Annotated in this window: 114 protein-coding genes, 2 tRNA genes and 1 pseudogene (2 of these 117 cut by a window edge); 75 read left to right on the top strand and 42 right to left on the bottom strand. The window is 64.9% G+C overall.

The features are described 5' to 3' along the window. From NV382_RS18615 to NV382_RS18600, 4 genes are all read left to right on the top strand, one after another. Positions 1-93 carry the end of a hypothetical protein gene (locus tag NV382_RS18615; RefSeq protein WP_260598315.1) on the top strand. The gene continues 132 nt to the left of window position 1, outside the view, so the window shows 93 of its 225 coding nt (coding positions 133-225); the start codon falls outside the window, past its left edge; it ends in the stop codon at positions 91-93. A gap of 135 nt (positions 94-228) precedes the next feature. Then, positions 229-645: a hypothetical protein gene (locus tag NV382_RS18610; protein ID WP_260598314.1), complete on the top strand. Its 417-nt coding sequence runs from the start codon at positions 229-231 to the stop codon at positions 643-645. 344 nt (positions 646-989) lie between these two features. Further along, the gene (locus tag NV382_RS18605) at positions 990-4,379 is read left to right on the top strand and encodes an acyl-[ACP]--phospholipid O-acyltransferase (protein WP_260598313.1); all 3,390 of its coding nucleotides are present in this window, start codon (positions 990-992) and stop codon (positions 4,377-4,379) included. An 11-nt stretch (positions 4,380-4,390) separates the two neighbouring features. Next, positions 4,391-5,530: a sterol desaturase family protein gene (locus NV382_RS18600; protein ID WP_260598312.1), complete on the top strand. Its 1,140-nt coding sequence runs from the start codon at positions 4,391-4,393 to the stop codon at positions 5,528-5,530. A gap of 110 nt (positions 5,531-5,640) precedes the next feature. Here NV382_RS18600 and NV382_RS18595 read toward each other — a convergent pair whose 3' ends face one another. Next, the gene (locus NV382_RS18595) at positions 5,641-6,657 is read right to left on the bottom strand and encodes an LLM class flavin-dependent oxidoreductase (protein ID WP_260598311.1); all 1,017 of its coding nucleotides are present in this window, start codon (positions 6,655-6,657) and stop codon (positions 5,641-5,643) included. A 259-nt stretch (positions 6,658-6,916) separates the two neighbouring features. On the opposite strand from NV382_RS18595, the gene NV382_RS18590 reads away from it, so the two are divergent. The 12 genes from NV382_RS18590 to NV382_RS18535 all read left to right on the top strand — a co-directional run bounded on the left by NV382_RS18590 (position 6,917) and on the right by NV382_RS18535 (position 17,101). Continuing rightward, entirely contained in the window at positions 6,917-9,883 is a 2,967-nt protein-coding gene (locus NV382_RS18590; RefSeq protein ID WP_260598310.1) for a VIT domain-containing protein, read from the top strand. Between the two features lie 678 nt (positions 9,884-10,561). Continuing rightward, complete coding sequence (locus tag NV382_RS18585) at positions 10,562-11,725, top strand: site-specific integrase (protein ID WP_335342362.1); 1,164 nt, start codon at positions 10,562-10,564, stop codon at positions 11,723-11,725. Next, positions 11,722-12,453: a hypothetical protein gene (locus tag NV382_RS18580; RefSeq protein WP_260598307.1), complete on the top strand. Its 732-nt coding sequence runs from the start codon at positions 11,722-11,724 to the stop codon at positions 12,451-12,453. The genes NV382_RS18585 and NV382_RS18580 overlap by 4 nt, the downstream gene beginning before the upstream one ends. A gap of 94 nt (positions 12,454-12,547) precedes the next feature. Next, positions 12,548-12,715: a helix-turn-helix domain-containing protein gene (locus NV382_RS18575; RefSeq protein WP_260598305.1), complete on the top strand. Its 168-nt coding sequence runs from the start codon at positions 12,548-12,550 to the stop codon at positions 12,713-12,715. Between the two features lie 205 nt (positions 12,716-12,920). Further along, positions 12,921-13,112 carry a hypothetical protein gene (locus NV382_RS18570; RefSeq protein ID WP_260598304.1) on the top strand — a complete coding sequence of 64 codons (192 nt, stop codon included), beginning with the start codon at positions 12,921-12,923 and terminating at the stop codon, positions 13,110-13,112. Next, positions 13,112-13,372: a hypothetical protein gene (locus NV382_RS18565; protein WP_260598302.1), complete on the top strand. Its 261-nt coding sequence runs from the start codon at positions 13,112-13,114 to the stop codon at positions 13,370-13,372. The genes NV382_RS18570 and NV382_RS18565 overlap by 1 nt, the downstream gene beginning before the upstream one ends. After that, entirely contained in the window at positions 13,369-13,653 is a 285-nt protein-coding gene (locus NV382_RS18560) for a hypothetical protein (protein WP_260598301.1), read from the top strand. Before NV382_RS18565 ends, NV382_RS18560 begins: the two co-directional genes overlap by 4 nt. Further along, entirely contained in the window at positions 13,653-14,618 is a 966-nt protein-coding gene (locus NV382_RS18555; RefSeq protein ID WP_260598299.1) for a DUF7146 domain-containing protein, read from the top strand. Before NV382_RS18560 ends, NV382_RS18555 begins: the two co-directional genes overlap by 1 nt. Further along, positions 14,615-16,105 carry an AAA family ATPase gene (locus tag NV382_RS18550; protein WP_260598297.1) on the top strand — a complete coding sequence of 497 codons (1,491 nt, stop codon included), beginning with the start codon at positions 14,615-14,617 and terminating at the stop codon, positions 16,103-16,105. The genes NV382_RS18555 and NV382_RS18550 overlap by 4 nt, the downstream gene beginning before the upstream one ends. Then, positions 16,102-16,557: a DUF5681 domain-containing protein gene (locus NV382_RS18545; protein WP_260598296.1), complete on the top strand. Its 456-nt coding sequence runs from the start codon at positions 16,102-16,104 to the stop codon at positions 16,555-16,557. Before NV382_RS18550 ends, NV382_RS18545 begins: the two co-directional genes overlap by 4 nt. Positions 16,558-16,635: 78 nt before the next feature. Further along, on the top strand, positions 16,636-16,794 hold the full coding sequence (locus NV382_RS18540) for a hypothetical protein (RefSeq protein WP_260598294.1): 159 nt from the start codon (positions 16,636-16,638) through the stop codon (positions 16,792-16,794). A 37-nt stretch (positions 16,795-16,831) separates the two neighbouring features. Further along, the gene (locus tag NV382_RS18535; protein WP_260598292.1) at positions 16,832-17,101 is read left to right on the top strand and encodes a hypothetical protein; all 270 of its coding nucleotides are present in this window, start codon (positions 16,832-16,834) and stop codon (positions 17,099-17,101) included. Between the two features lies 1 nt (position 17,102). Here the strand turns inward: NV382_RS18535 and NV382_RS18530 are convergent, their stop codons facing one another. Beyond that, positions 17,103-17,867 (bottom strand): hypothetical protein, encoded by a 765-nt coding sequence (locus tag NV382_RS18530; protein WP_260598290.1) that lies wholly within the window; start codon positions 17,865-17,867, stop codon positions 17,103-17,105. Positions 17,868-18,346: 479 nt separating this feature from the next. On the opposite strand from NV382_RS18530, the gene NV382_RS18525 reads away from it, so the two are divergent. From NV382_RS18525 to NV382_RS18500, 6 genes are all read left to right on the top strand, one after another. Continuing rightward, positions 18,347-19,141 carry a hypothetical protein gene (locus NV382_RS18525; protein WP_260598288.1) on the top strand — a complete coding sequence of 265 codons (795 nt, stop codon included), beginning with the start codon at positions 18,347-18,349 and terminating at the stop codon, positions 19,139-19,141. A 152-nt stretch (positions 19,142-19,293) separates the two neighbouring features. Next, entirely contained in the window at positions 19,294-19,647 is a 354-nt protein-coding gene (locus tag NV382_RS18520) for a hypothetical protein (RefSeq protein WP_260598286.1), read from the top strand. 1 nt (position 19,648) lies between these two features. Then, positions 19,649-20,497 (top strand): hypothetical protein, encoded by an 849-nt coding sequence (locus tag NV382_RS18515; RefSeq protein WP_260598284.1) that lies wholly within the window; start codon positions 19,649-19,651, stop codon positions 20,495-20,497. Positions 20,498-20,511: 14 nt separating this feature from the next. Further along, a complete protein-coding gene (locus tag NV382_RS18510) occupies positions 20,512-20,745 on the top strand; it encodes a D-Ala-D-Ala carboxypeptidase family metallohydrolase (protein ID WP_260598283.1) in 234 nt (77 codons plus the stop codon). Between the two features lie 68 nt (positions 20,746-20,813). Then, positions 20,814-23,768 (top strand): hypothetical protein, encoded by a 2,955-nt coding sequence (locus tag NV382_RS18505; protein ID WP_260598281.1) that lies wholly within the window; start codon positions 20,814-20,816, stop codon positions 23,766-23,768. Positions 23,769-24,039: 271 nt separating this feature from the next. Next, positions 24,040-24,393: a hypothetical protein gene (locus tag NV382_RS18500; protein WP_260598279.1), complete on the top strand. Its 354-nt coding sequence runs from the start codon at positions 24,040-24,042 to the stop codon at positions 24,391-24,393. A gap of 135 nt (positions 24,394-24,528) precedes the next feature. Here the strand turns inward: NV382_RS18500 and NV382_RS18495 are convergent, their stop codons facing one another. After that, a complete protein-coding gene (locus NV382_RS18495; RefSeq protein ID WP_260598278.1) occupies positions 24,529-25,041 on the bottom strand; it encodes a hypothetical protein in 513 nt (170 codons plus the stop codon). Positions 25,042-25,657: 616 nt separating this feature from the next. On the opposite strand from NV382_RS18495, the gene NV382_RS18490 reads away from it, so the two are divergent. Both NV382_RS18490 and NV382_RS18485 read left to right on the top strand, forming a co-directional pair. Beyond that, positions 25,658-26,176, top strand: a complete 519-nt coding sequence (locus NV382_RS18490) for a TIGR02594 family protein (protein ID WP_260598276.1) — start codon at positions 25,658-25,660, stop codon at positions 26,174-26,176. 44 nt (positions 26,177-26,220) lie between these two features. After that, positions 26,221-26,538: a hypothetical protein gene (locus NV382_RS18485; protein WP_260598275.1), complete on the top strand. Its 318-nt coding sequence runs from the start codon at positions 26,221-26,223 to the stop codon at positions 26,536-26,538. Between the two features lie 29 nt (positions 26,539-26,567). Here NV382_RS18485 and NV382_RS18480 read toward each other — a convergent pair whose 3' ends face one another. The 4 genes from NV382_RS18480 to NV382_RS18465 form a co-directional block, all read right to left on the bottom strand. After that, entirely contained in the window at positions 26,568-26,975 is a 408-nt protein-coding gene (locus tag NV382_RS18480) for a response regulator (protein ID WP_260598273.1), read from the bottom strand. Positions 26,976-27,512: 537 nt separating this feature from the next. Further along, entirely contained in the window at positions 27,513-27,671 is a 159-nt protein-coding gene (locus NV382_RS18475) for a hypothetical protein (protein WP_260598272.1), read from the bottom strand. Positions 27,672-28,022: 351 nt separating this feature from the next. Continuing rightward, positions 28,023-28,175, bottom strand: coding sequence for a hypothetical protein (locus NV382_RS18470; RefSeq protein WP_260598271.1), 153 nt, complete (start codon positions 28,173-28,175; stop codon positions 28,023-28,025). Next, positions 28,172-28,414 (bottom strand): hypothetical protein, encoded by a 243-nt coding sequence (locus NV382_RS18465; RefSeq protein WP_260598270.1) that lies wholly within the window; start codon positions 28,412-28,414, stop codon positions 28,172-28,174. Before NV382_RS18465 ends, NV382_RS18470 begins: the two co-directional genes overlap by 4 nt. Positions 28,415-28,550: 136 nt before the next feature. On the opposite strand from NV382_RS18465, the gene NV382_RS18460 reads away from it, so the two are divergent. From NV382_RS18460 to NV382_RS18445, 4 genes are all read left to right on the top strand, one after another. Further along, positions 28,551-28,754 (top strand): hypothetical protein, encoded by a 204-nt coding sequence (locus tag NV382_RS18460; protein WP_260598269.1) that lies wholly within the window; start codon positions 28,551-28,553, stop codon positions 28,752-28,754. A gap of 103 nt (positions 28,755-28,857) precedes the next feature. Next, positions 28,858-29,232, top strand: coding sequence for a LexA family protein (locus NV382_RS18455; protein ID WP_260598268.1), 375 nt, complete (start codon positions 28,858-28,860; stop codon positions 29,230-29,232). Then, on the top strand, positions 29,229-30,497 hold the full coding sequence (locus NV382_RS18450; protein WP_260598267.1) for a Y-family DNA polymerase: 1,269 nt from the start codon (positions 29,229-29,231) through the stop codon (positions 30,495-30,497). The genes NV382_RS18455 and NV382_RS18450 overlap by 4 nt, the downstream gene beginning before the upstream one ends. A 103-nt stretch (positions 30,498-30,600) precedes the next feature. Further along, positions 30,601-30,930 (top strand): hypothetical protein, encoded by a 330-nt coding sequence (locus NV382_RS18445; protein WP_260598265.1) that lies wholly within the window; start codon positions 30,601-30,603, stop codon positions 30,928-30,930. A 74-nt stretch (positions 30,931-31,004) separates the two neighbouring features. On the opposite strand, the pseudogene NV382_RS18440 reads toward NV382_RS18445, so the two are convergent. Beyond that, positions 31,005-31,645, bottom strand: a pseudogene (locus tag NV382_RS18440) (SOS response-associated peptidase family protein). A 177-nt stretch (positions 31,646-31,822) separates the two neighbouring features. Here NV382_RS18440 and NV382_RS18435 point away from each other — a divergent pair. Continuing rightward, a complete protein-coding gene (locus NV382_RS18435; RefSeq protein WP_260598263.1) occupies positions 31,823-32,164 on the top strand; it encodes a hypothetical protein in 342 nt (113 codons plus the stop codon). Here the strand turns inward: NV382_RS18435 and NV382_RS18430 are convergent. The 3 genes from NV382_RS18430 to NV382_RS18420 all read right to left on the bottom strand — a co-directional run bounded on the left by NV382_RS18430 (position 32,150) and on the right by NV382_RS18420 (position 32,956). After that, on the bottom strand, positions 32,150-32,356 hold the full coding sequence (locus NV382_RS18430; protein ID WP_260598262.1) for a hypothetical protein: 207 nt from the start codon (positions 32,354-32,356) through the stop codon (positions 32,150-32,152). The two genes, NV382_RS18435 and NV382_RS18430, sit on opposite strands and share 15 nt — an antisense overlap. Next, positions 32,353-32,502, bottom strand: a complete 150-nt coding sequence (locus NV382_RS19740) for a DUF6961 family protein (RefSeq protein WP_418066803.1) — start codon at positions 32,500-32,502, stop codon at positions 32,353-32,355. Before NV382_RS19740 ends, NV382_RS18430 begins: the two co-directional genes overlap by 4 nt. A 109-nt stretch (positions 32,503-32,611) precedes the next feature. Beyond that, positions 32,612-32,956, bottom strand: a complete 345-nt coding sequence (locus tag NV382_RS18420; protein WP_260598259.1) for a hypothetical protein — start codon at positions 32,954-32,956, stop codon at positions 32,612-32,614. Between the two features lie 125 nt (positions 32,957-33,081). Between NV382_RS18420 and NV382_RS18415 the strand changes: the two genes are divergently transcribed. The 4 genes from NV382_RS18415 to NV382_RS18400 all read left to right on the top strand — a co-directional run bounded on the left by NV382_RS18415 (position 33,082) and on the right by NV382_RS18400 (position 35,524). Further along, positions 33,082-33,900, top strand: a complete 819-nt coding sequence (locus NV382_RS18415; protein ID WP_260598257.1) for a DUF2711 domain-containing protein — start codon at positions 33,082-33,084, stop codon at positions 33,898-33,900. Positions 33,901-34,107: 207 nt separating this feature from the next. Next, on the top strand, positions 34,108-34,335 hold the full coding sequence (locus NV382_RS18410; RefSeq protein WP_260598255.1) for a hypothetical protein: 228 nt from the start codon (positions 34,108-34,110) through the stop codon (positions 34,333-34,335). A 109-nt stretch (positions 34,336-34,444) separates the two neighbouring features. After that, positions 34,445-34,585, top strand: a complete 141-nt coding sequence (locus NV382_RS18405; protein WP_260598253.1) for a hypothetical protein — start codon at positions 34,445-34,447, stop codon at positions 34,583-34,585. Positions 34,586-35,293: 708 nt separating this feature from the next. After that, positions 35,294-35,524, top strand: a complete 231-nt coding sequence (locus NV382_RS18400) for a hypothetical protein (RefSeq protein WP_260598252.1) — start codon at positions 35,294-35,296, stop codon at positions 35,522-35,524. A gap of 193 nt (positions 35,525-35,717) precedes the next feature. Here NV382_RS18400 and NV382_RS18395 read toward each other — a convergent pair whose 3' ends face one another. From NV382_RS18395 to NV382_RS18355, 9 genes are all read right to left on the bottom strand, one after another. Beyond that, a complete protein-coding gene (locus NV382_RS18395) occupies positions 35,718-36,812 on the bottom strand; it encodes a hypothetical protein (protein ID WP_260598250.1) in 1,095 nt (364 codons plus the stop codon). A 537-nt stretch (positions 36,813-37,349) separates the two neighbouring features. Beyond that, a complete protein-coding gene (locus NV382_RS18390; RefSeq protein ID WP_260598248.1) occupies positions 37,350-37,646 on the bottom strand; it encodes an immunity 53 family protein in 297 nt (98 codons plus the stop codon). A gap of 161 nt (positions 37,647-37,807) precedes the next feature. Further along, positions 37,808-38,323 carry a hypothetical protein gene (locus NV382_RS18385; RefSeq protein WP_260598246.1) on the bottom strand — a complete coding sequence of 172 codons (516 nt, stop codon included), beginning with the start codon at positions 38,321-38,323 and terminating at the stop codon, positions 37,808-37,810. A gap of 188 nt (positions 38,324-38,511) precedes the next feature. Further along, complete coding sequence (locus NV382_RS18380; RefSeq protein WP_260598245.1) at positions 38,512-38,748, bottom strand: hypothetical protein; 237 nt, start codon at positions 38,746-38,748, stop codon at positions 38,512-38,514. Next, a complete protein-coding gene (locus NV382_RS18375) occupies positions 38,745-38,993 on the bottom strand; it encodes a hypothetical protein (RefSeq protein WP_260598243.1) in 249 nt (82 codons plus the stop codon). The genes NV382_RS18380 and NV382_RS18375 overlap by 4 nt, the downstream gene beginning before the upstream one ends. 33 nt (positions 38,994-39,026) lie before the next feature. After that, positions 39,027-39,869: a DUF3037 domain-containing protein gene (locus NV382_RS18370; protein WP_260598241.1), complete on the bottom strand. Its 843-nt coding sequence runs from the start codon at positions 39,867-39,869 to the stop codon at positions 39,027-39,029. Continuing rightward, positions 39,866-40,669 (bottom strand): HipA family kinase, encoded by an 804-nt coding sequence (locus NV382_RS18365; protein ID WP_260598239.1) that lies wholly within the window; start codon positions 40,667-40,669, stop codon positions 39,866-39,868. Before NV382_RS18365 ends, NV382_RS18370 begins: the two co-directional genes overlap by 4 nt. Positions 40,670-40,745: 76 nt before the next feature. Further along, positions 40,746-41,120, bottom strand: a complete 375-nt coding sequence (locus NV382_RS18360) for a thermonuclease family protein (RefSeq protein ID WP_260598237.1) — start codon at positions 41,118-41,120, stop codon at positions 40,746-40,748. Positions 41,121-41,363: 243 nt separating this feature from the next. Beyond that, positions 41,364-41,579: a helix-turn-helix domain-containing protein gene (locus tag NV382_RS18355; RefSeq protein ID WP_260600478.1), complete on the bottom strand. Its 216-nt coding sequence runs from the start codon at positions 41,577-41,579 to the stop codon at positions 41,364-41,366. A gap of 165 nt (positions 41,580-41,744) precedes the next feature. On the opposite strand from NV382_RS18355, the gene NV382_RS18350 reads away from it, so the two are divergent. From NV382_RS18350 to NV382_RS18320, 7 genes are all read left to right on the top strand, one after another. Then, positions 41,745-42,053 (top strand): hypothetical protein, encoded by a 309-nt coding sequence (locus tag NV382_RS18350; protein WP_260598236.1) that lies wholly within the window; start codon positions 41,745-41,747, stop codon positions 42,051-42,053. 2 nt (positions 42,054-42,055) lie between these two features. Beyond that, positions 42,056-42,562: a hypothetical protein gene (locus NV382_RS18345; RefSeq protein WP_260598234.1), complete on the top strand. Its 507-nt coding sequence runs from the start codon at positions 42,056-42,058 to the stop codon at positions 42,560-42,562. Positions 42,563-42,565: 3 nt separating this feature from the next. Continuing rightward, positions 42,566-43,207: a hypothetical protein gene (locus tag NV382_RS18340; RefSeq protein ID WP_260598233.1), complete on the top strand. Its 642-nt coding sequence runs from the start codon at positions 42,566-42,568 to the stop codon at positions 43,205-43,207. Further along, positions 43,204-43,455, top strand: coding sequence for a hypothetical protein (locus tag NV382_RS18335; RefSeq protein WP_260598231.1), 252 nt, complete (start codon positions 43,204-43,206; stop codon positions 43,453-43,455). Before NV382_RS18340 ends, NV382_RS18335 begins: the two co-directional genes overlap by 4 nt. Positions 43,456-43,642: 187 nt before the next feature. Further along, positions 43,643-44,059 carry a hypothetical protein gene (locus tag NV382_RS18330; RefSeq protein ID WP_260598230.1) on the top strand — a complete coding sequence of 139 codons (417 nt, stop codon included), beginning with the start codon at positions 43,643-43,645 and terminating at the stop codon, positions 44,057-44,059. Next, positions 44,059-44,301, top strand: coding sequence for a hypothetical protein (locus NV382_RS18325; RefSeq protein WP_260598229.1), 243 nt, complete (start codon positions 44,059-44,061; stop codon positions 44,299-44,301). Before NV382_RS18330 ends, NV382_RS18325 begins: the two co-directional genes overlap by 1 nt. Before the next feature lie 112 nt (positions 44,302-44,413). Then, complete coding sequence (locus NV382_RS18320) at positions 44,414-44,881, top strand: hypothetical protein (protein WP_260598228.1); 468 nt, start codon at positions 44,414-44,416, stop codon at positions 44,879-44,881. Positions 44,882-44,906: 25 nt separating this feature from the next. On the opposite strand, the gene NV382_RS18315 is transcribed toward NV382_RS18320, so the two are convergent. After that, on the bottom strand, positions 44,907-45,959 hold the full coding sequence (locus tag NV382_RS18315) for a virulence RhuM family protein (RefSeq protein WP_260598227.1): 1,053 nt from the start codon (positions 45,957-45,959) through the stop codon (positions 44,907-44,909). Between the two features lie 511 nt (positions 45,960-46,470). Between NV382_RS18315 and NV382_RS18310 the strand changes: the two genes are divergently transcribed. Next, on the top strand, positions 46,471-47,052 hold the full coding sequence (locus NV382_RS18310) for a hypothetical protein (RefSeq protein ID WP_260598226.1): 582 nt from the start codon (positions 46,471-46,473) through the stop codon (positions 47,050-47,052). 149 nt (positions 47,053-47,201) lie between these two features. Here NV382_RS18310 and NV382_RS18305 read toward each other — a convergent pair. Together NV382_RS18305 and NV382_RS18300 are read right to left on the bottom strand one after the other, a co-directional pair. Continuing rightward, positions 47,202-47,277 (bottom strand) — tRNA-Ala (locus tag NV382_RS18305). Positions 47,278-47,369: 92 nt separating this feature from the next. Next, entirely contained in the window at positions 47,370-47,687 is a 318-nt protein-coding gene (locus NV382_RS18300) for an FYDLN acid domain-containing protein (protein WP_260600477.1), read from the bottom strand. A 103-nt stretch (positions 47,688-47,790) separates the two neighbouring features. Between NV382_RS18300 and aroA the strand changes: the two genes are divergently transcribed. From aroA to NV382_RS18265, 7 genes are all read left to right on the top strand, one after another. Further along, entirely contained in the window at positions 47,791-49,128 is a 1,338-nt protein-coding gene (aroA, locus tag NV382_RS18295; protein ID WP_260598225.1) for a 3-phosphoshikimate 1-carboxyvinyltransferase, read from the top strand. Positions 49,129-49,192: 64 nt separating this feature from the next. Next, entirely contained in the window at positions 49,193-49,852 is a 660-nt protein-coding gene (cmk, locus tag NV382_RS18290; protein ID WP_260598223.1) for a (d)CMP kinase, read from the top strand. 376 nt (positions 49,853-50,228) lie between these two features. Next, positions 50,229-51,959, top strand: a complete 1,731-nt coding sequence (gene rpsA / locus NV382_RS18285; protein WP_260598221.1) for a 30S ribosomal protein S1 — start codon at positions 50,229-50,231, stop codon at positions 51,957-51,959. 178 nt (positions 51,960-52,137) lie between these two features. After that, a complete protein-coding gene (ihfB, locus tag NV382_RS18280; RefSeq protein WP_260598220.1) occupies positions 52,138-52,419 on the top strand; it encodes an integration host factor subunit beta in 282 nt (93 codons plus the stop codon). Between the two features lie 52 nt (positions 52,420-52,471). Then, positions 52,472-52,557 (top strand) — tRNA-Leu (locus NV382_RS18275). 71 nt (positions 52,558-52,628) lie between these two features. Then, the gene (locus NV382_RS18270; protein WP_260598218.1) at positions 52,629-54,125 is read left to right on the top strand and encodes an ABC transporter substrate-binding protein; all 1,497 of its coding nucleotides are present in this window, start codon (positions 52,629-52,631) and stop codon (positions 54,123-54,125) included. 5 nt (positions 54,126-54,130) lie between these two features. Next, positions 54,131-54,565 (top strand): DUF4112 domain-containing protein, encoded by a 435-nt coding sequence (locus NV382_RS18265; RefSeq protein ID WP_260598217.1) that lies wholly within the window; start codon positions 54,131-54,133, stop codon positions 54,563-54,565. A gap of 72 nt (positions 54,566-54,637) precedes the next feature. Here NV382_RS18265 and NV382_RS18260 read toward each other — a convergent pair whose 3' ends face one another. The 3 genes from NV382_RS18260 to nadC form a co-directional block, all read right to left on the bottom strand. Then, positions 54,638-55,342, bottom strand: a complete 705-nt coding sequence (locus NV382_RS18260) for a ribonuclease T2 family protein (protein ID WP_418066711.1) — start codon at positions 55,340-55,342, stop codon at positions 54,638-54,640. Continuing rightward, complete coding sequence (locus tag NV382_RS18255) at positions 55,339-55,758, bottom strand: hypothetical protein (protein WP_260598215.1); 420 nt, start codon at positions 55,756-55,758, stop codon at positions 55,339-55,341. Before NV382_RS18255 ends, NV382_RS18260 begins: the two co-directional genes overlap by 4 nt. 65 nt (positions 55,759-55,823) lie before the next feature. Further along, positions 55,824-56,672, bottom strand: a complete 849-nt coding sequence (gene nadC, locus NV382_RS18250; protein WP_260598214.1) for a carboxylating nicotinate-nucleotide diphosphorylase — start codon at positions 56,670-56,672, stop codon at positions 55,824-55,826. Positions 56,673-56,899: 227 nt separating this feature from the next. Here nadC and NV382_RS18245 point away from each other — a divergent pair, with 227 nt between their 5' ends. Further along, the gene (locus tag NV382_RS18245; RefSeq protein WP_260598213.1) at positions 56,900-58,687 is read left to right on the top strand and encodes a DUF885 domain-containing protein; all 1,788 of its coding nucleotides are present in this window, start codon (positions 56,900-56,902) and stop codon (positions 58,685-58,687) included. Between the two features lie 146 nt (positions 58,688-58,833). Here NV382_RS18245 and NV382_RS18240 read toward each other — a convergent pair whose 3' ends face one another. The 7 genes from NV382_RS18240 to NV382_RS18210 form a co-directional block, all read right to left on the bottom strand. After that, positions 58,834-59,673, bottom strand: coding sequence for a peptidoglycan-binding protein (locus NV382_RS18240; protein WP_260598211.1), 840 nt, complete (start codon positions 59,671-59,673; stop codon positions 58,834-58,836). A gap of 112 nt (positions 59,674-59,785) precedes the next feature. After that, positions 59,786-60,796 carry a quinolinate synthase NadA gene (gene nadA, locus NV382_RS18235; protein ID WP_260598210.1) on the bottom strand — a complete coding sequence of 337 codons (1,011 nt, stop codon included), beginning with the start codon at positions 60,794-60,796 and terminating at the stop codon, positions 59,786-59,788. Positions 60,797-60,824: 28 nt separating this feature from the next. Then, positions 60,825-61,625 carry a hypothetical protein gene (locus tag NV382_RS18230; RefSeq protein ID WP_260598209.1) on the bottom strand — a complete coding sequence of 267 codons (801 nt, stop codon included), beginning with the start codon at positions 61,623-61,625 and terminating at the stop codon, positions 60,825-60,827. Positions 61,626-61,692: 67 nt separating this feature from the next. Further along, complete coding sequence (locus tag NV382_RS18225; RefSeq protein ID WP_260598208.1) at positions 61,693-62,406, bottom strand: DUF4230 domain-containing protein; 714 nt, start codon at positions 62,404-62,406, stop codon at positions 61,693-61,695. Then, positions 62,406-63,275 (bottom strand): MBL fold metallo-hydrolase, encoded by an 870-nt coding sequence (locus NV382_RS18220; protein ID WP_260598207.1) that lies wholly within the window; start codon positions 63,273-63,275, stop codon positions 62,406-62,408. The genes NV382_RS18225 and NV382_RS18220 overlap by 1 nt, the downstream gene beginning before the upstream one ends. Positions 63,276-63,417: 142 nt before the next feature. Beyond that, on the bottom strand, positions 63,418-65,022 hold the full coding sequence (locus tag NV382_RS18215) for a M56 family metallopeptidase (RefSeq protein ID WP_260598205.1): 1,605 nt from the start codon (positions 65,020-65,022) through the stop codon (positions 63,418-63,420). Beyond that, complete coding sequence (locus NV382_RS18210) at positions 65,019-65,387, bottom strand: BlaI/MecI/CopY family transcriptional regulator (RefSeq protein WP_260598203.1); 369 nt, start codon at positions 65,385-65,387, stop codon at positions 65,019-65,021. The genes NV382_RS18215 and NV382_RS18210 overlap by 4 nt, the downstream gene beginning before the upstream one ends. A gap of 508 nt (positions 65,388-65,895) precedes the next feature. On the opposite strand from NV382_RS18210, the gene NV382_RS18205 reads away from it, so the two are divergent. The 9 genes from NV382_RS18205 (at position 65,896) to kynU (ending at position 74,767) form a co-directional block, all read left to right on the top strand. Continuing rightward, a complete protein-coding gene (locus NV382_RS18205) occupies positions 65,896-66,603 on the top strand; it encodes a CoA transferase subunit A (RefSeq protein ID WP_260598202.1) in 708 nt (235 codons plus the stop codon). Further along, positions 66,600-67,685, top strand: a complete 1,086-nt coding sequence (locus tag NV382_RS18200) for a 5'-nucleotidase, lipoprotein e(P4) family (protein ID WP_260598201.1) — start codon at positions 66,600-66,602, stop codon at positions 67,683-67,685. The genes NV382_RS18205 and NV382_RS18200 overlap by 4 nt, the downstream gene beginning before the upstream one ends. Then, entirely contained in the window at positions 67,685-68,320 is a 636-nt protein-coding gene (locus NV382_RS18195) for a CoA transferase subunit B (protein WP_260598199.1), read from the top strand. The genes NV382_RS18200 and NV382_RS18195 overlap by 1 nt, the downstream gene beginning before the upstream one ends. A 141-nt stretch (positions 68,321-68,461) precedes the next feature. After that, positions 68,462-69,148 (top strand): glutathione S-transferase family protein, encoded by a 687-nt coding sequence (locus NV382_RS18190; protein ID WP_260598198.1) that lies wholly within the window; start codon positions 68,462-68,464, stop codon positions 69,146-69,148. Then, the gene (locus tag NV382_RS18185) at positions 69,148-70,095 is read left to right on the top strand and encodes an NAD-dependent epimerase/dehydratase family protein (RefSeq protein WP_260598196.1); all 948 of its coding nucleotides are present in this window, start codon (positions 69,148-69,150) and stop codon (positions 70,093-70,095) included. Before NV382_RS18190 ends, NV382_RS18185 begins: the two co-directional genes overlap by 1 nt. Before the next feature lie 179 nt (positions 70,096-70,274). Next, positions 70,275-71,714: a 3-isopropylmalate dehydratase large subunit gene (leuC, locus tag NV382_RS18180; protein WP_260598195.1), complete on the top strand. Its 1,440-nt coding sequence runs from the start codon at positions 70,275-70,277 to the stop codon at positions 71,712-71,714. A 216-nt stretch (positions 71,715-71,930) separates the two neighbouring features. Further along, positions 71,931-72,560, top strand: coding sequence for a 3-isopropylmalate dehydratase small subunit (gene leuD / locus NV382_RS18175; RefSeq protein WP_260598193.1), 630 nt, complete (start codon positions 71,931-71,933; stop codon positions 72,558-72,560). Further along, the gene (locus NV382_RS18170; RefSeq protein ID WP_260598192.1) at positions 72,523-73,524 is read left to right on the top strand and encodes an NADPH:quinone oxidoreductase family protein; all 1,002 of its coding nucleotides are present in this window, start codon (positions 72,523-72,525) and stop codon (positions 73,522-73,524) included. The genes leuD and NV382_RS18170 overlap by 38 nt, the downstream gene beginning before the upstream one ends. Further along, positions 73,514-74,767, top strand: a complete 1,254-nt coding sequence (kynU, locus tag NV382_RS18165) for a kynureninase (protein WP_260598191.1) — start codon at positions 73,514-73,516, stop codon at positions 74,765-74,767. Before NV382_RS18170 ends, kynU begins: the two co-directional genes overlap by 11 nt. Positions 74,768-74,955: 188 nt before the next feature. Here the strand turns inward: kynU and putA are convergent, their stop codons facing one another. The 3 genes from putA to NV382_RS18150 all read right to left on the bottom strand — a co-directional run bounded on the left by putA (position 74,956) and on the right by NV382_RS18150 (position 81,588). Then, on the bottom strand, positions 74,956-78,054 hold the full coding sequence (putA, locus tag NV382_RS18160; RefSeq protein ID WP_260598190.1) for a bifunctional proline dehydrogenase/L-glutamate gamma-semialdehyde dehydrogenase PutA: 3,099 nt from the start codon (positions 78,052-78,054) through the stop codon (positions 74,956-74,958). 50 nt (positions 78,055-78,104) lie between these two features. Continuing rightward, the gene (locus NV382_RS18155) at positions 78,105-79,112 is read right to left on the bottom strand and encodes an aldo/keto reductase (RefSeq protein ID WP_260598188.1); all 1,008 of its coding nucleotides are present in this window, start codon (positions 79,110-79,112) and stop codon (positions 78,105-78,107) included. An 85-nt stretch (positions 79,113-79,197) separates the two neighbouring features. After that, a complete protein-coding gene (locus tag NV382_RS18150; protein WP_418066802.1) occupies positions 79,198-81,588 on the bottom strand; it encodes a glycoside hydrolase family 3 N-terminal domain-containing protein in 2,391 nt (796 codons plus the stop codon). Positions 81,589-81,771: 183 nt separating this feature from the next. Here NV382_RS18150 and NV382_RS18145 point away from each other — a divergent pair, with 183 nt between their 5' ends. The 5 genes from NV382_RS18145 (at position 81,772) to NV382_RS18125 (ending at position 89,772) form a co-directional block, all read left to right on the top strand. After that, on the top strand, positions 81,772-83,838 hold the full coding sequence (locus NV382_RS18145) for an alpha-glucuronidase family glycosyl hydrolase (protein WP_260600475.1): 2,067 nt from the start codon (positions 81,772-81,774) through the stop codon (positions 83,836-83,838). A 14-nt stretch (positions 83,839-83,852) separates the two neighbouring features. Further along, positions 83,853-85,508, top strand: a complete 1,656-nt coding sequence (locus NV382_RS18140) for a glycoside hydrolase family 43 protein (RefSeq protein ID WP_260598184.1) — start codon at positions 83,853-83,855, stop codon at positions 85,506-85,508. Positions 85,509-85,698: 190 nt separating this feature from the next. Next, a complete protein-coding gene (locus NV382_RS18135; RefSeq protein WP_260598183.1) occupies positions 85,699-87,816 on the top strand; it encodes a GDSL-type esterase/lipase family protein in 2,118 nt (705 codons plus the stop codon). Positions 87,817-87,828: 12 nt separating this feature from the next. Beyond that, on the top strand, positions 87,829-88,971 hold the full coding sequence (locus NV382_RS18130) for a fumarylacetoacetate hydrolase family protein (RefSeq protein ID WP_260598181.1): 1,143 nt from the start codon (positions 87,829-87,831) through the stop codon (positions 88,969-88,971). Between the two features lie 18 nt (positions 88,972-88,989). After that, positions 88,990-89,772, top strand: coding sequence for an SDR family NAD(P)-dependent oxidoreductase (locus NV382_RS18125; RefSeq protein WP_260598180.1), 783 nt, complete (start codon positions 88,990-88,992; stop codon positions 89,770-89,772). A gap of 253 nt (positions 89,773-90,025) precedes the next feature. On the opposite strand, the gene NV382_RS18120 is transcribed toward NV382_RS18125, so the two are convergent. The 3 genes from NV382_RS18120 to NV382_RS18110 form a co-directional block, all read right to left on the bottom strand. Beyond that, positions 90,026-91,453, bottom strand: a complete 1,428-nt coding sequence (locus NV382_RS18120; RefSeq protein ID WP_260598179.1) for a sugar porter family MFS transporter — start codon at positions 91,451-91,453, stop codon at positions 90,026-90,028. Positions 91,454-91,489: 36 nt separating this feature from the next. Next, entirely contained in the window at positions 91,490-93,268 is a 1,779-nt protein-coding gene (locus NV382_RS18115) for an IlvD/Edd family dehydratase (protein ID WP_418066710.1), read from the bottom strand. A 78-nt stretch (positions 93,269-93,346) separates the two neighbouring features. Next, positions 93,347-94,429: a LacI family DNA-binding transcriptional regulator gene (locus NV382_RS18110; protein ID WP_260598178.1), complete on the bottom strand. Its 1,083-nt coding sequence runs from the start codon at positions 94,427-94,429 to the stop codon at positions 93,347-93,349. 188 nt (positions 94,430-94,617) lie between these two features. Here NV382_RS18110 and NV382_RS18105 point away from each other — a divergent pair, with 188 nt between their 5' ends. The 6 genes from NV382_RS18105 (at position 94,618) to NV382_RS18080 (ending at position 100,424) form a co-directional block, all read left to right on the top strand. Beyond that, entirely contained in the window at positions 94,618-95,715 is a 1,098-nt protein-coding gene (locus NV382_RS18105) for a glycoside hydrolase family 43 protein (protein ID WP_260598177.1), read from the top strand. A gap of 5 nt (positions 95,716-95,720) precedes the next feature. Next, positions 95,721-97,181 carry a xylulokinase gene (gene xylB, locus NV382_RS18100; RefSeq protein ID WP_260598176.1) on the top strand — a complete coding sequence of 487 codons (1,461 nt, stop codon included), beginning with the start codon at positions 95,721-95,723 and terminating at the stop codon, positions 97,179-97,181. Next, positions 97,182-98,489, top strand: coding sequence for a xylose isomerase (xylA, locus tag NV382_RS18095; protein WP_260598175.1), 1,308 nt, complete (start codon positions 97,182-97,184; stop codon positions 98,487-98,489). It begins immediately after the preceding gene. Between the two features lies 1 nt (position 98,490). Beyond that, complete coding sequence (locus tag NV382_RS18090) at positions 98,491-99,435, top strand: alpha/beta hydrolase (RefSeq protein WP_260598174.1); 945 nt, start codon at positions 98,491-98,493, stop codon at positions 99,433-99,435. 384 nt (positions 99,436-99,819) lie between these two features. After that, on the top strand, positions 99,820-100,134 hold the full coding sequence (locus NV382_RS18085) for a YdeI/OmpD-associated family protein (protein ID WP_260598173.1): 315 nt from the start codon (positions 99,820-99,822) through the stop codon (positions 100,132-100,134). An 80-nt stretch (positions 100,135-100,214) separates the two neighbouring features. Continuing rightward, on the top strand, positions 100,215-100,424 hold the full coding sequence (locus NV382_RS18080; RefSeq protein ID WP_260598172.1) for a DUF4287 domain-containing protein: 210 nt from the start codon (positions 100,215-100,217) through the stop codon (positions 100,422-100,424). A gap of 308 nt (positions 100,425-100,732) precedes the next feature. Here NV382_RS18080 and NV382_RS18075 read toward each other — a convergent pair whose 3' ends face one another. Further along, a complete protein-coding gene (locus NV382_RS18075) occupies positions 100,733-103,276 on the bottom strand; it encodes a glycoside hydrolase family 3 protein (protein WP_260598171.1) in 2,544 nt (847 codons plus the stop codon). An 80-nt stretch (positions 103,277-103,356) separates the two neighbouring features. After that, complete coding sequence (locus NV382_RS18070; RefSeq protein WP_260598169.1) at positions 103,357-104,379, bottom strand: LacI family DNA-binding transcriptional regulator; 1,023 nt, start codon at positions 104,377-104,379, stop codon at positions 103,357-103,359. Positions 104,380-104,611: 232 nt separating this feature from the next. Between NV382_RS18070 and NV382_RS18065 the strand changes: the two genes are divergently transcribed. The 6 genes from NV382_RS18065 (at position 104,612) to NV382_RS18040 (ending at position 112,813) form a co-directional block, all read left to right on the top strand. Then, positions 104,612-107,797 carry a TonB-dependent receptor gene (locus NV382_RS18065; RefSeq protein WP_260598168.1) on the top strand — a complete coding sequence of 1,062 codons (3,186 nt, stop codon included), beginning with the start codon at positions 104,612-104,614 and terminating at the stop codon, positions 107,795-107,797. A gap of 134 nt (positions 107,798-107,931) precedes the next feature. Next, entirely contained in the window at positions 107,932-108,651 is a 720-nt protein-coding gene (locus tag NV382_RS18060) for a SapC family protein (RefSeq protein WP_260598167.1), read from the top strand. Between the two features lie 5 nt (positions 108,652-108,656). Further along, entirely contained in the window at positions 108,657-109,688 is a 1,032-nt protein-coding gene (locus tag NV382_RS18055) for a cupin-like domain-containing protein (protein ID WP_260598166.1), read from the top strand. Positions 109,689-109,702: 14 nt separating this feature from the next. Beyond that, positions 109,703-111,181, top strand: a complete 1,479-nt coding sequence (locus NV382_RS18050) for a tryptophan halogenase family protein (RefSeq protein ID WP_260598165.1) — start codon at positions 109,703-109,705, stop codon at positions 111,179-111,181. A gap of 55 nt (positions 111,182-111,236) precedes the next feature. Further along, the gene (locus NV382_RS18045; protein WP_260598164.1) at positions 111,237-112,343 is read left to right on the top strand and encodes a Gfo/Idh/MocA family protein; all 1,107 of its coding nucleotides are present in this window, start codon (positions 111,237-111,239) and stop codon (positions 112,341-112,343) included. Next, positions 112,340-112,813 (top strand): cupin domain-containing protein, encoded by a 474-nt coding sequence (locus NV382_RS18040; RefSeq protein ID WP_260598163.1) that lies wholly within the window; start codon positions 112,340-112,342, stop codon positions 112,811-112,813. The genes NV382_RS18045 and NV382_RS18040 overlap by 4 nt, the downstream gene beginning before the upstream one ends. 2 nt (positions 112,814-112,815) lie before the next feature. Here NV382_RS18040 and NV382_RS18035 read toward each other — a convergent pair whose 3' ends face one another. After that, positions 112,816-113,274 carry the final stretch of an SMP-30/gluconolactonase/LRE family protein gene (locus tag NV382_RS18035; RefSeq protein WP_260598162.1) on the bottom strand. 576 nt of this gene lie beyond the right edge of the window, so only the last 459 of its 1,035 coding nucleotides appear in the window; its start codon lies beyond the right edge, outside the window; its stop codon occupies positions 112,816-112,818.

The following is a 113,274-nucleotide window of genomic DNA, read 5'->3' as shown; positions in this document are numbered from 1 at the left end:
GTGTATTGGGAGAAGCGTCGCATTGGGCGCAAACGCCGGGCTTTTGATGAAAGCATCGCAGCCTACGAACGCGTGATTTCCACATCTGCTTGAACGTCCGCTTTCCACCAAATCAGCCATGGCAGCTAACGCCCATTTGCAGACGTTCGCCGTTTCATGCAGACCGTACTGATGGACAAGCGAAGCTCATGTTGTTGCCTTGAGTTGGATGACCTAGCGGTTGTCGGCATGGGCGATCCGGACGGCTTAGATGGCCGCGTTTTCGCCACTCTCAATCGAGTTCGAGAGCATGGCGGTGAACAATGGTGGTTATACGCATCGACGTGCAGCGCGTGCGGGCAGAACTGGATGATCGCGCAGGACGAGCGCATCCATGACAACTTCGTTCTGAAGCGTGTCGAGCCAGCCGATATGGAAAGGATTGTTCAGACCTCGGAGTGGCCCGGTGACTTCCTGCATTACGGCGAGGTTCTCCGTATCGAGCGGGAATTCGGTAAGGTCGCACATTTCGCTGACCCTCGCAGCCCGGCGCTCGTGGATACAATCCACGATCTCCGTCGCGAACGTCCTGACATCTCAATCGAAGATATTGCTTTTGCGCTGGCGATCTCAGCGGAGTCCACTGAACGACTTCTCCGGATGTAATGTCCGCTTTCCACCACCTTCGGACGTCCGGCGGTGGACCATACATTTCGACATCAAACGGCAGGGGAGCGGTAGCAAGGGATAGCTTCAACCCCGACGCGTGCTGACGGCATCGGCCCGGATGGGGCCTGCGTGCGCGGATGGGTGGAGATGGTGCTGATTCTGGTCGTCGCCGTCGATACGCTGCAATAGGCATTCCGAGGATCGAGACCGCGACCCGCTCGCTCGACGGGTCGGGCTTCGATCTGATCGGCGCTGGCGCCATGCGCGGTGCTGGCCGACGATACTCTCTTAATGCCTGATGCGGAAATGTCGGCTACGCGAGCCTGGGGGGAATCGAGATCATGTCCGCACCTGATGTCTCGTTACTGGGCAAACGCCGCTTCGGGCCGCTGTTCGTCGTGCAGTTCTTCGGCGCGTTCAACGACAATGTGCTGCGTTATGCGCTGATCTTCCTGGCGACCTACGGCCTTGGCCGCGCCTCGCCGGTTCCGCCGGCGGTGCTCGGGCCGGTGACCCTCGGGCTGTTCATCCTGCCCTATTTCCTGCTCTCGGCACTTGCCGGGCAGATCGCCGACGCGGTCGACAAGGGCCGGTTGATCCGCATGATCAAGGCGGCCGAAATCGGCATCATGACCATCGCGATGCTTGGTTTCTGGCAGAATTCGGTGTGGCTGCTGCTCGCCGCCTTGTTGTTGATGGGGGTGCATTCGACGATCTTCGGGCCGGTCAAATATTCGATCCTGCCGCAGCACCTTGGCCAGCACGAGATGATGGGCGGCACCGGCCTGATCGAGGCGGGCACCTTCCTGGCGATCCTCGGCGGGCAATTGCTCGCCAACGAGATCGAGCCATGGACTGCGGCGAGCATCGCGATGGGCTGCGCGGTGATCGGGTTCGGCGCCAGCCTGCTCATCCCGGCCGCGCCGCCATCGGGCAACAACCACCGGATCGACTATAATATCGTCCGCGGCACCTGGAACATCCTGCGCACCGCCGCCAGCGGGCGCGGGGTGTGGCTGTCGATCCTGGGGATCAGCTGGTTCTTCGCGGTCGGCGGCATCGTCTCGTCCGACGTGCCGACCCTGGTGTCGAGCGAGCTTGGCGGCGGCAAGAGCGTCGTCACGTTGTTCCTGATCGTCTTCTCGGTGGCGATCGCGGTCGGCTCACTCGCGGTCAACCGGCTGCTCAAGGGCGAGGTGTCGGCCAGGTACGTGCCAGTCGCCGCGCTGCTGATGGCGGCCGGGATGATCGACCTGTGGATCGCGAGCAGCACCTTCGTCCCCGGCGGCGGCAAGGCGGATGTCGCGCAGTTCCTGGCCAACCCGGGGAGCTGGCATGTGCTGGTCGCGCTGATCGTGACCGCGCTCGGCGGCGGGATGTTCGTCGTGCCGCTGTACGCGATCATCTCGACCTTCACCGTGCCGGCCGAGCGCTCGCGCGTCATCGCCGCCAACAATATCGTCAACGGCATCGTCACCGTGCTGGTCGTGCTGGCGACGACGGGGATGTACAAGTTCGGCGTGTCGACGCCGGGTTCGATCGGCGCGCTCGGCTTCGCGACGCTGGCGGTGGCGCTGATCTCGTGCTGGCTGCTGCCCGAAACGGTGATCAAGGCGCTGGTCCGCGGCCTGTTGACGATGTTGTACCGCGTCGAACTGCACGGCGCGGAGAACATGCCCCAACCGGGCGTGCCGGCCGTCGTCGTGGTCAACCATGTGTCGTGGCTGGACGGGCTGCTGCTCGCGGTGTTCCTGCCGGGCAAGCCGACCTTCGCGATCCACAGCGGTGTCGCCAGATTGTGGTGGATTCAGCCGGCGCTCAAGCTGTTCGACGCCTTCCCGGTCGATCCGACCAACCCGATGGCGGCCAAGGCGATGGTCAAGGCCGTGAAGCAGGGCCGCACCCTGGTGATCTTCCCCGAGGGCCGCATCACCACCACCGGCGCGCTGATGAAGGTGTTCGACGGCCCCGGCATGATCGCCGACAAGGCCGATGCGCCGATCGTGCCGGTGCGCATCGACGGCGCGCAGTTCACGCGCTTCTCGCGGCTTGGTGGCAAGGTGCGCCGGCGCGCTTTCCCCAAGATCACGCTGACGGTTCTGCCGCAGCGCCGCTTCCAGGTCAGCGGCGACAGCGCACGCGAGCGCCGGGCGGCGGCCGGGCGGAAATTGTACGACGTGATGAGCGAGATGATCTTCGCCACCTCCGACATCGACCGCACGCTGTTCGAGGCGCTGATCGACGCCAAGGACGTACATGGCGGCAAGGCGGCGGTGATCGAGGACGTCAAGCGCACGCCGCTTGGCTATTCCCGCCTGATCACCGGATCGCTCGCCCTGGGCCGGCCGCTGGCGGAGGGCACGCGGCAGGGAGAGGCGGTCGGCGTGTTGCTGCCCAACGTTGCCGGCGTCGTCGTCGCCTTCTTCGCCTTGCAGGCGAAGGGCCGCGTGCCGGCGATGCTCAACTATACCGCCGGCCTGACCAACCTGAAGGCGGCGTGCGCCGCAGCGGAGATCCGCACGATCGTCACCGCGCGTGCGTTCGTCGAGCAGGCCAAGCTCGGCGAGGTCGTCGCCGGCCTAGAAGCGACGGGCATCCGGGTCCGCTACCTCGAGGATATCGCCGCCGCCATCGGCGCCGGCGCCAAGTTCCGCGCGCTGATCGCCACACGCTTCGCGCTGCGCAGCCATCGTGCGTTACGCCTGTCACCTGAGGCGCCCGCCGTCATCCTGTTCACCAGCGGCTCCGAGGGCCTGCCCAAGGGCGTGGTGCTGACGCACCGCAACCTGCTTGCCAATTGCCACCAATTGTCCGCGCGGATCGATTTCAACGAGAGCGACGTGGTGCTGAACGCGCTGCCCGTTTTCCACAGTTTCGGGCTGACCGGCGGCACGTTGCTGCCGATCCTGTCGGGGGTGAAGACCGTCCTCTACCCCAGCCCGCTGCATTACCGCATCGTGCCGGCGCTCGCCTATGATGCCAATGCGACGATCCTGTTCGGCACCGACACGTTCCTGTCGGGCTATGCGCGGATGGCGCATGGCTATGATTTCTATTCGCTGCGCTACATCTTCGCTGGCGCCGAGCGCGTGCGCGACGAGACGCGGCGGATCTATGCCGAGAAGTTCGGCCTGCGCATCCTCGAAGGCTATGGCGCGACCGAGGCGGCGCCGGTGATCGCGGTCAACACGCCGATGCACTTCCGCGCCGGCACCGTCGGCCGCCTGCTGCCGGGCATGGAAGGTCGGCTCGATCCCGTGCCGGGCATCGACGAAGGCGGGCGCCTGTCGATCCGCGGACCCAATGTGATGGCCGGCTATCTCAAGGCCGACCAGCCCGGCGTGTTGCAGCCGCCCGAAGACGGCTGGCACGACAGCGGCGACATCGTGACGATCGACGATGCCGGCTTCGTCACGATCCGCGGCCGCGCGAAACGCTTTGCCAAGATCGGCGGCGAGATGGTCTCGCTGCCCGCAGTGGAAGGCTATGCCACGGCGCTGTGGCCCGATGCCGAACACGCGGTCGTCACCCGCCCGGACCTGCGCAAGGGCGAACAGCTCGTCTTGTTCACCACGCGCCAGGACGCGAGCGCCAGCGCGCTGCAGGCGTGGGCCAAGGCCAATGGCGTGACCGAGTTGATGGTGCCCAAGGATATCCGGCCGATCGACACTCTGCCCGTTCTCGGCACCGGCAAGATCGATTATGTGACGATAAGCGCGATGGCGGCATGAGGAAGAATGTGATGCGCGGGTGGATCGAGACGCTGGAGCGCGACCTGCAATCGCCGATCGCGGTGCGCCGCTTCGGTAGCGGCTGGTTCGCCGGCTTCTTCGCGCTGCTGCTGGCAATTTCCGGGCTTTGCCTGGTTGCCGCCTTGCGCTGGCCCGGCTGGTTCTCGATGCCCGAGCTCGCCCCTTTATATGCCTGGTCGGGGTTCCGGGCGGTCGTCCACGCCGTGCTGATCGGCGCCTATGCGCTGGCCCTGCTCAGCCTGCTGTTGCGCCCGCGCAAGGCAATCGGCGCGACCGCATTGCTCGTCGCGCTTGCCGCCACCTTGCTGGGCGGCGCGGGCGTGCAGCCACGCGAAACGCACGACTGGGGCGTGTTCTTCGGGATCGACTTTTTCGTCGTCAATCTCGTCGCCACCGGGCTGATGTTCGCGCCGATCGAGCGGCTGCTGCCCAAGCACGCCGATCAGCGGCTGTTTCGCGCTGAATGGCGTGAGGATCTTTTCTATTATCTGATCAGCTCGATGATGGTGCAGCTGATCACCTACCTGGCATTGGCGCCGTCGACCTACATCATGGCCAAGACCGGCAGCTTCGCCGAGTTCCGCGCCGCGATCGCCGGCCAGCCATGGCTGTTGCAGTTCATCGAGGTCATGGTGCTGACCGACCTGACGCAATATTGGTTCCACCGCGCCTTTCATCGCGTGCCGTTCCTGTGGGGCTTCCACGCGGTCCACCATTCGGCCAAGTCGATGGATTGGCTGGCGGGCGCCAGGATGCACTTCATCGAGATCATCCTGCTGCGCGGCGTCACCTCGCTGCCGCTACTGACGCTCGGCTTCGCGCCATCGGTGATGCAGGCGTACATCGCGTTCGTGTACGTCTACGCGTCGCTGGTGCACGCCAATCTGCGCGGCGATTTCGAGTGGCTGGGACGGTTCGTCGTCACCCCGCGTTTCCACCACTGGCACCACGCGATCGAAGCGGAAGGGGTCGACAAGAACTTCGCGATCCACTTCCCGTTTCTCGACCGCCTGTTCGGCACGCATCACTTTCCCGCCAAGCGCTGGCCGACCGGCTATGGCGTGCCGGAAGCCGTGCCGAGCGGGTATCGTGCGCAGTTCCTGTACCCGTTTCGGCGCAAGCAAGGCTGACGGCGGAACCAGCCGCCCCAACGCAGTGCGACGAACAAGGCGAAGAAGGTGCCTCCCCACCACCTTCTTCGAAACCCCGCGATCGGCGTTAGTTGACGCCTAGTGACAGATCAGCGCCAACCCAGCGCGGGCGCGACATGGGTCAGGACGGAATCGAGCACATGGGCGTTGTAATCGACCCCAAGCTGGTTCGGTACCGTGAGCAGCAGCGTGTCTGCCTCTGCAATGCCTTCATCGGCCCGTAACTGTTCGATCAATTGATCGGGCTCGGCGGCGTATGACCGGCCGAACACCGCGCGCATGTTATCGATCACGCCGATCTGGTCGCTACTGTCGCCGCGCCCGAAATAGGCGCGATCCTGATCGTTCATCAGCGCGAAGATCGACCGCGAGACCGAGACACGTGGCGTGCCGGCGTGCCCTGCGGCTTTCCAGGCCTCGCGGTAGAGCCGGATCTGCTTGGCCTGCTGGATATGCAGCGGCTCGCCGCTCTCGTCCGCCTTCAACGTCGAGCTCTGCAGGTTCATGCCACGTTCTGCGGCCCAGACCGCGGTGGCGTTCGACGACGAACCCCACCAGATACGCTCGCGCAATCCGGCGGAATGCGGCTCGATGCGCAGCAGGCCCGGCGGGTTGGGAAACATCGGTCGTGGGCTGGGCTGCGCGAATCCGTCGCCCTTCAGCAGATCGAGAAACACCTCGGCATGGCGACGTCCCATGTCCGCATCGCTCTCACCCTCTGCCGGCGCATAGCCGAAGTGGCGCCAGCCTTCGATCACCTGCTCGGGCGAGCCGCGGCTGATCCCGAGTTGCAGGCGACCGCGGCTGATCAGATCGGCCGACCCCGCATCTTCGGCCATGTAGAACGGGTTTTCGTAGCGCATGTCGATCACGCCGGTGCCGATCTCGATCCGGCTGGTCCTGGCGCCGACCGCGGCAAGCAGTGGAAAGGGCGACGCAAGCTGCTGCGCGAAATGGTGGACGCGGAAATAGGCGCCGTCCGCGCCCAGTTCCTCGGCGGCGACGGCAAGATCGATCGACTGCAGCAATACGTCGGAGGCGGAACGCGTCCCCGAATGCGGCGATGACGACCAATGACCGAACGACAGAAATCCGATCTTCTTCATGATGCACTCCTGATATTGGCGGCTTGTCGCAGCCCGTGACCACGATCTACCCTTGGTCCGTCAGATAGGGAGCATGGTGCCTGGCGTCGCGGCGGCGCGGGGAAACGCAGCTATTCCGTCTTGCCCAAGATGCGCGAGGCTCCAGCGTTGCCAACATTGGACGATCCTCCAGATCAGACCGTCAGCGTGATGACGCGTGCGATTGCCCTGACGGGCAAAGCTTGGCAGTCTTGCGAAACGATATCGGGGGAGAAGGCAGGTGTACCGTTTCCTAGTGCTGGCGGCTGCCATCCTGACCCTGTCTTCGGCGGCCGGGGCGCAGAGCAACCCGACGCTTGTCGAGGCGGAGCGCGGCATCCGGCGCGACGACGGCCCGGCCACCCATTTGCGCTTCGACGCGATCGACGTCCGCGCGCACCTGGTCGGCCGCACCGCCGACGTCACGGTGGAGATGCTGATCGGCTCGGAAGATGCCGGCAGCTATGAGGCGAACCTCGCGCTCACCCTGCCGGCCGACGCGGTCGTCACCGGCTATTCGCTGGATGTCGGCGGCGCGATGATCCCCGGCCAACTGCTCGAGGCGCCCAAGGCGCGCAACGTCTACGAGGACGAGGTACGTGCCGGTGTGGATCCCGGGCTGGCGGAGATCACCGGGAACCGGTTCACGACACGCATCTTCCCGATCGACTCCGGCCATCCTCGCCGTTTTCGCCTGCACTTCGTCGCGGCGTTCGATCCGGTCGTCGGCCTCGTCTTGCCGCTTGCCCGTGACGAAGCGATCGGGCGGGTGACCGTCGCCGTTTCCGCAGACGGCTATGCCACCGCCCCCGCCGTGCGCTTCGCCGGCCAGCCGCTTGCCCTCGCGCGCAGCGGCGACGGATGGCGCGGAGAGGCGATGCTCGGCAAGGCTGAGGTTCGCGGCGGGCTGACCGTGACGGGAGGGGTGCTGGCCAGCCCAATGGTCGTCGCGCGCCATGCGAGCGGGGAGACGTTCTTCGCGATCTCGGACGGCGCCACCGGCGATCCGAAGCCACTATCGCGAGGGGGCCGCTTACGCATCTACTGGGATCGCTCGCTCTCGCACCGGGCCAGCCGCACCGATCTGGAGGCAGACGTACTGGCGCGCCTTGCCGAACGGACGAAGCCCAGCGCGATCGACCTCGTCACCTTTGCGAGCGACCGGCCGCGGGTCGAGACGCTCGGCAGCGCTGCGGCGCTCAGAACGGCGCTCGACCGCGTGGTCTACCGCGGCGGTACGTCGCTCGCCGGACTCGATACGCTGGCGCTGCCCGCCGCCAGCCAATGCGTGCTGGTGTTCGATGGGGAAGTGACCATCGACCGCGGAGCGGCCTTTGCTCCTGATTGTCGACTGGTGGCGCTCACCGCCGCCCCCGGCGCCAACGGCGCGCGGCTGGGACGGCTGACGCAGCATATGGGCGGCACTGTGGTGCGGCTTGCTCCGGGCGGGGAGGCCGACGCGCTGGCCGCACTGGCCACCCCCGCAACGGTTCCCGTGTCGGTCCGCGATGCGGCCGGACGACGGATCGACACACGGGCGCTGCCGGCCGGCCAAGGGCAGTGGCTGCTGGTTGGCCCCATGCCGTCGGGCGGCATCACCGTGCGACTGAGCGGCGGTGGCGAACGCCGCTACGCGCCGACTGGCGCAGCCGTGGCAGCCGAGGCACCGGCCGCGCTTTGGGCCGCGAGCCGCGTGTCGGATCTTGCCGACGACCCTGCCCGTCACGCAGCAATGGCGGAGACCGCGCGCCGCTACCAGGTCGCCGGTCCCGGCATGTCGTTCCTGGTGCTGGAGCGGCCCGACCAATATCTGCGCGCCGAACTGACACCACCGGCGGCATTCGGCGCAGTGTGGCTGGCGCAGTATCGCAAGGCCAAGTCGGAATGGGACAAGGAGCATCGCGACGCCAAGCAAGAGCGGTTCGCCTTCGTGCTCGACCAATGGCGCCAGCGCAGCGCCTGGCACGGCAAGCGCTTCACGCCACTCACCCGTGCACAGGTGAAACGTGCGCGTGGGGACGATACGCCCGGCATGGCCTTGCCTCCCCCTCCCCCACCGCCTCCCCCACCGCCTCCGCCACCGGCCGAGACCGACCAGCCACGCATTGTCGCGCCACCGCCAGTTGTATCGGCGCCCGCACCCGCCGCGGCCACGGCAGACGAGAACCACGCAGACAGCATCGTCGTGACCGGCTCGCGTCTGCGCGCTCCAATGCCCACCGCACAGCAACCGCGGCCGGCTGCGATCAAGCTCGACATGGCGGACCTGATCACCAAGCGCCCCTATATCGTTGCGCTCGACCTGGCAGCGCCGGGAAGACGCTCGGCCGTGCTGGCGGAGCAGGAACTGCAATACGGCTCCGTGCCGACCTTCTATCTCGACACTGCCGAGTGGTTCCGGCTCAAGGGGGATGGGGCTACCGCCTCGCTGCTGCTCCTTTCGGCGCTCGAGCTGCCGACCAGCGACGACGAGACACGCCAGATCGTCGCCTTCCGCCTCGAGCGCGATCGCTCCTTCGACCGGGCGATCGAGCTCGCCGAGCACCTTGCCGCCGCCGATGCCGAGTTCAGGCCCCAGCCCGGTCGCGACCTTGCCTTGGCGCTCGCGGCCCGCGGGCGGGCTGCGGGGCCGGCTGGCCGCGCGGACCTCGAACGCGCGTTTCGGTTGCTGATCGATACGGCGCTCAATCCCGCTTCGGGTGCTTTCGATGGAATCGAGGTGATCGCGCTGATGGAGGCCAACGCACTCATCCCCGCGATGGCGGCTGCGGGTGGGCACTGGGTGCTCGACCCCCGGCTCGTCGGCTTGATCGACACCGATGCGCGCATCGTGATGGAATGGACGGCCGACGACGCCGACATCGACCTGTGGGTCGATGAGCCAAGTGGCGAACGCGTGATGTATTCCAACAAGTTGAGCAGCGCCGGCGGGCAGATCTCCAACGACATGACCGATGGCTACGGGCCAGAGGAATACGCCATCCACCGTGCCCCCGCCGGCCCATATCGCGTGCGCATCAACGGTTACGATGCCGATCGCATCAACCCGAATGGCCCCGGCCATGTACTCATCCGCCTGCAACGCAACTTTGCGCGTCGGGGCGAGACGCAGGAGTTGGTCGACCTCGACCTGTCCTTCCAGAACGGCCGAAACCGGAACAATGTCGACGAGACGCGGCCAGTCGCTACCTTGCGGGTGGAACGGTAGCCGGTCCTACGACAAGGGATCGACACTCCGGAGGTGACGGGGGGGACGGCTGCTGCGCAGCGCATGGCGGGCTGTCCGTCCTCGACTTCTTGCCGGATGCGAATCCCCGAACGGCGAATTCACCCGAACCAAAGCGCCAGCTTAGCCGTTTTCGCGCGCTCGTGCGTTCTCGTGTCATCGCCCAAGGAGAAGACCATAAACCCGACACGCATTCCCGGTAACGAACCCGACGCCGGCGATATGTCCACCGAACCCGGCATTGGAGCGCCGAACGATCAATCGGAGCATCATGACCTGCCTGATGATGCCGAAAAGCTGGGTGATTTCGCCTAACTCAATGCTGTCCGACGCACGCAGAGGCTGGCGGTGAACCAGCCTTCGGCAGCAGGTGACAGATTGGCTGACTTCCGAGGACCGGGCTGAATCAGCCGTTCACGGAAAATGGTGGAGCCGAGGGATATCTAACTGAAGACCGCCGACCATCGCCGACGATCGCGACTCGCCAGCAAACCCGCCATTCTCGCGGCCTAGATTTCGCTGACCTTCATTGAAGACCGCCTACAATCACTGTAGAGTGTGGGACGCATTGAGGGACAGGTCGTGGGAAAGCTATCGGTAAAGAAGATCCCGACCCTGGGGCCAGGCCGGCATCCAGATGGGGATGGGCTTTATTTGATCGTGCGCGACACGGGGTCGCGCCAGTGGCTGCTGCGTATCCAATCGGACGGGAAGCGCCGGGACCTCGGGCTGGGGACCGCGGAAACGGGCGAGCGATCGACGGAAACGAAAACCGCCTCAGCGAAACTGGCGGCCGTCGATCGGAAGTCCCTCACCCTGGCCGAAGCACGCGACAAAGCGGACGCTTACCGCAGGATGGTGCGAGCCGGCATCGACCCGGTGGAAGAACGCAAAAAGGCGCCCGCCACTATCCCCACTTTCGAGTCAGCGACCAAGACCTGCCATGGGGAGATGAAAGCGAGCTGGCGCAACGCCAAGCACACCAAGGTCTGGCTTGCCTGCATGGAGTCGCATGTTTTTCCGACGATTGGGCAGCAGCCGGTCGATGCGATTGACAGCATCATCGTTCGCGATCTGCTCGCACCGATCTGGATGGAGAAGCCCGAGACGTCCCGGCGTATTTTGCAGCGGATCGGCGTCGTGCTCGACTTTGCACACATCAAGGGGTGGCGCCCTACCGAAACCAGCCTGAAATCCGTCCGTAGAGGGTTGCCGAAACACAAGCGGGACGACAGCCATTTCGACGCTATGCCTTACGACGAGGCGCCGGCTTTCTTTGCCCGGCTTCTCGCCGCGGAGCACACCGCCGGCAAAGACGGGCTGGCCTTTACGATACTGACAGCAGTCCGCTCAAACGAAACGCGGTTTGCGACCTGGTCCGAACTGGATCTCAAGAAGAAAACATGGACGATCCCTGGCAGCAGGATGAAGACCGGCATGACCCATATCGTGCCGCTGTCGCCCGCGGCTATCGAGATCCTGAACCGGCGATGGGAGGGGCGGACCAGCAACGACGGTCTGGTTTTCTTCGCGACGCCGACGAAACCGATGTCGGATATGACCATGACGAAGGCACTGCGGACGATGGGTGTGACGGATGCGCACGTTCACGGTTTCCGAAGCACATTTACCGATTGGGCGGCGGAAACGACCAGCATACCGAAAGAGGTCGTTGACAAGGCGCTGGCGCATAAGCTCCCCGACAAGGTTGAAGCTGCGTATCGTCGAACGGACTTTTTCGAACGGCGACAGGTTTTGATGACGATGTGGGCCGACTACCTGGTCGGCAAGAAGAATGTCGTGCGCTTGGTGACGGCCGCGTGAGCAACGACGACACGCGCCGGCGACCATCTGAGGCCGAGTTCGCGACCGCTGCGGCGATTGGCCGGATCAATCTCTACAAGCGGAGCCTCCCGGTCAAAGAAACTGCGCCCGCCTTGTCCGATCTCCATAAACGGCTCGCGGGCGCCGGACAGCTTTACGAACGAGGTGAGCTGGCTGATCAGCGATACGCCGTCGTCGATGCCATCTCGGGCGTTTACGATTTCCTGCTGGATCAAGGCTTTTCGCCTATGGCGCTTGAACCACTGTTCCGCCCAATCGAAGCGTTAGAAGGGCAGCATGAAAATCGCCTCGATCCCCTCTTCGCTGAACGCCGGCGAGCGGGTCGGCCAGGGAAAAGCGGCGACAATCATACCCGCGTCGGCACACTAGCAGCCTTGGCCAATTTCTGGATCGAGCAGCACGGTGATAGCGGCGAGCTGAAACGCGACTTGGCCACAGCTGCAACGCGGCTGCGCGGACGATGGTTCGGCACCATAACTGCCGCTCAGCTGACCGGGGCAAGGGTAGCGCTCGCGCAGGAAGGAAGTGATCATCCGATAGTGCAGACCGCAGCTAAGGTTCGAGCGTTCCTCGATCGTGCGGCATCCGATTTCGGGCAGCAGCACGCCTTCGCTGTTGTCGTTCGCCAGTTGAACGACGGACCGCGCTCCTCGGCGATCGGCAACTCGAACGTTCTGGAACAGGCGCCCGCCGAACCCGGAGAGTAGCCTTTTTTAAAACCCCCCATGTTTCTCCATCGGCGTTGCGCCGACCCCCGTAGTCGCCCGCTGGCACATGCCAGCTTCTTTGGGGAGACGTAGGATGGACCCGATCACGGTGAGCATTGAAAACGCGAGCAAGGCGCTCGGTCTTAACATGACGTCGGTCTACGGGCTGATCAACGAAGGCAAGCTGGCAACGGTGAAGATCGGTCGCCGCCGCTTAGTCAAAGCTGACAGCATCCGCGCACTTGTCGATCAGGCCGCGTGAACCAGCATGTTCACAGCAGCAGCAGCGGCGAGCGGCCGTAAAACGCGAAAGGGCCGGACCGCCACAGTCCGACCCTTCACGAATTTGCTCAACAGCAGCGTCGAAGCAGATACATGTAATCAGCTCCGGTTTCAACGGTTGAGCGCGGTGGGAATCAACGGTCATCGTGCCTGTTTGATCGCTGACTTGGCTTGGGGGACGGCACATGGCTGATCCGCGCAACCTGGCTGACATGTTCAGTCTGCCCCCTCACCTTGTCGCCCTGCAAATGCTGGTCGACCGCTGCCCAGACGCCGTTTCGCGTAAGTGGCTGATAGTCACGGCCGGATCGTGCGAAGCGATTGGCCGCGACGAAGGCTTTGTCATGGTCACTGCCAACATGCTGGAGACGGCATAATGGGCGCGGTCATATACCCCATCGCACGTGGTCCTGTGCGCGCGCTCGTCCTGTTGCAGGTGGCGGAAGACCGCTGGCAGGTAGCCGATTATGGCCGCGCCTGCCCGACCGGTCGCAGGGCTCGCTGGCACAAAGACGGGCTGCCGTTCGATCGTGCGCAGTCCGTCGCCGTCGTTGCCTTCCGGCGCTTCGGCATTCCGATCTGCATCAAGCGGCTCGGGATGCCGTATAGGCCGTATCGACCGGGCGGTGCAGCATGAGCCGCGTTCTCCCCATGCGGATTCCGCACCGTCCGGACCGTGGCACCGTTCATGTCTATGGCGACACCGTCGATGGCTTCCACGTTTCGCACGAGTCCGCCTCGGGCAACTCCTGGGGCGAGCAGCATGGACCGTTTGCCCGCGGCGCTGACGCGATCACAGCCGCCTATGCACTCAACCGCGATGTCTATGGCGGCATCTGCAACGTCGCGGTGAGCGACAGCGCGGTGCAGGATGGATGCCCCGGCGTTGGCTTGCCCTTAGTGCCGGGAGATTTCTGATGCTGATGGATCCCTATGCCGCTTATGGGCGAGAAGGTGAAAGGAACCGCGTGATCGATCTGCCGCGCGTGTGCGCCGACATCCGCGACCGCTTCCCGGTTTCGGGCGTGGCCGCTCAGGCCGGCGTGAAGCTGCAGCGGGCCGGGCGTGAATTGAAGGGGTGCTGCCCTTTCCACCCCGACAAGTCGCCCAGCTTCACGATCTACGCCGACGATCGCCGCTTCCAGTGTTTCGGCTGCGGCGCCGAGGGTGACGTGCTCGACTTCGTGCAGCGCGCCTACAGCGTGAAGCTCCTGCCAGCGATCGAGATGCTGGACGGGGGCGCCCTGCGCCAGCTTGAACAGCAGCGTGTGGTGGCAACGCCGAAGGCGGATTGGTCAAAGGCAGCGCTGTCGATCTGGAACGAGGCGACGCCGATCGGCGGGACACCGGCCGAAGCATATCTACGGTCTCGCGGCATCACCATGGAACTTCCGCATACGCTACGTTTCGCCCGGCTCCGTTATCCGCAGGAGCAGGGTCGGCGCCCTGCCCTCGTCGCGGCAGTATGCGCACCTAACGGCGATCTCACCGGTATCCAGCGCACATTCCTGACAGACGAAGGCCGCAAGGCCGACGTTGCCGAGGTGAAGCTGTCGCTCGGCCGCGTCGCTGGCGGTGCCATCCAGCTTGGAGCGCCAGTTGCCAGCCTCGTTGTTACCGAGGGGCTGGAAGATGGACTGACGCTCGCCCAGGCGTTGGGCCGATCAGTGTGGGTGTCGGCGGGCACATCGATGCTGCCTCGCATGGAACTGGCCGAAGTAACCCGTGCTGTCGTGATCGGGGCAGACGGCGATGCGCCAGGCGAGGCAGCGGCCACCAAGGCGGCTCATGCCTTTGCCGCCGCAGGGCGCAAGGTGAGGATTATGCGACCCGCTTCCGGTTTCAAGGACTTCAATGCCGAGCTGATGGAGGGGCGCCAATGAACGCGACCTCTCTCCGGGCGCGCTTTGACGCCGCCGAGCCGTTTGCGGGCGCTCCTGCCGCGGAGCCGGTCAAGATCACGGCCTCACCTTTCCGCTGGCCAGATCATCGCAGCTTGCCTCGCCGGCCCTGGGTATGGGGACGCTGGCTGCTGCTCAGCACCGTGTCCGCGATCGTTGCGCCAGGTGGCGTAGGTAAGTCGTCCTTCGTGGCGTCCATGCTGTTGTCCTTGGCGAGCGGACGGCAGGACATCCTAGGCAAGACGGTCTGGGCGGGACCGAAGCGGGTTTGGTATTGGAACCTCGAGGACGGGCTGGCGGAACTTGAGATGCAGCTGGTGGCTGCGGCTATGTTTCACCGCGTCGATCAGGCGTCATGCGAAGACCGCATCTTCCTCGACAGCGGTCCGGAAGGCGCTGAGCTGCGCATAGCCGTCGAGAACCGGGACGGTTATCAGATCGCGGTGCCTGTCGTGGAGGCGCTGGTTGCCGAACTGCTGGCGCGTAAGATCGACGTGCTGGTCGTGGATCCCTTCGTCTCGTCTCATGGCGTGACCGAGAACGACAACGGTGCGATCGATGCGGTCGTGAAAACCTGGGCCAGCATCGCCAAACGGGCGGGCTGCGCGATTGTGCTGGTCCACCATTCCAAGAAGCTCGGGAACGAGAAGGTGACGGCAGACTCGTCCCGCGGTGCCAGCGCGTTGGTGTCCGCGGCGCGCGTGACGCTGGTGCTCAATCGCATGGACAAGGACGAGGCGCAGCGGTTCGGTATAGATGCTGACGCCGAGCGGCGTCGGTTGTTCACCGTGCAGGATGACAAGGCGAACCGCGCACCTGCGGAGGAAGCACAGTGGTTCCGCTTAGCGTCGCAGAACGTCGACAACTCTACCGGCCACGATGACCCATTCGGTGACGAGGGAGACAGCGTCGGCGTGGTGACGCGCTGGATGCCGCCCGACGCGTTCGAGGGCATCACCGTCGATCACCTGCGCCGCGTGCAGGAGGCTGTTTCGGCCGGTGAATACAAGGCGCATCACTCCGCGACAGACTGGGTCGGGAACGCCGTCGCCGAAGTCCTCGGGCTTGATCCACGAGATAAGGGGGACCGCGGGCGCATCCTGAGAATGGTTTGCACTTGGGAAGCCAACGGTGCTCTTCGGGTCGAAGAACGCAAGGATCACAACCGCCAGATGAAGAAGTATATGGTGGTCGGAAAGGCGGCTGACGACATGTCTGCTACACCTGCAATAGGTGTAGCGGTGCGAGGTGTAGCAGTAGAGCAGGCAAGTGCTACGCTACACCCGTCCCCCTTTAGGGGTGACGGTGTAGCAGGTGCTGCCGGGGTGAAGGACCAGGTGTCGCACTCCAATCCCGCGCTGGTGAGATCTGGAACGGTGGTTTTCCCCGACGCCGGCCCCGCTCGATCGACGCGCAGGATGATCTTGGCACCGGGTGAAACCGGCGATGATGTGGATTTCAGCGAATGACCGACCAGCGTAACGACGGCGAAATTACGCGCGGTAGGCCGTTCCAGCCAGGCAACCCCGGCAAGCCGAAGGGAGCCCGCTCGCGCGCGACCATAGCCGCGGAGGCGCTCCTCAATGGCGAAGGCGAGGCGCTGACACGCAAGGCGATCGAAATGGCGCTGGAAGGCGACACGGTAGCGCTACGCTTGTGCCTGGAGCGCCTCGTTCCCCCGCGGAAGGATTCACCAATCACGATAGACCTGCCGCCGGTCATGACCGCTTCGGATGTCGTTGGTGCGTCGGCCGCGGTGCTGTCCGCTGTCGGCGCCGGCGAGATCAGCCCGGATGAAGCGGGCCGGGTCATGACCTTGCTGACCGCGCACCGTGCAATCGTCGAGACGAGCGAGCTCGCCGACCGCATCGCAGCACTTGAAACCACAGCGAAGTCCAACCCCACGAGAAGGAGAGCGTGATGTCGATATCCGACCGCATTCAGAAACTGGAAGACCTCCTTGGTGGGGGTGGACGAATGATCGTTCTTTCGCGGCCACGTGACATGTCTGACGAGCAGCTTCGAGCAATACCTTCATGGGCAGGGCATCTCGACGCAGACGGACGATCTGGTCGTTTCGCTCAAGCGCTTCGGTGAGGGGCATCCCGAACCCTGGGTGAAGATCGATGGCGAGATGATCAACCACCTGCCTGCCTGACCGGCTGCCAACCTCACACAATCCGAAGGAGATCCCAATGTCAGCTATCGAAACCCGAATTGCCAAGCTCGAACAAATCACGCGCGATCGAAGCGGCAGCCTGCATGTTCCCGGCGTCACCGACGAGCAGATGGTGGAGATCCGGCGCGTTGCCGCGGTCTGTGCGAACCCAGACGACCTGGCTGCCTACCTACGAACTCGCCTTCCCGCTGGCGATGCCGGTGTGGTGTCGCTCGATGATCGGCGACGGATCGATGCCGTGCTGAGCGCTGCAGCTAGGACTATCTTCGAAGAGGTGCGATCCTAGGCTACCCAGCAGGCGCCAGAACTTCATCTCTGTGGCTTTGTTGTTCGTCGAACGGCGTAGGCATGCCGATCTCCTTGAGCAGCAAACGCCCTAGATAGGCGATCTCGACGGTGTGCTTAAACTGGCCAGAAGCAGCGTCGAACTCCGGGACCATACCCTTCTTAACTGTCCCGAAGTTGCGCTTCAGCAGATCAAGTCGAAGCAGATGTTCCTTGCCCACCTGATAGAGCCGGTCACGTTCGACTGCGTCACGGCGCGACTTCAGATGTGCGCGCTCAGGACGATTGATCTTCCCGAAGGCCTGACGGTCTCCGTTGCCGCCATAGGTCTGGCCATACGCATTCAACAAAGCGACCTCGTCGTCGTCCAGTTCGCCGAACATCACGATCAGGCGGCGTCGCCGGATCACGTCTGCGTCTTCCTCGGCCAGTCCGCGCGCTACAGCTTCCGTGATTTGTTCGACCCTAGCTTGTGACATCGCACGAGCAGACTGGTAACCACCCTCGACAACGAGATCGATCTTAGGGGCGTTTGAAGCCAGAGCAGCCTGCAGGTCTGCCGAAAGCTCGCTGATCCGGGTATCAAGTCCTCGAACATAGCCGGCGATTCTGTCGGCTCGCTGGTTCGGTATCGCCACTCCAATATTCTCAGCGAGTGGCCCCCCGATCAATGGGACAAGGCTAACCGCCCCCTTCCCAATAGCCACCAGCTGGTCACGGTAGTCGTCGTCGAGCGGATCGTAAGCGTCCGGCCCCTGTTCGCTCATGATGCCGCCTCTTCTTGTCGGTCACGCTGGCCAGGGGGAATCATTGGGTCAGCCGGGCAGGCAGAACGCACTGATGTATGCTGGAAAAACAATGCTGCCTTGCGCGCGTGCCTGGCTCTCCGCTGCTCGCCTTTTTCGTTCCCCGTTCTCAACTTGCACCGCCTGCGACGCTGCTTGGCACCTTGCTGCAGTCGGATAATCGATAACGACAGTATTTTGATTTGCCGTCAGAATTAATTTGTAGGGCATCTGCTGGGCAGAGGCGACAGTGGGCAGCAGTAGCCCCGCGAAGACGATTAGCCGACCGATCATAAGAGCAAGCTAGACCGGCAGAAGCAGTATTGTCTACTCTACCAATTTCGTCCGTCGCTATCGAACCAACCAAATTCGGCTTGGGGTTTGCCCCTGTTTCTGCTAAATAATCTGCACATGCGCGGCTGACCTTACTTCACGCGCTTCCCGAACAAGGAAGCGTTATGGTGAGTTCGCCCAAGCCGCCGAATCCGATTGCCACTGCCAATGCGCAGTCCGGCATGAATACCGACACCGCCCTCGTGCAGAACGCCGTCAACATGACGAATAGCGTCGGGCCGTGGGGCAGCACGACCTATAATCCGACCGGGTCGATTAGCTTCACGAACTCGCAGGGCCAGACGGTCAATATCCCCCAGTATACCCAAACGACGACCTATGCGCCCGAGCAACAGGCGATCCTGGACAAAACCACAAAGGCGCAGGACAACCTGGCGCAACTGGCGGCCGATCAATCCGGCAAAATGAACCAGTATCTTGCGAAGCCATTCGAGTTCGACAACCAAGACGCCGCCGACTGGTCGTATGATCTGGCGTCGACACGTATACTGCCACAGCAGAAGCAGGCGGCGGCTGATCTGCAAAGTCAGCTGACGAACCAGGGTATCCGGCCGGGAACGGCCGCCTACGATCGTGAAATGACACGCCTCACCCAGAGCAACACCGACCAAATGAACCAGCTGGCGCTGACTGGTCGGTCGCAGGCTTTCGGTGAAGCTATTCAGACGCGCTCGCAACCGATCAACGAATTGACGGCATTCCTTTCGGGATCGCAGGTTGCGGCACCGAACTCGGGCTTCTCTGCCACCCCGCAAGCTAGCGTCGGCGGGGTCGATTACGCTGGCCTCGTAAACAGCAACTACCAAGCGAAGGTAAGTCAGAGCAACGCGCTGATGGGTGGTCTCTTCGGCTTGGCCGGTGCGGGGGTTTCCGCATTTGCACCGATGAAGCCCGGTCGGTGACGGAGAGTATGCCAGCTAACCAGCCCATACACGGCGACCCGTTGCCGATTGTGGTCACGCCTTCCCTTCGGCTCTGCGGCTTTGACCCTAACGCTTGCATCGGAGCGGGGTCAGTCATCGTGCAGGAAGCCGGCCTGGGTAGTCTCGCTGCGATGCGTGTCCTGTTTGAATCCAGCATGGCGGCGGCCTTGAACACATCAGATGACGAGCCGTATGCCATCGTCGGTGCGGCCGAAACTGTCACGTTCGCGCGCCTGTGTGCCGCGCATCGGCATCCCTTCGACGTCCGAAAGCTCGCTGCCGCCCTCTGCCTGACGTCCGGCCGAACTCGTCGCATCGGCTTCGAGGCGGCAGCCAATAACTTGATGGGCGAGTCGATCGCTATCTTGGAACGCCTTGCTGATGAAGGCGATGACATCGCGCTCATTGCATCCGGCCAGATGGTGGCTGCGCACCCTGAGACTGTGGAAATCGCCAAAATCCTGCTTTCGGGAATGGAGGAGTAGCATGCTGTTCGGATTGCAATCGGCCGCTGCGCTGGATCCTGCTCAGGTGGCCGCCGCGAAGGATCGTCTCCAGCATCGCATGGAGCGAGACCCTAGAGTTACCACGATGCACCCCGGCGGGCTTGCCACGCTGCCTGACGGCACGGCCACGCCGCCACAATCACTTCCTGGCGCGTTCCAATGGGGCGAAGGCGGTCAGCGTATGACGCCCGACGAAATCGCATCGCGCCGATCCCTAGCTCAGCAGCAGATGGCAGCTGGCATGGACTTCTCGCCAGTCGGACATTGGACGCAAGGCATGGCGCGAGTGGCGCAGGCTCTGGTCGGCAGCTTGGAGGCGCGCAAGCTCGACAAGGCGTCGGAAGCTAACGCGGCACAGAACCGATCGATCGCGAGCTTGCTGACGGGCGGAAACGCGACTGCCGCAGATGCAGCGGCGGCGGCCGTAGATCCATACGCTTCGGAGGACACGCGCAAGCTGGGCATGCTGCAATACCAGCGGCTGACGCCCAAACCGCAGGAGCCTAGCGATCTCCAGCAGCGGGTTGAATATCTCGATAAGTTCAAGCCGGGATTAGGCAGGGATTACGCCTCGAACTACGCGGCCAACGGTGGGATGGCTCCCCAGGTCATCACTACGCCACAGGGCACATTCATGGTCCCACGCTCGCCGTCACCCGTGGCCGCGCCAGCTGCTGGCGGCGGCATTCCCGACGCGGCGCTTTCGTTTCTCCGGCAAAATCCCGGGAGCGCCGCGCAGTTCGATGCAAAATATGGCGAAGGCGCCTCGACACGCGTCTTGCAGGGAGGCGCGGCACCGCAAGCCCCCTCCCCTTTCGTGACCCAATGAAGGCGCCCGGAACAATGACCAGCGGGCGCCGGACGGTCGAAGGGAACCGCCTCGTTGGCGGCGTGCCGAACAGCTCACACCTGCGCGGTGACGGCGTAGATGCGGTCGGGACAACCATCGATGCGCTGCGTGCCTATTACGGGCCCGGCGCGCGGTTCCTCGACGAGGGCGACCACATCCACACGACGTTGCCTGGTTACGGCAAGGTCCCATTCTTCGGCCGCCGCGGCACTACAGGAGCACGATGATGCAGAAGAATCCGTATGATCAGTTCGACGGCCCTGCGGTTCCCGCCGGCATGCCGCCGGGCGCGGTGATGATCGCGCCGCCGCCCGCAGCGGACGCCTTCGATGCCCCACAGGCAGCTGCCACGCTCAACAAAACGAACCAGCAGATCGGAATCGATGCAGCGAGCGAGCGACGTAATCAGGCCGAGGAAGCGCGCCGCCAGAGACAGTTCGCCGCCAGCCTATATTCCAAGGGCCTGCGCATCGGTGGGAATGGGCAGCCCGAGCCGATTCCTGGTTGGGTTGATCCGACCAAGGCGACCGACGCAACGGGCAAGCCCGACCTCGCTGCAGTGCGCGCTGAGGCGATCGACAAGATCAAGCTCGCGCGCACACTTCAGCAGCGGTCACGTGACGGCTGGTTCACTACCGGGGCGGGCGCCAATATTGCCCGTCTCATCGGCGGCAGCCCCGCCTATGACGTGCGTCAGGATACGGAAACGCTGAAGAACGCCGGCGCACTGACCCGCATCATGGAGATGGCCAAGACTAACGGCGGCAAGAATCCGCTGACGCCGTTATCGAACAGCGACTTTCAGGCGCTCGCCAGCAGCCTGTCCAATCTGGAAACCGGCCAAAGCGACGACCAATACCAGCACAACGTCCAGCGCGTCATCGATATGTATTCCCGCGCTTATCAGGGTGCGGGCGGCACCAATCTGGAGGGTGAAATTGATCCGGCCAAGCGTCGAAAGGTAGCGCCCGGCGTGATCGATCCGGTCGCTCCGACCATGCATTCGTTCACGCCTAACAACGTGATCGATTTTGCCGCGGGCATCTCAGGCGGCAAGTATGCGTTCAACGACAAGCGCGAGCTTACATATAACGGGAAGCCGGTCGATGTGTCGGCCGACGTCATGAACAGCGACCAGTATGCGAAGGCTTATCGCGCCCGGTTTGGCGAAGATTCCCCGCTAACCGTGGACGTCGTCGGCGGTCAGCGTGATCCGAGCAGTTCCGAGATGGAGCGTCGCCGTGACACGTTCGTCGGCGGCGCCGATGCTGTCGTTCGCGGGGTCGCCGACACTGCAACCCTCGGCTTGGCGGACCCGCTTGCAGCCCTGGCGCGCTCGGCGCTCAACGAAGACGGCTTCGCAGCGAACCTGAAACGCGAGCGCGCTATCAGTGCCGCGGACGAAGAGGTAAACCCCTATCTCAGGTTCGGCGGACAGATGGCTGGCGCAGTGCCGACCTTTGCCGCAATCTCGCGTCTTGGAGCGGCCGCGGTGCCGGCGCGACCGTTCTTTGGGACGGCGATGACCGATACGACTGCGGGCGCAATCTATGGCGGCACCAGCAACATGGAGACCAGTCCCGTAGCGGGCGCTCTCGTCGGCGGGGCGACCGCGCTTGCGGGAAACCAGCTCGGTCAGCGGGTCATCAGCCCGTTCATCGAGCGGGCACTGTCGTCGGGCCAAGCCAAATCGGCGATCGTCCGTGCGCTCATTCCCCGGACCCGGGATGTCGATACCGCTCAGGTAAGGTCCACGCTCACCGATGCCGAGCGGCTTGGCATTCCTATGTCCCTAGCTGACGCCGATCCGAAGCTGCGGACGATTGCTGGATCCGCCACCCGGCTCGCGCCCGCTGGCCGGGAATACGCTGAGCGCGTGATCGAACCGCGCGGCCGTGCGCAGGCTGAAAGGGCTATCTCCGCAATCGAACGTGACTTTGGGCCCACTGTCGACGTCGGCAGGACCGCGGATGATCTGATCTCGCGCGGCAATGCGGCGTCGTCGCCACTATACCGGCAGGCCTATGAGGCGCCGGTCGTATCGACCCCTGAGCTCGACCAGCTTCTGAACACGCCTGCGGGTCGAGCCGCCTTATCGCGCGCCCGGACAATCGCTGCGAACGAGCGGCGTGATCCTGAGGCAATGGGCTTCGCACTGGATGCTGACAACAACGTGGTGCTGAACCCAGTGAACCTCGATCCTTTCCAGCGCCAGGCGGAAGCAAAGGCCGGCTTCGATGCCGCGCAAGAGGCACATCGCGTCGCTATGCGCACGTCTGGCGCAGATGCGAGCTCGACCCGCGCGGCATTGCTGAGTGCGCGGGATGATCTGCAGGCCGCGACGCCCGCCGTTACTGGCCGCCCCGCCGAAGGAACCGCGGCAACCCAGCGCGGCTACACGACCCAGACCCTCGACTATGTGAAGCGTGGCCTCGATGACATTCTTGAGGAGAACCGCGATAGCCTGACCGGTCGCCTTCAGCTCGATGAATACCTTCGGTCGGTCAATCAGGTCCGCGGCCAGTTGGTCAGCGAGGTCGACCGATTAAACCCCGGCTACCGTGCCGCGCGCCAAGCCTATCAGGGCCCGGCGCGCGAGCGGGATGCGTTGAAGGACGGCTATGCCGCCGTTGCGCCGCGCATGAAGCCCGACAGCATGTCGCGGGTCGTAGAGCGGTTGCCGGAGGGCGAGCTGGGACAGTATCGTTCGGGATATCGAACGGGCATGGCTGAGCAGGTTGAAGGGATGCGTCTTAGCCACGACCCGTATGCGGCCGTGTGGGGCACGCCCGATCAGATGGCAAAGGCCGGTATGCTTTTCCCGGACGGCGTGTCGAACTTCAGCCGCCAGGTTGAGCTCGAGAAGTTGCTGGCGAAGACGCAACAGGAAACCCTGGGCGGCTCTCCTACTGCCGGACGCCGGGCGGCTGACGAGATGTTCGGGCCCGGAATGGGAATGCAGGTTGCTGGCGAAGCGACCTTGGGCGCCCTCACCGGTGTTCCACCGATCAGTGCCATCTCGCGCGCGCTTACTGCCACGGTGCGCGATCGCGCCCGATTGGGTGTGGGCGGCAGCAAGAAGGCCGCGTCGATCGCCGAGCTGCTACTTGATCCGAGTCCCGCCGCGGGGATGAGCACTATCGACGCGCTGATCGCGCAGGAGATTGCTCGGTCGCGTGCTCTGGCGATCGGGGGCAGTGCCGGCGCGGCCGGCGCGGTCCCGTTCTTCTCGGCGCTTGGGGCGGAATAGCTCCGGGCGCCGCAGTGCGACCAGTGTTGTGCCGATTGCGCTGCCTATGCCGATGGCAATCATGCCTAGTGTGCTCATCCGCGCACGGTACTGTGCATTGGGCCATGTTGTCCATGCAGCAGAACCATGAGGCGGCTCCTGAAAGGATGGCGCTGCCGGATCATTGAGGCTTTAGTTGGTCTTTACTGCGCCCCCCCTACAATGTTCGTTAACGGCGTTGACTCGTGTTCGAAAATACAATCCGTTGGCAGGTGTTCTTGGGGGAATAAGTATGGCCGGATTGTTCACAAAGGCAGTCGTCGCTGTTGGCTCGCTGGTGTCGCTGAGCTCATGCCAAGGCGATCGCGTTAAAGAGCTTGAGGCAGAGAACGAGGATTTAACTGCCCAGGTGACCGCTCTGCGCAGCCAGGTCGAGGAAGCGCAATCTGCAGCTGAGGATGTGAAGTCCAAGGCTGAGGAAGTCGCATCCGCTAGCGAGGAATTGCAGTCGCAGACCGGGCGTCTAGCCTCGGAAAATTGGCGCGACGTGGTGCCGGATGTGACCAGCGCGAGCGATGAAGTTGACAGCTCTCAGGCCGCCTTAGCTTCGTCAACATCGGACTTAGATGACGCGCTGGACCAATAGTAAGGCGGCAGCGCCGCTGTAGCATCCTTGCTTTGGAGCGGGCGCCCACACCACAGACACCCGCGCCTACCCATGCTTGGCGCACCTGCGAACGGCAAACGCCCCGCCGCATCAAGGCGGCGAGGCGGTAGCGGTTTACTGTGGATCGTTACCTTCGAGCCCGGCCAGCTTAGGCCCAACCGTCTTGGACACGTCGGAACGCACAGCATCGTTATGCGCCTTCACAGTCGTCACAACGTTGCCCTTCTTGTCGAGGAGGACCGCACCGTCGGGCGAACCTTCGGGTGCGAGACGCACGATCAGCGGGCTTGGATACAGACGATTGCTGGCACCGTTGCTGCCGTCCACAATAGCACCGACGCCACCACCCAAAAGGATGTTTCCGAAAGCGCTGCCATTCAACTTCGACTGGATCAGCACATATGTCGGCTTGTAGCCGGCCAACGTCATGTCTGCGCGAAGATCATCCTTGCGTCGGAATTCGAGTTTGCACGGCGTGGTGCAGGACGAGCCGTTGCTGAACTTGACCGCTGCGCTATCGGGCCGCGATCCAACAGTGTAGTCGGTCTTGGTGCCGTTCAAAACTGTCGCGCAGCCGCCCAGGTTCGCGGCGAGTGCCGCGATCGTAATCACGAATCTTTTTTTCAATTTATCCCCCTCTTGCCCCTGTCGGGCTAGGACTTATTGCGCGACGAACAGAGACATACAAGCGATGAACTGCACCGTCTCGCGAGATAACGCCGAGGGAGAAAGCATGCAGTGACTCACGATCGGGGTCGAAGCCGATCCATCCTGGAGCAGTTCCACACGATCACGATGAGAGGGGTGATCCGCCAACGCCATGAAGGACGGCCCCCGCGCCGACTAAGGGTAAAAGTGCCACGCGAGCCGCCCCGTCCGACTCGCTGCTGGCAGGCGGGCGAGAGGGGTAACCCTCGTTAACATGGTATTAACCCAACGCTACTGGAGAAAGACGACCGGACCGCACCGTCGCTGCGGGCGTTCTCGATTTGGGACGGCTCAGGAGTTCGGCGCCAGCCCTTACGCCCCTAAGCCGGATGCCCACGCGGCTTCGCAAACTGCTCTGCCTAGCTGCCGAGTTTGAGATCAATCCTGACATCGATAAGCTCAAGGCGGCCCGCCATGCCTGCAACGCCCCAGCGGGTCGCCCCCTTACTCAGCAATGCTTCGATTGGAGGGTCGCGCACTGCCAATCGGGAGTTGAGCATGCAAATTTTCCAACATCAATAGCTGGAGACAAGAAATGACGATGATCAAGGAGCCTGCGTGGCTTCGTCACGGAAGGTCCCTTCTCGGCACTCGTGAAGCAGCCGGCTCCGCTAGCAGTAAGACAATCCTCGGCTGGGCAGTGTCGCTCGGTATCAAAGTGCTTGGCATCGTCTACAATGCGGATGACGTGCCCTGGTGCGGAGTGTTCGTGGCCAAGTGCCTGCGTGCAGCCGACGTTGATCTCTCGGGAATGAAGGTGGCCGTGCGTGCCAAGGCGTGGGCGACTTGGGGCAGCAACCTCGCAGCGGATCGCTTGTCCCCCGGCGCCATTCTAGTGTTCGAGCGTGAGGGCGGCGGGCACGTGGCCTTCTATGTCGGCGAGGATGCCACGCACTACCATGTGCTGGGCGGCAACCAGGGCGACATGGTCAGCATCATGCGCCTCGCAAAATCCCGCTGCATTGCTCGGCGTTGGCCTAAGGGCGTGCCGGTGATTGGTAAGCCCGTGCGCTTGGCGGCAAGCGGCGCGCTTATCTCGACGAACGAGGCTTAATGGTCGCGACGGTGCGGAAGCGGCCGACCCTCCGGAGCCTAACAGTGGACGTTATCGACCCCAGTAACGGCGGCCGCGACCTTACCGCCTCGCAAGGTGGTGATCTGAGCATTGATCACCCTCAAGCGCTCCCGGCCTTCAAGCAACTCAGCATGGTTGCCGCCACGCTCTTCCATCAGCGCGATTTGAACCCGGAGACCAATGCGTTCTTCGTCCAATGCGCCAATGTCTTCGCTAATCGTTCTACGTGGCATTCGCGTCCCCCAAGTGAGCTGTTGGCCCTACACCGAACCGGAAAGAGCGTGAATGATCTGGATCGATTTAGGACAAGCTGGATCGCCGATGCGGGCAGTGGCGCATAGCCGGCCCACCAGCTTCCCCTGCCAACGGGCTAGACGGCGTCCTTCAACGGCGCCGGCTTCTTCCCATCGGGCAGGATGTTGCGAAGGTGAGCGTGCACCATCGGGCTATTGAATGGCTTTCGAAGGAAGGTGGCTTTCTCCGGCATGTCCCCAGCTGCTGCCATCACATGGCCGCTGGCGATTACGATCTCTATCGCGGGCCAATGTTCCGCAACATGATGCGCGAGCGCGAAACCGTTGGTCTTGCCGGGCATATCGACGTCGGAAAAAAGGAGCACCACGCTCTCCCCATACTTGCGCAGTAGCTCAATCGCCTCATCGCCGTCGTTGGCTTCGTAGAACCGGAAGCCAGCGTCTTCCAGGATGTCGCAGGCGCCCATGAGGATGATGGGATCGTCATCCACGACCAGAGCATAGGGAATGGTGCAGATTGTCATGAGCCGGTAACCTACCGTCGCCCTCGCCAGTTGCACGCCGGCGGACGTTTTTCCGTCAAGGGGTGGTGGCAAAACCACGATGCCAAAGCCGGCCCGCCTAATCGCCAATAAGGTTTATGGCGCATTAAGCGGAACCTTCGCCGTGACTTAGGTGCTTAGTCGCCCACGGTCGTTGCCGTGTGTGAGGCGTAAATGTTTGAGATGACCCATGAAGAGCTGCTCGATGCGGCGCGATCCGACCACGAGGCGCGGCGTATGCAACACGCGCGGGATTGTGTCCTGTTAGCCGTTGTCACGAGCGAGGCACTTGCTGCCGAGCTGATCGACCAAGCGATTGCGGTCCATGCAAGCGCTGGGCAAAGATCGAACCGTCCGCAGCCAGAACCAGGCCCGCTAGCTCGGCGCACGGGTCTAGCTGGAACGTGCCATGAAGACACGATACCGTGCCTCAAGTTGCGACTGCCGGCTGGGTAGAGCGACGGCAGTCGCTCTTAGTTGTGCATGTTCGCGGTTCGTGCTTTCGAGTAACAATGCACGTCACCGGCGCGCGGCAGAGTTTTCCAGTTCTTTGATCGCAACATCAAGATCGGTTGCCGTCAGGCCGCTCGGCTGATGGATAAGGGCGCCAACGCTCGACGCTGATCGGAACGCTTTGAGCCGAGTCAGGGCGGTGCTGAGGGCTTTGCTGTCGATCATCTGTTCGTATTAACATAGACCACGCCACCCCGACACTGCATCCTGCCGGCCGGATTTATAAGCTACAGCCCCAACTTCAGTCGTTATGGTGCCGGCGTGTTCGGGTTCATACTAGCAGCACGAGCCGGCAAGGCTTGGCTCCCCTTCACCGGCTCATGTGGCTCTCTCCGGACAGCCTGAACCCCCATCCAGACGAAAATGAGCGCCATGGCTACGATCAGCGCGAAGATAATCTTGGCGGCTGCGCTTGGGCGCTTATGTCCTCGGTTGCTCATAGCGACCGCCTACGGGATTGAAGATGCTAATTAAAGCCGCAACTTGGCTCTAGGCAGATCAAGCGGCGAAGCCGAGCTAGCCAACCAAGCCTGCCATCCAGTTGGTTACGTTACTGATTAGTTGGATCTGCAGGTAGTTGGCGACCAGCACCCCAACGATCGTCACAGCTAGGGCGCCAATTGCGACCTTTAACCAACGCTTTGTATTCCTCCGCTGGTTGTCGATCATCGCGGTTCCTGGCTTTGCCAATCGTTCTCGGCGTCTTCCACGGCCTGAAAGATGTCGCCATCCGCCTGCTGCTTACGCAGGTGCGATCGCACCGCTTCCGGGTCACCGTTCTTTGGGAACGTGCGATCGGCCCGCGCAGCGTCGGCTAGGCCATCGACCCAGTCACCTCGGTCTCGTTGATCGAGTAGCCATCGCCCGAACGCTACCGTTGGCTCCGAATCGGTTGCATTGTCAGTCATTAGATTGCCCTTTTTGATCCACTGCGCTCCCTTCGCACCGCTTGCCTGTTCCCGCAATGTTCTTGCGAATCGGACGGCGATGCGCGTAGCTGGGGTGCGCCGCCGACGCGGTGATACGACATTGCTGGAGGATGACATGCAGCACGATCTGCAACTGCGCGCCGCTGCGCGCGCGATTTACGATGCCTGCTATCCGACAGAGGAACGGGCACCCGTGAGCTTCGATGAAGCTGAACGGTTCGGCACGGTGCATTACCGGCAGGCCGTCGGCGCTGCCCAGGAAGCACGCAGCGTGCTGAGTGCAAAGCACGACCAGCTTCTATTCGCGTCGATCCTCTAGGGTGGATCCGCTTAATGGCCGCCAACTGACCCGCCCAGCACATGTTCGCTTGTCGCATGGCCTGAAGCTCCACGAGATCCCATATGAGCTGGTGCCGCGGGAAGTGCCGCTGTTCCTGTGCCGAACACCTGCCGGCTTCCCCTCCCCTGCTCAAGACGACATGGAGGAACCGATCGATCTCGGTGCTTGGCTGGTCGAGCATCCCGCTGCCAGCTACATCATGCGAGTGGATGGCGTGTCGATGGCTGGTGCCGGGATCAACGACGGCGACCTGATTGTCGTGAACCGGGCCAAGAAGCCCCGCTCCGGCGCCATCGTCGTCGCGCTTGTCCACGGTGATCGAACCCTAAAACGGCTGCGGTTTGTCGATGGCCGCCATTGGCTCGTGCCGGAAGCCGAGGGCTTCGCGCAAATTCTGGTCGACGAAGATGTCGAGATCTGGGGCGTCGTGGTCGGTGTCGCCCGGCAGGTAAAGTGAGCGCGCCGATAGCGCTGATCGACTGCAACAACTACTATGTATCCTGCGAGCGAGCCTTCGACTCTACCCTGGTCGGCGTGCCCGTCATCGTCCTGTCGAACAACGACGGGTGTGCGATCGCCAGGTCGGCCGAGGCAAAGGCGCTGGGGATCAAGATGGGCGATCCGATCCACCACCTGCGCGACAAGGTGCGCGAACACAGTATTCGCGTGCTGTCATCCAACTACACGCTCTATGGCGACATGCAGCGCCGGGTGGTCGCCGCCTGCGCCGCGTTCGCCCGTGATAGTGAGATATACTCGATCGACGAGACGTTCCTTGATCTTGGCGGGTTTGAGGATCGGGACTTGGTGGCACACGCCCACGCTATGCGCGACCAGGTGCGGCTGTGGACGACCATTCCGACCTGCGTTGGCATTGCCGAAACGAAAACGCTGGCGAAGCTGGCCAACGCCGCCGCGAAAAAGGATCCGCGGTTCGAGGGTGTCGCTGACCTGCGTGACGATGCGGCGCGGCAGCGGGTGATGCACGCGTTTCCGGTCGAGGACGTGTGGGGCGTCGGGGGCGCAACCGCGCTTAAGCTGAAGGGGTTGGGCATCGACACCGCTGGCGGCCTCCGTGACATGCCGATGAAGCAGGCACGAGCGGTGGGAACGGTCGTGCTCGAGCGCCTGGTGGCCGAGCTGCGCGGCGTTCCCTCCAACGCGGTAGAAAAGATCGAACCCCCGCGGAAGGGGATGGCGGTGACCAGATCGTTCGGGAAGCCGGTAACAACGTTCGACAGCATGATGGGCGCGCTCAGCCAATACGCGATGCGGGCTGGCGAGAAGCTGCGAAACCATGGGCTGGTGGCGGCGCGGCTGACGGCGTTCTTCCACACGAACCGGCATAAGCCCGAACGGCCGCAATATGGCGGTTCGCGGACAGTCTCACTCCATCCGATGACGAGCGATAGCCTTGAGCTGATCGCAGCGGCGCGGCGAGCGGCCGAACCGGCTTGGCGGGACGGGTATGCCTATACCAAGGCCGGCATCATGCTCGATGATCTGGTTGCTGAAGATATGCGACCGCGGACGTTGTTCGAGGACGATACGGGCAAGCGGGACCGGTTGATGGGCGCGCTGGACGAGATCAACGGGCGCTTCGGCAAGTGGACGGCGGTGACGGCTTCACAGGGCTTTCGGCGAGAATGGAAGCTGCGATCGGAGATGCGCTCGCCGGCCTGGACCACCAGCATTGCCGAGGTGCCGACGGTTCGGGCTTGAGCCTACGGACGCTCCGGTCAATAGTCGCCGTATGCGGCCTCATCGCCCCGGGTGTTGGCTAAAGCGAAGTGTAATTGCAATTTGAGAATGCGAGTAAGGCATGATGTCCGATAAAGACGAACTGGCTAAATTGACGGCACGTATAAATTTCCTTGAAAAGGAAATGATGAGGCGCGCACCGGATCAACAAATGAACGAGATGCTTATCCTGGCTCTTTGGACGTGGCTTTTCGAACGAAATCCGGACATGAATTTCGAAGTCATTTCTGACGAGCTTATGAAATCAATCGACAAGCTCCCGGTGCCAGAAGCGCCTACCGAAACGGCTAATCGTATTCGTGCGATGTTGTCTAATTCATTAGACGACTTTCTGGTAAACGCTCGGAAAAAACTTCGTGAGGCTCAAGAGCGGGGTGAGTCACCACGCTCTTAAGCCCAATAGATGGTAAGATGCTGTAGTCTGGTAAGGCAATGCAGAGGCTCAGGTAATGCGGCCCTACTGGCTTCTTACAAACCAGGGTTCTTTTCGCGCGTAGGAAACACCGGCCCCCGGACCGCATCTGATCGGCCGGATATGGGCACTGCAACGCCCGCACATCGTCATAACTCCCGGTCAACCAGCGTTCGTGATCGTCCGGGTGCAGCACGGTGATCATCGCCTTGGGATGGATCGGCGCCACGAGCTCGTTGGGATCGCACGTCACCATCGTGAAGCCGACACCTTCCTTGGTGTGCTGCCAGAAACCGGCAACCGCAAAGATCGGCTGGTCGGTCACCTGGAACCACATCTCGCCCTTGAGCGGCTTCTTGCCATCGTCCAGGTCGTGCGTTCCCGGCGTCCATTCGCAAAACTCGGTGAGCGGCACTAGGCAGCGCTGCTCAGGCTTCGATGCCAGCGCTTTCCATTGTGACGGGGCGAGGTTTCGCACGTTAGTCATCGGCCATGCTGCCGCACCGCCCAGCACGTCCCAGGCCATCACGTCGAGCCCGCGGACACCATCATGCTGCCGGACCACATAGGCTCGCCCCTTCGGGCGCAGCTCGACAGGATCGAACCGGTTGTCCATCGGCTTCTCAGTGATCCAGCCGGCGTTGAAATGCTCGATGATCGTCTCCGCCTCACCGAGCATGCGCGCGCGGTTGCACATTACGAGAGTAAGCCGAAGATGGGGATGGCCACGGCAAGTACGACCAGCGTGATCAGCGCGCCGTGAAGTGCCCGCCGGCCGAACGTCGGCTCCAGCGGCTCGCCCGCCTACAGCTTCTCGCCGGCACGTGTCATACGTTGCTTGGCCTCGGCATCAGCGTTCCCCTATCGTCCGGGCATGACGAATCATGCTGAACAGACCCCGTCACACGATCTGGCGGCCTTCGAGGGCGATTGGTGGCTGCTGATCGAGGAAGAGGAACTGGAGCACACGCCGGAGCAGCGTTGGACGCTCCGGGACGGTCGTGTTTTCCACCTTGGGGAAGACGTCGGCAGCGCCTCCTTTGAGGCTCACTGCCTGATCATCAACACTATCACGCTGGGCGCGATGCGTTTTCACCCGCACCCGGCTGCGCCGCTCGCCTACCTGCAGGGCAACACGGAGGATGGCGAGTTCCCGACATACTGCACGTTCATGCGTGTCGAGGAGCCAAGCGCAGGCGCGTCACAGCACGGCTGAGTCGTTGAAGGAGAACGGCGCTAGCGGATCTTGATCGATGCCCCTGGCAAAAATGGCTATGTCACCCGGCGCGATCTCCCGCTTGGCGTTCGCGTCCCATAGCCGATGGATGAAGTCGGGCCGGCCCCAGACCCGCAAGGCACTGTGATATTCCTCGCCGCGGAAGCGGATGAAGTGGACCGCAGGCCTCATTGTCGGCCGCCCTGCCTCAGCTGATCATAGCACGCGGCTATAGCTTCCCACCTTGCGACGCCCTTCATGTCGCCAGCGGACGCGAGTGCGGTCACCCGCTCAGCGATAAGTGCTGGCGCCCCGTCCCCGTGCTGGCGCTCGACCATGAGCGCTTCGGCCCATCGTTCGTGATCTCGGTTCATGGGGCGAAGATTGGCTACCCGCAGGGCCGTGACAAGTCCTGCCCCCCGGCAGCTAACGCCCAGTTGCGTACATTCAACCCACTGCGCGCCCATTCACCTCCATGCGCTCTACGAGCTCCGAAGCAATCGATCGGAGTGCGGCACCGTCCGCCGCTATTTTGTCGGCAGCGCTGAATGGGTCGGCCCCGACAACACGCCACAGACATACGCCCAGCTCATTTGCGATGTCGGCTTCATCGACAGCCAGCCACGAACCCACGCCTTGCCGAGGGTCTTCATATAGCTCCAAGTCTTGGATCAGCGTATCGGATGCCCACTGCACCCAATCGCCGTCGCCGTCGCCGTTCTCGCCCGATAAGATGCGACCGGCCAGATACAGGTCGCGTCGCTCCGGTGACTTCCAGACGTAAGTTTTCATCTTCGAACCATGACGCCACTTCGGCAAAGGGACAACGGCCGCTTTCGCCCAAGCCCGGACCTTCACCCTGCAGGGATCAAAGCCCGAAAGCTGACATCACACCAGGTCACAGTGTAGGGCGAGACATGGAAAAGATTGATCGTGCCAAGTTTGGCCCGCCCGATGACGCCCCGATCATGCCTTGGTATGGTGGCGCATACTCGCACGGGTTTGTTGCCCTCCATCCTTTTTTCACCGTGGACGGGCTCGACCCGAATACCTGCGAACACGGGACGTTGGTGCTCGAACGTTCAGACGCCCCGCCAGAACTCGGCTTGCTGAAGTGGATGGACGAACAGTCGGATAAGCGCCGGGCTGGCAAAGAGATCACGCCAGAAGGAGTCGATGGTCTGTCCAAGCGTTTCGGCCAACAGATTAGTTGGCGGACAGTGTGTCAGCAGAACAATTTCGCCAATCATTGCGAACTTGATCGGGCGCTTCGAACAAGCATCGGTGGCCTTCGACGCGATCTCGCAGATAATGCTGCGTCGGATCGGCTTGCCTCATATTGCTCTCGGCATCGGATGTTCCCGCCGAACGAAGGAGGCTTCCAGCCGCTGATGCAATTCAGCTTAGCCAGTGTTTTTCGGCAAGCTGGTTTTCAAAGCGTTCTCGTCGGAGATGAGTTCGGTGATGACGAGCGCTTAGTAGACATCGGTTTGATGGAGCGAGACGAACTCTGGGACGGTATGGCCGAGCTTCCGCAATATGGGATCAAGCGCTTGATCGCCCCCGATCGCTCGCTTTTCGCATGGGTTCACTGGGACAGCTTTTACACTATGATATTTGGGACGGACGAAGGGTGGCACGGCCTACAGATTAATCGGCTGTTTGAGGGCTTCTGGTGCTCCGATGAGACGAATACATCTTGGCTGACACAAACCTGTATTCCCCTCGTCGAGTAGATTGCCGACCGCCCGATAGCCGCAACGACAGGTATGTCCGCTTTCCTGCTTGGCATGACAGAAGCGCCCAGACCGCAATCCACCATTTCCGGCCATTCGCGCGCCCGCCAACCTCAACGACCGCTAACGCCCAATCTCAGACGTCCCGTCTTTTCACGACGCTCCTGAAAGCGGCCGTTCGCAAGGGCGATTAGGCATATCCCGATCATGGCCCGCCCCTACCTTCGGTTGTCTATCGACGCGGCTCACCCTCAGCGTTCCATTCAACTGCCGGTCCGTCTTTTCAATATTGCCGGATACGATCATCTCGAATTCACAAAGGCTTGTGTCCGTGCTGGATGCTGGTTGAATGGCATCCTCGGCAAGTCTGCACCCTTGGCAATCAGGATCGAAAACCACACCGTAAAAGCCGGATTTGCCATCAACGCGGGCTAGCGGACCGTCATCGCCATAGTGAACAATTTGAATGGTTTGCCGGGTCCACCGGGAACCTACTTCCGGCAAGTTCTCAGCACGTCGGCATGCGCAGAGTGAAGATATGGCGATGAATGCGCACAAGACGGCTGGCTGTAATGTCATTACCCGAGGTTTGCAGAACAGCGCGGTTCGGACAATGGCCGCTTTGACCTATGCGCTGTCGAACGCGGACCGTCCGCTGTCCACCAGTTTCGGCCATGGCAGCTAACGCCCAATAGCGGACATGAGCCTCAGACTTCCATTGGGCGGCAGCACTCCGTCACGGATCGGAGGAATTGCGCGAGGGGGACGACGCGATCAAACGCTGAGCGTTGTAGAAAGTCCGCCCCCAAGGTTTTTTCGATCGCGCATATGGTGTCAGGCAACGCCGCCAAGTGATGGCGCAGTTCAACGGCAAATTCTGGAGATATGTTGCCATCGACGAGGACGGACAGAGCTACCAACCGAGGCATGTTCATCAGCGGGCACAAACTCATGGAAGCAGGTCTCATGATCGCACGAGCACTGTTTGGCGTTGGCACCTCCTCCCGCAATACGATGCCTATATAGCCACCCAGTTTGCGATCACTGGAAACTCCGCCGACACGCCGAAGCGGCCGAGGCAGGAAAAGTTTCAACACCTCGGTGCCTGTCGTATATGCGCAGTCAAGTTTGTCTCGAAACCGAATGGCTCCTTCCATCCCGAGTTGAGCTACGATCCTACTGATAGATTCCGCTGGCATGCTCTTATATATACCGTCCCAGGATCGACCTTCCACCGACCTTTTACAGCAGCTTTCCACCAGTATCCGCCATGGAGGCTAACGCCCAATCGCGGACATTCAGCCCTGCTTACGATCTGCCTATAACCGGTCGTTCATTCAATTTCAGCTATCGATCCGTAGCGTGCCGGTCGATAGGTTGCAGGGGTAATTCTGTGTCGGTAAAACCCAAGGATGAAGAGCTGGAATATGTTCCTGCTTGGGCCGTAGCCAAAATACTGACGCTGACCGTTTTCATTATTGCGACCCTTGAATGGTGGGTCGGACGCTCACCGCTGATGCTCGCCATCGATCTACTTCTAATCGGACTATGGCTAGCTATCCGCCGTTTGAAGCCAGCGGATTATGATCCCGCGTGGCCCCGCAAAATGAAGAATGATCTGTAGAGCTGTGGCTCAAACCTCAACCGCGCGCGGTAAAAGCGGTCAGGCCGCTTTCCACCACATATCGCCGTTCCAGCCTCGATCCAGCGCGTGCGTCACCCGAAAGCCGACCGGCAGCTATCGGGCGAGAAAGCGGACCGGCACAAATCGACCAATCCGAGCCGTTAATCGCTCGAATCGGCATGCCCGAAAGCAGTCATCCCTGAGGGTCACCTGCCAATTCGGCTAATTCCCCGACCCGCCAGCGATGCCAGACTCCATCGTTAATTAGATGGATGGTGTCGTACGATGCCGTGAGAAGAGTCGGATGGATCCACATTGGTGACCAATCATTTGCCGGGGCCGCGAGCCGGCTAAGCGGTAAAGCCCACTCCGCCAACTGGTGCGCGGAACCGCCTTGCTCAACGTCCTCCAACAAAAGCAACGCTAGCCGGTTCGCCTTGTCGCCGTAGCCGCCCGCAGCAAGAACGCGGCGACCGTCTACGGCCAACGCCTTTGGCCCGGCCAGATCATTTGCCCACCAGAGAGCGGGACGGTTAAGGCGAAGCCGCATGAGGGGAAAGTCGGTATACGGGCAAGCCCAAGCGCCATCATCAACTGCCGTAAGCGCGTAACAGTCCGCTATCATACCTGCCGCGGAAGGGAACGCCGCCAGCGGCAAGATCACACCGCCATCGTCGAAACATCCGATACCGCGACTTGAAGGCGGCCATTCCTCTCCCGGGACATGCCAGTCACTGTTGCCGTAAATGCCTTCGTCAAACCATCCGACCCAGATGTTGCCTGCTCCATCGACCGAGACATGCTCGATGCCGTCGCCGAGCATGAAGCGAGCGAGAATGGTGCCGTCGCTGGCAATAACTCGGGCATTCGACTTTTTGTTTGTCCGCGATCCCACCACGAGCCAGCGCCCGTCTGCAAATCGATCAACCTTGGGATATGCAAACTCAAGGGGGAAACTTGGACCTTCTTCCCACTCGCCATCAGCACAGAGGAGCAAACGTGCGGTGCCAGCGTCGGCCATCTCAAGAATGCGGCTGGGAGGGTAGACGAGGCCATTTGCAGAACGGATGCGTTCCCATTCAGCGGCAAAATCGACATCGGCGATGACAACCGCAAGCTCACCATTTGCGAGCACGCGATAGTGCAAGGCATGCCAGCCTGCCGGCAACGCCGGGAGGTGGATCGCAGGGCCATAAGGAGGGGCCTGAGGAAGGGCATCGGGCTGCATCATTTCACCGATGTCAGCTATGTGCGCTTTTTTCTCAAGAGCGGTCTGTCCGCTTCCCACCAATCCCGGCCATGGCAGCTAACGCCCAGTTGCCGACATGGCTGCGGTGGCAGATAAGTGGCCAATGCGCTGCTTCGTCCCTGTAATTTTGATGCTCGAACTGGGCTCCTGCGGGCGAACGCCGCCCGAGCGGCTTGCCCAATGTTGGAGCGCACAAACCTTTAGTGATGGACAAAGGCTTGTTGGGCGTGTGACCATCTTGGTCACGCTGCCGCCGCGTGATTTCCCAGATGCTCCGCCGTTGGTCATGGCTTCGCCGACTCGATGCGAACACGGCTCATTCGCGATTGAAGGCAGCTACCGAGATCGACTGCTTCGAGAAGGAGCTAATCGACCAGCCATCGGAGATTCTTGGGATCGCGCTTTTCTTGCTGACGTGGAAGGAACAGTCAGGTTGGATCGCTCTGACCTCGAAGGGAGTCATGCCCAAGCGCCTGAGCGCCTCGTCTTGTCTCGCGTGAAAAATCTAAAACCAATCGCTAAACCGAATTGGGGACATTGGTGAAGCGCCTCGTGCGAAATTGCCGCTTTCCACCATCAACGGCCGCGGGTGACCCATTCCCTAAATGCCTCAAGCAGTGATCGTAGGTGGAACGGGCCACCTGCGCCATGAAACTCATTCGTTTGCGTCCAGCAGGTCCACCAGTCGGTTTCGTGCTCGTAGTTGTGGGTGATCCGCTCAAGAACACGGCCATCGCAATCGGTGCCAGCCAGGCCGATCTTTACTGACCAGCCGGGGTTGTCGATCGTGCCGATCTGCGGACCGAAGCCGTGCTCCCAGTCTCCGTCACATTGCGCTTCATACCAGCGCTCGAGCCAATCCAGAACGTCCATGCGCGAATGCTATAGCAGCGTGCGTCGCACAGGAAGGAGAGTCCGCTTAGTGGAGCAAGCTGCCCGAAAGCCGCCGTTCCGCTTCCCACCACAATCGGACATTCGCGAACGGCAAAGCAGAACCCAGGAGCGGATTGGCCGACCACGCCGATAACCCGTTGTCACTCTCCCGCGGGGAAGAGCTGCTCACTCGGGATGGAGAGCACCCGCGCCCGCATGGTCATAGGCGTGGCCGCGGGGAACAGGGCCAGTGTCGATCGCGCCGCCGCCTCGGTGCCAACGTTAACGGCAAAGGTCAGGATCTCGCCGCGGAACAGCACCTCAATGTTCACCGTGCGCCAAGCCGTTCGAACATCGACTTGCTCGATTTCCGCAAAGGCTCGCTTGCGCTTCCGGATTACGCGGTATTCGATGCCTGCCGGACCAATGGCGAATAACGGGCTCGCATTGTTGGTCGCGACGGCAAAAAGCCCGGGCATGCCGCGAACTCCCGCGAAGGTCGCTTTGACCGAGATCACCTTGCCGCCGTCGGGCGTCACGCCGCCGAGGTTGCCACCATCGCGCGCTGTTGCCGCTCTGGTCACCATGAAGAGCATGTAGAACATCACCGCCATCATTATAAGCGGGAGTGGCTGCAGGATTATGCCCATGGCTATCTCGCCTGCGGAACGCGACATGGTGCAAGATCCTCCTGGTTTGAACAATCCGGCGCCTTTGTGCTATGGTGCACCCAAACCGACCGGTTCTGCGCTCAGCTATCAGGCGCGCAATTGCTGATGCAACACCGTCGTTTTCACGCACTAGTTTGGCGCCTCTAGAGCGACACCGATATGCCTACGATCTTCCGCGACCCGACCGCTTAGGGTCATCTCGGTGGTCTTTGCCCCCACCACGCAGCGACACCCCCGGCCAGCAGCAAGCCGATCTCCAGAAGCAGGGTTTCCAACAGGGGCCAATTGCCTCCCGTGTTTCGGTCGAGGACGCGCATTCCCTTAAATACCGTGAAGTAGAGCCCCGCTGCGCCCATGACCGCCATCATCAGCCCGCCCAGATGAAGAGCTAACATAGGCATTACGTGACTGTTGTCGGGATCAGTCGTCATTGCCGCGCCATGCGATAGACTTCCTTCCGCATCCGATCGACTTCAGCTGACATCGCGTCAAACGCTTCGATTTCAGCGGCACAATCCCGGTGAGCCTCGAGCGCCTTCATCACCCGGCGTTGCGCCTCAATGGCGGCCTGCTCGGCCTGGCTCAAGCGGAGCACTACGGCGCGGCCTTCGGGGGATCGTTGCTCAAGGATTTCAGCCCAGGACTTGCCGGCGGCGTCCTCTTCATCGAGTGGCATAGTTCGTGCCCAATCTCAGCCGGCGGCGACCGATCAAACCGCGTCGTGGGTTGCGATCTTGTCCTCGATTTGATCAATCATCACGTCGACCTCGGTTTCGTCGAAAACCTGCGGGTCGAGTGCGCTCGCGCGCAGGAGGTCGATCGCGCGCCGATAATCTGCATTTAGCGCTGGATCCGATGGCGCACCGACGATGAAGTTGGGCCGGATCTGTTCCGCTGCCCGAGACAGGCCAGTCATGTGCCCGGACCAGCGCGCAGCCTTTTCACGGATCCCGTCGGCCGACGCTAAGTCGAAAGAGAGGGGTTGGTAGCAATGCCATGCCCCATTTTTCCACGTGTGCTCAAACTCGACCCTGTCGATTGGCGATACGATCGTCCGCGGCACTAACCGATCTGCTAAATTGCGCGCGACCAAGCGCTCCCTAACGGGCTGCCAGACGGCGGCGTCGTCGCGGCCGGAACGAGTGGCTTCGTCATACTGAGCAACGAACCGGGCATACAGCTTGTCCATCGTCGTTGCTGGGTCGCGAGTGATCCCGGAACCCATATCTCCCCAGATCAGGCTCGAGTCATCGTCGGGAAGCACTGCGCGCGCGAAAGCTGCGGCATCACGGCTCGGCGCGAATAGGCCGGGAAGATCGCGGTCCCGGACGCGGGAGATACCACGTTCGATCGCATGAAGGCCGCTGACCAGATCTGCCTTTTCGATGTCAGGAAACATCTTGGAAAGCCGCCCGATCGTCCTGCGCGTTTTCGCGCCGAGAAAGCCCTCGCCGGCGCAATGCATGACAACGCCAACGTTCGCGATCTCACCAGCAAGTGGGTCGTGCCGATACCGCAGAAGGACGTATGTATATGTTTGGCCGCTATTCATGCCAGAGCCCGTTCAATCTCCATGAGGCACTCGTCGATCCTATCACGAACTGTCCGCAAATGCGTTAAGGCATCGTCGATCGCGCTGGCGGCATCTACCCACTCAGTGGGCAGACAGGCCGCATAGTCGCTCAGCGCATCATCCGACAAGCCCGCCCATGCTGGTCGGATAGGGGTGAAATCGACATACCGATCGGCCTTCAACAGCGCGCCGAAGACGTGCCCAGTAGCCCCGGGCGAAACCGTATTTTGCAGGTAGCCCATCCGCCACGGCTCTGCGCGAGGGAATAAACATAGGCGGATCCTGAAGCACAGTTCGTGGTCGATAACGCGGAAGCTATCGCCGCGGATTAGCAGGTTCGGATTGCTGACGACGCGATCTCTATTTTCGATGAAGGCGTCGAATACGAAAGTCGACAATGCCGCACCCCTTCGCTCGCCGATCAGTCGCTCATCGCTGGTCCACCTGCGCCAACCACTGCCAGCCGCCAGCGAGCCGAAAGCGACCGGCGAGCTTCGAGACAGGACGTCACGGATCAAGGGGTCTTGGACGGAGCTTATCCAGTCAGAGGACATACGGACAGCGATCGGTTCGCAGACCGGAACGCCCACGTGGCTGCCGACACAGGCTGCGAAAATCTCGTTCGCCATTCCCTCAATGCCGATCTCCGGCCGCGCTGAGGGTTTTAGGAAGACCTCGATCTCGTCACCCTGATCGGTTTCGGCCGTAACACGAAGAGGTTCGTTTCGTCCGCGCTCGGCTAGACGATCGAAGCGGATGGCGTCGGCGTATCGAATCATGTTTGACGCTGTGCTTTCCGACCCATGCACAAAGATGGCCACGATAAGGGCTTGGTGTCCAGATCGCGCACGCTGCCTAGGCGCACCCGCCCATCCGATACCGCCGCCAGTAGCTGTCCCACCGCGTCGCAGCCCCGGCAGCGATCGCTGCGCAGGACAGGCTACGGCCATCCGGCAGCGTGCAGCGCGCGACGATACGGGCGTAAGACTTGTCGACCGGCTGGCAGGTGAGCGTCTTGCGCACCACCAGGCGTTTCATGATCGCGCGGCTGCGCTTGGCCTGCTTGTCTGAGCAGACATAGGCAGCCTTGCCTTTGCGGCACGGCTCCGCGCTCTCGAAGTCAGGCGCCTGAATGCCGGCGACGCGGACCTTCACGCCGTTGGCGCACCACAAGGGACCGTCACCGTCGTGAACGTGAGTCACGAGGCAGAGGAAGGCGGCGGCGATCATGATCAATTTCCGGAATTTCCCATTGCGGCGCGCGGCTCAGGTTGCGCCGAATGCGGAGTGAATGGGGGTGCGATCGACAGGGCATGTCGGTCTCCGTTGAAATCACGGATCCCGATAGGAGGCAGTCCTCGGCCAGCGTTACCACCGTCAGCGCAAGGTCGGGCAAACAGGTTTCACGAAGTCGCTGTGGCGCAAGGGGTATTCAGACATCTAGGAAAGCTGATCGAGCCAACTGGCGGGATGTCAGCCCTCGGTTAGACGGACCCCAAGGCCGCCGTTCATGGACCGTTCTCCGGTTGCAATGATGGTGACGCCGGCCTCGCGAATGGCGTCACTGATTGCCTTGATGGTTTCCGGTCGCGCGGCAGTTCCGTTCTCGAACCTAGTAACTGTTGCACGTCCTACCGATGCCGCCGCGGCCAGATCGTCGATGGACCAATTTAAGGCTGCGCGAGCCATCCGGCATTGATCACCATTCATCCGATCACTTTATGATCATAGGCGGCTTGACACAAGCTTTCATGCGTGAGCATAATATGATCACTTGCTAAGAAGTAAGCGGCCGGAGCGGGGCATCCAACCTCCCTGCACCGGCCTGACCACCAACGTTCTGGAGGAACGATTATGGCTTTCAATTCCATACCGGCACCCGTGCGTCCGGCCAACCCCATGTATCGCGTGGGGCGTGTCGGCGGCGGCGGTCTCTACAATGGCCATGCAACGCCTCGCGCAAAGCAGCGCTGGGAAGTGGGTCAGGTAGTCAACGTCGGCTTCATCAAGGGTCTGGTTGTCAAGGCGCGGGTCGCGACCCCTGGCGATGGTCGCCCCGACATTTGGGCCCTGTGGCAGCCGTCCACCAACCGCTTCTATCAGTTCCAACCGCATCTGGGCCTGTCGCGCGTCGATAGCCTGGCTGAAGCGATGGAGGCGTAGTCGTGGAGAACCCAACGACGCGCCGCGCCGTCCTTAGCGCGGCATTCGTCGCCCCTGCCCTGTTAGCGACCGGCAGCGTTGCCGCATTGGCGGTATCCGCACCCCGATCTGACTTCGACGCTGCGTCGAGGGCCTACTACCGCGCACGCGATGCGGACCAGCACGATGCCAGCCGTGGCGCGCTCAAAGCCGCCTATGACCTGTACCATCGCCGCACGAAGCCGCTGATCGAGAAGTATGGCAGCAATCATATGCACAAGGCCAAGGACGCCGCTGATGCCGTGCAGTGGAACGCATACTTCGAGGACATGAAGGCCGCGGAGGGTGAATACTCCGTAGCGTTCTCGGAGCCGCGATGGACCGCCGCTGCCGCCCTATACGCAACGCCAGCACCCAACCTCGCCGCCCTGATGATCAAAATAGAAATCGCGACCGAGGAGGGCGACAGCGACGACGTTCTTCAGTTCGTCCGCTCGGATCTCGCCCACCTCTCAGAGCGGGAGGCTTGAGCAATGAGCAACACGTTGATCGATGTCCGCATGTCAGATGATCGTGCCGACATCGTCTCGCTCTTTGCCGAATTCGATCGTCACGATGCTTGGGCGTTAGGCGCTCCGACCGATGACGACCTGAACGCGTGGTGCGCATCGGCATATGAGCTGCTGGCCCGAGTGGAAGAACTGCCCAACACGCCCGATTATCTGGCGATCCGAGCGCGTGCTATCGGGTCCGGCTCGGACAATACGGCTGATCTTGCCAATCTCAATCTGAGGGAACTAGCCGCGCATTCCGAAGGGACTGTCGGTCGCCTTGTGCGCCAAGTAATAGCCTGCCTAGGCCAAACTGACGTTCGCCCCACTCCGATACGCGCGCCTAATCGCGCCGTGTGGGACGCGGCCCTTTCCGACTACCAGGCGAAACGAGCGCAATCTGACGCTACCCCATGTGATGCCGACAACGCCGATGCTGCACTCGAGGCATGGTGCGCCGCTCAGGACCACCTGATCGTCAAGGTGCCGGCACCGGACATCCGTGCCGTGTTGGCGAAGGCGGATTTTGCGGCAGAGCGGTGTGAAGGCTTCGGATACATCGACGACCTCTGGGACGGGGTTCGAGCGGACCTGCGTCGTCTGTCTGAGGAGGCAGCGGCATGACCGGCCCCGCAAATCCGGCAGAGGCTTCCGCCTCTCCAGCCTTCGAACCCGCGGCCTGGCTGCAGGCGCTCGTTGCGATCGGCGGGGGCTATGCCCTAGCGTCTGGCCGCAAGCTCTGGCTGGTCGTGCAGGACTGCCCAGCAGACGAACTGACGCCGGTGATGGCGCAACTCGTTGGCAAGCCTGGACGGGTTGAAGCCGTCCGAGAGGCAATCGAGCGGCGCCAGAACGGAGAGGCGCTGTCATGAGCCGGCGGCATCAACAGGGAGGAGCACTCGCCTCTCCCAACCTACTTGAGCTAAACGCCCCCGGTATGGGCGGCGTCGAGTCCAGCGCCACGATCCTCGAAATTCGTTTGGCGCTTACGTACTGGCGAGAGCGCCATGGCCCCAATCACTGGCGGCTGTTCCATCTCGGCAATGGAGGGCACGCCTGATGCTTGACCTTCGCATCATCGCGGATGGGCAACCGCTATCACCACTAGAGTTGGTGATGAAGATCGGTAGGCCCGCCGCGGCGCTGGAGATCGGCGAACAGATTGAGGCGCTCATCGCGACGCTCGACCAGATCGATACCGACCCGGATGTTGAGCTTAACGGCGACGAATTGGACGGCAGCGGAGCCGCGGAAGACGAGTTCTGGCCGCACTGGCTAGATCACGGATACCAAATCGGCTGCCCAATCGCAGACCCTGGTGGAAGCGCGCTCGATCACGGGGAGCACCCCTCCGACGACGGCAGTCCGATGCTGACAACGAAGCCGGTGTATCAAGCGGATCAATCTGCAGGCCCCACCAACGCTGCTTCTGCCACCGAAGCATATTACCGCGACCAGCATCGGAGGACGCAGTGATGGCGCACGCTTCGTTCACGATGCGCATGCCCGAACCGGCACGCGTCGGCTGGCGTCGATCGCGACGGCGTCGGTGGGCCCGGCCGAACGACCTGGACGCGGCAACGTCGATGCTCGCAACCATGCCGTCATTGCCCCGAGCCGCGCTGGTGCGCCTTACCGCTGAATTGATCGCGGGCATCGATGGACATGACGATGACCAGAGCGAATACGTCCAACCGCAGGAGGAACACCACGACTAACGTAGCGACATGGCCGGCGGCATTGCCCCAGCCCAAGCAGCACCAGCCCGTCGCTCGCAGGTCGCGGTCGGCAGGCTGGCCGCGTGTCCATCGCTTCCAGGACAGTCATGACGTGTCCGCGGAGTATGGACCGGATTGGTGGATACCGATCTATCGCCAGGTTTTCCCGACATTGATGTCGGCCGTCGCGATCGAGCAAGATGGATGGGCGCAGCGCGCCGGGATCGATCGGCTGCTGACGCTGGCTTGTGGGCGCACCTTCACCGTGGACGAGAAGATCCGGACTCAGGATTGGCCCGACGTGCTGCTGGAGCGCTGGTCGGACGAGGCCCGGCAATCCCCAGGCTGGGTGCAGAAGCCCCTCGCCTGCGACTTCATCGCTTACGCCTATGCGCCCGCGGCAACGTGCGTGTTACTGCCTGTGCCGTCGTTGCAGCGGGCGTGGCGCCAGCACGGTCGGCAGTGGATCGGGCTCTATGGGACTCGGCGCGCGGCGAACCATGGCTACACGTCAGTCAGCGTGCCGGTGCCACGGGGCGTGCTGATGCAAGCGATCGTCGAGGCGATGTTCGTGAGCTAGGCGGGGTCGCACTCCCCGCCACGCCTTACGCGGCGAGCCGCTTTGCTCGACGGCTCGCTTCCCAACGGCGGAACTCGATCGCCGCATGTTCCATGGCACGGTCTTTCAAAAAGTCCCGACCATACCCGGGAAACACGGCATACTCGTTAGTTTCGAGCAGCCGGTCGAGCTTGGCGGAAAGCGCCGCCATGGTCATGGATTGTCCCCGGATGGCCTTGCTTTCCGCGTAAAGTAGGAATTGTTCGCACAGAATGTGAAGGACGTAGATTTCTTCGCGCGCGAGATAGCTCTTGCCGATCTTCGCCTCCTGAAGTGTCGGCACGTCCTTTTTGCACGCGACTACACCCATGTTGGATTTGGTCGCATCGGCGCGATCCAAGATGATTTCGGAGGCAATCTTCCCCGTGATCGCGAACAGGAACTTGTCCTGCAGTTTCGCGTAGAACGATCGCACCGCCGGATCATCCTTGTCGTAGTCGGTAGATGCTATCTTGAAGCAGTCTCGCACCGCCTCGTATATGGATATCTCTTCGGACCGTAGGGCGCGGACTTCGGCGGCCAGCGCTTTTAGTGCTGCCCCATCCTGACGAAGGCGCTCGCCATCGAGTGCGAAGCCATCGGTGATGTAGCGCTTGAGGACGCCGTTAGCCCATTTGCGGAATTGGGCGGCCTTCTCGCCGTTAACCCGGTATCCGACCACCAGGATAACGTCGAGATTGTAGTGCTCGATTTCGCGCGCGACCGAGCGAGCGCCCTCCAATCGAACTATTCGGAAATTCCTAACAGTTGCCGCTCGCTCGAACTCGCCCGACTGATACAGCCCGGCTAGGTGCTCGTTGATCGTCGGCACCTCCTTGCCAAACAGATCAGCCATCTGCTTCTGGCTGGCCCACACCGTTTCGTGTGACCAGTCGACATTGAAGTCGATGGACGCGTTCTCGCCATCGAAGCGCATAAGCTCCATCTCGATCTGACGTGCAGCTTCGTTTGCGGCCGCCGTCACTTTACGGATTTTCTTTAAGAATTTCTGGATATCGACTGCTGACTTTTCAGCATCGGGAACGGTCTGGATGGTCATATAACGGCTTCCTTATGTCCCTGTTGGGAGGAGCCTTGACCGGCGATTCAACTACGAGTAGAAGATTCGCGAACCACGGCAGCGCTCCTCCAGACAGGATCGTTGCTTCACCAAAAGCCGCGTGCGGGGTCTAGACCACCCCTGCGCGGCTTTTGCGTTATGGCCGAATTAACCCTGTTCCGCAATAGAGCCTCGCTGGGCCGTTTTGCATTAATTTGGCTGCCTGAAGACCCAAGCCGCCATATCGGCGCTCTGGCGGGCTTCCCTCGGCGAAATTGGGGTCCAATAGGCCACGAGTTCCCGTCCTAGTTGCGGTCTGGTTATGTTCTTGAGCTGCGTTCCATCGACACCGTTTGCTTGGTGTTCAAAAGTCAGCGCGCCGATGCTGGGCCTGATTCGTGGACGGCGTCCACACCGCTAAGGATTACGAAGGAGGGCAGCGGCTGGACCGCGCGAAGATATGAAATAGTGTCGACGCAAGCGCGGTCGACGCGTCGGCTGGAGAGCCGAAATGAAGAACGTAAGAAGAGTAATCCGTGGGACCGCTTACATCCCTGTCCATGATCCGGCGCACCCAGACATCGGCTGGGGCGTCCTGCGCAGACAGCTCGACGATACGACCAACAGTCTGCCGGCCTTCGTGCAAACCAAGCTGCAGCCCATGAAGCGTGAGATCCCCGGCGAAGCGTGGGAGCGGTCATGCTGGAGAGATGACGTGCTGTTGCCGCCGTCAGCAGTCGACGACCTTTACGATCCGCGGGTGCTGTGCGAGCGTTACGAGGCGACGGCGTTACCCGACCTCAAGAACCTGGCCCTCGTGATCACGATCCGGCTGCGCGGACCCAAACCGATGCATGTTCATTGGGAGCGGGTCAGGAGCTTCGCGCATCAGCGCTTCGCAACCGAAAGACGATTGGCCGTGATTCTAGTGGCCCATGTTCCGGCGCATGCCGGCAGCCGTGCAGCGAACCACATCCATCTTGTCGTCCCTGCGCGAGAACTCACAGCACAAGGCTTCGGCGCGGGGATCGGGCGCCTTGCCAGCGACCGAGGGCTACCTGAGATTGCTGGCGAGTGGGCCGCTTGGGCGTAGTGGCGATTTGCTTACGCACCGCAGCTATGATCGCTGACGACCGCCGACGTTCACCGTCGATCAACTCCCGGTGTGGGACATGGTGTGGGACACCGCTTTACCGGCGAACGGTTTAGTCGGGTAGTCACAACGACTTAGCAACGGTATGATGGTGGAGCCGAGGGGGATCGAACCCCTGACCTTTCGCATGCCATGCGAACGCTCTCCCAGCTGAGCTACGGCCCCATCTGCCGGGCTGGTTGGCCCCGGCAAGGCGCTGCCCCTAAAGAGGCACCGCCGCTTTGGCAAGCGGCCACGAGGGCCGCCTGCCAATTAACTCAATGCTCGTCCTGGTCGACCGGCGTTTCCACGCCGAGATCGTCGTCACCGCCCAGATCGACCTCGTCGTCGGGCGAGGGCTCTTCGTCTTCACCGGTGTCGATATCCTCGTCGTCGCCGGCGAGATCGTCGTCCTTCTTGACCAGATCGGGCTTGGCCTGCTCGAACGGCAGGGGCTGCTTGGATTTCAGGATCGGCTCAGGCGTCCAGGTCGAGCTGCATTCGATGCAGGTGACCGGATCTTCCTTGCCCAGATCGTAGAAGCGCGTTGCGCATTTCGGGCACGTTCTCTTCGTGCCCCATTCGGCCTTGACCATAGCCTTGGTTGAACCTTTCAACATATCGGGGTTTTGCGGGGGATGCCTGCAAAGTGGGGCGCGCCTTGCCATAGCACAAGCGCACTGTCAAAAGCCCGGCCGCATGTCGCACCCAACATCCCGCCCGCTCGACGTCCTGCCCTCTGGCCCCCTTTCGGGGCAGGTGACCGTGCCGGGCGACAAGTCGATCAGCCACCGCGCATTGATGCTGTCGGCGCTGGCGGTGGGCGAAAGCCGCGTCGAGGGGCTGCTGGAGGGCGAGGACGTGCTCGCCACGGCGGCTGCGATGCGGGCGATGGGCGCGCAGATCGAGCGCGGCGAGGACGGCGTGTGGCGCGTACACGGCGTCGGCGTGGGTGGTCTGATGCAGCCCGCCCAGGCGCTCGACATGGGCAATTCGGGCACCTCGACACGGCTGCTGATGGGGCTGGTCGCGAGCCACGACATCACCGCGACGTTCGTCGGCGACGCATCCTTGTCGGGCCGGCCGATGGGGCGCGTGATCGAGCCGCTGTCGCGCATGGGCGCCGACATCACCGCCAGCCCGGGCGGGCGCCTGCCGCTGATGGTGCGCGGCATCAGCCCGGCAGTGCCGATCGAGTACACGCTGCCGGTCGCATCGGCGCAGGTGAAGTCGGCGATCCTGCTCGCCGGGCTCAACACGCCGGGAATCACGCGCGTGATCGAGCCGGTAGCGACGCGCGATCATAGCGAACGGATGCTGGCCGGGTTCGGCGCGCACCTGACGGTCGAGGAAAGCGATGCCGGGCGGGTCATCTCGCTGACCGGCGAGGCCGAACTCAGGCCGCAGCATATCGTCGTGCCGGGCGATCCCTCCTCCGCCGCCTTCCTGGTCGTCGCCGCCACGATCGTGCCGGGATCGGATGTGGTGGTCACCAATGTCGGTCTCAATCCGACCCGGGCGGGCATCTACACGGCGCTGCGCATGATGGGCGCGGACATCGTCGAGCTCGACCCGCGACTCGTCGGTGGCGAGCCGGTCGCCGACCTGCGCGTGCGGCACGCGGCGCTGGCCGGGATCGAGGTGCCGGCCGAGCTGGCGCCGAGCATGATCGACGAATATCCGGTGCTGTTCGTCGCCGCTGCCTGCGCCGCCGGGCGCACGGTGGCACGCGGTGCGCATGAATTGCGGGTGAAGGAATCGGACCGTATCGCCCTGATGGAACGCGGCCTGACGCAGATCGGCGTGACGGTCACCGAACATGAGGATGGCCTAACGATCGAGGGCAGCGGCGGCGCGCCGCTCGCGGGCAGTGCCGAGGCCGTCGCCGTCGCGCTCGACCACCGCATCGCGATGAGCTTCATCGTCGCGGGGCTGGTATCGACGCAGGGCGTGCGGATCGACGATGCAGCGCCGATCGCGACGAGCTTTCCGGATTTCCTCGCGCTGATGGCCCGGCTCGGCGCCAGCATCGCATGAACATCGCCTCCGCCCGCCACGCCTTTGGGGTTGACCTGCCCGCGCACCGTCACATGGTGGCGGCATGATCATCGCCGTCGACGGACCCGCCGCATCGGGCAAGGGCACCATCGCCCGCGCCCTGGCGCGCCACTACAAGCTGCCGCAGCTCGACACCGGGCTGCTGTACCGCGCGGTGGCCGAAAGCGTCACCCGGATGGAGCTCGACCACGCCGTCGAAGCCGATGCCGTCGCGGCATGTGATTTCGACGACGCGCTGCTCGAAGATCCCGTGCTGCGCACCGACGAGGTCGGCAAGCTCGCCTCGATCGTGTCGGCGCACCCGCTGGTGCGCGCGGCATTGTTCCACCGCCAGCGCCGCTTCGCCAACCAGCCAGGGGGTGCGGTGCTCGATGGGCGCGACATCGGCACGGTGATCGCGCCGGATGCCGACGCCAAATTGTTCATCCGCGCCACGCCATCGATTCGCGCCAAGCGCCGCCACGCCGAACTGCGCGACAAGGGATCAGCGGTCAGCCTGGACAAGGTGCTCGCCGATATAGGCGCCCGCGACTTGCGCGACTCGACGCGCAGCACAGCGCCACTGGTGGCGGCGCAGGACGCCGCGCTGCTGGACACCAGCTTCCTGTCGATCGATGCATCGGTGCAGCGCGCGATCGAATTGGTGGAGCGGCAGGTTTCGTTGAAGGCTGAGCGGGAGGCGCATCGCTCCACATCATCGTAGCAGTTCCCCGGCGGAGGCCGGGGTCCAGTCGGGATGGCCGATGTAACCGGCGTCGTGCCTGCCAACGCATGTTCCGCCACTGGGCCCCGGCCTTCGCCGGGGAGCTGCCCTGATTGCCGGGCTGCACTCTCAGCCCCCTGCTCTCACCTTGCAATTTCCTCCTTCTTGCGTTAATGCTGTCTCCGTCCGGCGGGCTTTGCTCAACGGAGGGACGGCGCGGAGGTATGCTCTCGCGCCTTTTTCGCATTCGCGGGGCCCTTCTTGTCATCGTACCGATACGGATGCCGCGACCGGCACTCGGCCGCCGCGGCGTTTTGGCCAAGACCGCCGGAAACAACCGGCTGGCCGGAAACTAGACTTAGGACGATCCCTCTTTATGGCCACTCAGGCACATCCCACCCGTGACGATTTCGCAGCCATGCTCGACGAGCAGTTCGGCGGCGCCGACAGCTTCGAAGGCCGTGTCGTCAAGGGTACCGTTACCGGAATTGAGAACGACCTTGCCGTCATCGACGTCGGCTTGAAGTCGGAAGGCCGCGTGCCGCTGCGCGAATTCGCAGCGCCGGGCCAGAAGGCCGATCTGAAGATCGGTGACGAAGTCGAAGTCTATGTCGACCGCGTCGAGAACATCCACGGCGAAGCGATGCTGTCGCGCGACCGCGCTCGCCGCGAAGCCGCCTGGGACAAGCTGGAAACCGAATTCACCAAGACCGCCCGCGTCGAAGGCACGATCTTCGGCCGCGTGAAGGGTGGCTTCACCGTCGACCTGAACGGCGCCGTGGCGTTCCTGCCCGGTTCGCAGGTCGATATCCGCCCGGTCCGCGACGTGACCCCGCTGATGGACATCCCGCAGCCCTTCCAGATCCTGAAGATGGACCGCAAGCGCGGCAACATCGTCGTGTCGCGACGTGCGATCCTCGAAGAGACGCGCGCCGAGCAGCGTTCGGGCCTGATCCTGAGCCTCGCTGAAGGCCAGATCATCGACGGCGTGGTCAAGAACATCACCGATTACGGTGCGTTCGTTGACTTGGGCGGCATCGACGGCCTGCTGCACGTCACCGATCTCAGCTACAAGCGCGTCGGTCACCCGAGCGAAGTGCTGAACATCGGCGATGTCGTGAAGGTGCAGATCATTCGCATCAACAAGGACACGCAGCGTATCTCGCTCGGCATGAAGCAGCTCGAGAGCGATCCGTGGGATGGCGCGATGGCGAAGTACCCGATCGGCGCCAAGCTGTCGGGCCGCGTCACGAACATCACCGAATATGGTGCGTTCGTCGAGCTCGAGCCGGGCATCGAAGGCCTGGTCCATGTGTCGGAAATGTCCTGGACCAAGAAGAACGTCCATCCGGGCAAGATCGTCTCGACCTCGCAGGAAGTCGAAGTCATCGTGCTCGAAGTCGATTCGGACAAGCGCCGCATCAGCCTCGGCCTCAAGCAGGCGCAGGCCAATCCGTGGGATGCCTTCCTCGAAGCGCATCCGATCGGTTCGACCGTCGAAGGCGAAGTCAAGAACGCAACCGAATTCGGCCTGTTCATCGGCCTCGACAACGATGTCGACGGCATGGTCCACATGTCCGACATCGCCTGGGGCGTTTCGGGCGAGGACGCGCTCAACCTGCATCGCAAGGGTGAGACGGTTCAGGCCATCGTGCTCGATATCGATGCCGAGAAGGAGCGCATCTCGCTTGGCATGAAGCAGCTCGAGCGTGGCGCTCCGGCAGCCGGCGGCGTTGCCGCAGGCGGCACGACGGCAGCGGGTTCGGGCCTCAACAAGAACCAGATCGTCACGGTCACGGTTCTGGAAGTCCGCGATGCGGGCCTCGAAGTGCAGGTCGGCGACGACGGCGCGACGGGCTTCATCAAGCGCACCGATCTCGGCCGCGACCGCGACGAGCAGCGTCCGGAGCGTTTCCAGGTCGCACAGAAGTTCGACGCGATGGTCACCGGTTTCGACCGGTCCAAGAAGCCGACCTTCTCGATCAAGGCGATGCAGATCTCCGAAGAGAAGCAGGCCGTGGCGCAGTACGGTTCGTCCGACTCGGGCGCATCGCTGGGCGACATCCTGGGTGCAGCGCTCAAGGCACAGAACACCGACAAGAAGTAAGCTCTTGTCAGGCTGAAGCAGGTGGCGGGAGGGCGATGCCCTTCCGCCATTTGCGTTTCTAACAAATATTAACTCTCACGCGCCCTGTTATATTGAGCAAGATCAATATATAGGCGGCTAACATCCGTGGGGGATGTACGATGCGGCCGCGCCGTAACAGCCTTGTGGGGGCAACCAGATGATCCGATCCGAGCTCGTCGAGCGGCTGTCGCTGGAAAATCCAGATCTGTCGGCGCGCGACATCGAGGCGATCGTCGGCACCTTCTTCGACGAGATCAGCAAGCGCCTGGCGCAGGATGGTCGCGTGGAGCTGCGCGGCTTCGGCGCCTTTTCCACCCGCGCCCGCGATGCCCGCACCGGCCGCAACCCGCGCACCGGCGAGACGGTGGATGTCGAGGCCAAGCGCGTGCCCTATTTCAAGCCCGGCAAGGAAATGCGCGCGCGCCTGAACGTCGATTGATGCGTCGTAGCGGTTGACGGCGAGGCACTCTCCGCGCCACGAGAGCGCTCAAGCGGACGTGGCGGAATGGTAGACGCCGGAGACTTAAAATCTTCTGCCTTTCGAGGCGTGCGGGTTCGAGTCCCGCCGTCCGCACCACCATGCGACAGCAATCCCGTCGGCGGCCGATGCCGGTGGCGCCCCGGCCTTGCGACTGGCAGGGTGGACGGATGATGATCGGCATCCGCTGCGCCCCTCGCGGCTCCCTACCCTGGCGCCGTACCGCATCTTTTGCCGCCTTGCTGCTGATCACCACGGCCTGTGATCGCTGGCGCGATGCGGGCGAAGTCGTGGTCAGCGCGATCGGTGGCGATCTGACGCTGCGTGATCCGGCGCGGGGGCCGCAGGGCTTTGCCGCGCGCGTGATGATGGATGCCAGCGCGCAGGGCCTGGTGCGCTTCGATGCCGCCGGCCAGATCGAGCCGGGCATCGCCGAGCGTTGGACAGTGATCGACGATGGCATGAGCTACATCTTTCGCCTGCGCGACGCCGAATGGGCCGATGGGCAGCCGGTGACCGCGACGCAGGTCGTGGCCGTGCTCAAGCGACAGCTCGCCCAGCCATCGCGCAACCCGTTGCGGCCGTTCCTCAGCGCAATCGACGAGATCGTCGAGATGACTCCCGAAGTGATCGAGGTGCGGTTGAACCGACCACGGCCCGATCTGCTGAAATTATTCGCGCAGCCCGAACTGGCGATCTTCCGTACCCGCCCCCCCGGCGGCAGCGGCCCTTTGCGCATCGTCAGCCGCACACGCAGCGGCGCCCTGCTCCGGCACGGCGTGGATCCGACGCGCTCGCCGGACGAGATCGAGGCCGATGCGCCCGACGACGACGTCCGCCTGATCGCCGAACGTGCAGCGATGGCGATCGTGCGCTTTGCCGCGGGCAAATCCGATCTGGTGGCCGGGGGCACGGTCGCCGATTGGCCGCTGCTGGCACAGGCACGGATTGCGCCTGCCAACCGCCGCATCGATCCTGCAGCCGGGCTGTTCGGGCTTGTGGTGGCGAACCGGCAAGGCTTCCTGGCCGATCCGACAAATCGTGCCGCGCTCGCCGCGGCGATCGATCGCGGCGCGGTGACCGGCGCGATCCTGCCCGATTGGTCGTCGGTTACCCAGTTGCTGCCGGAGCAACTCGATTCCGCGGCGCCGCCGACCATCCCCGCCTGGGCCCCTGCCGCTTCATCGGCGCGCGTGCAGGCGGCGCGAGACATGGTGGCAAGCTGGCGCGCCGCACATCCGGAACCGCTTGCCCTGCGCATCGCATTGCCGGCGGGTCCGGGCGGCACCTTGTTGTACGCAGCGATCGGGCGCAGCCTGATCGCGATCGGCATCCGGCCGCTGCGCGTCGCGCCCGACGCGCAGGCCGATCTCCGCCTGATCGACGCGGTGGCCCCGTATGATAGCGCGCGCTGGTATCTCGCCACCGCCTGCGCGCCGTGCGGCGAGGCGGCGAGCGCCGCGATCGAAGCGGCACGCGCGGCCCCCGACGGCGCCTCGCGTGCGCAGTGGATCGCCGAGGCCGATGTCGCTCTGGACGCCGATGCCGCGTACATCCCGCTCGCCCGGCCGCTACGCTGGTCGCTGGTCGCCGGGCGGCTCACGGCGTGGCAGGGGAACCCGCGTGCCTGGCACCCGTTGAATCATCTCCGTAACGCCCCCAATTGAGCAACATGGCCAAAGCGACCCGACTTCACCCCGATCCCGCCGGCAAGATCGCCGCGATGATCCCGATCGGCCGCGATGCCGCAGCAGTGCGCCAGCGGATCGTCGCGATGGAACGCCTGCTGGAGGGGTTGTTCACCATTCCCGGCACCAACCGCAAGGTCGGGCTGGACGTCATCCTGGACGTGATCCCGGTGGGCGGCGATGTGGTGGCCGCCGCAATGGGCGCCTGGATGGTCTGGGAAGCGCGCAATCTGGGCATATCCAAGACACAGATCACCCGCATGTTCGGCAATGTCGGGGTGGACTTCCTGCTCGGGCTGGTGCCGTTCGTCGGCGCCGTGCCGGACTTCTTTTTCCGATCGAACACGCGCAACCTGCGGATCATCAAGAAGCATCTCGATCGGCATTATCCCGCGACTGCGGTGATCGATCAGGGCTGACGCCCGCCCCGGTGCCGTCACCCCGGAACAGGTCCGGGGTGACGCGTCATGTGCAAGGCAGGCGTAGCCCCCTTATCGCCGACCGCGCCAGATCTGCAGCGGCGTTTCCGCCGACAGGCCGCCCGAATTCGGCCGGCAACGCTCATAACGGTACGCCTTGTCGAGGCACAGCCACACCTCGTCGAGCCAGCCCTGATGCGTCGCCGTGACGCGGATCGCGCTGGCCGGCAGGCCCGGATTGCTCCGCGACAGCGCGCGCGCGAATACCCCTGCCGTCAGCGGCCCGCGTGACAGCGCATCCATGTCGGGATAGCGCAGCTTGGAGAACAAGCGCGTCGAAGAGCGGAAATAGGTGGCCGGAGTCGTCTTCATGCAGGTGCCGTGCTTTGCCCATTCATGCTGGATCAACTGCGGCGACGGCGTGGCGCAGATCGTGGCGCGGATCACCTGACGCGGGACGATGCCCGTCGCGGTGCAATATTGCGGCCACTCGGCCCCGGTGCCATCCGGCCACAGCCCGTGCAGCGTGAAGCCGAAGCGCCCCGTGTCGCATTGGAAGCGGGACGATGCATCGCCAACATGGTCGCGGCAATATTGCGGCGCCCAGGTGATGGCGAGCGTATAGCTGCCGATCGGCAGGATGCGCCTGGGCTGGCTGGCCGATGGCAGATCGGCGCGCGGTGTCGCGATCGTGCGTGGCACGGCGCAGCTATAAGCCTGCGCCTGGGCCACGCCCGGTGCCGCCGCCACGATCATGGCGGCAAAAGCGATCTTCAAGCAGCGTCTGCCTTGGTTTCGCCGAACCAGACCTTGGTATCCGGACGGAACAGCAGCCAGATCGCGATCACCTGCAGCACCGTCGATACGATGCCGAGGATGCCGCCAATGCCCTTGGGATAGGTGCCCATCGGCAGCGTGATCAGCAAACCGAGCAGGCCGAGCACGAGGAACACGGTGGCGATCCACTTGGCGACCGCACTGCCGCGCCGGGCGATGAAATACCACAGAGCCAGCGTGATCGCGAACCCGATCAGGGTGACGGCGGGCAGATACCAAGTGCCGAACATTGCCGCCTGCGGCGCAAGCTTGGCGGTGGTCGCCTGCCACGACATGGCCGTGTTGACCAAACCGATGGCGAACGCGCCGAGATAGCAGCGTTCGAAATTGACGATCGAAATCGGCCGGTTGTCCATGAACTTTCCCCCGTTAGTGACGACAGGAACTTACCGCGTCGGCGGCAGGGTGCAAGAGGCGGCCGTCAGCGGGTGGCGACGAAATCCAGCCCGATATCGGCGGCCGGCGCGGACTGCGTCAGTCGCCCGACGCTGACATAGGTAACCCCGGTGTCGGCAATCGCGCGGATCGTGTCGAGGCGCACGCCGCCCGAGGCCTCGGTCGGCACGCGGCCGCCGACGAGGGTGACCGCGCCGCGCAGGCTGGGCGGGTCCATATTGTCGAGCAGCAGGTGCGTCGCACCCGCCGCCAGCGCCGGTTCGATCTGGTCGATCGAATCGACCTCGACGATGATGCGCTGAATGCCGGCCGCCTTGGCGCGGCCGACCGCCGCCGCGACGTTGCCGGCCACGGCGACGTGATTGTCCTTGATCATCGCGGCATCCCACAGCCCCATGCGGTGATTGGTCGCGCCGCCCATCCGCGTGGCGTATTTCTCCAGCAGGCGCAGGCCGGGGATGGTCTTGCGCGTGTCGAGCAAGGTGGCGCCGGTGCCCAGGATCTTGTCGACATAGCCCCGCGTCATCGTGGCGATGCCGGACAGATGCTGCACGGTATTGAGCGCCGAGCGTTCCGCGGTGAGCATCGCGCGCGCGCGGCCTTCCAGCCGCATCAGATCGGTGCCGGCCGCGACCTTCTGCCCGTCCTCGACCAGCAACTCGATCCGCACGTCGGGATCGAGTGCGCGGAAGAATGCCTCGGCAATGCCGAGCCCTGCCACGACGATCGCATCGCGGCTGTCCATCACGCCGGTGAAGCGCGCCTCGGCCGGGATCACGGCGGCCGAGGTGATGTCGCCGACATCGCCGAGATCCTCGGCGAGCGTCGCCTGTACGAACGAGTCGAGATCGAAGCCGGGGAGGGAGAATGTCATGGTGCGCGCTGTGGCACAGGTGGCGGGCGGTAGGACAGTGGGTTTTGCGCGCCCGAGAACTGCTCCCCGGCGGAGGCCGGGGGCCAGTAGCGAAGGTCGCGGTACTGAGTCGCTGCGCCGGTTACCTCCTGGCCCGCGACAGGGCCCCGGCTTCGCCGGGGATCACTGGTTTAATCTGGCGCAAACCCTGTCTAAGACTCTGCCCGAGAAACAATTGCGAGACACCGATGCGCCTCCCTGCCCTGCTGCTTGCCACCGCTGCACTGCCCATTCTCCCCGTTGCCGCCAGGGCGCAGACCGTCACGACGGCCTCCAGCAGCGCAGTCGAACAGCGCTTTGCCGCGCTGTCCCAGCGCTATATCGACGGCATCGCCAAGTTCGCGCCGACCTATGGCACATCGCTCGGCGACCACCGCTTCGACGACCAGATCGGCGACGTTTCCGCCGCCGGCCGCGCGCAGGTGGTGGCGCATGACCGCGCGCTGCTCGCCGATCTCGCCAAGATCGATCGGCGCAAGCTCGGGCGCGAAGCGCAGGTCGATGCGGCGTTGCTCGACAATGCGTTGCGCTACGATCTATGGCAGATCGAGGTGCTGAAGAACTGGCGCTGGGATATCCAGATCTACAACGACACCGCAGGGGGTGCGTTGTACAGTCTGGCGGCACGCGATTTCGCCCCCTGGCCGCAGCGGCTGAAGGCAGCGACCGCGCGCATGGAGCGCATGCCCGCTTTCCTGGCCCAGGCGCGCGCGGAGATCGTTCCGGCGCTGGTGCCGCAGATCTTCGCCACCACCGTCGCCAAGCAGAATGGCGGCATGGTCGAGATCGCCGAGGGGATGCTCAGCCCCCACCGCGACGAACTGAACGCCGCCGAGCGCAAGCGCTTCGACGCCGCGCTTATCACGCTGAAGACCGCGGTCGCGGAACATCAGCAGTGGCTGGATACCGTGCTGGTACCACAGGCCAAGGGCGAGTTCCGACTGGGCGCCAAGCTGTACGACCAGAAGATGAAATACGCGCTGGTCTCCAACCTGACGCGGCCCGAGATCAAGGCCCGCGCCACCAATGCACTCGCCGAGACCCGCGCGCAGATGTACGGCCTCGCCCGCCAGGTATTGGCAGGCAAGCCGAACGCGCCTGCCCTCCCCGAACGGCCCAGCGCGGCGCAGCAGCAAGCCGCGATCGAGGCCGCGTTGCAGCTCAGCTACGCGCAGCGCCCGGCACGCGACGGGCTGATGGCCAAAGCCAAGCAGACGCTGGCGCAGGCAACCGATTTCGTGCGCGCCCGGAACTTGGTGACGATGCCCGATGCGCCCGTGAAGATCATCACCATGCCCAAGTTCCAGCAGGGCGTGGCAGTGGCCTATTGCGACAGCCCGGGCCCGCTCGAGACCAGCCTCGACACCTTCTACGCGATCTCGCCGATTCCGGACGAATGGACCGACGCCCAGGCGACCTCGTTCCTCAGCGAATATAACGATTACATGATTCAGGATCTCAGCATCCACGAGGCGATGCCGGGCCATTATCTGCAGATCGCGCATGGCAACCAGTACAAGTCGGTGCTGCGGGCGGTGCTGTCGTCGGGGCCGTTCGTCGAAGGCTGGGCTGTCTATGCCGAAGGCATGATGATGGACGAAGGTTACATGAACGGCGATCCGCTGTTCAAGCTGACCGTGCTCAAGATGCGACTGCGCTCGATCACCAACTCGCTGCTCGACATCGGCATCCAGACCGAAGGGCTGACGCGGGAGCAGGCGATGACGATGATGATGCAGGGCGCGTTCCAGCAGGAGCGCGAGGCGGCCGGCAAATGGGTCCGCGCGAGCCTGGGGTCGACGCAGTTGCTGAGCTATTTCACCGGCTATAGCGAGCATGTCGCGATGCGCGCGGAAGCGAGGAAGCGGCAGGGAGCGGCGTTCGACCTGAAGACGTATAACGACGCTGTGCTGGCGCATGGCTCGCCGCCTGCGCGCTATGCGCGGCAGCTGATGTTCGGCCTGCCGATCAGCTGAGCGTTCGGGGCGGCGTTACGCAGCCCGGAATAACTTGCTCCCCGGCGAAGGCCGGGGCCCAGGTGGGAAGGTGGTGGTGAGGCGCGGTGCGCACGCCACTGCCGTTCCACGACTGGACCCCGGCCTCCGCCGGGGAACAGCTTGTTCTACCGAACCCCGAGCGCCAGCAGCAGATCGGGCGTGATCGCCGCGGTGACTGGCAGCCCCTGCGCCTTGCGAAACGCAAGGATCGCCGCCCGCGTGCGGCTGCCGACGACGCCATCGGGATTGCCGCAGTCGTACCCCCGCCGCACGAGCGCGGCCTGCACTTTCCACGCCTGCGATCCCGCGACCGGCGGCTTGCCGACGACGAATGGCCACAGCCTGGCGAACCACTGCCGCCGCTCCTCCAGCCCGACCGACCCGCCATTGATCAGCCGCGTGACAAGCGCGAGATCGTTGCGGTCGGCGGCGGCGTTACACGCCTTGTCGCTCCATTCCGCCAGTGCGGGTTTCAGCGCATGTTCCGCGCTGGTGACGAGATCGGGATCGTCCTCGAACGCCACGCCGCAACGCTCTCCGAACCGGCGATAGGCGGCGCGCCCGGTGGTCTGCAGGATGCCGCGGCCGCGGTATGTCCAGCCGTCCAGCGTCTCGGGCGCGCCGTTACCCATGCGATTGCCGTAGACGAGGCTGAACAACGCGACTCCGCCATCGATCCGGCATTGCGCGGCCATCGCCACGCAGTCCGCGCGGCTGGCGAAATAGCGGTGACAATTGCCGCTATCCCACATCCGCCCCAGCGCACGCGCGCTGTACGCGCCGCTTTCCACCTTCAGCGTCAACGCCGCCGTCTCGTGCAGCGCCTGCGTCATGAAATGCGTCAGCCGGAGCGGCGTCGTGACGCCCGCCCCGGCGAGCAGGCCCTCGCGATCGGCGAAGGCGCGCACATATGAAGCGGCTGCCTTCGGTGCGAAACGAGTGACGATGTCGTGCGCGCTGACCATGAACCTTCCCCTTGCTGCCCAGGGAGAAGGTCGGCACGTCAGGCGTGTCCGGCAAGGACGGTGGCGGCCCGGCCCGATCGATTGTTGGAAGCCGCGCTGCCCGTGGCCGGGTTCAGTCGCCCGTCACCCGAAGAGGCCCCAGGTCGCCCATGCCGACGGTGCCGCTCGCCATCGCCAGCATCGCATCCAGGCTCTTCTTGGCCTGCAGTCGCAGCCCTTCCTCGATCTCGATGCGCGGCTGCAGGTCGCGTAGCGCGACGTACAGTTTCTCCAGCGTGTTGAGCGCCATGTACGGGCAGATGTTGCAGTTGCAGTTCCCATCAGCGCCGGGCGCGCCGATGAAGTTCTTGAGCGGCGCGGCTTTCTCCATCTGGTGGATGATGTGCGGCTCGGTCGCGACGATCAGCGTGTCGCCCGGCATCGTATCGGCATAGGCCAGGATGCCGCTGGTCGAGCCGACATAATCGGCATGGTCGAGAATGTAGGGCGGGCATTCGGGATGCGCCGCGACCGGCGCGCCGGGATGCTGCAGCTGCAGCTTGAGCAATTCGGTCTCGCTGAACGCCTCGTGCACGATGCACACGCCCGGCCACAACAGCATGTCGCGCCCGGTCTTCCGCGCGAGGTAGCCGCCGAGATTCTTGTCCGGCCCGAAGATGATCGGCTGGTCGAGCGGGATTTGACTCAGGATCTTCTCCGCTGACGAGCTGGTGACGATCACGTCGGAGAGCGCCTTCACCTCGGTCGAGCAGTTGATATAGGTCAGCGCGATGTGGTCGGGATGCGCCTCGCGGAACGCCTTGAACTGGTCGGGCGGGCAGCTGTCTTCCAGGCTGCACCCGGCATTCATGTCGGGCAGCACGACGATCTTGTCGGGGCTCAGGATCTTCGCCGTCTCGGCCATGAAGCGTACGCCGCAGAAGGCGATCACGTCGGCATCGGTCGCCGCGGCCTTCTTCGACAGATCGAGGCTGTCGCCGACGAAATCGGCCAAATCCTGGATTTCAGGCTTCTGGTAATAATGCGCGAGAATGACCGCGTTCTTTTCCGTGCGCAGCCGATCGATCTCGGCACGCAGGTCGAGCCCCGTCAGCGTGCCGCCGATACCGTTCCGTGCGTCCATCGTGCCATCCTTGTGCGACCGTTGCCGGTCACATGGACGCGGGCCGCCCCGCGATCAAGGGAGCGTCGGGAAATGGCGGATAGGCCAGCGGCGCGACGTCGGCGCCGGGCGAGCCGGCCGTGACGACGCGATAAAGCGCCGCGCCGACCGGCGAATATGTGATTGCGTCGGTCAGCGCGGTCGAGCCGACTACCACGCCGATGCCCCAGACGAACGCCGGATGCACCGCGCCGCGTCGGCGCCAATCGTGCACCACGCCGAGCAGCGGAAAGATCATCACCGCAAGGAACGTCACCTCGAAGGCATAGGGTATCAGGAGGGGCATCGGCAGCAGCCGACCAAAGGCCGGCCCAAGCAACAACGCCATGCCGCAAAAGTGCAGCCGCCGGTGCCATTCCGTCTGGCGGCGCTTGACGATCGCCGCCGCGGTCAGCCCGGCAAAGGCGAAAATGTTGACCGGGTTGAGCACGACGAACTGCAGCGGCGTGAAGAAGAACGGCGCATGCCCCAGCCGCACCAGCCGCACGGTGACGAAGATGCCCATCACCACCATCGCGATGGTCCAGCCCGCAGCGATCCAGCCCAGCCGCTGATGCAGACGCAGCGATCCGCTCGCCGCGAACACGTTCTGCAGCACGTAGATCGCCACCCAGCCCATGAAGACCACGGCATGGACATGGACCACTACGGGCGCGGCGAAGGTCGAGCGTCCCATGACGAATTGAAGCGAGAAGCCGGCGAGGACGACGAATGCCATCGCAAAGCTGGTGGTGAGAAAGAAGCGGTCCCGCTGCACGGCACCCCGCGCCGGTGCGACGATCGTGGCCAATGTTCATCCCCCGATGACACTCATACCCGAGGCCGGACAGTATCACGGAAGCGGCGGCAAATCCACGTCAGAAGCGGTTGGCGATCACGTCTTCAGGGGCGGTGCTGATGTCCCAGCGGTCGTCCGGTCCCGCACGTTCGAAGGGAAAGACGATCGCCACGCGCACGTTGCCGATGCCCGCCGCTTCCAACGGAGCGCCAAGCAATTTGGCAAGCGCACGCTGGGCATTCTCGCGCGCCGCCGCGATGCGCTCGGGCTTGCGCGCCTCGCTCGTGGCGGTGCGCCGCGCACCGACCGACACCTGGCGCGCCAATGCTTCGGCGGCGGCGCGGGTGACGAACAGGCCGCGCGTTTCGCTGATGCTCGTCACGCTCTCATCGACGTTGGGTGCGCCGACGGTGACGTCCGGCGCCATGATCGTCAGCACGCGATCGGCTTGGTTCCAGCGGTACTTGCTGGCGTCCATGCGCGCCAGATCGACGAAATAGTCGACGCTGAACGGCGCCTTCACCACCTTGTCCGATGCCAGCATGCCAAAGCCCCGCACGTCGCTGGCCGTGCTCTGCACGGTGCCGGAGAGCGACCCGACCTTCAGCGCGCTGGCGCCGGTGAAGGTCGCGCGGACGATGCGGTCGATCGCCACGCCATCGTCGCGGCGCTCGACGACATATTTCTCGCTGTATTTGTCATAGCCGACCTTGGCGATCACCACCGCGAAGACGATCGCGATGATCGCCGCCACCAACGTCGCGATCGGGCGATTGGGCTGCGGCTCGGCCATCAGACGCTCGCCCCCACCGGCAGCGACCAGAGATCGCCGCCATGCACCGTCAGCCCGCGATCGGCGAGGTCGATCAGGTGCGCCAGCACGGATCGCTCGGCGGCCGGGAAGAGCCGCCGGTCGATGCCGACATACATCGCCGCCACCATCTGCGGGATCGTGCGCGGTTCTTGCGCCAACAGGCACAAGATCTGGCCCTCGCGCTGCTTGCGGTGGCCGATCATGCCGCGCACCAGGCGCTTGGGATTGTCGACCGGATCGCCATGCCCGGGATAATAGATGCGGTCGTCGCGCGTCTGCAGCTTTTCCAGGCTGCGCAGGTAATCGCCCATATTGCCGTCGGGCGGCGAGACGATGCTGGTCGACCAGCCCATCACATGATCGCCGCTGAACGAGGCACCCGTTTCCGGCAGCGCGAAGCACAGGTGATTGGAAGTATGACCCGGCGTGGCAATCGCGGTGAGCGTCCAGCCCTGCCCGGCGACGCTGTCGCCATCGGCGAGCACGCGGTCGGGCGCATAATCACGATCGAACGCCGCGTCGGCGCGGATGCCGTCATCGTCCATCGCAAGCGGGGCGCACCCGACGATTGGCGCACCGGTGGCCGCCTGCAGCGCGCGCGCGCCGGGGCTATGGTCGCGGTGCGTGTGCGTGATGACGATCGCGGTCAGCGGGCGCCCGGCGAGCGCGTCGAGGATCGCCTGGGTGTGGCTCGCGTCCTCGGGGCCGGGATCGATCACCGCCAGATCGGCAGTCCCGACGAGATAGGTCTGCGTGCCGGTATAGGTGTAGGGCGACGCATTTGGGGCCAGCAGCCGGGCGACCAGGGGTTCGAGCGTCTGCGGCACGCCGGGCTGTTGATCGCTCATGCCATTCGAGATGGCGTTTTCGCCAGTCTGGCGCAAGCCTTGTGCGGATACGGCACCCAGCCCGCCACTGGCGCATTTCCGGCGTTACCGATGCTGACGACCGACCAACCGCTACCGGCCTGCCCCGGCGGCGGCGTATCGATCAATCACCCCGGTCCATCTGGCTGCGCACCTCGGCAAGCCCCTGCTCGATGCCCTTCAGCGCCTCGCGACGCTGATCGTTCGTCATTCCGGCATTGTTCTGGATCGTGGAGCGCGCCGCGCGCAGGCCGGACAGCGCGCCTTCCAATGCCGTGCGGCGTATCTCGGCACTGTTCCCGGCGAGTGCCGCGCCGCGTGCGGCGGCGGCCTGGATGCGGTTGTTGCAGATGACGATGCGGCGCTTGCCGTCGGTGACCTCGTTGATGACCACCTCCTTGTCCCCAGCCTGCCCTGCGCAATCGCGCGACGAGATTTCGGGCATGGTCCAGTTCTGCACATGCTCCTTCCCGTCCTTGTCGCGCGTCACGATCTTGACGTTGCTGACGGTCTTGCCGTCGCCGCCGGTCGTCCGGATGGTCGTCACCTCGCGGCGGTCGATCCGCTTGCCGTCGCTGTGGGTCGTCGTGGTCGTCATCACCTGACGATCCTTGCCGACCTGCTGCGGCAGCGCTGGCGGCATGGGCGGTTCCGGCAGCTCGGCTGCCTGGGGCGGCACCGGCAGTTCCGCGGCCGTGGGTGCCGCCGCACCTACCGCCGGCGTTGGCGGGGCAGTGTCGAGTGCCGCCCAATCGACGTCCTTGGCCCAATTCACGCCGGTCGCCCGCTCGACGCCATCACGCACCGATGCCGCGGCCTGCGTGCCCGACGCAGTGAGGCCGAGCGCGGTCAGCGTCAGTGTAGCGACTGCCGCCGCACCGCCGATCATGCGGCCACGGCTGGTCTTGTTGGTGGTCAACATCTTCAATCTCCCTTTCAGGTCGTCGATCGTGTGCAGATGACAGGCAGCGGACACGGCGCCGCCATGCGCCGATTTGACGATCGCGCAGGCATAGCTGTGGCGGGCGATGGCCGAGAGGCCGGCGAGCACGCGGGCGTCGTTGGCGATCTCCTGGTCGGCGCGGAACGCGCGGAACGCGCGCCAGGCGATCGGATTGAACCAGTGCAGCGCCAGCACGCCGAGGGCCAGCCAGTTGGCGAACAGGTCGCCGCGGGCATGGTGGCCAAGCTCGTGCGCCAGCGCCAGGTCGCGCTCCTCCTGGTCGTAGCGTTCGATGAAGTCGCGCGGGAAGGCGACATATTTGCGCAGGATGCCAAAGGCGAGCGGGCCGTTGGCCGCCCCGGTCTCGATCAGGTGGATGCCGCCGTCGATCTCGCTACCGCGGATCTGATGGGTCAGCATGCGCCGGCAGAAGCGCAGATGCTGCGTGGTGTGCCAGGCGAGAAAGGCCAGCGCGCCGGCGACCCACAAGGCGACCAGGATCGGCACGAGCAGCGCGATACTGTCGCTTTCGGTGGTCGCGGACGCGAGACCCAGGGGTTCGGCGACATAGATCGTGATCGTCTGGCCGGCAGCGGCGATCGGCGCCGTGGCGACCTCGCGCCACGAAGCGGGCAGCGGCGGCAGCAACAGGCGCAGCAGCGGCAGCGCCCACAATGCATAGGCGACGTCCGGCCCGAAGGCGCGTCGTACCGGCGCGCGCAGCAGCAGGACCAGCACCATCAGCACGGCAGAGGCGACCAGCGCCTCGATCAGCCAGCCGATCATGCCTTTAACCCCTTCAGCAACGCCTCGATCTCGGCGATGTCGCTGGCGGTCAGTTCGTCGCGTTCCGCCAGATGGGCGACGAGCGGCGTCAGCTTGCCGCCGAACAGCCGGTCCATCAGCTTGCGCGATTCGCCCGTCACGTAATCGCCGCGTTCGACCAGCGGACGGTACAGATAGCGCCTGCCCTCCTCCTGGTGGGCGATGACGTTCTTGGCGAGCAGCCGCCCAAGCAACGTCTTCACCGTATTGGCCGACCAATCGCGCCCCGCCGGGATGCGTTCGGCGACATCCTGGGCGGTGAGGGGACTTTCGTCCCACAGCACCTCCATCACGGCATGTTCCGCGTCGCTGATCCGCTCGGCCATATCGACTCGCTCCGTACTGACTACGGGTGTAATCGTCTAGAACTACGCTTGTAGTCAATAGCGTTCTTCCGACCCATTAACGCGGGCAAACGCTGCAGAATGGGTGGAGCCCTCCCTGATCGTCACCCCGGACTTGTTCCGGAGTCCACCACTCCGAAAAATCGATGGCTTTGAGGATGTGGCGCGGTAGACCCCGCCACAAGTCGGTCATCGTACCGCCGGACATGGTCCACCTCGTCATCCCCGCGCAGGCGGGGATCCATACCGGCTGTCTTCGCGCCTGAAGTGCCGACTCCGAGTCTATGGATCCCCGCCTGCGCGGGGATGACGAATCATGCTCGAACGGGCTAGCCGCTGAACAGTCCGGGGTGACGGCGGTGGTGCTGTGACGTACAGGTGACGGCTGCTCCAAACGACGCCCCAAGCAACAGCGCGCACCGCGACAGGCGTTGACCAAAACCCCGCCCCCCGCCTATCCGCTTTGCCACCACCGCCCGAGGATGCGCCGATGAAGAAGATCTTTCCCGATGCCGCCGCCGCGCTGGAAGGCGTGCTGTTCGACGGGATGACGATCTGCGCCGGCGGGTTCGGCCTGTCGGGCATTCCCGAACGGCTGATCGACGCCATTCAGGCCGCCGGCACCACCGGCCTGACGATCGCCTCGAACAATGCCGGGATCGACGGCGAGGGTCTCGGCAAGCTGCTGCGCACGCGCCAGGTCAAGAAGATGATCAGCTCCTATGTCGGCGAGAACAAGGAATTCGAACGGCAATATCTGAGCGGCGAGCTGGAGGTGGAATTCTGCCCGCAGGGCACGCTGGCCGAGCGCTGCCGCGCGGGCGGCGCGGGTATTCCGGGCTTCTACACCAAGACCGGCGTCGGCACGCTGGTGGAGGAGGGCAAGGAAGTGAAGAATTTCGACGGCGAGGACTATATCCTCGAACGCGGCATCCGCGCCGATCTCGCGATCATCAAGGGCTGGAAGGCGGACGAGAGCGGCAATCTGATCTTCCGCAAGACCGCGCGCAATTTCAACGCGCCGATGGCCACGGCGGGCAAGATCTGCGTCGCCGAGGTCGAGGAGATCGTCCCCGTCGGCAGCCTCGATCCGGACTGCATCCATTTGCCCGGCGTCTATGTGAACCGGCTGATCCTCGGCAGCCCCTACGACAAGAAGATCGAATTCCGCACCACGCGCGAGCGAGTGGCGGCATGAACGTGCGGATCGCCGCGATTGCGCTGGCCAGCGCCAGCCTGATGCTGCCCGGGTGCATCGCCGCCATCGTTCCGGTCGCCGCGGCCGGCGCGATCGGGGGCAAGCAAGCGCTCGGCCGGAACCAGGCCGCCGCGCAGGCCCCAAGCGACAAGAGCGCCCGCAAGGCGGAACGCCGGCAGCTGAAGGATCAGCGGCGGCGCGACAAGGATGAGCGCAAGCGCGCGCAGGGCACGGCCAGCGCGCCGTACGTGGTGCCGTCGGCCACGCCGGCACAGCCCACGGCATCGGCCGTGCCCGGCGGGATGCAATATCTCTACGCCTCGGGGGAGGCCGCCGCGGTCAGCATGCAGGCGTATCTGCAGCTGATGAACTATCTGCTTGCCGCGTCGTCGGACGGGTCGGTCGGCCATCCGGTGCAGTCGGTCGTGCTGGCACCGGGCACGACGCTCGCCCAGGGCAAGTTCATGCCGTGCGGCAAGAAGCCGCTCGCCATGGTGCTCGACGTCGACGAGACGGCGATCCTCAATACCGGTTTCGAGGGCGATCAGGTGACGCAGGGCGGCGCCTACGACCAGCAGCGCTGGGAAGCGTGGGAACGCTCCGCCACCGCCGCCCAGGTCGAGGCCGTGCCGGGGGCGATCAGCGCGGTGAACGTGGCGCGTGGCGCAGGGATTGCCGTGGTGTTCAACTCCAACCGCACTGCCGCCTATGCCGCGCAGACCAGTGCGTTGCTGGCCGCGGCCGGCTTTGGCAAAGTGGTGCACGGCGACACGTTGTGGCTGCAGGGCGATGCCGGCACGGGCTCTGGCAAGGATGCCCGCCGCGCGGCGATCGCCGCCAAATATTGCGTCGTCGCGATGGTCGGCGATCAGCTCGGCGATTTCAGCGACCTGTTCAACGACGGCACCAGCCTGGCCGAGCGCCGCCGCCTTATCACCTCGCGCGAAGTGCAGACGATGTGGGGGCATGGCTGGTTCATCCTGCCCAACCCCGTCTACGGCACCGGCGTGCGCGGCGGCGTGGACGAGGTCTTCCCGCCGGCCACACGCTGGACCCCCGATACGCCGCAGGAGAATAAGTGATGCCCTGGACCCGTGACCAGATGGCCGCCCGCGCGGCGCAGGAATTGCAGGACGGCTTCTACGTCAATCTCGGCATCGGCATCCCGACGCTCGTCGCCAACCACATTCCCGAGGGCGTGACGGTGACGTTGCAGTCGGAGAACGGCATGCTCGGCATCGGCCCGTTCCCCTATGAAGGGGAGGAAGACGCCGACCTGATCAACGCCGGCAAGCAGACGATCAGCGAGCTGCCGCAATCGGCCTATTTCGGCTCCGACCAGAGCTTCGCGATGATCCGCGGCGGCCATATCGACCTGACGGTGCTGGGCGCGATGGAAGTCAGCGAGAAGGGAGACATCGCCAATTGGATGATCCCCGGCAAGATGATCAAGGGCATGGGTGGCGCGATGGATCTCGTCGCCGGGGTCAAGAAGATCATCGTCGTGATGGAGCATGCGTCCAAGGGTGGCGATCCGAAGTTCGTGCCCGAATGCACGCTGCCGCTGACCGGCAAGAATGTCGTCGACATGGTGATCACCGAGCTCGCCGTGTTCCAGCGCCCGGATCACGACAGCCCGTTCAAGCTGATCGAATGCGCGCCGGGCGTCACGCCCGAGGATGTCGCGGCGAAGACCACCGGGCATTATGTGAGCTGACGCCCACCCCACAGCCACCGTCATCCCGGACTTGTTCCGGGGTCCACCAAGCGGTTGCGGACGTGCCGGGTTATTGAGCGCTGCCGGTGCGGCGCAGTGGACCCCGGAACAAGTCCGGGGTGACGACGAGGAACCAAGTGCATGACCCTCACCCTGATCACCGCCAACCGCAACTATTCGAGCTGGTCGCTGCGCCCCTGGGTGCTGATGAAGGCGCTCGACATCCCGTTCGCGGACAAGGTCGAGCCGTTCGCCGCGGCGGACAATTACGACGCGTTCCGGGAATTCTCGCCGACCGGCCAGGTGCCGATCCTGCTGGATGGTGACCGCGTCGTGTGGGATTCGCTCGGTATCACCTTGTACCTCGCCGAGCGCTTTCCGGGCGTCTGGCCGCAGGACGAGGCGGCGCGCGCCTGGGCGATATGCGCGGTGTGCGAGATGCATGGCGGCTTTGCGGCGCTCAGGAACGAATGCACCATGAACGTCGGCGTCCGCGTGCGCACCGGCCCGCCGTCCACCGCGCTCCACCGCAACGTCGCGCGGCTGGCCGAATTGTGGGCCGAGGGCATCGAACGCTTCGGCGGGCCGTGGCTGGCCGGCCCCGACTTCAGCGCGGTCGACGCCTTCTTCGCCCCGGTCGTGTACCGCGTGCGGACCTATGACCTGCACGTCGGCGCGGTCGGCAGCTTGTGGGTCGAGCGCATGCTCCACCACCCGGCGATGCGCGACTGGGAAGCGGCGGCGCTGACCGAAGCGTGGCGCGAGGAAAGCCACGAGGCCGAACTCGCCGCCGCCGGCACGATCATCGCCGATCACCGCGCCGACTGATGCGCGTCCTGCTCACCGGCTCGAGCGGCTGGCTGGGCCGCTTCCTCGCACCCCGCTTGCGTGCGGCCGGGCATATGGTGACCGGGCTGGACGTGGCGGCCGGCGCGGACACCGACGTGATCGGCAGCGTCGCCGATCGACCGCTGGTCGACCGCCTGTTCGGCGAGCGGGGCATCGAGGCGGTGATCCATGCGGGCGCGCTGCACAAGCCGGACATCGTGCGCTATCCCAATCAGGCGTTCGTCGACGTCAACACCAGCGGCACGCTCAACCTGCTCGAAGCCGCGGTGGCGGCAAAGGCGAGCCGCTTCGTGTTCACGTCGACCACCTCGCTGATGATCTCCACTGCCATTCGCGAGGGCCGGGGCGACGCGGCGATGTGGATCGACGAGACCATGGCCCCGCTCGAACCCCGCAACATCTATGGCGTGACCAAGCTGGCGGCCGAGCAATTGTGCGGCCTGATCCACGCCGAGCACGGCCTGCCGATCGTGATCCTGCGCACCGCGCGCTTCTTCCCGGAGGATGACGATACGCATGCCGAGCCGTCCGGCGAGAACATGAAGGCCAATGAGTTGCTCCACCGCCGCCTGACTGTGCACGATGCCGCCGCCGCGCATCTCGCGGCGCTGGAGCGCGCACCGGCCATCGGGTTCGGCACCTTCATCGTCTCCGCCACCACGCCGTTCGCGCGCGACGAGACGACAGCGCTGAAGCGCGACGCGCCCGCGGTGATCGCCCGCCACTTCCCCGACGCCGCAGCCTTGTATGCGAAGGCGGGTTGGACGCTGCCGGCCAGCATCGACCGCGTCTACGACTCAGCCCTGGCCGATCGGGTGCTGGGCTTCCGCTGCAAAACGAGCTTCGGCGACGTGCTGGCCGCCTTGCGCGACGGCCGTCCGCTGCCCGCCGAGCACGACCCGTCCTACATCTCGCCCAAGGAATGAGGCACGGGACCCGCTTCCCAGCCGTCACCCCCCACTTGTTCCGGGGTCCACCGACCCGCAAACGCAACGCTTCGTGAGCGCAGCGGCACAGTGGACCCCGGACCAAGTCCGGGGTGACGGTGGAGGCGGACCATCCAGCCTTGCACGCCCCCGCAATAGGCGTAAAGCGCGCAACTATCATGGCCGCTAGACCCCTCACCCTGTACGAAAAGATCTGGGCGTCGCACGTCGTCGAACGTCGCGACGATGGCACCTGCCTGATTTATATCGATCGCCACCTCGTCCACGAAGTCACCAGCCCGCAGGCGTTCGAAGGCCTCCGCGTCGCCAATCGCCAGGTGCGCCGCCCCGATCTCACGCTTGCCGTGCCCGATCACAATCTGCCGACCAGCGCGCGGGTGGATGCCGCCGGTCGCGAATTGCCGATCGCCGACAAGGAAAGCGCCGCGCAGCTCGACGCGCTCCGCCGCAACACGAGCGAGTTCGGCATCGACTATATCGACGCCACCGCCGCCGCGCAGGGCATCGTCCATGTCGTTGGGCCCGAACAAGGCTTCACCCTGCCCGGCACGACATTGGTCTGCGGCGACAGCCACACCTCGGCGCATGGCGCGCTCGGCGCGCTGGCGTTCGGCATCGGCACCAGCGAGGTCGAGCATGTCCTCGCTACGCAGACGCTGCTCCTCACCCCGGCCAAGACGATGGAAATACGCGTCGATGGCGAACTCGGCTTCGGCGTCTCCGCCAAGGACGTGATCCTCAGCATCATCGGCAAGATCGGTGCGGCGGGCGGCACCGGCCATGTCATCGAATTCACCGGATCGGTGATCCGTGGCCTGTCGGTCGAGGGCCGGCTGACGATCGCCAACATGTCGATTGAGGCGGGCGCCCGCGCCGGCCTGATCGCGCCGGACGAGAAGACCTTCGCCTATCTGAAAGGCCGCCCGATGGCGCCCAAAGGCGCCGATTGGGACGCGGCGGTCGCCTATTGGAAGACGCTGCCGAGCGATCCCGGCGCGATCTACGACAGGGTCGTCATGCTCGATGCCGGCGACATCGCCCCGGCGCTCACCTGGGGCACCAGCCCCGAGGATGTGGTGCAGATCACCGGGCACGTGCCCGACCCTGAGAGTTTCGCCGATCCCGCCAAGCGCATCGCCGCACAGAAGTCGCTCGATTATATGGGCCTGACGCCGGGCACCGCGATGCGGGATATCGGCGTCGACTATGTGTTCATCGGCAGCTGCACCAACAGCCGGATCGAGGACATGCGCGCCGCCGCCGCGGTCGCCCACGGGCGCTCGGTGGCAGACGGGGTCCGCGCCTTGGTCGTTCCCGGCTCGGGCCTGGTCAAGCGCCAGGCCGAGGCCGAGGGGCTCGACCGCATCTTCACCGCCGCCGGCTTCGAATGGCGTGAGCCCGGTTGCTCGATGTGCCTGGCGATGAACCCCGATAAAGTACCGCCCGGCCTTCGTTGCGCTTCCACATCCAACCGGAACTTCGTAGGGCGCCAGGGGCCAGGTGCACGCACGCACCTGGTCTCGCCTGCCATGGCCGCCGCCGCTGCGGTGACCGGTCGGTTGAGCGATGTCCGTGACTTGATGGGGAATGTTGCATGAAACGCGTCTTGGCTCTGTTGATCGCCAGCACCATCATCAGCGGCATCGCCGCTTACGCTGCGACCGCACGTGTTCCGGCGGTGGGCCACCCGGCGCGACGCTGATCCCGGTAATGTACTCAACCGTTCTTGCTGAGTAGCGGTCTTCGACAGGCTCAGCCGCTACTCAGGACGAACGGATATTGGTGAAGACTTCAAGCGCGAAAAGGTCCCGGTTATGAACCCCGTCAAGCAGGTGTCCGGCCGCGCCTATCCATGGGGCGCAAAGAACATCGATACCGACGTGATCATCCCGGCGCACTGGCTGAAGACGATCACCCGCAATGGCCTGGGCAAGGGCGCGTTCGAGACGGTGCGCGCCGATCCCGGCAACATCTTCGACGATCCCCGTTATGCTGGCGCGCCGATCCTGATTGCCGGCGACAATTTCGGCTGCGGTTCCAGCCGCGAACATGCCGCCTGGGCGCTTGGCGACATGGGCATCGCCGCCGTGCTCGCGCCCAGCTTCTCCGACATCTTCTCGGGCAACGCATTCAAGAACGGCATCATCCCCGTCGTGCTGCCGCAGGCGGCGATCGACCGGCTGCTCGAAGTGGCCAGCACCGAGACGGTCACCGTCGATCTCGAGATGTTGACGGTCACCACCCCGTTCCAGGACCGCTTTCCCTTCGAGCTCGACGCGTTCCGCCGCCAATGCCTGATGGAAGGGCTGGACGAGATCGGCCTGACGCTGGCAAGAGATACCCAGATTTCGAATTACGAAGCCGGCGTGAACGAGCACCGGCCGTGGATGAGCGGAGAACGGGCACATGCGAGCACTTTTGTCGACGGCGCCGGGCGGACCTGAAACTCTAGTCCTTGACGAACTGCCCGATCCGATGGCTGGCGCGGGCCAGGTGGTGGTGGCGGTAAAGGCCTGCGCGATCAACTATCCCGATGTGCTGATCATCGAGGACAAATACCAGTTCAAGCCGCAGCGCCCGTTTGCGCCGGGCGGCGAGATCGCCGGTGTGGTCGACAGCGTCGGCGACGGCGTGACTGAATGGCAGGTCGGCGACCGGGTGATCGGCATGGTCGGGCATGGCGGGCTGGTTGAGAAAGTCGTCGTCGAGGCAGCCAAGCTCTACAAGCTGCCCGACGGCCGCAGCTTCGCCGAAGGCGCGGCATTGCTGCTGACCTACGCCACCACGATCCACGCATTGCTCGACCGCGGCCACCTGAAACAGGGCCACACCATGCTCGTGCTCGGTGCCGCCGGCGGCGTCGGCCTGGCCGCGATCGAACTCGGCAAGGCCTTCGGCGCACGCGTCGTTGCGGCAGTCTCCTCCGACGAGAAAGCCGCCGCGGCCAAGCAAGCAGGCGCCGACGACACGATCCTCTACGCCCGCGCGCCGTTCGACCGCGACCAGAGCAAGGCGCTGGCCGAACAGTTCAAGTCAGCTGGCGGCAAGGCCGGGTACGACGTGATCTACGATCCGGTCGGCGGCGACTATGCCGAACCGGCGGTCCGGTCGATCGGCTGGGAAGGCCGCTACCTCGTCGTCGGCTTCCCTGCCGGCATCCCCAAGCTGCCGCTCAACCTCACCTTGCTCAAGTCGTGCGACGTGTGCGGCGTGTTCTGGGGCGCCTTCGCCGCGCGCGATCCCCGCGCCAACGCCGCGCACATCGATCATCTCTTCCGGCTATGGGCCGAGGGCAAGATAGCCCCCCGCGTGACCGAAACCTTTGCGTTCGAAGACGGCGGCCACGCGATCGCTAAGATGGCCGCCCGCGCGGCGATCGGGAAGCTGGTGGTCAACGTTGCCGCATAGCCAATCGCAGGCGCTTACCCTGGCCGAGGCACAGCGCCTCGACGCGGCAGATCCGTTGCGTGACTTCCGCGACCGCTTCGTGCTGCCGGACGGCACGATCTATCTCGACGGCAACTCGCTCGGCGCGCTGCCGAAAGCAACCGCCGCCCGCATCGCCGAGACGATCACAGGCGAATGGGGCCGCGGGCTGATCCGCAGCTGGAACGATGCCGACTGGATCGGCGCGCCACAGCGCGTTGGCGGCAAGATCGCGCAGATCGTCGGCGCCGCACCGCACGAAGTCGTGGTGGCGGATTCGACGTCGGTCAACCTGTTCAAGCTGCTGGTGGCGGCATGCCAGGCGCGGCCCGGCCGGCGCGTGATCCTGTCCGAGCCGGGCAATTTCCCGACCGACCTGTACGTCGCGCAAGGCGTCGCCGCCCTGCTGCCCGACGTGGAACTGCGCACCGTACCCCGTGACGACATCGCCGCGGCGATCGATGCGGATGTCGCGGTCGTGGTGCTGACGCACGTGCACTACAAGAGCGGTGCGCGGTTCGACATGGCGGCGATGACCGCGGCGGCGCAGGCCGCGGGCGCGCTAATGCTCTGGGATCTCAGCCACAGCGTGGGCGCGGTCGAGCTCGACCTGAACGGTTGCGGCGCCGACCTCGCGATCGGGTGCGGCTACAAATATCTGAACGGCGGCCCCGGCGCGCCCGCCTTCCTGTTCGTCGCCGATCGCCACCAGGCGGCCTTGCACTCGCCGCTGACCGGCTGGATGGGCCATGCCGCCCCGTTCGACTTCGGCGACGATTATGCCGCCGGACAGGGCATGAACCGCTTCCTGTGCGGCACGCCCCCGGTGATCGGCATGGCGGCGCTGGAGACCGGCATCGACCTGTTTCTCGAAGCCGACCGCCCGGCGCTGTTCGCCAAGTCGCGCGCGCTCGCCACGCTGTTCATCGACCTGGTTGAGACGCGCTGCGCCGGCCACGGCTTGACGCTCGCGACACCACGCGATGCGGAGGCCCGCGGCAGCCACGTGTCGTTCGAGCATGCGGACGGCTATCCGGTAATGCAGGCGCTGATCGCCCGCGGCCTAATCGGCGATTTCCGCGCCCCCGATATCCTGCGCTTTGGCTTCACGCCGCTCTATGTCGGCTATGAAGACGTATGGCGCGCCGTCGACATCCTGGCCGACGTGCTGGCGAGCGGCGCCTGGGACGCCCCGGAGTTCCGCAAACGCGCGGCGGTGACATAAGGCGGGCGCATCCCGCCCCTTGGCGTACGCCTGCAGCCCCTGACCGTCACCCCGGACTTGTTCCGGGGTCCACCGTGCCGCACGCTCTGCGCTCAAGGCACGATCCGCACAGCAAGCCGCTTGGTGGACCCCGGAACAAGTCCGGGTGACGGCTTGGCTTGCGCCGATACCTTTACCGCAGCCCCGTCTTAACTCGCCAGCAAGGTCGCATTCCCGCCAGCGGCAGTCGTATCCACGCACAACGTCCGCTCCGTCGCAAACCGCGCGAGATAATGCGGCCCGCCCGCCTTCGGTCCGGTGCCCGACAGCCCTTCGCCGCCGAACGGCTGGCTGCCCACCACGGCACCGATCTGGTTCCGGTTGACATAGATGTTGCCGACCCGCGCACGCGCCACGACGCGATCGATGGTCGTGTCGATGCGGCTGTGGATGCCCAGCGTCAGCCCGAAGCCGGTGGCGTTGATCGCATCGATCACATCGTCCAGCCCATCAGCCGGGAAGCGCACCACGTGCAGCTGCGGCCCGAAATTCTCCTTGTCGAGCACCGAGATGGCCGGGATGGCGAACGCCGCTGGCGCGACGAAATCGCCGATTTCGGGGATCGGCAGCGTGTACAGCCTGGCATCCGCCAGCGCGGTCGCATGTTCCTCGAGCGACTGGCGCGCGGCTGCATCGATCACCGGCCCGATATCGGTCGACAGCAGCCGCGGATCGCCGACGGTCAGCGCGCGCATCGCGCCGGCGATCATCTCCAGCGTCGAGTCCGCGACATCCTCCTGCACGAACAGCACGCGGAGCGCCGAGCAGCGCTGCCCGGCGCTCTGGAACGCCGATTGCACCACGTCGCGGGTGACCTGCTCCGGCAAGGCCGAGCTATCGACGATCATCGCATTCTGGCCGCCGGTTTCGGCGATCAGCGGCACGATCGGCCCGTCGCGCTGCGCCAGCGTCAGGTTGATCGCGCGTGCGGTGCGCGTCGATCCGGTGAACACCACGCCGGCGATGCCGGTATGCGCGACCAGCGCCGCGCCGATCTCACCCCCGCCGGGCATTAGATGCAGGATATCGGCGGGCACCCCGCCCTCGCGCATCAGTTCCACCGCGCGCGCGGCGATCAGCGGCGTCTGGCCCGCCGGCTTGGCGATCACCGCATTGCCGGCGGCCAGCGCAGCGGCAACCTGACCGGTGAAGATGGCGAGCGGGAAGTTCCACGGGCTGATCGCCGCGATGATGCCGCGCCCGTGCAGCGTCAGCGTGTTCGCCTCGCCCGTGGGGCCCGGCAGCGGCTCGGCCGGGGCGAATTGCCGGCGCGCTTCGGCGGCATAGTAACGCAGGAAATCGACCGCCTCGCGGACTTCCGCGATCGCATCCGGCAAGGTCTTGCCCGCCTCGCGAATGCACAGCGACAGCAGTTCGTCGGTGTGCGCTTCGTACAGGTCGGCCGCGGCGTCGAGCGCCGTCGCCCGCCGCTCGACGCCGCTCTGGTTCCACTCGGGTTGCGCGGCACGCGCCAGTTCGACTGCCGCGTCTACTGCCTCGGGCGTCGCCTCGGCCACCGATCCGACGGTGATGCTGCGGTGGAACGGCGCCGTCACCGGCACCACCTTGCCCCCCATCCGCCGCTCCCCGATCATCGGCACGGCACTGGAATGACGCTGATCGAGCGCCGACAGCCGCTGCATCAGCGGCTCGCGCACCAGCGGATCGGACAGGTCGATGCCGGCGGAATTCTCCCGCGACGGTGCGAACAGATCGCGCGGCAACGGGATGCGCGGGTTACGCCGCAGCGCCAGCGCCGCGGTCGTCTCGACCGGATGATCGATCAACGCCTTGACCGGCAGATCGGCATCGGCCAGCCGGTTGACGAACGAGGCATTGGCGCCGTTTTCCAGCAGGCGGCGTACGAGATAAGCGAGCAATTCCTTGTGCCCCCCGACCGGCGCGTAGATGCGCACCGAAGTCGGCGCATTGCCTTCCGTGCCGCGTAGGACGTCGTACAATTCCTCGCCCATGCCGTGCAGGCGCTGGAATTCGAACGGCGTGTCGCCGGCCATCGCCTTGATCGCGGCGATGCTCGCGGCATTGTGCGTAGCGAAGCCCGAATAGATCGTATCGTTCGCCGCCAGCAGGCGCCGTGCCGCCGCAAGATAGGAGACGTCGGTCGACGATTTACGCGTGAACACCGGATAGTCGGTATAGCCGCCGACCTGCGTCGCCTTGATCTCGCTGTCCCAATAGGCGCCCTTCACCAGCCGCACCATGATCCGCCGGCCGTGCGCCCGCGCCAGCGCCACGGTCCAGTCGACCATCGGCACGGCGCGCTTCTGATACGCCTGAATGACGATGCCGAAGCCACGCCAGCCATTCCCGAACAGCGCATCGTCCGCCACCAGCGCCTCGATCAGGTCCATCGACAGATCGAGCCGGTCGGCCTCCTCCGCATCGATCGCGAGGCAGATGTCGGCGGCACTCGCCGCCGCGGTCAGTTCGCGCAGCCGCGGCAGCATCTCCGCCATCACGCGGTCGCGCTGCGCCCATTCGTAGCGCGGATGCAGCGCGGAAAGCTTGACCGACACGCCATCGACCGACTCGACCTCGCCCGGCCGCCGTGCCTGGCCGACAGCGGCGATCGCGCCCTTATAGGCCGCAAAATAGAAGTCGGCATCGGCCTGCGTGCGCGCCGCTTCGCCCAGCATGTCGAACGAATGCGTCTCGCGCCCGCTCGCGCCGCGCTTCAGGCCCTCGCCGATCGTCCGCCCGAACACGAAGTGATGACCCAGGATGCGCATGCCCTCGAACAGGGCACGACGAATCACCGGCTTGCCCAGCCGGGTGACGGCACGGCGCGCGATCGACGCCCAATCGTCCACATCGTTCAGCGTCACCACGCTGCCGGTCAGCATCAACCCGAAGGTCGAGGCATTGACGAACAAGGATTGCGAGCGGCCGAGATTGGCGCTCCATTCCTTGCCGCCGATCTTGTCCGCGATTAGCCGGTCGCGCGTCGCCGCATCGGGAATGCGCAACAAGGCCTCGGCCAGGCACATCAGCGCGATGCCTTCCTCGGTCGACAGGGCATAGCTTTGCAGCAGGCTGTCGACGGCATTGCCCTCGCCCCGCGCCCGCACGCCCTGGACCAGGGTACGCGCCAGCATCTCGGTGGCGACGAGTTCCGCCGGTGATGCGGCGGCTTCGGTGAGCCGCTCCGCGACGCACAGTTCCTCGTCCATGCGATAGGCGGCGTGAACGGCGGCGCGGCTGAGAGCCGGCGAAAGGACAGTGGACATGCCAGTCTCTATCGTGTGCGCCGCCCCGGAAATAAACCCCTGCGGCCGGATCAGGGGGCGATTTCATCCGCATAGGTCTCGGTATCGATCTGCGCCTGCATGGCAGGGGGATAGCGGTTTCCCGCCACCGCCCCCTCGGCAAAGATCGCATCCACCGTCACCAGCGCGCCGGCATCGAACGACATCGTCGCCGCGGCCAGGTTCTCCTCGAGATGCGCGATATTGCCGGTGCCGGGAATCGGCACGACATCGTCGCCGCGCGACAGCACCCAGCCGAGCGACAATTGCGCCGGCGTGCAGCCGAGCTCGGCGGCGACCGCATCGAAGCGCGCCGCCAGCGCCAGATTGCGCGACAAGGCCGGCTCCACGAAACGCGGCATCAGCGCGCGGATGTCGCCCGCGGCATAATCTGCCGACCGTACTGCGCCGGCGAGGAAACCCCGCGCGACGGGCGAGAAGGCGACGAAGCCGATGCCCAGATCGCGGCAGGCGTCGAGCACGGCGATTTCCGCATTGCGCACCCAGGGCGAATATTCGGTCTGCACCGCGGCGAGCCGATGCACCGCATGCGCGCGCCGGATCGTGGCGGCGGACATTTCGCTCACGCCCAGCGCGCCGATCTTGCCCGCTTCCTTGGCGCGGACCAGCGCCCCGATCGACTCCTCGATCGGCACGCCCCGGTCGAGCCGGTGGAGGTAATAGAGATCGATATGATCGGTGCCCAGACGCTGCAGCGCGGCATCCAGCGTCCGCGCGATTGCGGCCGGGCTGCCATCCAGCGCGCGCTTGCCGTCGATCATGTCGAGCACGCACTTGCTGGCGAGCGTGAACGCGCTGCGGCGATGCATGACTGCCTTGCCCAGCAGCCGTTCGTTATTGCCCTGCCCGTACAACGCCGCGGTATCGAGGAAGGTGCAGCCGAGATCGAGCGCGCGGTTGAGCAAGGCGATGCCCTCGGCCTCGCCCGGCGGCACGCCATAAGCGTGGCTGAGGTTCATGCAGCCGAGCCCGATCGCGGAGACGGTGAACGGGCCGATCTGGCGGGTGGGCAGGGTCATCGTCGATCTCCGGGGCGTGCGGCATCGGCCGCACTGTAGCGGCCGGTTGCCCATCTCGCGCCCGTCATGTCAACGCGGCATCCGCTCAGGCGATCTCCAGCTGAACGGTCTGCAGGTCGCGGCTGTTCGGCCCGGTCGTGATGTCGAACATGCCGGGTTCGACCACTTCCTTCATGTCGATGTTCCACAGCGTGAACGCATCCGGGCCGAGTGTCAGCCTTACCGTGCGCCGCTCGCCGGGCTTCAAGGTCACGCGCTCGAAGCCTTTTAACGCCTTGATCGGCTGCGTGACCGATGCGACGCGATCATGGACGTACACTTGCACCACCTCGTCGCCGCTGCGCTGGCCGGTATTGGTGACATCCACCTCCACCGTGACCGACGCACCCGCGCCGATCCGCGGCGCCGACAGGCGCGGGGCGGACAGCGTGAAGCTGGTATAGCTGAGCCCGAAGCCGAACGGGAACAACGGGTCGGTAGTATCGAACAGATAGCCGCGCCGTGCGGAGGGCTTGGCATCGTAGAAGACCGGCAGCTGCCCGACATGGCGTGCCACGGTCACCGGCAGCTTGGCGCCCGGATTGACCGCCCCGAACAGGACGTCGGCGATGGCATGACCGCCCTCCTGCCCCGCATACCAGCATTCGAGCAGCGCATTGGCGCCGGCTGCGACGGTCGGCCAGGACGGCGGCCGGCCGTTGATCGCGACCACGACGACCGGCTTGCCCGTCGCCTTCATCGCGCGGAACAGATCGTTCTGCTCGCCGAGCAGATCGAGCCCCGTGCGGTCGCCGAGATGGTTCTTGGCATAGCCCTCGCGGCTGGTCTGTTCCGTATCGCCGATCGCCAGCAGGATCACGTCGGCGGTCTTCGCCACGTCCACGGCCTCGGCAATCAGCGCGCGGTTCTTCTCGGCATCGGCCAGCAACACTTCGTTGGCCGAGCGATCCTCGCTCTGGGTGATGAACACGCCTTGCGCATGCCCCACCTCCGCCTTGCTGCCGAGATGGGCGCGCACGCCCTCCAGCAACGACACCGGGTTCTTCGGCAGCGACGAATAGCCGCCCAGCCGTGCGACGGCCGCATTGGGACCGATCACTGCAACGCGCTTGTGCGCCCCTGGCGTCAGCGGGAGGATGCCGTCGTTGACCAGCAGCGCGATCGACTTGTGCGCGGCCTCGCGGGCAAGCGACAGCGCCTCGGCATTGGCGGTCAGCCGCGCCGCGGCACGCGTGTCGATCGGCTTTTCCTCGAACAAACCGGCGCGGAACTTCATCGTCAGCATGCGGCGGCACGCTTCATCGACCGCCGCTTGTGCCACCTTGCCTGCCCGCACCTGATCGGCCAGCCCCCGAAATGCCTGTCCATCGGGCAGGTCGCTGTCCACGCCGGCGAGCAAAGCGAGCCGCGCTGCGCCATCCAGATCGGCGGCGATGTGGTGCAACGTCGCCAGTTCGCCGATCGCGGCATAATCGCTGACGATTGCGCCGTCGAAGCCCCATTCGCCACGCAGCACATCGCCCAGCAGCCAGCGGTTGGCATGGCTCGGCACGCCGTCGATCTCGTTATACGACGGCATCACCGCGCCGATCCCGGTCTGCGCCACGACCTTGCGGAACGGCGGGAAGAAGCGTTCGCGCAGCTCGCGTTCGGCGATCGGCGCGGGCGCGACATTCTCGCCGCTTTCTGGCTGGCCGTGCCCGGTCATGTGTTTGAGTGTCGCGAAGACCTTGCCGGGCGCCAGCGTCTTGCCCTCCCCCTGCAGCCCGCGCACCGCGGCCACGCCCATCTCGCCACACAGATAGGGATCCTCGCCGAACGTCTCCTCGATCCGTCCCCATCGCGGGTCACGTGCGATATCGACGACCGGCGACAGCGCCAGCACCGTGCCATGCGCGCGCACCTCGCGCCCGATCACCGTGTTGATCCGCTCCGCCAGGTCGCGGTCGAACGATCCGGCGATGGCGATCGCCTGCGGAAAGCTCGTCGCCTCGGGCGCCATATAGCCGTGCAGCGCTTCCTCGTGGAACAGGATCGGGATGCCGAGCCGGGTGGTGCGCGACCAAGCCTGGCCGGCATTGACGAAGGCGATCGTGTCGGCGGGCTTGCGCCAGCGGCCGGTGACGTCGGTGCCGGTATTGGCCAAGGTCGCCGCCCCGCCGCGGTCGGACGGGCGCGCGATCTGGCCGATGCCATCGGGATAGGCCGTGGTGGCGCGCGCGGGATCGAAGGCGAGCGCCTCGTTCATCACGTCGCGCTTGCGCTGTGACAGTGTGATCAGCTGCGCCACCTTCTCGTCCAGCGTCATGCGCGCCATCAGGTCGCGGACGCGCAGGTCGACCGGCGCGCGCGGATCCTTGTACAGCGACGGTGCCGCGGCGCGCACGGCGGCGGGCGTGAACGCCAGCAGCGAGGCGGCACCCGACCAGCGCAGTAGATTGCGCCGCGATGGATTGGCGGAAATGGACGCGACCATATCGTCGGTTACCGAGTGATCGTTCATCGTCGTTCCTCTGCCGTGAGCGGCGCGACATTGCTTCCGTTGCCGTCGCCGTGATAGCGATACCATTCGCAAACACGGTAAAGGCTTGTCAATGCCGACCGGGGAGGAGGAGGCAGGATGAGGAGCGGACGACGGTGGCGAGCGCATGTGTTGCCGATGCTTGTCGCCACCGCGATCGCGGCCTGCGCCGCGCCGGGTTCGGCCGAAGACGGCTACCGGCTGTGGATGCGCTATCCCGCGGTCACCGCCACGAGCGAGATCGACGCCGCGCCGGCGACACCGGTGCTGGCAGCAGCGGCAGCGGAGCTACGGCGCGGCTTGCCCGCCGGCGCCGGGCCGGTGATGCTCGCGCCGGCCGGCGATCCCCGGCTCGCCGAATTGCGGCTGCCGACCGCGCAGCTCGGGGACGAAGGCTATCTGGTGCGTCGTGCGACCGTAGCCGGCCGCTCTGTTACTTTGGTTACCGGCAACACCGATCGCGGCCTGCTGTACGGAACGTTCGCCTTGCTGCGCCATCTGGCCACCGGCGCGTCGATCGAGCGCGTCTCGCTCAGCTCCAGCCCGGCCGTGAAGCTGCGCATCCTCGATCATTGGGATAATCTGGATGGCGTGGTGGAGCGCGGCTATGCCGGTCGCTCGCTATGGGACTGGTGGTCGCTGCCCGAGCTGAAAGACCCGCGCTACACCGATTATGCCCGTGCCAACGCGTCGATCGGCATCAACGGCACGGTGCTGAACAACGTCAACGCCAAGGCGATCAGCCTCACCCCGCGCTACATCGCCAAGGCCGCGGCACTGGCCGATATCTTCCGACCGTACGGCATCAAGGTCTACCTCTCGGCCCGCTTTTCCGCCCCGATCGAGCTTGGTGGGTTGAAGACCGCCGACCCGCGCGATCCCGCCGTCGCCGCCTGGTGGCGCGCCAAGTCCGACGAAATCTACCGCGCTATCCCCGATTTTGGCGGCTTCCTGGTCAAGGCGAACAGCGAAGGCCAGCCGGGCCCGCGCGATTACGGCGCCAGCCATGCGGACGGCGCCAACATGCTCGCCGCCGCTGTGAAGCCGCACGGCGGCATCGTGATGTGGCGCGCCTTCGTCTATGCCGATACCGATCCGCAAGACCGCGCCAAGCAGGCTTATGCCGAGTTCAAGCCGCTCGACGGCAAGTTCGCCGACAACGTCATCGTGCAGGTAAAGAACGGCGCGATCGACTTCCAGCCGCGCGAGCCGTTCCACCCGCTGTTCGGCGCGATTCCCAAGACGCCGCTGATGATCGAATTCCAGATCACCAAGGAATATCTCGGGTTCGCCAGCCACCTCGCCTATCTCGGCCCGCTGTTCGAGGAAGTGCTGGATGCCCAGACCGGCGCGCGGCGTGGCGAGACGGTCGGCAGCGTCGTCAGCGGGGCGGCCGAGCATCACGGCATAAGCGGCATGGCCGGCGTCGCCAATATCGGCGACGATCGCGACTGGAGCGGATCGAGCTTCAACCAGGCAAACTGGTACGCGTTCGGTCGCCTGGCGTGGGATCCTGCGCTGTCATCCCGGGACATCGCCCGCGAATGGGTGGAGCAGACCTTCGGCAGCGACCCCGCTCTCGTCGATGCGATCATCCCGATTATGGCGGGATCGCGCGAGGCGGTGGTCGATTACACCGGCCCGCTGGGCCTCGCGCACCTGATGGCCACCGGGCATCATTACGGGCCCGGCCCGTGGGTATCGGACCTCGCACGTCCGGAATGGAACCCCGTCTATTATCACCGCGGCGACCACGAGGGCATCGGCTTCGACCGGACGAAGACCGGGAGCAACGCCGTCGCGCAGTACGCGCCGCGGCTGGCGCGCGCCTATAGCGATCCGGCAAAGACGCCGCTTACCGAATTGCTGTGGTTTCACCACCTGCGCTGGGACTACCGCCTGTCGACGGGGCGCACGGTGTGGGAGGAACTGGTCCAGCGCTACGATCGCGGCGTCGCCACCGTCGCCGACATGCAGCGCCGCTGGGCCGCGCTCGAGCCGCGCATCGATGCCGAACGCTGGCAAAAGACCGCCACGCTGCTGGCGGTGCAGGCGCGCGAAGCACGTTGGTGGCGCGATGCCAGCCTGGCCTATTGGATGTCGCTCAACCAGCTTCCGCTCCCGCCGGGCAGCGCGCCGCCCGAGCATGATCTCGCCTGGTACAAGGCGCTGAGCTTCCCGGACGCCCCCGGCAACCCGCAATGACGAAAGGACAGCACATGGATCCCAAGTACTGCCAGCGCCTGCTCGCCGCGGCCCTGTCCGCCGCAGTGGCAAGCGCGGCCCAAGGCGGTCCCGCCCGCTTCGAGCGCTTCGATTATGACGGCCGCGCGCAGGAACGCGCGGTGGCGGGCCCGGGTGACTATCGCAACCCCATCCTGGCGGGCTATCACCCCGATCCCTCGATCACGCGCGTTGGCGACGATTATTACCTCGTCAATTCATCCTTCGCGCACTTCCCCGGTCTGCCGATCTTCCACTCCAGGGACCTGGTCAGCTGGACGCAGATCGGCAACGCCATCAACCGCCCGAGCCAGCTCGACTTCTCCGGGCTCGGCACGTCGCGCGGCGTGTTCGCGCCCGACATCTCCGCACATGCCGGCACCTTCTACATCGTCAACACCTGCGTCGATTGCCGCGGCAATTTCCTGATCACCGCGACCAACCCGGCCGGCCCCTGGTCGGACCCGGTGTGGCTGGATTTCGACGGCATCGATCCCTCGATCTTCTGGGAGGGCGACACGGCCTGGATCGTGAATAACGGTCCGCCGAACGAACCGCCGCGCTATGATGGGCACCGTGCGATCTGGGTGCAGCAATTCGACTGGCGCGCGAAGAAGCTGGTCGGCCCGCGTACGCAGATCGTCAATGGGGGCGTCGACATCTCCACCAAGCCGTCCTGGATCGAGGGACCGCACCTGCTCAAGCGTGATGGCTTCTATTACCTGATCGCGGCGGAAGGCGGCACCGGCGACAACCATTCGGAAGTCGTGTTCCGCGCCCCCTCCCCGCGCGGGCCGTTCGTGCCCTACCCCGGCAATCCGATCCTCAGCCAGCGTAGCCTCGCCGCCACTCGCCCCCACCCCGTTACCTCGGCCGGCCACGCCAAGTTCGTGCAGACGCAGGCCGGCGATTGGTGGGCGACCTTCCTCGCCACCCGCCCCTATCGCGGCGGCCAGTACAATATCGGGCGGGAAACCTTCCTGCTGCCGGTCACCTGGCGCGATGGCTGGCCGCATATCCTGCCCGCCGGCACGCCGATCCCGTTCGTCGCGCCGCGCCCCAAACTGCCGCCCCAGCCACGCTCCGCGGAAGCGGCGCGTGGCGACCTGCGCTACACCGACAGCTTCGATGGCGCGCGGCTCGGGCTCGCGTGGATCGGCGTGCGCACCCCGCATGCGCCCGTCTACCGGCTCGAAAAGGGCGCGCTCATCCTTGAGCGTGGCGCACCGCTCGGCGATCTCACCGGCGTGCCGGCGTTTGTCGGGCGCCGCCAGCAACACCATGTCGCGACCATCACGACATTGCTCGATTACGTGCCCGACCAGGACGGCGACCGTGCCGGCCTGGCCGCGATGCAAAGCGACGACTCGTTCCTGTTCTTCGGCGTCACCCGCACCGCCGGAGCGCCGCGAATCGCCCTCTACACACGCGACAAGACAAAGACCGACACGCTGGTCGCCTCGGCACCGCTCCCGGTTCGAGGCCCGGTAACACTCACCATCCGCGCCGATGGCGGCACCATGGCGTTCGACTACCGCATCGGCCAGCAGCGCCGCACGCTAAAGGCGGACCTCGACGCGAGCTTCCTCAGCACCGAACGCGCCGGCGGTTTCGTCGGCACCATCATCGGCCCCTATGCGTGGAATCAATGACAGGCGGATTCACCGAACACACCAACGTGATTTCCACGGCGAGAACCAATTTAAGCGCACGCATCAACGCGGCTCTGGTCCGATGCGCACCCGCCCCCCACACGTGATCAGCCAGCCACCAAGAGCGCTTGCGATCGGTCCGGCAATGACGGTAGTGATAGCGCTAACGAAAACCAGGAGTGGATGAACGATGCGGCTGTGGCACTCCGCGCTGATCGGCCTGGCCTTGCTAGCGGGCGGCGCCGATGCACGCACTACGAACGCGCGCCCGGCCCATTGGATCGCGAGCTGGGGATCGGCGCAGATGATCGCCGATGGCGATAATGCGCTTGCACCCGATCGCGCCGGGGCCGTGACGTTGCGACAAATCGTGCGGCTTTCTGCCGGTGGCGACACGGTGCGCATCCGGCTCTCCAACGCCTTCGGCACCCGCCCGCTCGTCATCGGCGGGGCGCATGTCGCCCGCGCCGTGGCGCCGGGCACGGCGCGTATCGCCGCGGGCGCCCGCATGACCTTTGCCGGCCGTCCAACCGCGGTGATCCCGGCCGGCGCTGAACTCTATGCCGATCCGGTCGCCATGCCAATCGCGCCGGGATTAGATCTCGCGGTCAGCCTGTACCTGCCCGAAGCGGCAGTGCCGCAGACCGGTCATCCCGGCGCCCGAGCGACCGGCTTCACGCTCGCCGGCGATCACGTCGCCGATGCGGCGCTCACTGGCGCCGTGCCGACCACGCATTGGTATGCGCTGGCTGATGTCGAAGTTTCCGGTCCAGGCAGCACCGGCACGGTCGTGACGATCGGTGATTCGATCACCGACGGCTACGGCGTAACGCCCGATCGCAATACGCGCTGGCCCGACATCCTCGCCGCCCGCTTGCGCAGCAACGCCGCCACGCGCGGCATCGGATTGGTCAATACCGGCATCGGCGGCAACCGCGTGCTGCTCGACGGAGTCGGGCCAAACCTGCTCGCGCGGTTCGATCGCGACGTGATCGCGCGCAGCGGCGTGCGCTGGGCGATCGTGCTGGAGGGCATCAACGATCTCGGCGTGCTCACCCGCGACGCACCCGCCACGCCCGCGCAGCACGCGGCGATCGTCGCGCAGGTCACCGCCGGCTACCGCCAGATCGTCGCCCGCGCGCATGCGCACGGCATCAAGGTGATCGGCGGCACGGTGATGCCGTTCGTCGGCAACGATTATTACCATGCCGGCCCCGCTTCGGAAGCCGATCGCCAGGCGATCAACCGCTTCATCCGCAGCTCCGGCGCGTTCGATGCTGTGATCGATTTCGACGCGGTGATGCGCGATCCCGTCCGCCCCGATCGCCTCGCACCCGCTCTGGATTCGGGCGACCACCTCCACCCCTCGGAGGCGGGCTATCGCGTGATGGGCGCCGCCGTACCGCTCGACCTGTTCAAGTCACGCACCACCGCACCGATGCTGGGCGCCGTCGCCCGCCAGCCGGTCGGCCCGGCCACCGATCAGCGGCCCGCCATTGCCTTCACCTTCGACGACATACCCGCACACGGCCCGTTACTTCCCGGCGAGACGCGCAAGGACGTGATCGGCCGCATCGCTACCGCGCTCGCCGCAGCAAAGGCACCGGCGTTCGGCTTCCTCAATGCCGGCTTCGGGCTGGACGATCCGGCCGATGCGGCGCAGGCGACTGCCGCGTGGCGCGCCGCCGGGCTGCCGCTTGGCAACCACAGCTATACGCACGGCAATCTCGACCAGATCGGCGCTGCCACCTTCGCCGCGGACGTCGCGCGCAACGAGGCCCCCCTTGCTGCCGCAGCCAAGGGCACGGACTGGCACTGGTTCCGCTGTCCGTTCCTGTCAGAAGGCGGCACGCCTGCCGTCCGCGATGCCGCACGCGCCGACTTGAAGGCGCGCGGCTACCGCGCGGCGGCCGTGACAATGAGCTTCGGCGACTTCGCCTGGAACGCGCCGTACACCGCCTGCGTCGCCAAGCGCGACGCGGCGGCGATCGCGCGGCTGGAGGCAGGCTTCCTCGCCGATGCCCGTGCCGCCGCCTTGGCCTCGCGCGCCCGCGCCAAGGCGCAGGTCGGCCGAGACATACCCTACGTGCTGTTGATGCATGTCGGCGCGTTCGATGCGCACATGCTGCCGCGCCTGCTCGACCTCTACCGCGAGATGGGCTTTCGCTTCATCACGCTGGCGGAGGCCGAGGCCGATCCCTATTATGCCGCGGCAGTCGATCTGTCGTTGCCCGGCACGACGCCGTCGTTGGCCGGGCCGCCTGCCACCCCCGCGCTTGCCGGCCCGCCCGCCGGCCTGTGCAGCTGACCGGAGTTTCCCATGACCTTCGCTTTCGATCCTGCCGACGCGCTCGGTCCCGATTGGCGCACCGGGCGCTGGCTTGGCCGTATCGACCGTGGTGACGGGCCGACCCCGATCCTCGTCGCGGACGGCATCGCGCACGACATGGCGATGGTCGCGCCCACCGTGGCCGAACTCGTCGCCCTGCGCGCGTTCGATCCGGGCGCCGGCGAACCCCTCGGCGATCTCGCCACGCTCGGCCTGTCGCCGGGCGGCTCGCCGCGCCTGCTCAGCCCGATCGACTTTCAATGCGTGAAGGCAGCGGGTGTCACCTTTGCCACCTCGGCGCTGGAACGCGTGATCGAGGAACGCGCGCGCGGCGATGCCAGCGCCGCTGCCGCGGTGCGTGGCCGGCTGGAGGATCGCATCGGCGGCGGGCTGGCCCGCGTCGCGCCGGGTACGCCCGAAGCCGCCGAACTCAAGACCGTGCTGATCGAGGAAGGCCTGTGGTCGCAATATCTGGAGGTCGCGATCGGCCCCGATGCGGAGATCTTCACCAAGGGGCCGCCGCTGTCGACGGTCGGCTGGGGTGCCGAGATCGGCGTGCGTTCGGATTCCACCTGGAACAACCCGGAGCCCGAAATCGTGCTGCTCGTCGCCGCGGACGGCACTGTGGTCGGCGCGACGATCGGCAACGACGTCAACCTGCGCGATTTCGAGGGCCGCTCCGCGCTGCTGCTGGGCAAGGCCAAGGACAATAATGCGTCCTGCGCGCTGGGCGCGTTCGTCCGCCTGTTCGACGATGCGTTCACGATCGACGATGTCCGCCGCGCGCAGGTGACGCTGCGCATCGAAGGCACCGACGGCTATGTGCTGGACGGGGTCAGCTCGATGGACCAGATCAGCCGCGATCCGCTCGAACTCGTCCGCCAGGCGCTGAGCGAGCATCAATATCCCGATGGCTTCGTGCTGTTCCTCGGCACCCTGTTCGCGCCGACCAAGGACCGCGACGAACCCGGCCGCGGCTTCACGCACAAGATCGGCGACACCGTCTCGATCGCCACGCCGGGGCTCGGACGGCTGATCAATGTCGTCACCACCTCCAAGGCCGCTCCGCCATGGGCATTCGGCGCCACCGCGCTGATGCGCAATCTCGCCGGCCGCGGCCTGCTCTCCGCCTGATCTAGCTAGGAAATCCACGTGTCCCACAATGCCGATACCCACCGCAGCGCACATTACCCTTCGCTCCGCGACAAGCGCGTCATCATCACCGGCGGCGGCTCCGGCATCGGCGCCGGGCTGGTCGAGGCGTTCGTGGCACAGGGCGCGCGGGTCGCTTTCGTCGACGTGGCGGAGGCGGACAGCCAGGCGCTCGTCGCCCGCCTCACCCCGCACGCCGCGCACGCACCGATCTTCCACCACCTCGACCTGACCGATCTGGCCGCGCTGGACGTCACCTTCGCGCGGCTGATGGACCAGCTGGACGGTATCGACGTGCTGATCAACAATGCGGCCAACGATGATCGCCACAGCATCGAGGACGTGACGCCGGCCTATTGGGACCAGCGCATGAACGTCAATCTGCGCCACCTGTTCTTCGCCGCGCAGGCCGTGGTGCCCGCGATGAAGGCGGCCGGCCGCGGCGTGATCGTCAATTTCGGGTCGATCAGCTGGCACCTCGCGCTGAATGACCTGATCCTCTACCAGACCGCCAAGGCCGCGATCGAGGGCATGACGCGCAGCCTGGCACGCGATCTCGGCCGCGACGGCATTCGCGTCAACGCGATCATCCCCGGCAACGTCCAGACCCCGCGCCAGGAAAAATGGTACACGCCCGAAGGCGAGGCCGAGATCGTCGCCGCACAATGCCTGGACGGCCGCATCCAGCCCTCCGACATCGCCGCGATGGCGCTGTTCCTCGCCTCCGACGATGCCCGCATGTGCACCGGCCACAATTACTGGGTCGATGCCGGCTGGCGCTAGAGCCCGGTCAGCTTACCGCCCGTCGTGCTGAGTAGAGACCGAGTAGGCCGAAGGCCGTACCGAGGGCTCGTATCGAAGCACCGTCCAGCGCGCTGGCGCTTGTCCTGAGCGCCTGGAGCTTGATGACGGCGGATTGATCCATCCGCTCCGATGTGAAGCCATCCTGATCTAAGCGGTCATCACTCGTGGAAATGAAAAGGGGCACCGCAACAATGTTGCGGCGCCCCTTTTCGTGCGACCAGACCGGGATCGATCAGCCCGCCATGTCCTCCAATTCGCGCCCGCGCGTCTCGTTGACCATCGCCTTCACGAAGAAGAACGAGATCGCCGCAAACGTCGCATAGCCGGCATAGGTGATCGCCAGCCCCGGCGACACGGCCAGCGACGGGAAGCTGACCGAGATCGCGGCATTGGCGATCCACTGCGCAAAGCCCGATACCGCCAGCCCCGATCCGCGGATCTGGTTGGGGAACATCTCGCCCAGCATCACCCACATCACCGGGCCCCAGCTGGCGTTGAAGAAGATCACGTACAGGTTCGCCGCCACCAGTGCGATCAGCCCGCTATTGCCCGGCAGCGATACCGAGCCGTCTGCTGCGGTCACCGCGGTGGAGAAGGCATAGGCCACCGTCGCCAGCGTCACCGCCATGCCGGCGGACCCCACCAGCAGCAGCGGCTTGCGCCCGATCCGATCGACCGTCGCAATCGTGAAGATGCACGCCGCGATCGACAGCACACCCGACAGGATGTTGATCTGCAGCGCATCGTTCTCGGTAAAGCCGACCGCTTCCCACAGCACTGCGCCGTAATAGAACACCACGTTGATGCCGACGAACTGCTGGAACACGGCCAGCCCAATGCCCGCCCACAGGATCGGGCGGACCTTGCCGGTGCTCTTGTCGATCAGGTCGCTGAGCTTGGGCTTGTGATGGTCCGCCGCCAGCGAGTTGCGGATCTCGACCACCTTATGATCGGCCTCGACCCGCCCGAACAGCCGCGTTAGGACGACATGCGCCTGGTCGTCCCGGCCCTTGGCGACCAGGAAGCGCGGGCTCTCCGGAATGCCCAGTAAAGCGAGCAGATAGATCGCCGCCGGGATCGCCTGCAGCCAGAACATCCAGCGCCAGGCGGTATAGCCCAGCCAGAATTCCGCGGTCGAGCCGCCGGCATAGCGCGCAACGACGTAATTGGCGACGAACGCGCCGGTCAGCCCGGTGATGATCATCACCTGCTGCACGCTCGACAGGCGCCCGCGGATCGATGCCGGTGTGACTTCCGAGATGTACACCGGCGAGATCACGCTCGCCGCGCCGACGCCCAGGCCCCCCACGATGCGCGCGAAGATGAACACTTCGGAACCGTTAGCCGCCCCGGCCAGGATCGCGCTGAACAGGAACAGCACCGCCGCGATCATCATCACGTTGCGCCGCCCGATCGCATCGGCCAGCCGCCCCGCCCCGAACGCGCCGATCGCCGACCCGACCAGGATAGCACCGACATTAACCCCGATCCCAAACTTGCCGAGGTCGAATGCCGATTCCAGCCCCTTTTGCGTGCCGTTGATCACGCCCGAATCATATCCGAACATGAACCCGCCGATCGTCGCCGCCGCGACGATCCCGGCGATGAAGCGGTGGTTTACCGCCGCCGCTGCCGCATCGCCCCTTGCCGTATCCGTCATAATCCTCTCCCCTTGGCCGGCCGTGCCGGTCTGATGCTAATGATTGTGCCGTGGTGTCCTGGCCGAAATACCACGATATTTGACCGCGAAATCAAGCACCGCGCCATCGCCGAGCTGCCCTGTCTTCTCGCGGTACAATTCCTCCCACGGCGTATGGCTCTCCGGCACCGGCGGCGCCGGTCCCGTCCGCCGCCGCGCGATCTCGTCCTCGTCGACCAGCGCATCGCAGCGCCCGGCCCTCAGATCGATGCGGATCATGTCACCGGTTCGCAGCCACGACAATCCACCGCCGACCGCACTTTCCGGACTGGCGTTCAGGATCGACGGGCTGTCCGATGTCCCCGATTGCCGCCCGTCGCCCAGCGTCGGCAGCGCCATGATGCCGCGCTGGATCAGGTGATCGGGCGGCTGCATGTTGACGACCTCGGCCGATCCCGGCCAGCCGATCGGCCCCGCCCCGCGGATCACCAGGATGCAATGCTCGTCGATATCCAGCGCTGGATCGTTGATCCGGTGGTGATAATCGTCCGAACCGTCGAACACGATCGCACGCGCCTCGAACATGTCGGGCCCGCCCTCGCGCTGCAGATAGCGTTCGCGGAATGCCGGCGAGATCACGCTCGTCTTCATGATCGCCACGTCGAACAGATTGCCCGACAGCACCAGGAACCCGGCCTGCTCCTTCAGCGGTTGGTCGAACGCGCGGATGACCTCGCGGTCGCTCGCCATGCGGCCGGTGAGATTCTCCGCCAGCGTCCGCCCGGTCACCGTCAGGCATGCCCCATCCAGCTTCCCCGCGCCCAACAGCTCGTTCATCACCGCCGGCACGCCGCCGGCGCGGTGGAACCGTTCACCCAGGAAGCGCCCGGCCGGCTGCACGTCGACCAGCAGCGGAAGGTCGTAGCCGTGTTCCGACCAGTCCGCTGCGCTGATCTCCACCCCGGCATGCCGCGCCATGGCGTGGATGTGTGGCTGCGCGTTGGACGATCCGCCGATCGCCGTCACCACGCGGATCGCATTCAGGAAGCTGTCGCGCGTTAGGATATGCGATGGGCGCAGGTCCTCATACGCCATCTCGACGATGCGGCGCCCGGTCTCATACGCGAACTGACCGCGCTCGCGGTACGGCGCGGGGATCGCCGCGCATCCCGTCAGCGACAGGCCGAGCGCCTCGGCCACGGCGTTCATCGTCGACGCCGTGCCCATCGTGTTGCAATGCCCGGCCGATGGCGCACTGTCCGTCGCGCGGCGCAGGAATTCCTCTTCGTCGATCTCGCCTGCCGCCAGCTTGCGCCGCGAGCGCCAGATGACCGTGCCCGATCCGACCAGCTCACCCTCGTGCCAGCCGTCGAGCATCGGCCCGCCGGACAGCACGATCGCCGGGATATCGACGGTCGATGCCGCCATGATCCCCGATGGCGTGGTCTTGTCGCACCCGGTGGTCAGCACCACCGCATCGATCGGATAGCCGTACAGCGTCTCGACTAACCCGAGATAGGCCAGGTTGCGGTCGAGCGCGGCGGTCGGGCGGCGGCAATTCTCGAAGATCGGGTGCACTGGAAATTCCATCGCAATCCCGCCTGCATCGCGGATGCCGTCGCGCACCCGGCGCGCCAGATCGAGATGGATGCGGTTGCACGGTGACAGATCGCTGCCGGTCTGGGCGATGCCGATGATCGGGCGGCCCGATCGCAGCTCGTCGGCGGTCAGCCCGTAATTCATGAACCGTTCGAGGTAGAGCGCCGTCATGTCCGACCGTGCCGGATCGGCAAACCAGTCGCGCGAGCGGAAGGGACGGACCGGTACGCGAGACACGTTTCACTCTCCCTCAGGCACGTGACCGTTTAGTTCGGCGCAGCACCGCTGTTATCGCTACCACGAAATATCATGTGGTCAAGTGCGCCGCACCGCCGGCCGCCGCCGCGGCGCGGCATCGGATTGGCGGCGGATCAGCGTGAAATCGAGCAGCCGGTGCGGTTCGGCTCGCCCGCCCCCCTTCGACTGCCGGATCGTCGAGACGAGCAATTCGACCGCGGCACGCGACATGTCGGCGATCGGCTGATGAATCGTGGTGAGTTCCGGCCAGATCGCGGTCGACAGGGTCGTATCGTCGAACCCGCACACCGTGAGGTCACCGGGCACGTCCAGCCCGCGGCGATGCGCCACCGCCACCGTCGCCGCCGCCATGTCGTCGTTGGAGGCAAAGATCGCGGTCGGCGCTTCTTCCAGGTCGAGCAATTGTTCGGCCGCATCCAACCCAGATCGATAGGTGTACAGGCCATGCGTGATCAGATCGGGATCGATCTCCACCCCGACCTCCTCCAGCGCCGCGCCATAGCCTTCCAGCCGCTGCGCACTCGCCGACAGATTGGGGTTGCCGGTGATGAAGCCGATGCGGCGATGGCCAAGCGCGATGATGTGTCGCGTCATCGTCAATGCCGCCGTGCGGTCGTCGATGCGGATCGCCAGCACGTTCTTCGACGGGCAACCGCTCGCCACGGTGACGGTCGGCACGCGCGCCGCGGCCAGCAGCTCGAGCACTGCCTCTGCCTCGCACAAGGGGGGCGGCAGGACGATGCCGTCGATCCCGCCATCGATCAGATGCTTGGTCACCTCGATTTCGTGCTCGCCCAATTCGCACTTCTCGACGATGATCTGCACGTCGCTGCGCGCCGCCTGGTCGAGGCTGCCGAGCAGGAATTCGCTCAGGAAGCCGGCACTGGGATTGCTGTATAGCAGGCCGATGCGCGTCTGCCCGGCGCCGGCCAGGCTGCGGGCCGCCGGATTGGGCGCGTAATTCATCGCCGAGATCGCTGCATTCACCGCGTCGCGCGTCGCCGGCCGGACATTGCTTTCGCCGTTGATCACGCGGGAGACGGTCATCGGCGATACGCCCGCGCGCTTGGCGACATCGCCGATCGTCGGTGCCCCACCGGCGCGACGTGATGTTCTGGTGTTGGTTTGACCGGGTTCCATGCCGCACGAGTAGCGCAACCATCGCCTCCCGCAAGTGTCGGAGGTGAAATGCCCGCTCGCGTACGCAGACGGTAATTCCTGAACCGGTATGGCGCCGCCTGCCCTCGCCCCTTGCTCCGGTCGGGATCGGCCGATATGGTAGCGCTATCTGATGCCCACGACAGATCTCGCAGAAGATCGCCATTAGGATGGACCCGAAGATTATGCGCTACACCATCGCCAAGCTCCTGGCTCTGCCGCTCGCGTTGGCGGGCACGCTCGTGCTCGCGCAAACCAAGACCGCCGAACAGCGCAGCCCGGAGGGCAAGCGCTATCTCGCGCAGCCTCTGGTCAAGGACATCTTCGTCGCCGATCCATCCGCGCATGTCTTCAACGGCCGGATCTACGTCTATCCCAGCCACGATGTCGATGCCGGCATTCCCGACGACGATCTCGGCAACCAATATGCCATGCACGATTACCGCGTACTCAGTATGGCGCGCCCGGGCGGTCCGGTCACCGTGCATCCGGTGGCGATCGACGTGAAGGACATTCCCTGGGCCTCCAAGCAGACCTGGGCGCCGGACGCCGCCTACAAGAACGGCACCTATTATCTCTACATGCCGGCGCGCGACAAACAGGGCGTGTTCCGCATCGGCGTGGCCACCTCCAAGTCGCCGACCGGCCCGTTCAAGGCCGAGGCCGCACCGATCCGCGGCAGCTTCTCGATCGACCCCGCGGTGTTCACCGACACCGACGGCCAGAGCTACATGTTTTTCGGCGGCATCTGGGGTGGCCAGTTGCAGCGTTGGGCGACCGGAAAGTTCGATGCGGACGCCGGTGACACCGACCTCCGCCAGGACGACAAGCCAGCGCTATCAGGCAAGGTCGCGCGCCTGACCGCCGACATGAAGCAGTTCGCCGAGGCACCGCGCGACGTGCAGATCCTCGACGAAGCCGGCAAGCCCGTGCTCGGCGGCGACCATGACCGGCGCTTCTTCGAAGCCTCGTTCATGTTCAAGCGCGGCGGCAAATATTATTACACCTACTCGACCGGCGACACGCACTTCGTCAACTACGCGATCGGCGACAATCCGTACGGCCCGTTCCGCTACACCGGCCACATCATGGCGCCGGTGCAGGGCTGGACCACGCACCATTCGATCATCGAGTTCCAGAACCGCTGGTGGCTGTTCTACCACGACACGCAGTTGTCGAATAAGAACCACCTGCGCTCGGCCAAGATGACCGAGATGTTCTTCAATGCCGACGGTACGATCCGGCCGATCAACCCCTTCAAAGACTGATCGGCATGTTCCTGGGGATCGATATCGGCACGTCCGGCGTGAAGGCCGTCGTGCTCGACGAAGCGGGCGGCGTTGCTGGGCAAGGCGTTGCCGCACTCACCGTGCAACGGCCGCATCCTTCCTGGTCTGAACAGGATCCGGAGGCGTGGTGGCGCGCGACGATCGCCGCGGTGCAGGCGATCGATCCGGGCGTGCGCCGGGCAGTGCGCGGCATCGGCCTTGCCGGGCAGATGCACGGCGCGACCCTGCTCGACGCCGATGACCGGCCGCTCAGGCCCGCAATCCTGTGGAACGACGGCCGCAGCTTTGCCGAATGCGCCGCGCTGGAACAGGCCGTGCCCGATCTGCGCGCGATCGCCGGCAACATCGCCATGCCCGGTTTCACGGCGCCCAAATTGCTCTGGGTGCGCGCGCATGAACCGGAGATCTTCGCGCAGGTAGCGACCGTGCTGCTGCCCAAGGATTATGTCCGCCTGCGCATGACCGGCGACAAGGCCTCCGATCTGTCGGACAGCGCCGGCACGCTGTGGCTCGACGTTGGCGCGCGCCGCTGGAGCGACGTGCTGCTTGGCGCCTGCGGGCTCACGCAAGCGCAGATGCCGAAGCTTTTCGAGGGCTCCGAGATCACCGGCACCTTGAGCGCCGACATCGCGGAACTGTGGGGTATGCCCCAGGTACCCGTCGCGGCGGGTGGCGGCGACAATGCCGCAGGCGCGATCGGCGTCGGCGTGGTGCGCGATGGCGATGCCCTGCTGTCGCTCGGCACGTCGGGCGTCATCTTCGTCGCCACCGACGACTTCCGCCCCAATCCGGCGCGCGCGGTGCACGCTTTCTGCCACGCGCTGCCGGGCATGTGGCACCAGATGTCGGTCCACCTTTCGGCGGCTTCGTGCATCGACTGGGTCGCGCGGATCACCGGTGCGACAGGTGCCGCCGACCTGTTCGCCCGCGCCGAAGCCGCTGGCCCCGCAAGCGGCCCGGAACTGTTCCTCCCCTATCTCTCGGGCGAGCGCACGCCGCACAACGATGCCGACGTGCGCGGCGCCTTCCTCAATCTCGACAATGATACCGATGCCGGCCGCCTGGCCGAGGCGGTGCTCGAAGGCGTCGCCTTCGCGCTCGCCGACGGGCTCGACGTGCTGCGCGAGGCCGGCACCGTGGTCGATCGCCTGTCGGTGATCGGCGGCGGTGCGCGCTCCAGCTATTGGGGCCGCGTCATTGCCGCCGCGATGGAGGTCGAACTCGTCTATCTGCAGGGCGGCGAAGTCGGCCCCGCGCTCGGCGCCGCCCGCCTTGCACAGCTGGCGGTCGACCGCGGCGACCCCACCACCGTTTGCGTCGCCCCGCCCGTCTCGCACACCGTATCGCCCGATCCGGCGCTGATCTCGGCGCTCGCCGCCAAGAAAGCCGCCTTTCGCCAGGCCTATTCCCGCATCACCCCCAAAATCTCCCCAAGGAACGCGTAAATGTCCGATTTCTTCGCCGATATCGCCCCGATCGCCTATGAAGGCCCCGACAGCCGCAACGAGCTGGCGTATCGCTTCTACGACAAGAAGCGCGTCGTGCTCGGCAAGACGATGGAGGAGCATCTGCGCTTCGCCGCCTGCTTCTGGCACACCTTCTGCTGGCCCGGCAGCGACGTGTTCGGCGGCGGCACCTTCGATCGCCCATGGCATCGCGGCGCGAACGACAGCGCGGCGGCCGCCGAGAAGCGCGAGGTCGCGTTCGACTTCTTCCAGAAGCTCGACGTGCCCTTCTACTGCTTCCACGACGTTGACGTCATGGCCGACGCCGCCAACATCACCGAGCATCGCCGCTTCTTCGCCGAGGCGGTCGACCATCTCGAACAGCTCCAGGCCTCCTCCGGCCGCAAGCTCCTGTGGGGCACCGCCAACCTGTTCAGCCACCCGCGCTTTGCCGCCGGCGGCGCCACCAACCCCGATCCGGAAGTGTTCGCGTTCGGCGCATTGCAGGTCCGCGACGCGCTCGAAGCCACGCACCGCCTGGGCGGCGAGAATTACGTGCTGTGGGGCGGTCGCGAGGGGTACGAGACGCTGCTCAACACCGACATGAAGCGCGAGCTCGATAATTTCGGCCGCTTCCTGAGCCTCGTGGTCGAGCACAAGCACAAGATCGGCTTCACCGGCACGATCCTGATCGAACCCAAGCCGCACGAACCGACCAAGCACCAATACGATTTCGACACCGCGACCGTGTACGGCTTCCTCAAACGCTACGGCCTGGAGAACGAGGTCAAGGTCAACATCGAGGCCAACCACGCCACGTTGTCCGGCCACACGTTCGAACACGAAATCGCCACCGCCCGCGCGCTCGGCATCTTCGGCTCGATCGACGCCAATCGCGGCGATCCGCAGAATGGCTGGGACACCGATCAATTCCCCAATTCGGTCGAGGAACTGACGCTGGCGATGATCGAGATCATCCGCGCTGGCGGCTTCACCACCGGCGGCTTCAATTTCGATGCCAAGGTACGGCGCCAGAGCATGGATCCGGCCGATCTGTTCTACGGGCATGTCGGCGGCATCGATGTCGTCGCCAAGGGCCTGCTCAACGCCGCCGCGATCATCGAGGACGGTCGCCTCGATAGCATCCGCGCCGATCGCTACGCCGGCTGGGACAGCGGCTTCGGCACCGATATCGGCAGCCGCAGCCTGGCGGAAATCGCCGATCTCGCGGTCGAGCGGAACATCGATCCAAAGCCCCGTTCCGGCCAGCAGGAGCGCATCGAGAACCTCATCAACCGGTTCCTCTGATATGACCTGGGCGCGCCCGCGCGCGTGGTGGACACGCCTGGTGCTGGCGCTGCCCTTTGTCCTGATCGGCGCGGCGGACGACCCCGCCCCCGTGCCGCCGCCCCGCTATGACGCGATCGCGTTGTGGCCGGGCGGCGCCCCCGGCAGCGCCGCCCGCGCCAAGGAGGCGGAGATCGGCCGCGATTACTGGGTGCGCAACGTGCACGCCCCCTCGCTACTCGCCTTCCCCGCGGCCCCCGAGCACAACAATGGCGCGGCGATCGTCATCGTGCCCGGCGGCGGGCACCGCCTGCTGGTTTGGACCAACGAAGGCACCCGCGTCGCCACCGCGCTCAACCGCTACGGCGTCAGCGCCTTCGTGCTCAAATACCGCCTCGCGCGCGAACCCGGCACGCCTTACTCGATCGAGGGCGACGCGGTTGACGATGCACGCCGCGCGATCCGCTGGGTGCGCGCCAATGCCACACGCTACGGCATCGATCCGGCACGCGTCGGCATCATGGGCTTCTCCGCCGGCGGCGAACTCGTCTCGCTGGTCGCCGACAATCCCGCCCCGCCGCCGCGTACTCGCGCCGCCTACAAACCCGATGCGATCGACGCCCTGAGTGCACGTCCCGACTTCCAGGTGCTCGTCTTCCCCGGACCGCTCGGCATCCCCGCCAAGGCCGCGGCGAGCGCACCCCCCGCCTTCATCACCGCCGGCTCGCTGGACGCCTGCTGCGCCGCCCCCGCGGTGACGCTCTACGAGCAGTTGCGCAAAGCCGGCGTCTCGGCCGAACTCCACATGTATGCCGAGGCCGACCACGCCTTCAATCTCGACGAGAGCAACCGGATCTCGATCCTGCACTGGCCCGATCGCCTAGCCGACTGGCTGGCCGATGGCGGCTGGCTGGAGGCGCGCAAGCATGTGGAACGAGGGCGGGCACCGGGCTCGACGAACAGATAGCGGCTGGCAGCAATCCTGCTACAGCGCATTACAGCATGACGACCCGGACGTGATCACCCTCCCATTCGTATAGAGCGAAGTCGAGATACCTGCGCGGTGACGAGCGTTACCTAACCTCTCCCCTCCCCGTTCGTCCTGAGTAGCCATCGAGTAGCGCGAAGCGCGTATCGAGAGGGCGTATCGAAGGACACGCGATACCGCGCTCCAAAGTGCTTCGATAGGAGCCCTCGATACGGCCTACGGCCTACTCGGTCTCTAATCAGCACGAACGGATATTAGGTAAAGTCCTCCTGTAGTACCCGGATGCCCGTCGACCCGAACGGGTTGATGTAGAACAATCACAGCCTAGGATAGCAAGCTCAACCACCAGCACCCGGAGGTCTCGTGGCAAGCGCATTCCCCCAAGGCACCGTCCACGAAGCAAGCGACGATCTACAGGCGGCCGTGCGCGCCGACCCACAAGTCTTCACGCTCTGGGAAAGCTTGACGCCACTCGGGCGCAACGAGTTCATTTGCTGGGTCGATGATGCGAAACAGCCGGCAACTCGCCAACGCCGCATCCACCGCACCTGCGAAGAATTGCGGGAGGGCAAGAAGCGCCCTTGTTGCTGGCCCGGATGCATCCACCGCACCGACAAGGCGCCCGGCCGATGGCAACAGGCGGTCCTGATCGATCGCCAGCCGAAGACCGGATTGTGATCCCGCGGCGTTGCTCTTGCGATCCTGCCGGTGGAAAGCAAAGATGCTTTGGCGGTGCACAAGATGGGGAATGAGCGACCATGGCCGATGAACCGACCAAAGGACCTACATCCTACTTTCCCTCTATCGAAAAGAAATACGGCAGGCCGATCGCGGAATGGCAGGATCTCATCCGCAGGCACTTGCCGGCAAAGCACATGAATCTGGTCGCGATGCTGAAGAACGACCACGGCATGGGTCACGGACACGCCAACGCCTTGGTCGCACATACCTTGGCAGCAAAAAGCTGATTGATTACACGGTGGATCGCCGGCCCACGTGATGAGCACGACCCGCGCGACCAACCCCCGCCGTTTGTGTCGAGCGAAGTCGAGACACCGCTCGGAGCGCAGTGTCTCGACTTCGCCCGACACGAAGGGAAAGGCTGAGCTCAGCAAGCATCGCTGTTCCCCGGCGAAGGCCGGGGCCCAGGAGCGAAACGTCAATGAAGCGCGCCGCGCTTCGTTACCACCACCTGTCCGCCTGGACCCCGGCGTCCGCCGGGGAACAGCATTGCTGTCGGCTCAGCCGCTACCAGCAAACCAGTAGCAACCCACCCTCAGTCGCATTTCAGCACCCGGTCAGCCGCCGTCCCCAGCGCCACGCGCGCCACCGCGACCTTCATTGCGCCGCGCGTGCTGATCGCAAACGGGGTGGCCACCTGCGCGATCGCGCCCGCCGCACCATAACAACGCAGCGGCACGCCCACCGTCAGCCACTTGCCCTGCGCCACATCGCGCGGGATCGCTGCGCCACCGCAGGTCGCGCCGCATCGCGCCACGATGCGCGCATCGCTCGCCGGCGCGCTGTCGAAGCGCATCGTCGCCACCACCATCACGTCGCCATTGGCCTCGCGTGACAAATCCAGCGACGCCGCCGGGCTCAGCGACACCACCTGCGGGCCGCCGCCGCGCAGGTCGAACGCGCGACCGCCTTCCTGCACGCGCGCGTCGATCGCCGTCACCCGCACGCGGCCGGCGAGCGCCTGCGCCGGCACGGTGGTGATCCGCGTCGTGTCGCTCTCGCCATTGCCGACCGACAGCGACCAGCCCGCGGCAGGCACGCCATCGGCGAAATAGATGCCGCCGGTATCATCGTCAGCAACGCCGGCATCCTCGCCGACCGGCTTCCACGGCATCGGCGCCTCGGTGCCGCTCAGGCCATAGCGCAACGGGAACAAGGTCGGCCCGCCCGGCCGCGCGGTAGCCGGCCACGCCATCGACAGCCGCCCGGTGAAGCCCGGCGCGCTGCCATCGGCGCGCGCGAACAGCCGGTCGGCAATCCCTGCCCCTTCGCTGCCCGGCAACCAGCCGACGACGAACGCATCCGCCGTGTTGAGTTCGGGTCCCACGAACAGCGGTCGTCCGGTCAGCATGACCGCCACCACTGGAATGCCCTGCGCCTTCAACCGCCGCATCGTCGCCAGCGGCGCGCGCAATTCGGGGCGCAGTTGCAGCGCCTTGATGTCGCCCTGGAACTCGGCATACGGCGTTTCGCCGAACACCACGATCGCCGCATCCGGCTTCTTGGCGAACGTACCGCCGGGCGACAGCTCGGCCGAGCCGCCACTCTGCGCGGCTGCCTGGCGGATGCCGCTCCAGATTGATGTCGCACCAGGGAAGTTGGCGTTGGTCAGCCCCGTGCCCTGCCAGCTCAAGGTCCAGCCGCCCGATTGGCGCGCGATATCGTCCGCCGCATCGCCCGCGACCAGGATGTTCGCCCCGCGCTTGAGCGGCAGCACGCCGGTATTCTTCAACAGCACCAGCGACTTCGCCACTGCGTCGCGCGCCAAGGCGCGATGCTCGGCCGATCCCAGCAACTGCCACTGCCCCGACAGCGGCCGCGACGATGGCTTGCCCGCCTCGAACAGCCCGATCTGCAGCTTCACGCGTAGGATCCGCGCCACTGCATCGTTCAACCGCGCCGCCGGCACCGTGCCGTCCTTGGCCTGCGCCAGCAGCGATCCGTACAGCGCGCGCCAGCTGTCCGGCGCCATGTACATGTCGATCCCGGCATTGATCGCCTGCGGGCAGCTGGCATTGGTGCAGCCGGCAACCTGGCCATGCGCGTTCCAATCGGTCACCACGAAGCCGCCGAAATCCATCCGTCCCTTCAGCACGTCGGTAACGAGGCCATGATGCCCGGCGATCTTGGTGCCGTTCCAGCTCGAGAAACTGGTCATCACCGTGCCCACGCCCGCGCCGATCGCCGGCACATAAGGCGCGCCATGCACGTCGCGCAGCGTCTCCTCGCTGATCCGCGCATCGCCCTGGTCGCGACCTTCGAATGTGCCGCCATCGGCGATGAAATGCTTGGTGCTGGCGAGCACGTGGGGACCCGCCAGGATGCGATTGCCCGGCGCGCCCTGCAAACCAAGGATCATCCGCCCGGCATAGCTGGCGACCAGCGCGGGATCGGACGAATACCCCTCATAGGTCCGCCCCCAGCGCGCATCCTGCGGCACGGTGATGGTCGGCGCGAAGGTCCATTCCTGCCCGGTCACGCGGATCTCGGCCGCCGTCGCAGCGCCGATGCGCTCGATCATGTCGGGATCGTTCGCCGCGCCCAGCCCGACATTGTGCGGAAACAGCGTCGCGCCGACGATGTTGCTGTGGCCGTGCACCGCATCGGTGCCCCAGATGACAGGCACGCCCACGCCGCCCGCGCTGCGATCGGTCGAGGCGGCATAGAAGGCATCGGCCAGTTCCAGCCATTTCTGCGCCGGTGCCAGATCGTCATTGCCTGGCCCCGAGCTGCCGCCGTTCAGCACCGACCCCAGATGGTAGCGCTTGACGTCCTCGGGCGTGACGCTGGCGATGTCGGCCTGGATCACCTGGCCGACCTTCTCCTCGATCGTCATGCGGCGCAGCAGATCGGCGATGCGCGCCTCGATCTTGGCGTCGCGCTTGATCGGCCAGGATACCTTCGGCCAGATCGCGGGATGCACCACCGATGACGACGGCCTTGGCGGCACCACTGCCGGCGTCGCGCTCTGCGGCGCGGGCGCGACCTGCGCCCATGTCAGTGCAGGGGCGGCAAGCGCTGCCGACACCGTGGCGGCGCTCAGCAGGAGCGTACGAAGCCTGTCGTGTTTCTGGCGCATCTTTGGGTCCTCTCCGGTGACGTCTTTTCTCAGCCAATCCATGCTTCGTTTATGTCAACGTTGTCAACGAACAAGCCAGCTCAGCGCAGCGGTTCCGCGGCTGATTCGCGGATGATCAGTTCGTGCGCATGGTTACGCCGCATGGTCACGGTGCCACCGTTCAGCTGCGCCAGCACCATGTCGGTCGCGGCGACGGCCATCTCGAACACCGGCTGACGCACCGTGGTGATGCGTGGCCAGCTGATCTGCGCGACTTCGGAATCGTCGAAGCCGACGATCGACACGTCTTCGGGCACGCGCAAGCCCAGCACGCGCGCGGCCATCAGCGCGCCGACGGCCATGTCGTCATTCTGCGCCAGGATCGCGGTCGGCCGGTCCTGCTGCGACAACAGCCGACGTCCAGCCGCCTCCCCGCTCGCGCGCGTGAACATGCCGCCCTCGATCCAGTCCAGACGGATCGGCACACCGGCGGCATGCAGCGCCTGTGTGTAGCCGAGCAGGCGTGCCTCGGTCGCGGCATGCGTCGGGTCGCCCTTGATGATCGCGATGTCGCGGTGGCCGAGCCCGATCACATATTGCGCGATCTCGCGCGCTGCGGTGACATCGTCGACGACGTTGCTGGGCGCGGCATCCAGCGCGCGGGTCGGCGCGATCCGCGCGCAGCGGATGCCGGCGGCGGCCAGATCGGCGAGCAGTTCGGGATGGTCGGAGGCCGGCGGGGCCAGCACCACGCCGTCGAGCGCCGCCGAGCGCAACAGCTGCACCACGTCGCGCGCGCGCTCCGAGATCGACATCACCGGCACCACCACCATGCGGTATCGTTCGTCGCGCAAGCGCTGCAACACGCCCATCTGCAATTCGACGACATAACTCGGCGACGGATTTTCGTACACCAATCCAATGAGATGCGAGCGCCGATTGACCAACGCCTGAGCCATGATGTTGGGATAGTAATTGAGTGAATCGGCCGCCGCTCTGACCCGACGCTTCACATCATCGGTGACATGCGGCTCGCCGTTCATCACCCGCGACACGGTCTTGCTCGACACGGCAGCCAACCGCGCCACGTCGATGATCGTCGTGCGTCGCTTATGGATGGTCAAGGCACATGCAACTTTCTCGTCGACTGACCACGTTGACATACGCACCTTATTCCTGGTGGTCTAGCTGCGTGCTATTTTGGCAACGGATCGACCTAGTTGGGAGAAACTATGAATTAAGTATTGGTGGTCCCGTTGACATCGAAAGACAATTTGGTAGCGTTATCACCTAAGCAGATTCGGACCGTAACGGCCCGAGCGACGACAACGATCGTCGACATCAGGAGGGGATATCATGAAGGCTACCACGCTCATCGCTGCGCTCGCGCGTTCGACTTCCGGTCTGGCACTGGTCGCTGGACTGGCGCTGCCCGCCGCCGCACAAGTCGCGCCAGCTGAGTCGCCCAGCAACGCGCAGCCGGGCTCCAGCCAAGCCGGCAACGTCTCGACCCTGGAGCCTTCCAGTCAAGAGCAGGATGCCGGTGTTGAGAACGACATCGTCGTCACCGGCATTCGTGCCAGCCTCAATCGCGCGATCGACATCAAGCGTAATTCTGCCGGCGTCGTTGATGCGATCTCCGCCGAAGATATCGGCAAGTTCCCCGACACCAACCTGGCCGAGTCCTTGCAGCGCATCACCGGCGTGTCGATCAGCCGCTCCAACGGCGAAGGCTCGACGGTTGCCGTTCGCGGCTTCAGCGGCAACTACAATCTGGTGACGCTGAACGGTCGCCAACTGGCCTCGACCAACATCGACCTCAGCACCGGCAACGCATTCGCGGTCGGCACCGGCCGCTCGTTCGACTTCCAGAATCTGGCGTCGGAGGGCGTTTCCACGCTGGAGGTGTACAAGACCGGCCGTGCGAACATCCCATCGGGCGGCATCGGTGCCTCGATCAACGTGGTCACGCGCCGCCCGCTCGACGCGCGCGAAGACGGCCTGTCCGGATCGATCGGCGGCAAGGCGCTCTACGACAGCTCGGTGGAGGATGCGGAGTCTGATCTGAAGAAGATCACCCCGGAATTCTCGGGCCTGGTCAACTGGAAGAATGCCGACCAGACCTTCGGCGTCAATGTCTTCGGCAGCTATCAGCTACGTGAGTCCGCCTCGGTCCAGTCCAACCCGAACTATTGGAACATCGTACCGCTGGCGACTTTCCTGAACTCGACCACGTACATTACGCCCACCACGAACATCACCAATCGTCCGACCACGCCTTATGTGCAGATTCCGAACGACAGCCGATATCAATTCTCCGAGAACCGCCGCGAGCGCATCAATGGTCAGGCCAACATTCAGTTCAAGCCGACCGACCAGCTGGAGATCACGATCGATGGTTTGTATGCGCGCAACAAGCTGAGCGACGAGCGCAGCGAGCAGACCAACTGGTTCCAGCGGCCGTTCACCGACGTCACGTTCGACGACAACAAGCAGATGCAAACCGCCATCATCCTCGCCGAGGCCAAGCAAGCGGACAAGGGGTACGAGCAGCAGCGGTTCGCCACGAAGACGGAATTGTACTCGGTCGGCGGCAATGTGAAGTGGAACTTCACCGACGCACTATCGCTGAAGCTCGACGCGAACCATTCGAAGTCGACCACCGATCCCGACAATTCGAACGGCACCTCTGCAACGACGATCTCGATCGGCGCGCCCGTCCGTGCGACCCACCGCGTCGACTTCTCGAACGGCTTCCCGCAGCAGTCTGAAACGTTGAACGATTGCAATGCGACGAACGGCGGCCGGGGTGGCAATTGCAACAACCAGCTCGACCTCGGCGATCTTGGTACGCAGATCGCACGCGAGATTTTCTCCCGCCAGGAAGCGAGGGTCAATCAGTTCAACGCGGAATTGGGCTGGGACCTGGGTAACGAGAGCCGTTTCGTGTTCGGCGGCAATTACGTGGATTCGAAGACCCGTTCGGCCACTTCCAACACGCAGCAATTGTTGGGTGACTGGGGCATCACCGACACCGGTCTGGTCGCGACCCAGGCCGGCGATCTTGTCAGCACGTTTTGCCTGACGTGCAAGTTCGACAAATACAACCCGAACTCGACCGGGTCCGCGCTGGTCGCGTTCCGGGGGGACGCGGTCAACCTGCTCAACATCTTCTCGCCTTATTATGCAAACGTGCCAGGGCGTAGCAGAGTCGTGCAGGGTTCGTCGGATGACACGGTGAACGAGAAGACTTGGGCGGTCTACGGGCAGATGGCCTGGCACGGCGACATCGGCGGGCGAAACGCCAACGCCCTGATCGGCGTTCGCTACGAGCAGACCAGAGTCAACTCGCTCGCTCTACAGACGATCCCGGCGGCGTTGGAATGGCAGTCGGATAACGATTTCGCCGTCCTCGGCGGCGCAGCCGGTGGAGCGGTGAACGTGAAGTCGAAGTACGACAATCTGCTACCCTCGCTCGACTTCAATATCGAAGTAGTGGACAGCGTCGTGGCGCGCGCGTCGTTCAGCCGGACCCTGGCCCGCGCGGAATATAGTGACCTGTTTGCCTCCGTGACGGCCAACCAGCCGAACCGCCCGACCGTGCTGGGCTCGGGTACTGCGCCCGCATCGCGTCACAATCCGGCGCTGTTGCCACTGGTGTCGGACAATTTCGACGTGTCGCTCGAGTGGTACTACAAGCCCACGAGCTTCGTCTCGGTCGGGTTCTTCAACAAGAACGTGCGCAACTTCGTCGGCAACCAGGTGACCAACGGCAACCTGTTCGGGTTGCGAGATCCGGGAGCGGGTGCCCCAGGGTCGCGGTCCGGCATCGCGCTGGACTATCTGCGAACCAACAACATCGCCACGACCGACGAGAATCTGTTCGCCTATTCCGCGCTGTTGCAGCAGAATGGCGGCAACCAGGCGGCAGCGACGGCAGCGTTCCAGAATGCATTCGACCCCGCCACGGGTCAGTTCCGCGGAACCTTCTACAACGACCTCGCGCTGGCCGTTAACCTCGTCGGTGATGCCAACGACCCGCTCGTCAACTTCGCGATCAGTGAGCCGATCAACAATCGCGAGGCCAACCTGCACGGCTTCGAACTCGCCTGGACCAACTTCTTCGGTCGATCCGGCTTCGGATTCGCAGTCTCGTACACCAAGGTCGACGGCGATGTGAATGTGGATCCCTATGCTGATCCGAGCGTCAACATCTTCGCACTGACAGGTCTGGGTGATAGCGCCAACTTGACCGGCATCTACGAAAAGAACGGCCTTTCGGCGCGCGTCTCGTACAATTGGCGTGACAAATATCTCGCGGCTACAAACCAGGGCGATAACCGCAACCCGCTGTTCACTGCGGCGTTCGGGACGCTGGATGCGAACATCAGCTACGACATCACCGATAACATCTCGCTGTCGCTCGAGGCCGTAAATCTGACGAGCGAGTCGTTCCGTCAATATGCGCGCACGAAGACCAACCTGGTGTTCGTGCAGGAGTTGAAGCCGCGTTACTGGCTGGGTGCGCGGTTCCGGTTCTGATCGGCTCCGGGAGTGGGGCTTGCCCCACTCCCGACCAAGGTTGAGAAAAGGCCGCGACGCGCTGGTGTAGCGGCCTTTTTCTTTTGTCGTCGCCATCGCGCTGCTAGACCTGAGCAGAAACAGGACCGGAGCGGATGAACCCCGTACAGATCAACAATATCGACCATGCCGATCTGCGGGTCAGCCCGCGGGCCGGCGCTGCATTCGGCGACGCCGCCAACCAGGCGCTGGTCTTCCCGGCCGAATTCGAGGAATTGCAGCGCGAGTTCGCCATCGTCTTCCGCCGCCGTGAAACCGGACTGCAGGCTTATGCCCTGCTGGGCCTGGACAGCGACGAGAATTTGTTTCTGTCCGGCGATCGCTGGACAAGCCGCTATGTCCCCGCAAGCCACCGCCGCGGCCCCTTCTCCATCGGCATCGCACGGGGCGAGGACAACGAGCCCGGCGAGCCAATGCTCCATGTCGATATGGACGATCCGCGCGTCGGGGACGACGCGGGCTTGCCGATGTTCCTGGAGCATGGCGGCAACACGCCTTACCTCGAGCATATCACGGGCGTGCTGCGGCTGCTGTACGACGAAATGGCGCGTGCGCCGGCGGCCTATGCCGCGCTCGATGACGCGGGGCTGCTTGCCACGGTCACGCTCACCATCGATGTCAGCGAGGAGCGCCGCTATACCGTGCCCGACGTGCTGGTGGTTGATGTCGAGCAACTCGCCGCGCTGGCGGGCGAGCCGCTCGAACGGCTGCACCGTTCGGGCATCTTGCGCCTCGCGATCCTCGTCGCGGCCTCGCTCGGCAACATTCAGCAGCTGATTGCCCGCAAGCAACAGCTGCTGAGCACAAGCGGCTGATCCCGATGCCCGCCATCAATCGCCGGACGCGCGTGATCGAGGCGGCGGACGCAAGCACCCTGCCGGTGGGCGAGTTGATCGCCGACGGCCGCCCCGCCATTCTGCGCGGGATCGCTCGCGACGTGCCGCTCGTCGCGGCGGGAATGGAAAGCGCGCAGTCGGCGATCACCTGGCTCAAGCAGTTCGATGGCGGCCGCCCGGTCACCGCCTATGTCGGTGATCCGGCGATCGGCGGGCGGTTCGGCTATGCCGACGATTTCACCGCGCTCAACTTCACCAGGGAACGCGGATCGCTGTCGGGCTATCTCGATCGCCTTCTGGCCAGCCTGGACGATGCAGCGTCCCCCTCCATCTATATCGGCTCGACCGATATCGACCAGTATCTGCCCGGTCTCAGGGAGCAAGCGGCGTTGCCGTTCGGTGATGCCGAATTGCAGGATCATCCCCCGCTGGTCAGCATCTGGATTGGCAACCGCACGACCGCGGCGGCCCATTACGACATGTCGAACAACATCGCCGTCACCCTGGTCGGGCGTCGGCGCTTTACCTTGTTCCCGCCCGATCAGGTCGCCAATCTGTATCCCGGCCCGCTTGATCCGACGCCGGCCGGCCAAGTCGTCTCCACCGTCGATTTCAACGCGCCCGATCTCGCACGCCATCCCCGCTTCGCCGAGGCGCTGGCAGCGGCCGAGGTGGCGGAGATGGAACCCGGCGACGCGCTGATCTACCCCGCTTTGTGGTGGCATCAAGTGGAAGCATTGGATCCGTTCAATGCGATGATCAATTATTGGTGGAACACGTCGCCAAGCTTCATGGACACGCCGCAAAACACCTTGCTGCACGCCTTGCTCAGCCTGCGCGACCGCCCGGCGCACGAGAAAGCAGGATGGCAGGCGCTGTTCGACTATTACGTGTTTGGCGATGCCGCGCGCGCAGCCGAGCACCTGCCACCCCAGGCCCGCGGCGAGCTGGCACCGCTCGACACAATCGCCGCGCGCCGGTTGCGCGCCAAACTGCTGCAGCGGCTCAATCGGTGAGGAGGGAACAAGCCATGGACACACCCAAGACTCGCGTGGTGATCGCCGGCGGCGGCACGGCGGGGTGGCTCGCCGCGGCGCTGCTGACGCGGCAATTGGGCAAGCTGGTCGATGTCACCCTGGTCGAGTCCGAGGAGATCGGCACGGTCGGCGTGGGCGAGGCGACGATCCCGACGATCCGCGCCTTTCACGCGCTGATCGGGCTCGACGAGCGCGATTTCGTGCGCGCGACCGGCGCGACGTTCAAGCTCGGCATCGCCTTCGAGAACTGGACACGACCCGGCTCGCGTTACATCCACTCGTTCGGCGATGTCGGCAAATCGACCTGGATGGGCGACTTTCAGCATTTCTGGCTCGCCGCGCGGCAAGACGGCAGTGCCTCCCCAATCGACGCCTATTGCTACGAGGCGCAAGCCGCCGAGGCCGGGCGCTTCGCGATCGGGGGCGATGCGCAGGTCAATTACGCCTATCATTTCGATGCCGGACGCTATGCCCGCTACCTGCGCGAGCGCTGCGAAGCCTCGGGCCTGAAGCGCATCGAAGGCCGGATCGCACGGGTCGAACAGGATGGCGAGAGCGGCGAGATCGTCGCCCTGGAACTGGCATCGGCCGAGCGCGTCGCAGGTGACCTGTTCATCGATTGCACCGGCTTTCGCGCGCTGTTGATCGGCGAGACGCTGGGCATCGGCTACGAAGATTGGAGCCACTGGCTGCCCAGCAACCGCGCGCTCGCGGTTCAGACCCGCTCGACCGGCCCCGCTTTGCCCTATACCCGTGCGATCGCGCACCAGGCCGGCTGGCAATGGCGCATCCCGTTGCAGCACCGGATGGGCAACGGCATCGTCTACAGCGCCGATTACCTGTCCGACGATGCGGCGCAGGCATTGCTGCTCGGCTCGGTCGAAGGCGAGACGTTGGTCGAGCCGCGGCTGATCCGCTTCGCCACCGGGCGCCGGATGCGCGCGTGGGAGAAGAATTGCGTCGCGCTCAGCCTCGCCTCGGGCTTTGTCGAGCCGCTCGAATCGACCAGCATCCATCTCGTCATGACCGCGCTGACCCGCCTGGTGCAGCTCTTTCCGTTCGGCGGCAGCACGCCCGCCATCTCCGCGCGGTTCAACGCCATGGCCCGCCACGAGCTGGAGGATGTGCGCGACTTCATCGTCATGCATTACCACCTCAACGCGCGCGACGAACCGTTCTGGCGCGCATGCCGCGAGATGCAGATCCCCGACACGTTGAAGGCGCGCATCGCTTTGTTCGAGGAGGATGCGCATGCCTATCAGGGCGCGGACGAGCTGTTCCGGGTGAGTTCCTGGCTGCAAGTGATGCTCGGCCAGGGTGTGACGCCGGCGCGTTTCCATGCGGTGGCGCGGCTGATGCCGCCGGCGCAGCTGGCGGGTGCGCTGGGCGATCTGGCGAAGGGCATTGCCGGCCAGGTTCGGCGCCTGCCCGCGCATCAGGCCTTCGTCGATCGATACGTCTCGGCAACCTGACGCTTTGCCATACCGACCGCGGCAGCGGTCACAGGATAAACAAGGGAGGATTGTCATGGAATTTGGACGACGCGATATCCTGATTTCCGCGGCCTCGATGGTGGTGGGATCGAGCGCGCTCGCACGCGCCACGCCGGATCGCCCGCTCGGCTATGCCATCGTCGGCCTGGGCGGCTACGGGCTGAAGGTGATCATCCCGCAATTCGCCAATTGCACGCACAGCCGGCTGGCGGCGGTGGTCAGCGGCGATCCCGCCAAGGCCAGGCGAGTCGCCGCCGAGCATGGCCTGCCCGAACGCTCGATCTACTCGTACGATACGTTCGACACGATCCGCGACAATCCGGACGTCGACATCGTCTATGTCTGCCTGCCGAATTCGATGCACGCCGAATATACCGTACGTGCCGCTCGCGCCGGCAAACACGTGCTGTGCGAAAAGCCGATGGCCGTGTCGGTGGCGGAATGCGAGACGATGATCGCGGCGTGCAGGGCAGCCAACCGCAAGCTGATGATCGGCTATCGCTGCCATTTCGAGCCGTTCAACCTGGAGGCGATGCGGCTGGCGCGCGCCGGGGAAGCGGGCAAGATCCGCTATGTCCGCTCCGAACACGGCTTCGTCCAGCGCGATCCGTCGGTGTGGCGGCTGAAGCGCGCGCTGTCGGGTGGCGGATCGCTGATGGACATGGGCGTCTACAGCCTGCAGGCGGCGCGCTACATGACCAATGAGGAGCCGATCGCGGTCACCGCGCGGGAATCCACCGATCGCCGCGATCCGCGCTTCACCGAGGTCGAGGACATAATCGATTGGACGCTGGAATTCCCGTCGGGCGCGATCGCCAGTTGCCAGTCGATGTACAGCGCCAACCAGAACCATATCCTGCTGATGGGCGACAAGGGCCGCATCGAGCTCGAGCCGGCGACGCGCTATGACGGCAATCACATGTGGCTGGGCAAGGACGGGCGCGAGCGCGAAGTGACCCCGCCGCCCGGGCCCGCCAAGACGCAGTTCGCCGGGCAGCTCGACCACATGGCGCAATCGGTGCGCACCGGGCGCGAGCCGATCGTGTCGGGCAAGGAAGGCCTGCGCGACATGCGCATCGTCGAGGCGATCTACCGCTCCGCACGGGAGGGGCGCACGATCCGGCTGGACCGGCGCACATGAGCCGGGTGCTGGCACTCGCGCTGCTGGTGCCCGTCGTGGCGCCGGTACAGGCGCAGACCGTCGCGGATCCCACCAGCTTTGCCGGCAGTGCCGAGGTGACGGCGCAGGTTGCCGCCATGGCCAAGGGCATGAAGCCGGGCCAGGGCTTTGCGTGGCAGCCGCTGGTGCGCGACGGCAAGACGGTCGCCGCGCTCGAATATTGGAAGAAGCGGGGGCGCCCGGCGGTGCATCCGGACCAGGCGGAATATGCCATCGTCATTGCCGGGCGCGGCACGCTGGTCTCGGGCGGGACGTTGGTCGAGCCGACCGTGACCAAGCCGGACCTGACCGAGGGTGCGCGGATCACCGGCGGCACCACGCGAGCGCTCGGGCCGGGCGACGTCATGCTGATCCCGGCGGGCGTGCCGCACTGGTTCGGCATCAGCGGCGAGCGGCTGGTGCTGCTCGGCACCAAGCTGCCCGCACGCTGAGCTCAGCCCTGCCAGCCGGGGCGTAATGGCAGGCGCAGGATACGGTCGTTGGCGGTCATGAACAGCGCGCGGCCGCCCTCCCCGAACGCGCAATTGGCGATCGGCGCGCCGGTCGAGATCAACCCCAGCGGTTCGGCCTCGGGCGACAGGAACATCATGCCGCCGGGCACCGAACAGACGAGCGTCCCGTCGCGCGCGACCTTCATGCCGTCGGGCAGGCCCGGCGCGCCGCCGGCCTGCATCGGCTTGGCGTCGAGCCATACACGGCCACCAAGCGGCCGGCCCGCGGCGTCGAGATCATAGACCATGATGCGCGGCGACACTTCGTCGGATACCGACACGTACAGCCGCCGCTCGTCGGGCGACAAAGCGATGCCGTTCGGGCGCGTCAGGGTCCCCTCGAGCAATTCGACGGTGCCATCCGGCAGCCGGCGATAGACGCCGTTGACCGGCTGTTCCTT

It is taken from the genome of Sphingomonas endolithica, assembly GCF_025231525.1.
Lineage (GTDB): Bacteria > Pseudomonadota > Alphaproteobacteria > Sphingomonadales > Sphingomonadaceae > Sphingomonas > Sphingomonas endolithica.
Note: the sequence above shows the minus strand (reverse complement) of the source record. Positions and strands in the feature narration are given on the sequence as shown.

Excerpts from the sequence above, each read along its gene's own strand:
- NV382_RS18270 (WP_260598218.1), top strand. The coding sequence starts at position 52,629 with ATGATGATCGGCATCCGCTGCGCCCCTCGCGGCTCCCTACCCTGGCGC.
- NV382_RS18565 (WP_260598302.1), top strand. The coding sequence starts at position 13,112 with ATGGGCGCGGTCATATACCCCATCGCACGTGGTCCTGTGCGCGCGCTC.
- NV382_RS18325 (WP_260598229.1), top strand. The coding sequence starts at position 44,059 with ATGGCGCACGCTTCGTTCACGATGCGCATGCCCGAACCGGCACGCGTC.
- NV382_RS18145 (WP_260600475.1), top strand. The coding sequence starts at position 81,772 with ATGCTTGTCGCCACCGCGATCGCGGCCTGCGCCGCGCCGGGTTCGGCC.
- NV382_RS18560 (WP_260598301.1), top strand. The coding sequence starts at position 13,369 with ATGAGCCGCGTTCTCCCCATGCGGATTCCGCACCGTCCGGACCGTGGC.
- NV382_RS18245 (WP_260598213.1), top strand. The coding sequence starts at position 56,900 with ATGCGCCTCCCTGCCCTGCTGCTTGCCACCGCTGCACTGCCCATTCTC.
- NV382_RS18055 (WP_260598166.1), top strand. The coding sequence starts at position 108,657 with ATGCCCGCCATCAATCGCCGGACGCGCGTGATCGAGGCGGCGGACGCA.
- NV382_RS18065 (WP_260598168.1), top strand. The coding sequence starts at position 104,612 with ATGAAGGCTACCACGCTCATCGCTGCGCTCGCGCGTTCGACTTCCGGT.
- leuD (WP_260598193.1), top strand. The coding sequence starts at position 71,931 with ATGAACCCCGTCAAGCAGGTGTCCGGCCGCGCCTATCCATGGGGCGCA.
- putA (WP_260598190.1), bottom strand. The coding sequence starts at position 78,054 with ATGTCCACTGTCCTTTCGCCGGCTCTCAGCCGCGCCGCCGTTCACGCC.
- NV382_RS18545 (WP_260598296.1), top strand. The coding sequence starts at position 16,102 with ATGACCGACCAGCGTAACGACGGCGAAATTACGCGCGGTAGGCCGTTC.
- NV382_RS18215 (WP_260598205.1), bottom strand. The coding sequence starts at position 65,022 with ATGATCGGCTGGCTGATCGAGGCGCTGGTCGCCTCTGCCGTGCTGATG.
- NV382_RS18225 (WP_260598208.1), bottom strand. The coding sequence starts at position 62,406 with ATGGCCGAGCCGCAGCCCAATCGCCCGATCGCGACGTTGGTGGCGGCG.
- NV382_RS18360 (WP_260598237.1), bottom strand. The coding sequence starts at position 41,120 with ATGATCGCCGCCGCCTTCCTCTGCCTCGTGACTCACGTTCACGACGGT.
- NV382_RS18090 (WP_260598174.1), top strand. The coding sequence starts at position 98,491 with ATGACCTGGGCGCGCCCGCGCGCGTGGTGGACACGCCTGGTGCTGGCG.
- NV382_RS18575 (WP_260598305.1), top strand. The coding sequence starts at position 12,548 with ATGGACCCGATCACGGTGAGCATTGAAAACGCGAGCAAGGCGCTCGGT.
- NV382_RS18335 (WP_260598231.1), top strand. The coding sequence starts at position 43,204 with ATGACCGGCCCCGCAAATCCGGCAGAGGCTTCCGCCTCTCCAGCCTTC.
- NV382_RS18105 (WP_260598177.1), top strand. The coding sequence starts at position 94,618 with ATGGACCCGAAGATTATGCGCTACACCATCGCCAAGCTCCTGGCTCTG.
- NV382_RS18255 (WP_260598215.1), bottom strand. The coding sequence starts at position 55,758 with ATGGACAACCGGCCGATTTCGATCGTCAATTTCGAACGCTGCTATCTC.
- NV382_RS18570 (WP_260598304.1), top strand. The coding sequence starts at position 12,921 with ATGGCTGATCCGCGCAACCTGGCTGACATGTTCAGTCTGCCCCCTCAC.
- NV382_RS18315 (WP_260598227.1), bottom strand. The coding sequence starts at position 45,959 with ATGACCATCCAGACCGTTCCCGATGCTGAAAAGTCAGCAGTCGATATC.
- NV382_RS18445 (WP_260598265.1), top strand. The coding sequence starts at position 30,601 with ATGTCCGATAAAGACGAACTGGCTAAATTGACGGCACGTATAAATTTC.
- NV382_RS18140 (WP_260598184.1), top strand. The coding sequence starts at position 83,853 with ATGGATCCCAAGTACTGCCAGCGCCTGCTCGCCGCGGCCCTGTCCGCC.
- NV382_RS18050 (WP_260598165.1), top strand. The coding sequence starts at position 109,703 with ATGGACACACCCAAGACTCGCGTGGTGATCGCCGGCGGCGGCACGGCG.
- NV382_RS18435 (WP_260598263.1), top strand. The coding sequence starts at position 31,823 with ATGACGAATCATGCTGAACAGACCCCGTCACACGATCTGGCGGCCTTC.
- NV382_RS18185 (WP_260598196.1), top strand. The coding sequence starts at position 69,148 with ATGCGCGTCCTGCTCACCGGCTCGAGCGGCTGGCTGGGCCGCTTCCTC.
- NV382_RS18460 (WP_260598269.1), top strand. The coding sequence starts at position 28,551 with ATGCAGCACGATCTGCAACTGCGCGCCGCTGCGCGCGCGATTTACGAT.
- NV382_RS18200 (WP_260598201.1), top strand. The coding sequence starts at position 66,600 with ATGAACGTGCGGATCGCCGCGATTGCGCTGGCCAGCGCCAGCCTGATG.
- NV382_RS18210 (WP_260598203.1), bottom strand. The coding sequence starts at position 65,387 with ATGGCCGAGCGGATCAGCGACGCGGAACATGCCGTGATGGAGGTGCTG.
- NV382_RS18520 (WP_260598286.1), top strand. The coding sequence starts at position 19,294 with ATGCGTGTCCTGTTTGAATCCAGCATGGCGGCGGCCTTGAACACATCA.
- xylB (WP_260598176.1), top strand. The coding sequence starts at position 95,721 with ATGTTCCTGGGGATCGATATCGGCACGTCCGGCGTGAAGGCCGTCGTG.
- NV382_RS18155 (WP_260598188.1), bottom strand. The coding sequence starts at position 79,112 with ATGACCCTGCCCACCCGCCAGATCGGCCCGTTCACCGTCTCCGCGATC.
- NV382_RS18415 (WP_260598257.1), top strand. The coding sequence starts at position 33,082 with ATGGAAAAGATTGATCGTGCCAAGTTTGGCCCGCCCGATGACGCCCCG.
- rpsA (WP_260598221.1), top strand. The coding sequence starts at position 50,229 with ATGGCCACTCAGGCACATCCCACCCGTGACGATTTCGCAGCCATGCTC.
- NV382_RS18535 (WP_260598292.1), top strand. The coding sequence starts at position 16,832 with ATGTCAGCTATCGAAACCCGAATTGCCAAGCTCGAACAAATCACGCGC.
- NV382_RS18595 (WP_260598311.1), bottom strand. The coding sequence starts at position 6,657 with ATGAAGAAGATCGGATTTCTGTCGTTCGGTCATTGGTCGTCATCGCCG.
- NV382_RS18120 (WP_260598179.1), bottom strand. The coding sequence starts at position 91,453 with ATGACGGATACGGCAAGGGGCGATGCGGCAGCGGCGGCGGTAAACCAC.
- NV382_RS18385 (WP_260598246.1), bottom strand. The coding sequence starts at position 38,323 with ATGTCGCGTTCCGCAGGCGAGATAGCCATGGGCATAATCCTGCAGCCA.
- NV382_RS18355 (WP_260600478.1), bottom strand. The coding sequence starts at position 41,579 with ATGGCTCGCGCAGCCTTAAATTGGTCCATCGACGATCTGGCCGCGGCG.
- cmk (WP_260598223.1), top strand. The coding sequence starts at position 49,193 with ATGATCATCGCCGTCGACGGACCCGCCGCATCGGGCAAGGGCACCATC.
- NV382_RS18515 (WP_260598284.1), top strand. The coding sequence starts at position 19,649 with ATGCTGTTCGGATTGCAATCGGCCGCTGCGCTGGATCCTGCTCAGGTG.
- NV382_RS18410 (WP_260598255.1), top strand. The coding sequence starts at position 34,108 with ATGGCCCGCCCCTACCTTCGGTTGTCTATCGACGCGGCTCACCCTCAG.
- NV382_RS18040 (WP_260598163.1), top strand. The coding sequence starts at position 112,340 with ATGAGCCGGGTGCTGGCACTCGCGCTGCTGGTGCCCGTCGTGGCGCCG.
- NV382_RS18390 (WP_260598248.1), bottom strand. The coding sequence starts at position 37,646 with ATGGACGTTCTGGATTGGCTCGAGCGCTGGTATGAAGCGCAATGTGAC.
- NV382_RS18330 (WP_260598230.1), top strand. The coding sequence starts at position 43,643 with ATGCTTGACCTTCGCATCATCGCGGATGGGCAACCGCTATCACCACTA.
- nadC (WP_260598214.1), bottom strand. The coding sequence starts at position 56,672 with ATGACATTCTCCCTCCCCGGCTTCGATCTCGACTCGTTCGTACAGGCG.
- NV382_RS18205 (WP_260598202.1), top strand. The coding sequence starts at position 65,896 with ATGAAGAAGATCTTTCCCGATGCCGCCGCCGCGCTGGAAGGCGTGCTG.
- NV382_RS18265 (WP_260598217.1), top strand. The coding sequence starts at position 54,131 with ATGGCCAAAGCGACCCGACTTCACCCCGATCCCGCCGGCAAGATCGCC.
- NV382_RS18550 (WP_260598297.1), top strand. The coding sequence starts at position 14,615 with ATGAACGCGACCTCTCTCCGGGCGCGCTTTGACGCCGCCGAGCCGTTT.
- NV382_RS18300 (WP_260600477.1), bottom strand. The coding sequence starts at position 47,687 with ATGGTCAAGGCCGAATGGGGCACGAAGAGAACGTGCCCGAAATGCGCA.
- NV382_RS18610 (WP_260598314.1), top strand. The coding sequence starts at position 229 with ATGGGCGATCCGGACGGCTTAGATGGCCGCGTTTTCGCCACTCTCAAT.
- NV382_RS18190 (WP_260598198.1), top strand. The coding sequence starts at position 68,462 with ATGACCCTCACCCTGATCACCGCCAACCGCAACTATTCGAGCTGGTCG.
- NV382_RS18045 (WP_260598164.1), top strand. The coding sequence starts at position 111,237 with ATGGAATTTGGACGACGCGATATCCTGATTTCCGCGGCCTCGATGGTG.
- NV382_RS18150 (WP_418066802.1), bottom strand. The coding sequence starts at position 81,588 with ATGGTCGCGTCCATTTCCGCCAATCCATCGCGGCGCAATCTACTGCGC.
- NV382_RS18480 (WP_260598273.1), bottom strand. The coding sequence starts at position 26,975 with ATGACAATCTGCACCATTCCCTATGCTCTGGTCGTGGATGACGATCCC.
- NV382_RS18130 (WP_260598181.1), top strand. The coding sequence starts at position 87,829 with ATGACCTTCGCTTTCGATCCTGCCGACGCGCTCGGTCCCGATTGGCGC.
- NV382_RS18470 (WP_260598271.1), bottom strand. The coding sequence starts at position 28,175 with ATGATCGACAACCAGCGGAGGAATACAAAGCGTTGGTTAAAGGTCGCA.
- NV382_RS18405 (WP_260598253.1), top strand. The coding sequence starts at position 34,445 with ATGAATGCGCACAAGACGGCTGGCTGTAATGTCATTACCCGAGGTTTG.
- NV382_RS19740 (WP_418066803.1), bottom strand. The coding sequence starts at position 32,502 with ATGGTCGAGCGCCAGCACGGGGACGGGGCGCCAGCACTTATCGCTGAG.
- ihfB (WP_260598220.1), top strand. The coding sequence starts at position 52,138 with ATGATCCGATCCGAGCTCGTCGAGCGGCTGTCGCTGGAAAATCCAGAT.
- aroA (WP_260598225.1), top strand. The coding sequence starts at position 47,791 with ATGTCGCACCCAACATCCCGCCCGCTCGACGTCCTGCCCTCTGGCCCC.
- NV382_RS18080 (WP_260598172.1), top strand. The coding sequence starts at position 100,215 with ATGGCCGATGAACCGACCAAAGGACCTACATCCTACTTTCCCTCTATC.
- leuC (WP_260598195.1), top strand. The coding sequence starts at position 70,275 with ATGGCCGCTAGACCCCTCACCCTGTACGAAAAGATCTGGGCGTCGCAC.
- NV382_RS18600 (WP_260598312.1), top strand. The coding sequence starts at position 4,391 with ATGCGCGGGTGGATCGAGACGCTGGAGCGCGACCTGCAATCGCCGATC.
- xylA (WP_260598175.1), top strand. The coding sequence starts at position 97,182 with ATGTCCGATTTCTTCGCCGATATCGCCCCGATCGCCTATGAAGGCCCC.
- NV382_RS18170 (WP_260598192.1), top strand. The coding sequence starts at position 72,523 with ATGCGAGCACTTTTGTCGACGGCGCCGGGCGGACCTGAAACTCTAGTC.
- NV382_RS18060 (WP_260598167.1), top strand. The coding sequence starts at position 107,932 with ATGAACCCCGTACAGATCAACAATATCGACCATGCCGATCTGCGGGTC.
- NV382_RS18380 (WP_260598245.1), bottom strand. The coding sequence starts at position 38,748 with ATGACGACTGATCCCGACAACAGTCACGTAATGCCTATGTTAGCTCTT.
- NV382_RS18530 (WP_260598290.1), bottom strand. The coding sequence starts at position 17,867 with ATGAGCGAACAGGGGCCGGACGCTTACGATCCGCTCGACGACGACTAC.
- NV382_RS18220 (WP_260598207.1), bottom strand. The coding sequence starts at position 63,275 with ATGAGCGATCAACAGCCCGGCGTGCCGCAGACGCTCGAACCCCTGGTC.
- nadA (WP_260598210.1), bottom strand. The coding sequence starts at position 60,796 with ATGGACGCACGGAACGGTATCGGCGGCACGCTGACGGGGCTCGACCTG.
- NV382_RS18430 (WP_260598262.1), bottom strand. The coding sequence starts at position 32,356 with ATGAGGCCTGCGGTCCACTTCATCCGCTTCCGCGGCGAGGAATATCAC.
- NV382_RS18500 (WP_260598279.1), top strand. The coding sequence starts at position 24,040 with ATGGCCGGATTGTTCACAAAGGCAGTCGTCGCTGTTGGCTCGCTGGTG.
- NV382_RS18375 (WP_260598243.1), bottom strand. The coding sequence starts at position 38,993 with ATGCCACTCGATGAAGAGGACGCCGCCGGCAAGTCCTGGGCTGAAATC.
- NV382_RS18475 (WP_260598272.1), bottom strand. The coding sequence starts at position 27,671 with ATGATCGACAGCAAAGCCCTCAGCACCGCCCTGACTCGGCTCAAAGCG.
- NV382_RS18195 (WP_260598199.1), top strand. The coding sequence starts at position 67,685 with ATGCCCTGGACCCGTGACCAGATGGCCGCCCGCGCGGCGCAGGAATTG.
- NV382_RS18420 (WP_260598259.1), bottom strand. The coding sequence starts at position 32,956 with ATGAAAACTTACGTCTGGAAGTCACCGGAGCGACGCGACCTGTATCTG.
- NV382_RS18350 (WP_260598236.1), top strand. The coding sequence starts at position 41,745 with ATGGCTTTCAATTCCATACCGGCACCCGTGCGTCCGGCCAACCCCATG.
- NV382_RS18555 (WP_260598299.1), top strand. The coding sequence starts at position 13,653 with ATGCTGATGGATCCCTATGCCGCTTATGGGCGAGAAGGTGAAAGGAAC.
- NV382_RS18240 (WP_260598211.1), bottom strand. The coding sequence starts at position 59,673 with ATGGTCAGCGCGCACGACATCGTCACTCGTTTCGCACCGAAGGCAGCC.
- NV382_RS18490 (WP_260598276.1), top strand. The coding sequence starts at position 25,658 with ATGACGATGATCAAGGAGCCTGCGTGGCTTCGTCACGGAAGGTCCCTT.
- NV382_RS18370 (WP_260598241.1), bottom strand. The coding sequence starts at position 39,869 with ATGAATAGCGGCCAAACATATACATACGTCCTTCTGCGGTATCGGCAC.
- NV382_RS18465 (WP_260598270.1), bottom strand. The coding sequence starts at position 28,414 with ATGACTGACAATGCAACCGATTCGGAGCCAACGGTAGCGTTCGGGCGA.
- NV382_RS18365 (WP_260598239.1), bottom strand. The coding sequence starts at position 40,669 with ATGATTCGATACGCCGACGCCATCCGCTTCGATCGTCTAGCCGAGCGC.
- NV382_RS18340 (WP_260598233.1), top strand. The coding sequence starts at position 42,566 with ATGAGCAACACGTTGATCGATGTCCGCATGTCAGATGATCGTGCCGAC.
- NV382_RS18110 (WP_260598178.1), bottom strand. The coding sequence starts at position 94,429 with ATGGAACCCGGTCAAACCAACACCAGAACATCACGTCGCGCCGGTGGG.
- NV382_RS18605 (WP_260598313.1), top strand. The coding sequence starts at position 990 with ATGTCCGCACCTGATGTCTCGTTACTGGGCAAACGCCGCTTCGGGCCG.
- NV382_RS18510 (WP_260598283.1), top strand. The coding sequence starts at position 20,512 with ATGACCAGCGGGCGCCGGACGGTCGAAGGGAACCGCCTCGTTGGCGGC.
- NV382_RS18505 (WP_260598281.1), top strand. The coding sequence starts at position 20,814 with ATGATCGCGCCGCCGCCCGCAGCGGACGCCTTCGATGCCCCACAGGCA.
- NV382_RS18075 (WP_260598171.1), bottom strand. The coding sequence starts at position 103,276 with ATGCGCCAGAAACACGACAGGCTTCGTACGCTCCTGCTGAGCGCCGCC.
- NV382_RS18135 (WP_260598183.1), top strand. The coding sequence starts at position 85,699 with ATGCGGCTGTGGCACTCCGCGCTGATCGGCCTGGCCTTGCTAGCGGGC.
- NV382_RS18310 (WP_260598226.1), top strand. The coding sequence starts at position 46,471 with ATGAAGAACGTAAGAAGAGTAATCCGTGGGACCGCTTACATCCCTGTC.